This is a genomic window from Bradyrhizobium sp. USDA 4452 (genome assembly GCF_054063575.1).
The window spans coordinates 1,693,672-1,809,014 of sequence record NZ_JBSSGK010000001.1 but is presented as its reverse complement, the minus strand read 5'-3'; the positions used below and the strand labels follow the sequence as shown (position 1 = coordinate 1,809,014).

Genomic DNA, 115,343 nt, shown 5'->3' with positions numbered 1-115,343 from the left:
CCAGTCGGAGGCCAAGGCCGCGTTCGGCAACGATGCCGTCTATGTCGAGCGGCTGATCCGCAAGGCGCGCCACATCGAGGTGCAGATCATCGGCGATCGTCATGGCGCGATCAGCCATCTCTGGGAGCGCGAATGCACCATCCAGCGCCGCAACCAGAAGCTCATCGAGGTGGCGCCGAGCCCGTCGCTGAGCGAGAGCCTGCGCGCCCGCATCATCGAGGCCGCAAAGCAGCTCGCGTCGGCCGCGCGCTACGACAATCTCGGCACCTTCGAATTCCTGGTCGATGACGAAGCCGGGGAGGGCGAGGGCGCCTTCGCCTTCATCGAGGCCAATCCGCGGCTCCAGGTCGAGCACACCGTGACTGAGGAAGTGCTCGGCATCGACCTCGTGCGGGCGCAGCTCGCGGTCGCCGCCGGCGCGACGCTGGCCTCGCTTGGGCTGGCGCAAGCAGCCGTGCCGCTGCCGCGCGGCTATGCGATGCAGCTGCGCGTCAACATGGAGGTGATGGACGAGAAGGGCGTGACGAAGCCGACCGGCGGCACGCTCAGCGTGTTCGACCTGCCGTCCGGCCCCGGCGTCCGCGTCGATACGTTCGGCTATTCCGGCTACCGGACCTCTGCGGCGTTCGACTCGCTGCTGGCAAAGGTGATCGTGCATTCGCCGAGCCCGAAATGGACCGAATTGGTGCACAAGGCGTCGCGCAGCTTGCGCGAATTCCGCATCGGCGGCGTCGCCACCAACATCCCGTTCCTCGGCGCGATCCTGGCGCATCAGAGTTTTGCGCGGAACAAGATCAGCACCAACTTCATCGATACACATGTGGCGGCGCTGGTCGGCGCCGCGCAGGCGCATGCCGCGCCGCTGCTCGAGGTGAGCGAGGCGACTACGGTCAAGGCGGCCGCCAGCGAGGCGGCGCCGGAGGGCTCGCTCCCGGTGCCCGCGCCGTTGCAGGGCACCATCGTGGCGATCGAGGTCGCGGAGGGCGATCTGGTCCGTCCCGGCCAGCAGATCGCGGTGCTGGAATCGATGAAGATGGAGCATCTCGTCACCGCGCCGCATGGCGGCCGGGTGACGAAGGTCGCAGGCGGCGTCGGCGTCACCCTGATGCATGGCGAGCCGATCCTGTTCCTCGAGCCTGCCGAGGTCGATGGTCATCACACGGCGGAGGAAGCCGCGACCGATCTCGATCACATCCGTCCTGATCTGGCCGAGTTGATCGCGCGCAAGGCGATCACGCTGGACGAGAACCGCCCGGCCTCGGTGGAGCGCCGCCGCAAGACTAACCAGCGCACCGCGCGCGAGAACATCGCGCAGCTGGTCGATGAGGGCTCGTTCGTCGAATACGGCTCGCTTGCGATCGCGGCACAGCGCCGCCGCCGCAAGGTCGAGGACCTCATCAAGAACACGCCGGCCGACGGCCTGATCGCGGGCGTAGCCACCGTGAACGCCAAGGATTTCGGCGCCGACGGCGCGCGTTGCATGGTGATCTCGTACGACTACACCGTGCTCGCCGGCACGCAAGGCCACATGAACCACAAGAAGATCGACCGCATGCTCGGCCTCGCCGAGCAGTGGCGCATGCCGCTGGTGTTCTATGCCGAGGGCGGGGGCGGCCGTCCCGGCGATACCGACCGGCTCGGCATGACCGGCCTCGACGGCCCGTCCTTCGTGCAGTTCGCAAAGCTGTCCGGCCTGGTGCCCGTGGTCGGCGTGGTCTCGGGCTATTGCTTCGCCGGCAACGCCGCGATGCTCGGCGTCTGCGACGTCATCATCGCTACGAAAAATGCCTCGATCGGCATGGGCGGCCCGGCGATGATCGAGGGCGGCGGGCTCGGCGTTTATCATCCGGCGGAGGTCGGCCCGGTCTCGTTCCAGTCGCCGAACGGCGTGATCGACATCCTGGTCGAGGACGAGGAAGAGGCGACCACGGTGGCGCAGAAATATCTGTCCTACTTCCAGGGCGCGGTGGCCGACTGGAAGGCGCCGGACCAGCGGCTGCTGCGCCGTGCGATCCCGGAAAATCGCCTCAGGGTGTACGACATCCGCAACGTGATCGACCTGCTGGCCGACGAAGGCTCGGTGCTGGAAATCCGGCGCGATTTCGGCGTCGGCATGATCACGGCCTTGATCCGCATCGAGGGCAAGCCGTTCGGCCTGATCGCCAACAATCCGAAGCATCTCGGCGGCGCGATCGATGCTGCGGCCGGCGACAAGGCCGCGCGCTTCATGCAGCTGTGCGATGCCTTCGACATCCCGATCGTCTCGCTGTGCGACACGCCCGGCTTCATGGTCGGCCCCGAGGCCGAGAAGACCGCGATCGTGCGCCATGTCGCGCGGATGTTCGTCACCGGCGCCAGCATCACCGTGCCGCTGTTCGGCGTCGTGCTGCGCAAGGGCTATGGTCTCGGCGCACAATCGATGATCGGCGGCGGCTTCCACGCCTCGTTCTTCACGGTGGCATGGCCGACCGGCGAGTTCGGCGGCATGGGCCTCGAAGGCTATGTCCGCCTCGGCTTCCGCAAGGAGATGGAGGCGATCGCGGACCCCATCGAGCGCGAGACGTATTTCCAGACCAAGGTCGCCGAGCTCTACGCCAACGGCAAGGCGGTCTCGATCGCCTCGGTGCTGGAGATCGACGAGGTGATCGATCCCGCCGACACCAGGCACTGGATCATGGCCGGCCTCCGCTCGGTGCCAAAGCCGGAGCCGCGCACGCACCGCAAGCGCCCGTGCATCGATGCGTGGTAGGGGCTGACGAAGCGTGCATCAAACTTGGTGTCGTGCCGGCCTTCGCCGGGACGACGGCGGTCGATCGGCGCGCGCCTCGCGTCGGTGCGAGAGTTAGCCCAACTGCAACTCCGCATACCCCTTTGCGGCCACCTCGTCGCACCGCGCCCGGTAAGCCGGCGCGCTGCCGCTGTAGCGGGCGACAATGCGGGTCTGCTTGCCCTCGACATTGCGGTTGATGCCCGTCATCCAGGAATCGACCTCGTTCGAGAGCAGCCCGACGCCGAGCGCCTTGACGTGATCGGTCCAGCCTGCGGTGCCCTCGGGCGTGGCATCGAGGAAGGTCAGGCCTCTCTGTTGAGCGAAGCGGAGCAGGCCGGTGACCCAGTCGACGCTGTACTCGATGCTGCGCGGGATGTTGCCGAGCGCGGTGTGCGGGCCCATCAGCATCATCATGTTGGGGAAGCCGTCGACCATTAGCCCGAGATAGGTTTCCGGCCCGTGCGCCCACTTCTCCTTGAGCCGCGCGCCACCGGCACCACGGAAATCGATCTTGTCGAAACTGCCGGTGATGGCATCGAAGCCGGTGGCGTAGATGATGATGTCGAATGGGTAGTCCTTCTCGGAGGTGCGGATGCCCTCGGGTGTGACCTTTTCGATCGGCGTCGCCTTCAGGTCGACGAGCTCGACATTGTCGCGGTTGTAGACCTCGTAATAGAAAGTCTCGAGCGGCAGACGCCGTGTGCCAAAACCGTGGTTTGTGGGGATCAGCATCTCGGCAACCTTCGGATCCTTGACGCGCTCACGGATCTTGCGCGCGACGAAGTCACTGATCGTGGCGTTTGCCGCCCGGTCGATCAGGATATCCTTGAAATTGCCTTGCCAGATGCCGAAGCCGCGCTCGCCATAGAGTTTTTCGTAGAACGCCTCGCGCTCGGCGTCGCTGACCTCGAACGCACCGCGCGGATCTGGCGTATGGACGAAGCAGGCGAAGGTCTCCTTGCAGCGCGCGAAGATTTCTGGATAGCCGGCCTTGATCTTCGCCTGCGTCTCGGCGTCGATCTTGCCGTTGTGCAGCGGCGCCGCCCAATTGGCGGTGCGCTGGAACACGGTGAGATGTCCGACCTCGCCGGCGATGGTCTGGATGGTCTGGATGCCGGTGGCGCCGGTGCCGATCACGGCGACGCGCTTGCCGGTGAAATCGACCTTCTGTTTCGGCCAGCGCGCGGTGTGAAACGATTGCCCCCTGAAATCGTCGATGCCCTCGATCCGCGGCAAGGTCGGGGTCGACAGCGGGCCGATCGCGGTGATCAGGAAGCGGCAGCTGTGCTGCGCGCCGTTCTCCAGCGTGACCTGCCAGCTTCGCGTGTCGTCCTGGTAGATCGCTGACGTGACGCGGCTCTCGAACTGGATGTCGCGGCGAAGGTCGAACTTGTCGGCGACGTAGTTGCAGTAGCGCAGGGTCTCGGGCTGCCCGGCGAAATGCTCCGACCATTCCCATTCCTCGAGCAGCTCCTTCGAGAACGAGTAGCCGTAGGAATAGCTCTCGGAATCGAAGCGCGCGCCGGGATACCGGTTCCAGTACCAGGTGCCGCCGACGCCGGTGCCGGCCTCGAACACCCGCGTCGTGAGGCCGAGCTCGCGCAGCCGGTAGAGCTGGTACATGCCGGATAGGCCGGCGCCGATGATGATGACGTCGTAGTCCAGCGCAGCCGTCTCGAGGCTGTTGTCCTGGCGCAAGGCTGCCACCTGTCGTCGCTCCCTGATCGGTTGATTGCCCGCAAGGCTAGCCGGTCCTGCTGCCGCCGACAAACATCGCGGCGCGGGGCAGCCATCGCGATTTGCCGGGTGCAGCTTCGCTGCATCCGTTCCGTGCGGCGGGCTGCCCGCTGCGCGGCTTTACTCTGCCGCGGAATTTCCTCTATCGTCGCTGCGATTTGTGCAGGTCATTCCGGATTCGATGCTTCGCATCGCGCCGCAATGACGGGGTCATAAAGCCCAAGGAACAAGAATGAAGAACGATCCCGTTGACGTCCTGATCATCGGCGCCGGGGCCTCCGGTGCCGCGATGGCCTGGAGCCTCGCCGATACCAAGATGCACATCCTCTGCCTTGATCAGGGCGGCTGGATGAATCCTGCCGAATATCCGAGCACCGGGCGCGACTGGGAGGCGAAATTCTACGGCGAATGGTCGTCGAGCCCCAATGTCCGCAAACGGCCGGAGGACTACCCGATCAATGACGACAATTCGCCGATCAAGGTCGTCAACTTCAACGCCGTCGGCGGCTCGACCGTGATGTACACCGCGCACTGGCCGCGGCTCCATCCCTCCGACTTCAAGGTGAAGACGCTCGACGGCGTCGCCGACGACTGGCCGATCGATTACGACGCGCTGACGCCGTTCTTCGAGGAGAACGATCGCATGATGGGCGTCTCGGGCCTGTCGGGCGACCCGCTGTCGCCGCTGAGCCATCCGCCGATGCCGCAGCAGCCGCTCGGGCTGTCCGGCCCGCTGATCGGTAAGGCCATGAACAAGCTCGGCTGGCACTGGTGGCCGTCCGACACCACGGTCGCGACGACGGATTACGAGGGCCGGGCGCGCTGCATCAATCTCGGCCACTGCACGCCGGCCTGCGCGCAAGGCGCCAAGGCCTCGACCGACATTACCTACTGGCCGCACGCGATCCGCGCCGGGGTCGAGCTCAAGACGCATTGCCGGGTGCGCGAGATTCTGACCAACGAGCACGGCATGGCCTCCGGCGTCGTGTACTATGACAAGGACGGCGTCGAGCAATTCCAACCGGCCGAAGTCGTCATCATCGCCTGCAACGGCGTCGGCACGCCGCGGCTGCTGCTCAATTCGGTGTCGGGGAAATTCCCGAACGGCCTCGCCAACTCGTCGGGCCTGGTCGGCAAGAACCTGATGTTCCATCCTTATGCGCAGATCTACGGCTACGTGAAGGAGCCGACCGACAGCAACCGCGCGCCGCCGACCTGCCTGTGGAGCAAGGAGTTCTACGACACCGATCTGTCGCGCGGCTTCGTCCGCGGTTACGGCATCCAGTTCGGCCGCGGCGCCGGGCCGGTGTTCGAGGCGGTCGCGAGCGAGCAGAAGGGGATCCTGCCCTGGGGCAAGGATCACCACCGCGTCTTCCGCAAGCTCAACGGCCATCGCCTCGCGGTGTCGGCGATCTGCGAGGATCTGCCGGAGGAGCACAACCGCGTCACGCTCGATCCGGTTTTGAAGGACAGCCACGGCATCCCGGCGCCGAAGATCGACTACACGATCAGCGCGAACAGCCGGAAGATGATGGACCACGGCCTGGCGCGCGGCCGGGAGATCCTCGAGGCCGCCGGCGCCACCGACATCTGCATCAACGATCCGATCCCCTGGGGCGGCTGGCATCTGCTCGGCACCGCGCGGATGGGCACCGATCCGGCGCGCTCCGTGGTCAACGAATGGGGCCGCGCGCACGACGTGAAGAACCTGTTCATCGTCGACGGCAGCATCTTCGTCACCTCGGGCGGGGTGAACCCGACCTCCACCATCCAGGCCCTCGCGCTCTACATCGCCGACCAGATGAAGCAGCGCCTCGCCAATCTGTTCGACTGAGACCGCCAGAGACCGACATGTCCGATAGCAAACAACTGACCGCAGCCCAGCGCGCCGATCTCCGCACCGTCGCCGCGATGATTGTGCCCGAAAGCGCCGAGTACAAGGTGCCCGGGGCCGATGATCCGGCGATCCAGGCCGACATGCTGGCAACGCTCGGCCGCGACACCGCGCTGGTCGCGCAGGCGCTGGATCATCTGGCTGATCTCGCCGGCAAGCCGCTCGCCGAGCTCGATGAGGCCCGGCGCGACGCGGTGGCGCAGGAGTTTCGCAAGCTTGGCGGCGTCGCCGCGGCGACGCTCGTCCGCGTCGTGCTGCAATGCTACTACCGCGACGACCGCGTGCTGCGCTCGCTCGGGCTCGAGCTGCGCGCGCCGTTCCCAAAGGGCCATGTGCTGCCGGACGGCGACTGGTCGCTGCTCGATCCGGTCAAGGCGCGCGGCGGCACGTTGCGGCGGGCGACCTAGCCGATCGGGCAGGTGCAGGGCAGGCACGGGCGTAACCACTTGCGACGGCGGGAGCCGGTCACCATCTGAGGGGACCAAAGGATTCTCGCCATGCTGGATTTTACCTCAGATGCCGCCGGTGACGCGCTGTCACCGCGAACGGCTGACGCTGCCCAGGTCGCATCTCAAGTCGATGACCGGGCCTTGCTGGATGCCTATTCCAATGCCGTGATCGACGTCACCGACCGCGTCGGTCCCGCCGTGGTCCGGGTCGAGACCGGGCCGAAGGTGCGGAGCGCCCGCGAGCGCGGCGGGCTCGGCTCGGGCATCGTAATCTCGCCCGACGGGCTCGTGCTGACCAACAGCCACGTGGTCGGATCGTCGAAGGAGATCCGCCTGCGCGACACCGAGGGCTTTGTCACCGATGCCCACGTGCTCGGCGTCGATCCCGACACCGATCTCGCGCTGCTGCGCGCCGACGGCGCGCGCGATCTGGCCTATGCCTCGCTCGGCAATTCCAAGACGCTGCGGCGCGGTCAGCTCGTGGTCGCGATCGGCAATCCGCTCGGCTTCGAATCGACGGTCACCGCCGGCGTGGTGTCGGCGCTCGGCCGCTCGATCCGCTCGGTCAGCGGGCGCACCATCGAGGACGTGATCCAGACCGACGCCGCGCTCAACCCCGGCAATTCAGGCGGGCCGCTGGTGTCGTCGAACGGCGAGGTGATCGGCATCAACACCGCGATCATCAACGGCGCGCAGGGCATCTGCTTTGCGGTGGCCTCCAACACCGCGCAGTTCGTGCTGTCGGAGATCATCCGCCACGGCCATGTCCGCCGCGCCTATATCGGCGTCGCCGGCCAGACCGCGCCGGTGCCGCGGCGTCATGCGGTGCTTGCCGGCGTCGAGAACAAGATGGGCGCGCTGCTGATGCAGATCGAGCCGGACAGCCCGGCCGCGCGCGCCAGCCTGTTGCCCGGCGATGTCGTGATCGGGCTCGACGGCATCGAGATCCACGGCGTCGACGACCTGATCCGTGCACTCGATCACAGCCGGATCGACCGCACTTTGTCGATGGACGTGCTCCGCCTTGGCCGCCTGCGCGCGATCGACATCCACCCGATCGGGAGGAAGCCGGCGAAGCAGTGAGCGTTGCGCGATCCGCGCACGAGATGCACCCTCTCCCCCTGTGGGAGAGGGTGGCGAAATCGAGCGGAGCGAGATGAAGCCGGGTGAGGGGTTCCCCTCCACTAGCTCATCTGTGGAGACAACCCCTCAGCCAGCGCCGTAGCCGACGCTGAGCGTCGGCGTTGTTTAGAAACGGCGGCCGTTGGCCGCCTATGCCACCTTCTCCCACAAGGGGAGAAGGGAAGAGGGGTTTGCGGCGGCGCCGCCAGCAGTTCGTCGGAATGCGATCCGCTGCGCGTGATCGCAGCTCACCACCCGTATGGCCACCGCCACCCCTCATAGAGATCCCAAGACGACACCAGGGGTGGCGCATAGGGATCGACCCGGTCGTCTTCAGGGCGATAGCGATAGCGTGGAACAATATAATAATCCCACGGAGTCGGCGTGATCATGGGCGTCGTGATAACGACCCTCGCCCGTTCATGAACGACTTGTGCCTTCCGCGCCCGGGCTTCAGCACTGGACACTCCGAGGTTGCACAGCACCAGGGCTGCTCCGAGAGCGCACGCGAAGCTCGCAATCTTCATCTTCATGCATCGGCCTCCTGACCTGAGAGTGCACGCTCCATGTGCACCAAATGACGCACCACATTAGCATAGACTGAAAGAAAGGCGGCGCCTATCGACCCTTTGCAGACTGCGCCGCCTTCCAGGCGGCGAGCGTTCGAGGCATGGCCGCCTATCCCCGTTCGGCGCATTCGCCTATGGTCGGCCACATGGATATAGCCGGCTTCGACCTCAACTTGATGAAGGCCTTTGATGCGCTGTACGCGGAGCGCCATGTGACGCGCGCCGGATCGCGGATCGGCCTCAGCCAGTCGGCGATGAGCGGGGCGCTCACGCGCTTGCGAGAGCTTCTTGGCGACGAGCTCTTCGTGCGAACGCCTTCAGGCATGCAGCCGACGCCCCGCGCCCATGACCTTGCCGGTCCCGTCTCGGATGCGCTCCGGCTGCTCCGGAGCGCGCTGCAGGCCGATAGCTTCGACCCGGCGACGGCCGACAATACCGTCACGCTCGCGATGAGCGACTATGCGGCGTTCGTTCTGTTGCCGCCGCTCATGGCCCGCCTCAGCATCGATGCCCCGCACGTCAACGTGCGGGTCTGCGGGATCTTCGGGCGTGACGAAGCCGTCACGCTGCTCGACAGCGGCGAGGCGAATCTGGCGATCGGTTTCCCCGTCGAGACGTCGGCGCGCATCATCAGCAGCCCGCTGTTTTTTGAGAGTTTCGCCTGCGTCGTGCGGAAGGGGCACCCGGCATTCGCGGATGGTCCAAGCCTCAAGGCTTTCGCAGCGGCGCCGCATCTTCTGGTCTCTCCGGAAGGCGACCGCTCCGGGATCGTCGATCTGAGGCTTGCCGATCTCGGCCTCGAACGGCGCGTCGTGCTGAGCCTGCCACAATTCCTGGCCGCGCCCTTCGTGATCGCCGGGACCGACCTCGTCGCGACGCTGGCCTCGCGGGTCGCACGGAGGTTCGCCGGGACCGGAGCAGGCATCGCAATTTATGATCCGCCGCTCGAACTGCCGACCTGGCCGCTCCACCTGATGTGGCACCGGCGGGCGGATACCCATGGGGCCATTGCCTGGCTGCGCGGCATCATCACCAAAATCGCCGCCTCGGCCTGACGCCATCGGCGCGATCGATAACGCCACATCAGAACTCGCGATTTCCATCCGCATGGCCGTTCCGCTTTGTTGGGTTCACCGAAATTGAAGGGTGATCGAGATGCGAGTTTTGGTAACAGGCGCGACCGGCTTGATCGGCGGTGCGGTCGCGCACCGATTGAAAGAGGCAGGTCATGACGTCGTGGGGCTGGCCCGGTCGCAAGCCAGTGCGGCCAAGCTGCTCGACCGAGGCTTCGCGGCGGAGATGGGTGAACTTGCCGGCCCGGCGAGCCTGGTCGCGGCGGTGCGGGGCGTGGACGCCGTCGTCCATGCCGCTTCGCCCAACGATCAGAACGCTGCGTCCCTCGATGAAATTGCGACACGTGCGATCCTCGCAGCCCAGCGTGGAACGGGTCAGCGCTTCATCTATACCAGTGGCAGCGCTGGTCTACGGTTCCACGGGTGACACGCCAGCGACCGAGCACACGCCGCTGAACCCGATCGAGATGGTCCGCTGGCGCCAGGCGCTGGAACGCGAGATCCTCGCCGCCGAAGCCGAGGGCGTCCATCCCGTCGTTATCCGGCCCGCCTGGGTCTATGGCAATTGGGGCGGCGCCGCGATGATGATGGTCGCATCGGCGAAGGAACATGGTGCAGCGCTTCATGTCGGTGACGGTCAAAATCGCTGGTCGACCGTGCATGCCGACGATCTGGCCGATCTCTATGCGCTCGCGCTCGAACGGGCGCCGGCGGGATCCGTCTTCAATGGCGCGCACGGGTCGGCGCCGCGGCTCATCGAGATCGCACGCGCAGCGAGCGAGTTGGGCGGTGCCAGGGGCCGCGTAGCGGCATGGCCGCTCGAAGAGGCGCGCAAGGTGCTCCGGGGCTTCGCCGATGCGATCGCCTCCGATCAGACCATCTCGGGCGACAAGGCGAAGCGTGAGCTCGGCTGGAATCCTTCACGCGGATCGATCATCGACGAGTTGCGCGCTTATGCGTTGGCGGTGGCTTAGGTCATGCACGTGATATTCATCAGGCTGCTAGCCGCCGCCTTCGCCAGTGCAGGTCTGTTCAATGCAATCGCGACGTCGACGACGCGGAGCAACTTTGTCCGATGGGGGTATCCGGCGTGGTGGTGCCGGGTCACCGCCGGATTGGAGATATCGGCCGCAATCCTGGTCGCACTACCGGCAACCCGCACAGCGGGCCTGGTCCTCTGCGCTGTCATCCTCGCAGCGGCAGCTTTGACCGTCCTGCGACATCGGGATTTTTCCCATCTCGCGCCGATCGCCTGCTTCGCTGCCTTGCTGGTGATGGCGAGCTGGATGTCCTGAAAGATCGCTGGCTCCTGACACTTGAGGAGGGTGCCGATCGGCTTGGGATGCCCGGGGGACGCCCGCTGGGCAGGGGTCACAGCAAGTTGTTCGAATAATGAAGATCACATCAGGAAATTGCCAGGGGCTAACGAGAATGGCGCGAATTTGTGCGCGAATGCTGTGAATTGCTTCACAGCGCTTTCGCAGATCAAGCCTAAGATGATGACGCGCAACGAAGCGCTGTTCTGAATAGGAAATTGGTCATGGCGATCTCGCACACCATGCCGTCTTCTGTTCGCAGTCATGACGGCTTGATTATTTTTGGCTACATAGCGTTTTCAGTACTGATGCTCGCTACAATCTATTTTGCATCGAGCGGGCCAAGCTTCACTGATGCCGATCTGGCAACCATGACGATGATGCCGTAATGCGCTTGGTCTCGTGGTGCTTCTTCAGCGCGCTTGTCTTGGCCGTAGCCGTTTGGGCTCTGCTAGGTCCGCCGAAGGCGGACGCGACAAGCGTGCTTCCCGCGATTTCAAGAATGCGCTGAGCAGAAATGAAAGGGGGCCCGCCGAGTGAGGCGACTTCGCTTCGTTCCGTTGGCTTGGCTTTTTCCTCCCTGGACTTCGGCCGATCATCGCAAGGTGATCGGCCGTTCCTTTTGTGGATGCCGCGGCAGGGTCGAGCCGAACACGTCGCAGCTGGTCTGCGACCACGTCATCCCGCATCGCGGCGACGAGCGCCTGTTCTTGGATGAAGGCCAACGCGGGCCTGAAGCAGCTGCTTGATGCCCCTGTCAGGTTCGCAGAAAATTCGGAATAATAGAAGATATCGCTGAGTTGCCCGACGTGTCAAGTAGCTTGTCCTGGGGCCGGGGCGGCCCCTGCTACTGTGCATGGGGTTGTTTTCGATATTTTGGTGGCGGTCATCCAGCGCGGACTTGTGTCCGCGACCTTCACCGACATCCGCCTTCGCCAACGCTACGGCGGACACGAGGGGAGAAGGGAAGTGCGTCGCTACCGCAACGCCGCCAGCAGCTCGTCGGGCTGCTCGACCATCATCATGTGGCCGGCGCCCGGCAGCACTACGATGCGCGCATTCGGTGTCGCGGCGGCGAGGGCCTTGCCGGCCTTGGCGGGGGTCATCATGTCGCGCTCGCCGAGCACGAAGGTCGCGGGCACCTTGACCGCAGCGGCGGCGGTCAGCGCGTTCTGATAGGCGTTGCAGGCGTTGAGGTCGTTGTAGAGTACACCCGGTTTCGCCTCCTGCAGCACCCGCTGCGCGCCCTGGTGCATCCACAGGCCGGGCGCGAGGCTGCCGCCGAGCTCGGCCTTGAAGCCGAGGCCCCAGATCGAGACCATGTCGATCGCGGCGACGTCGTTGGCCTCGGCGGCCTTCAACAGATCGGGGCCGACCGTCATGGTCGCGGCGGTGCCGATCAGCGCGAGGCCGGAGACCCTGTCGGGATGCCGCGCCGAGGTCTCGATCGCGATCAGCGAGCCCATCGAATGGCCGATCAGTCGCGCCTTCGCTGCGCCGGCGGCGGCGATCAGCGCCGCGATCCAGTCGGCCATCTCGGCGATGGTCGCGAGCGGCTTGCCGACGGAGCGGCCGTGGCCAGGCAGATCCGGCGCCAGCACGGAATAGCCGTGATGGGCGAACCAGCGGCTGTGCAGCGCCCAGGTCGAGGAATCGAAGCCGGCGCCGTGGATCATCACCACGGCCGGCAGCGATGGATCGAACGGCTTGCCGCCGGTCGCGATGAAGGTGTCTGACCCGTTGACGGAAAGCTGCATGGGCTCAAGTCCTTTGCGAGGCGCGCAGCGCCTGGCCGAGATCGTCGATGATATCCTGCGCGGTCTCGATGCCGACCGAGAGCCGCACCAGCTCCTCGCCGATGCCGGCGGCCTTGAGCTGCTCGGCATCCATCTGCTGGTGCGTGGTACTGGCGGGATGGATCACCAGCGTCTTGGCGTCGCCGACATTGGCGAGATGGCTGATCAGCTTCAGCTGCTCGATGAACTTCTTGCCGGCGGCGCGGCCGCCCTTGATGCCGAAGCTGATGATCGAGCCGGCGCCGCGCGGCAGCAGCTTCTTGGCCAGCGCGTAGTCCGGATGGGTCTCCAGCGACGGATGCAGCACCCAGTCGACTGCCTTGTTCGCGGCCAGCGCGTCGAGCACCGCATGGGTGTTGCTGATGTGGCGGTCCATGCGGACGCTGAGCGTCTCGATGCCTTGCAGCAGCTGGAAGGCATTGGTCGGCGACAGGCAGGCGCCGAAGTCGCGCAGGCCCTCGGTGCGGGCGCGCATGATGAAGGCGGCCTTGCCGAACTGCTCGTCGAAGACGATGCCGTGATAGCCGGCATAGGGCTCGGTGAGCTGCGGGAACTTGCCGGATGCGCGCCAGTCGAACCGGCCGCCGTCGACGACGACGCCGCCGATCGCGATGCCGTGACCGCCCATCCATTTGGTGGCCGAGTTCATCGTAATGTCGGCGCCGAGCTCGATCGGCTGGCTCAGATACGGCGTCGCGAAGGTATTGTCGATCAACAGCGGGATCTTCGCGTCGTGCGCGATTTGTGCCACCGCCGGGATGTCGAGCACCTCGAGGCCGGGATTGCCGATGGTCTCGCCGATCACGAGCCGCGTATTGGGCTTGATCGCGGCGCGAAACTCATCGAGCGCGCGCGGCTTCACGAATGTCGTGGTGATGCCGAAGCGCGGCAGCGTGTGCGCCAAGAGGTTGATGGTGCCGCCATAGAGCGAGGCGGAGGCGACGATGTGGTCGCCGGCATTGAGCAGCGTCGCGATGGCGAGATGCATCGCGGCCATGCCGCTCGCGGTGCAGATCGCGCCGACGCCGCATTCGAGCGCGGCGATCCGTTCCTCCAGAACCGCAGTCGTCGGATTGGAGATGCGCGTGTAGATGTGGCCGGCGCGTTCGAGGTTGAACAGCGCCGCGGCGTGGTCGGCGTCCTGGAACACGTAGGATGTGGTCTGATAGATCGGCACCGCGCGCGCGCCGGTTAAGGGATCGGGGCGCTGGCCGGCGTGCAGGCTCAGGGTTTCGAAGGCAGGCGGCTTGGGTGCGGGCATGCGAAGCTCGTCAGGTCAGTCGATCGGAGTGATCGGTGCGTTGGTTTAGACGTGAACTGCGGTGCGAACACGGCCGACATTGCCGAATACGCGCAGATAGCGCTCGACCTCGGACGGGATGCCGGTCGCCTTCTCCGGGTTGTCGGAGAGCTTGACGGCGGGGCGTCCGTCGACCGACGTAACCTTGCAGACGATCGAGATCGGATCGAGCTCGGCGGTGCCGTCAGGCGCGCAGCCGACGAAATCGTTGGTGAGGTTGGTGCCCCAGCCGAAGCTGACGCGCACGCGGCCCTTGAAGTGATGGAACGTCTCCTCGATCGAGCCGACATCCATCGCGTCGGAGAACACCAGCAGCTTCTCCTTCGGATCGCGGCCCTTCTGCTTCCACCACTTGATGATCTCTTCGCCGGCGGTGATCGGCGGCGCGCTGTCGGGACGAAAGCCGGTCCAGTCGGCGACCCAGTCCGGCGCATCGCGCAGGAACGGCTTGGTGCCGAACGCATCGGGCAGCGCGATCAGCAGGTTGCCGCCATAGGCGTGGCGCCATTGATCGAGGATGCGATAGGGCGCCCAGCGCAGCTCCTGGTCGTCGTTGGCGAGCGCTGCGGCAACCATCGGCAGCTCGTGCGCGTTGGTGCCGATCGCCTCGAGGTCGTTGTCCATCGCGAGCAGCACGTTCGACGTTCCGGTGAAGGACGGACCGAGGCCTTCCTTCACCGCCTCGACGCACCAGCGCTGCCACAGGAAGCCGTGGCGGCGGCGCGTGCCGAAATCGGACAGCCGCAGGCCGTCCAGCTTGCGCAGCCGCTCGACCTTGGCCCACAGCTTGGCCTTGGCGCGGGCGTAGAGCACGTCGAGCGCGAAACGGCCGTAGGTCTTGGTCGCCGCGCGCGAGCGCAGCTCGTTGAGGATCGCGAGCGCCGGGATTTCCCACATCGTGGTGTGGGTCCATGGCCCGTGGAAATGCAGCTCGTACTGGCCGTCGACCTTGTGCAGCTCGTATTCGGGCAGGCGGAAGGTCGAGAGCCAGTTGATGAAATCGGGCGAGAACATCTGGGTCTTGCCGTAGAACGTGTTGCCGGCGAGCCAGATCAGTTCCTTCTTGGAGAAGCGGATGGTGCGGGCGTGGTCGAGCTGGGCGCGCAGCTCGCCCTCGTCGATGACCTCGGCAAGCCGGATATGGGTCGACCGGTTGATCACCGAAAAGGTCGTGCGCGTGTCCGGATAGCTTTCCCGGATCATCTGCTGCATCAACAGCTTGTAGAAATCGGTGTCCAGCAGGCTGCGCACGATCGGGTCGAGCCGCCAGCCGTGGTTGTAGGTCCGGGTCGCGATGTCTGTCACGGTCATGCGGGAACCTTAGCCTGCCCCGCGCCGCCCGCCCAGTGGGTATCGGGCGGAACATGGCAGGTCAGCGCGCTATGGTCCGCCGTATACGGCCGACCGTGGCGGCGACATCGGCCCAGGCCGGCTTGCCCGGGGCAAATTGCTGCCGGAGGAAGGCGGCGAGCTCGGCGACCTGGCCGTCGCTCATGCTGTCCTTGAAGGCCGGCATGTAGCCGAGATCGGTCACCGCGGGCTTGGCGATGCCGTGCAGGATCACCTGGATCAGATTATCGGGGGCGTCGCTGTGCAGATTGCTGTTCAGCGCCAGCGACGGCCGGCTGCCGAACAGCGGCGGGCCGCCGACCTCATGGCAGACCGCGCAGGCGCCTTGATAGATCCGTGCGCCCGCTGACGCCGCGGTGGTGACGGCTGTGCGTGTCTCGAGCTTTGCGGCCAACGCATCGTGGGCCGACCGATCGGCGGCCTCGTTGAACGAGGCGAGATAGACCGCCATCGCGCGGATGTCCTGGTCGGGCAGCGCGGCGAGTTCCTGCACGACCGGTGCCATTGGCCCAGCGGCGACACCGTGCAGGCGGGACTCGCCGGTGCGCAGATAGGTATAAAGCTCGTCCTCGCTCCAGGGGATCGGCGCCTTCGACAGCGATGTCAGCGCCGGCGCCTCCCAGGCCTCCGCGAAGCCGCCGGCGAGATAGGCGCTTTGCCGTTCGGCGCCGAGCGCATTGCGCGGCGAGTGGCAGGCGCCGCAATGGCCGAGCCCCTCGATCAGGTAGGCGCCGCGATTCCAGATATCGGACTTCGATGGATCGGGCTGGAACGTGCGCGGCTGATGGAACAGCGCATTCCACCCGGCGAGCAGCGGCCGCAGGTTGAACGGAAAGGCGAGCGCGTTCGGCGGCGTCTCGGCGCGCACCGGTTTTTGCGCCATCAGGTAGGCATAGAGCGCCTGCAAATCGGCATCACTGGTCCTGGCAAAATGCGTGTACGGAAACGCCGGATAGAGATGCCGCCCGTCGCGATGAATGCCCTCGCGCATCGCGCGCTCGAACGCGGGATAGGACCAGGCGCCGATGCCGGTGTCGATATCGGGCGTGATGTTAGTCGTATAGATTGTGCCGAACGGCGTATCGAGCGGCCGGCCGCCGGCGTTGGTGATGCCGTGCTCCGACGTGTGGCAGATCGCGCAGGCGCCGAGTGCGGCGAGCTCCTTGCCGCGCGCGATCGTTGCAGTTGAATAGACCGAGGCATCAGGCCGGGCGATCGGCGCAATCGCGCGCCACGGCAGCACCGATGCGCCGATCCCGATTGCCGCTGCGCAGAGCGCGGCAATGCCGGCGAGCACCCCTCCGCGTTTTGCAAACGGATTCTGCCATCTGTTGAGGTCGGCCGTCGGCGCAGGCGGCGGAAGAGGGGCGGGCGCTGCGGGTTGCTCGCCGCGCAGTCCCTTCAAGATGCGCTCCGGCGTGAACGGTGGCTCGCGGAAGCGGACGCCGGTCGCGTCATAGATCGCATTGGCGATCGCAGCCGCGCTCGGCACCGAGGCGGACTCGCCGACACCGAGCGGCGGCTGGTCCTGCCGCGGCAGCATCAGCACGTCGATCTTGGGCAGCTCGGGGAATTTGATGATGGGGTAGGCGCCCCATTCCCGCGCCGTCACCGCGCCGCGCTCGAACGAGACCTGCTCCATCAACGCGCGGCTGGTCGACTGGATCACGTTGCCTTCGACCTGGTGCCGCACGCCGTCCGGATTGATCATCAATCCGGAATCCTGGCCGGCAACGACGCGCGTCACGCTGACCTCGCCGGTCGCCTTGTTGACGGCGACGTCGGCGATCCAGGCCGACCACGCCGCGCCGTAGCCCGGAAATTTGCTGTGCACGTAGAGCGCATAGGCAAAGCCGCGGCCGCGCACGATGTCGCCCTCGGCCTCGGGCTCTTTCCATACCGGGCGCGGCGTCCAACCGGCGCGCTCGGCAACCGCGTTGACGAGATCGACCGCACGCTTGTCCTTCAGATAGCGCAGCCGGTATTCGATCGGATCGACCTTGGCCTCGGCGGCAAGCTCGTCGATATAGGATTCATGCGCGAACGTATTGGGCAGCGCCGAGACGCCGCGAAGCCAGGACGCACGCACGATCGGCGCCATGTCGTGGGCGGCGACGCGCATGTTCTCGTAATCATAGGGCGGGATCGCGGTGCGGTCGCCCATCTCGAACACTGCCGCTTCAGGCGCGATCCGCCCGGTGAGCAGCAGCGCCAGGGTCGGCGCACCGTTCGAGGGATAGCGCGTGGAGAAGTCGTAACCGGCGACGCTGCCGTCGGCGTTGAGCCCGCCATTGACGTCCATCAGCTGCGCGGTGCCCTTCGGCTCCCAGGCATGTTCCTGCTCGCGGGTGAGCTGGACGCGCACCGGACGGCCGACCGCGCGCGACAGCAATAGCGCATCGGCGGAGACGTCGTCGGCGCAGTTGCGGCCGTAGCAGCCGGCGGCCTCCATCCGGATCACGTCGATCTCGGACTCCGGCCGTTGGATCAACAGCGCCAGATCGCCGCGCAGGATGTGCGGATTCTGCGTGCCGGACCAAACCCGGATCGCGCCTTCGTTGTAGTCGGCGACCGCGCAGGACGGGCCGATCGAGCCGTGCATCTGGTAGGGCCAGACGTATGTCCGTTGCATCGGCTTGGCTGCCGCCTTGATCGCGGCATCGACGTCGCCCTTGTCGATCAATGTGCGCGGCGTCGAGGGATTGGCGCGCAGCGCTTGCTCGATGTCGGAAAGATCGGTCAAATCAGGTCCCGGTTTCCAGCTCACCTTGAGCTGCGCAGCGGCCTTGATCGCGTTCTCCTCGCGCTCGGCGACGACGCCGACGAAATCGCCGATCCGCACCACCGCGACGAGGCCGGGGATATCACGCACCGAGGCTTCATCGACCGCGATCAGGCTGGTGCCGACGAACGGGCCGGCGTCGACGCCGGCATAGGGCGGACGGACGACGCGGCCGTGCAGCATGCCGGGCACGCGCACGTCGTGCACATAGACCGGCTCGCCGGTGGCCTTCGCCGGCAGGTCGACGCGCGGCACCGATTTGCCGACCACGGAATACGCGCTCGCTTCCTTGACCGCGACGTCGTCGGCGAGCTCGAGCCGGATGGTCTCGCCCGCGATCAGCTCGCCGTAGCTGATGCTGCGGTTGTCGTGACCGCGAATCAGGCCGTCCTCGATCATGAGCTCATCGACCGGCAGCTCCAGCCGCTCGGCCGCGCGCGCGAGTAAAAAATGCCGCGCTTGGGCTGCGGCTTTGCGTAAGGGAATGGCGGTGATCTGGATGGTTTCGCTTGCGATCGTCGCGCCCTGGTTCGGCACCGCGGCGGTATCGCCGAGGATCACGACCACCCGGGCAAAGGAGACGTCGAGCTCATCGGCAACGATCTGCCCGAGCGCGGTGCGGATGCCGGTGCCGAGATCAACGTGGCCGTTATAGGCATTGACCGAACCGTCTGATGTGATGGTGATGAAGGTCTCGAACGCGCCTTCCGCGCCCAGCACGGCGGGGCGGACGACCGACAGCGAGCCGCGCTTGCGTTGCTCTGGAGCCTTTGCGTCCAACATCAATCGCGCGCCTCGAGCGCGTGGCCGGCGGCGCGCATCGCTGCGCGGATGATCTCGATATGTGCGCCACAGCGGCAGAGATTGTAGCGCAGCGCTTCCAGCACCTCGTGCTCGGACGGATTGGGATTGCGGGTCAACAGCGCCTTGGTGGCGATGATCATGCCGTTCAGACAATAGCCGCATTGCGCGGCCTGCTCGCGGATGAAGGCATCCTGCACGGGATCGGGATGCTCGCGGCTGCCGAGCCCTTCGAGCGTGACGATGCTACGCCCTGCGCAGCCCTCGATCGGAATCACGCAGGCGCGCGCGGCGACGCCGTCGATCAGCACCGCGCAAGCGCCGCACTCGCCGAGCCCGCAACCGTATTTCGGTCCGTTCAATGCGAGGTCGTTGCGCAGCACGTAAAGCAATGCGGTGTCGGGAGCGGCGTCGACATCATGATTCCTGCCGTTCACGGTCAGGCGCATTGCCCCGGTTCTCCCCTTGATGTTTGCGCTGCAATGTCAGCGTCAAATCCGCCGATGAGGATAACGTTTGTATACAAACGTGCAAGCGGCGGCATGCCGCGCTGCAGCGAGTGCACGCTTTATGAACAGGGTGCGCAAGCGAACGGCAGCTTTTGATCGCAAAGCCCGCTTGACAGGTTTGAGACCTGCGCGCAGGATCATTCGTATACGAACGATATAGGCAGGGAGGCGGAAGCGCAGTATGATCGACCGCCGCCACAAGTCCAGGCTTGGTCACGATGGCTGACACAATGACCGTCGCCGCCGGCGACAAGATCCGCTGCGATGCCTGTCCGGTGATGTGCTACATCAAGCCGGGCGCGGCCGGTGCGTGCGATCGTTATGCCAATCACGACGGCACCCTGGTGCGCGTCGATCCGCATGTGGTGCTGGAGCGCACGGTCTCGCATGGCGGCAAGCTGGTGCCGTTTCAGGTCAGCGGCGATTGGGACGGCAAGATCGTCCGCCAGCCCGAACTGTTCGTCACCGCGATCGGCGCCGGAACCACCTATCCCGACTACAAGCCGGCGCCCTTCATCGTGTCGTCGGAAGTCGATGGTGTCGACATGGTCACCGTGGTGACCGAGGGCATTTTCTCGTATTGCGGCGTCAAGGTGAAGATCGACACCGACCGCTATCTCGGGCCGGAGACCGCGACCGTGCGGGCGGACGGGGAGGCGGTCGGGCATGTCACGACCAGCGAATATGGCTCGCAGATGCTCTCGCTCGGCGGCGTGCATCATCTGACCGGCGGCTCCAAGAAGGAGGGCCGCGTCACCTGCGACACGCTGATGGATCTCTCGAACTGCAAGGCGGTGGAGTTGACCATCGACGGCGGCGCCACCGTCGTGGTGCAAGCCGGCAAGCCGCCGATCGTCAACGGCGTGGCGGAAGAGCGGATGCGGGTCGGCTGCGGCTCGGCGACCATCGGCATGTTCGCCAAGCAATGGCATGGCAAGGTCGATGAGGTCGTGGTGGTCGACGACCACATCACCGGCGTGCTCAGCGAGCACCAGGCCGGCAAGCTGCTCGATATCGCCGACACCGGCATCAAGATGAAGGGCCGCCGCTCGACGCCCGGCCGCTATTTCCAGGTCGCCGATCCCGGCACCGGATGGGGCGGCACCAACATCTCCGATCCGCTGTCGATCCTCGGTCCCTTTAATGCGAAGGAGGCGCGGCCGGGGCTCACCATGCTGATGGTGTCGACGACCGGCGAGCACGCGTCCTACTACGTGCTGGACGAGGCCTTCAGGCCGATCGAGACCGAGATGCCGCCAGACCTCAAATTCTCGGTCGAGCGCATCCAGGAGAATTGCGAGCCGGCGCTATGCACCGTACTGTTCATGGGCGGTGCGGGCGGATCGCTGCGGGCCGGCGTCACCGACAATCCGGTGCGGCTGACCCGCTCGGTGAAGGACGCGCTGACGCGGGTGACCAGCGGCGGCGCGCCGGTCTATGTCTGGCCGGGCGGCGGCATCACCTTCATGGTCGATGTCACGCAGATGCCGGCCGGCGCCTTCGGCTATGTGCCGACGCCTGCGCTGGTGGCGCCGATCGAGTTCACGATGAAGCTGTCGGATTACGCGGCGCTCGGCGGCCATATGGACTATGTCCGGCCGCTGTCGTCGCTGCGCGACAGCGCCGAGGTCCGGCCGATGCCGTATCTGCCCGGGCGGCGCGCATGACCCGGCTGCCGCAAATCGCGCTTCTTCCTGACGGCAAGCGGCTGCATTTGCAGGACGGTCCGATTGATCTGGTCATCGAGGCAAGCGGCAGGGATGCGGACGTCGGCGCTGCCTATCAGGCCGCCATAGAGCGCTTCACCGGCTTGCTGGACGAACTCTGTGTGGAACTCGCCGGGCTGCGCAGTGCGGCTGATCCGCAGCGCTGCACGCTTAGCGGCGTGGTTGCGCGGCGCATGCATGCGGCAGTCGCGCCGTTTGCCGCCGACGGTTTCATCACGCCCATGGCGGCGGTTGCGGGCTCGGTCGCCGAAGAAATTCTGGGTGCGATGCTGCAGGCCGCGAAGCTCGACCGCGCCTATGTCAACAATGGCGGCGACATCGCCCTGCATCTCGGCGATGGTGAACAATTCAGCGTCGGCCTGATGGATCGGCCCGACCGCCATGGCGTGATGCGCACCATCACCGTGGATAGCGACATGCCGGTCCGCGGTATCGCGACCAGCGGCCGCCATGGCCGCAGCTTCTCGCTTGGGATTGCCGATGCCGTCACCGTGCTGGCGCGGACGGCGTCAGCGGCCGATGCCGCGGCGACCGTGATCGCCAATGCGGTGGATCTGATGGGTCATCCCGCGATCCTGCGCGTTCCCGCGAGCGAGTTGCAGCCGGACAGCGATCTCGGCGTACGGCTGGTGACACGCGATGTCGGGCCGCTGTCGGACCACGAGATCGAGCAGGCGCTCGAGGCAGGAGCTGTGCGGGCGCGCGATCTCCTGACGTCGGGATTGATCGAGGGCGCGGCATTGCGTCTACTGGGCGAAACGCGCCCTGTCGGTGCAGCTGGGAACGGGACGCCGGCGCCGCACGCGTTTAAAAGAAGAGAGTCAGAAATCGTGCTGCAGGCATGACCGGGAGCGAGGCACAATGAGCGCCGTCATTCGCAAGATCGTCACCGTGGTCGAGGAGACCCATCTGGAGATGGGCAAGACCATCGCCCCGCCGACCCGCCGCGCGGCCGCGATCGCCGTGATCGAAAATCCCTTTGCCGGCCGTTATGTCGAGGACCTATCGCCGCTGATCGCGATCGGCGAGGAACTCGGCGAATTGCTTTCCAAGCGGGCCGTCGCCGCGCTCGGCATCGACGGCGCCAAGGCGCACAGCTACGGCAAGGCCGCTGCCGTCGGTGAAAATGGCGAGCTGGAGCATGCGGCAGCGATCTTGCATCCCAAAATGGGGGCGCCGGTGCGCAAGGTGCTCTCCAAGGGCGCGGCGCTGATCCCGTCGTCGAAGAAGCGCTCGGGTCCCGGCACCACGCTGGATATTCCGCTCGGGCACAAGGATGCAGCCTTCGTGCGCAGCCATTTCGATGGCATGGAGGTGCAGATCAACGACGCGCCGCGCGCCAACGAGATCATGGTCGCGGTTGCGGTGACCGACAGCGGCCGGCCGCTGCCGCGCGTCGGCGGGCTGACGGTCGACGAGGTCAAAGGCGAAGACGGATTGCGATAATCTCTTTGAAAGAAAAACTGGAGGACGGGATGCGTGGTTATTTCGTAGGGGCGGGATTGGCGATTGCGGTCGCGGCCATGGCAACGAGCGCCATGACGACGCAGGCCATGGCGCAGAGCGAAATTAAGATCGGCGAGATCAACTCTTACTCCTTGCTGCCGGCGTTTACCGAGCCCTACCGCAAGGGCTGGCAACTTGCAGTGGAGGAGATCAATGCGGCCGGCGGCATCGGCGGCAAGAAGCTCATCGTCGTTTCCAAGGATGACGGCGGCAAGCCGGCCGATGCGCAAACCGCGGCCAACGAGCTGGTGTCGAGCGAGAACGTCGCGATGCTCACCGGCACGTTCCTCTCCAATATCGGCCTTGCTGTCTCTGACTTCGCCAACCAGAAGAAAGTGTTCTTCCTCGCGGCCGAGCCTTTGACCGATGCCATCACCTGGTCGAAGGGTAACCGCTACACCTTCCGCCTGCGTCCGTCCAACTACATGCAGGCGGCGATGCTGGTGGAGGAGGCGGCAAAGCTTCCCGCAAAACGCTGGGCGACGATCGCGCCGAACTATGAATACGGCCAGTCGGCCGTCGCGGTATTCAAGAAGCTGATGTCGGAGAAGCGGCCCGACATCCAGTGGGTCGACGAGCAGTGGCCGCCGCAGGGCAAGATCGACGCCGGCCCGGTGGTGCAGGCGGCTGCCGCGGCGAACCCGGAGGCGATCCTCAACGTCACTTTCGGCGCCGACCTCGTCAAGCTCGTGCGCGAAGGCAACACCCGCGGCCTGTTCAAGGGCCGCACCGTGGTCAGCTTTCTGACCGGCGAGCCGGAATATCTCGACCCGCTGAAGGACGAGACGCCGGAGGGCTGGATCGTCACCGGCTATCCCTGGTACTCGATCAAGACGCCCGAGCATGACGCATTCCTGAAGGCCTATCAGGCCAAGTACAACGACTATCCGCGGCTCGGCTCGATCGTCGGCTACCAGACCATCAAGGCGGCGGCCGCAATCCTCGCCAAGGCCGGTTCGAGCGATCCGGAGAAGCTGATCGCGGCGGCGGAAGGCATCTCGATGTCCTCGCCGTTCGGCGAGATCACCTTCCGCAAGATCGACCACCAGTCGACGCTCGGGGCCTTCACCGGCAAGACCGCGCTGAAGGATGGCAAGGGCATCATGGTCGATACGGCCTACCGCAAGGGTTCGGACTATCTGCCCAGCGATGCCGAAATCGAGAAGCTGCGGCCGAAGGATTGAGGCTGCGAATAGAGCGGAGCCTCGTGGTTCGAGACGCGCGGCGTTGCCGCGCTCCTCACCATGAGGGTCTTGCCCCTCATCCTGAGGAGGCGCGAAGCGCCGTCTCGAAGGATAGGCCCCGATGCAAGTTCACGTCAAAGCGGACCGCCCATGGCCTTCTACGTCGTCCAGTTCCTGACCGGTCTTGCCAGCGCGGCGTCGCTGTTCCTGGTCGCTTCGGGCCTGTCGATCATCTTCGGCGTGACGCGGATCGTGAATTTCGCGCATGGCGCGTTCTACATGCTCGGTGCCTATGTCGCCTTCACGCTGACCGAGCGCTTCTCGGGCGCGTTCGGCTTCTGGGGCGGCATCGTCGTCGCGGCGCTGGCGGTTGCCGCGATCGGCGTGCTGGTGGAGATGGTGCTGCTGCGCCGGATTTATCATTCGCCCGAGCTGTTCCAGCTCCTCGCCACGTTCGGCCTCACGCTGATGGTCGAGGACCTCGTGGTGCTGATCTGGGGGCCGGACGATCTGGTCGGCCGCCGCGCGCCAGGCTTCAAGGGCGCGATCGATTTCTTCGGCCAGAATATCCCAAGCTACGATCTGTTCCTGATCGTGCTCGGGCCGGTCGTACTCGGGGTGCTCTGGCTGTTGTTCCAGCGCACCCGCTGGGGTGTGCTGGTGCGCGCGGCGACGCAGGACCGCGACATGGTTGCCGCACTCGGCGTTAATCAGAAATGGCTGTTCACCAGCGTGTTCGCGCTCGGCGTCTTCCTCGCCGCGCTCGGCGGCGCGCTGCAGATTCCGCGCGATGCGGTCAATCACGCGATGGATTTGCGCGTCATCGTCGAGGTCTTCGTCGTCGTCGTGATCGGCGGCCTCGGCAGCATCATCGGCGCCTTCGTCGCGGCGGTACTGGTGTCGGAGCTCAATGCCTTCGGCATCCTGATCTTCCCGAAGATCTCCATCATCCTGGTCTTCCTGGTGATGGCGGTGGTGCTGATCGTCCGTCCGTGGGGGCTGTTCGGCAAGCCGGAAGCGCCGGTGCGGCGCACGCCTGGCCTGACCGTCAATCCGTGGCGGCCGCTGACAGCGAACGAACGGCTGGCCGCCATCGCCGTACTCGTCGTCGCCGCCGCGCTGCCGTTCGTCGCCGGCAACTATGTGCTCACGGTCGGCTCGGAGATCGCGATCTTCGTGATCTTCGCGGTCAGCCTGCACTTCCTGATGTCGGTCGGCGGGCTCGCCTCGTTCGGCCACGCCGCTTATTTCGGCCTCGGCGCGTATGGCGTGGCGCTGCTCGCCAAGATGGCGGGCTTGCCGATGATCGCCTGCCTGCTGCTCGGCCCGCTGCTCGGGCTGCTGGGCGCTGCCGTGTTCGGCTTCTTCGCGGTGCAGCTCTCGGGTGTCTATTTCGCGATGCTGACCCTGGCGTTTGCCCAGATCGTCTGGTCGATCGCGTTCCAGTGGGTGTCGGTCACCGGCGGCGACAATGGCATTCTCGGGGTCTGGCCGGAGAAATGGGCGGCGAGCCCGTCGCATTTCTACTGGCTGTCGCTCGGCATCGCCGCGCTCGCGGTCGTGATCCTCCGCATCATCGTGTTCTCGCCGTTCGGCTTTGCGCTGCGCGCCACGCGCGACTCGCCGCTGCGCAGTGAAGCCGTCGGCATCAACGGCAAGCGGATCCAGTGGACCGCGTTCGTGATCGCGGGCATCGTTGCCGGTCTCGCCGGCGCGCTGTTCGCCTACCTCAAGGGCAGCGTGTTCCCCGACAATATGGGCATCTCGCTGTCGGTCGATGCGCTGGTCATGGTGCTGCTCGGCGGCGTCGAGACGGTGTCGGGCGCGGTGGTCGGCGCGATCGTCTACAAGGCACTCAACATCTGGCTGGTCAGCCAGACCGATTGGTCGAAACTCGTGCTCGGCGCCTTCGTCGTGCTGATCGTGGTCGCGTTCCCGAAGGGCATCGTCGGCACGCTGGAAGCCTTCATGTATCGCCGGCGCAAGTCCTCATCGTCGGCATCGCCCGTGCTGACCTCCCGCATCGAGACTGCCGAATGAGCATGGCCCCCACATTGCTGTCGGTCGAGGACTTGACCAAATCGTATGGTGGCGTGCATGCCGTGCGCGGCGTCTCGTTCGAGCTGCGCGCCGGCGAGATCCTCGCTTTGATCGGACCGAACGGCGCGGGCAAGAGCACCTGCTTCAACGTGCTCAACGGCCAGATCATTCCGGACTCCGGTCGCGTCAAGCTGCTCGGCGAGGACACCACCGGCAAGAAGCCACGCGTGATCTGGCGGATGGGCGTCGGCCGCACCTTCCAGATCGCGGCGACATTCCCGACCATGACAGTGCGCGAGAACGTGCAGGTCGCGCTGGTGTCGCATGGCGGGCAATTGTTCAACCTGTGGGCCTCGACCGCGCGGCACGCGCGCGAGGAGGCCGGGCGGCTGCTCGACCTGGTCGGCATGGGCGCCTATGCGGAGCGGCCTTGCGGCGAGCTCGCCTATGGCGACGTCAAGCGGCTCGAGCTTGCGATCGCGCTCGCCAACCAGCCGAAGCTGCTCTTGATGGACGAGCCGACCGCGGGCATGGCGCCGCGCGAGCGGGTCGAGCTGATGCGCCTAACGGCGCGGATCGCGCGCGAGCAGTCGATCGGCGTGCTGTTCACCGAACACGACATGGACGTGGTGTTCGAGCATGCCGACCGCATCCTGGTCCTGAACCGCGGCACCTTGATCGCCGAAGGCTCGCCCGAGGAGGTCCGCGGCAACGCCCAGGTGCGCGCGATCTATCTCGGTGAGGGCCTGGTCTATGATGCGCGGCACCGCGAGGGAGCATCCGCATGAAGCTCACGGTGAAGGACCTCAACAGCTTCTACGGCCAGGCGCACATCCTGTTCGACATTGCGCTCGAGGTCGGCGAGGGCGAGGTGGTCGCGCTGCTCGGCCGCAACGGCGCCGGCAAGTCGACCACGTTTCGCTCCATCGTCGGCCTGGTCGAGAACCGCTCGGGCCGCGTCATGTTCGAGGGGAGGGACGTCTCTGATCTGCCGACGCATGCGATCGTGCGTGGCGGGCTCGGCTATGTGCCGGAGGAGCGGCGCATCTTCACGGATTTGACCGTCGAGGAGAATCTCGAAGTCGGCCGCCAGCCTAAGCGGCCTGGCGCGCCACAATGGGATCGCGACAAGCTGTTCAAGCTGTTTCCAAATCTTGGCGAGATGCGCGGCAGGCCCGGCGGGCGCATGAGCGGCGGCGAGCAGCAGATGCTGACGATCGCACGCACGCTGATGGGCAACCCGTCGCTGGTGCTGCTCGACGAGCCGTCCGAAGGGCTGTCGCCGAAGATCGTGGAGCAGATGGTCGATGCGATCCTGGCGATGAAGAAAGAGGGTGTCAGCATCGTCGTCTCGGAGCAGAACCTGCATTTCGCCCGGCTGATCTCGGATCGCGCCTATATCATCGAGCGCGGCCGGATCTGCTTTGGCGGCACCATGGCGGAACTCGATGCGCGTCCGGATGTCCGCGACGCACATCTGTCGCTGTAACGGCGAGGTGGGACGATGGCGAGGAGTGCGGCACAGAAGCGAAGCGTCAAGGCGGCCAAGTCCGGATACGTTCTCGACGAGCAGATCGGCTTCATCCTGCGCCAGGTGTCGCAGCGCCACGCCGTGATCTTCGCCCGCGAGATCGGCATCAACCTGACGCCGACGCAGTGGGCGGCGCTGTCGAAACTGTCGGAGGTCGGGGCATGCTCGCAGAACCAGCTCGGGCGGCTGACCTCGATGGACGTTGCGACCATCAAGGGCGTGATCGACCGCCTGACCGCACGCGGCCTGACCGAGACCTCGCCCGATCCCGACGACGGCCGCCGCCTTCTGGTGAGCCTGACGCGCGCCGGCCAGCAGATGGCCGACAAGGCAGCTCCGAATGCGCTGGTGATCTCCCGGGAGACATTGGCGCCGCTCGACGCCAAGGAGCGCGAGACGCTGATGGCGCTGCTCGGCAAGCTGCGGTGATCGGCAGGCGCAGGAGATGGGTAGAGCGCAGCGAGACCCGTCGGCTTCGTTCCGCGGATCGAGATGCTGGGTTTCGCTGCGCTCTACCCACCCTTCGATTCCAGGCCAAGCACCAGCGCGACGGCGCCGACCAGCACCAGGCTGAGGGCCCACACCGTGTCCAGGTTGAACCAGCTCCGGGCCACGAATTTGAGACCGAGATAGCGGTAGACCAGCCACGCCAGACATCCGCCGGCCGCGATCATCGCGCTGGCATGGACGATGGCGACCAGCACGGCCATGGTGAGACTGGTGTCGATCAGGGCGCCGGCGGCTGCGTGGCCGTGGTCCGGCTCGGCCGCGCGGCATAGTCCGAGATAGATCGGCACCAGCATCAGCGCCGCGCCATGGGCGATCGCCACGGCGAACGACCACAAGGCGAGCTGCGTCGGCGGAATCCGCGCCAAAGCACGCGGATGGCGCCGGTCGATCAGCCGATAGATGCCGAAGGCGATCACGAGCAGGCTGACGCCGATCCGGATCGTGCGCTGCCATTCGACGAGGGTGATCAGCAGCGCGAAGGGGAGGATCACGAGCAGCATCGCCAGCAGGTGACCGATTGCGAGCGGGCCAAGCGCGGCGAGCAGCGCGCGCGAACTCCTCTGCATCAATCCGGCCGAAACCGCGAGCGGCCAGCCCATGCTCGGGTTGATCCCGTGGTAGACGCCGCTCGCAATCACCGCCAGCCACAGCCAGACCGGTGTCCAGTCGGCCGCACTCACGTTCAGGCCGACGGATAGCAGAACGAATCCGTCGAGCAGTCGCCGCCGTCGAGCCGGATCTGGTGTGCGCGGTAGCCGTCGGGGAAGCTGATCCAGTAGTCCTTCGCCAGTTCGAGGCCGCCGCCCGGGCTGGCATGCGCCATCACCTCGGCGCCGGGAATGCCTTGCGGATAGAACTGGTCATCCCAGGTCGAGTACAGCGAATTGGTCCAGTAGACCCGCTTGCCGTCGCGGCTGATCTCGACCATCTGCGGACCGCCGGCAAATGCCTGTCCGTTGGGATGCGGAGTGCGGCTGATGATGCCGCCGATGCGGACCGATCCGGCGAGCTTCGGCTTGCGCGGATCGCTGACGTCGTATTGGCGCATCTCACCGGTGGCCCAGCAGGAGACGTAGAGGAACCTGTCGTCCATCGACAGGTCGATGTCGGTCACCAGCGGCGGCACGGCGCCGAAGCCCTGCAGCAGCGGCGGCAGCTGCTCCTTCGGCGCGGGCTCGGGCGGAATCGTCGCCGTCTTCTCGATATGAAACTTGCCGCCCTCGCGCCACCAGGTCCAGATCGAGCCCTCGAGGTTGGTGGTGTCGACCACGACGCCGACGAAGCCATATTCGCGAACCGGATCGTGGGCAGGACGCACCTCCAGCGCCATCTGGTGGTTGGCGCCGAGATCGATGGTCTGCACGTTGCGGCGCGCGCGCAGATCCCAGAAGTGGATGCGGTGGCCGTATTTGTTCGAGAGCAGGTCCTCCGGCACGATGCCGTTCTCGAATTGCGGCGGCAGCGCCCATTCGCTACTCACCATGTAGTCACGCGGCAGGTTCCACCAGAAGTCATAGTGCTTGGTCTGGAGACCGCGATCGATCTCCCAGCGTCCGAGCACCTCGAAGGTCTCGCAGTCCATGATGAAGACGCCGGGCGGCCCGTCGGTGCCGTCCTTGCCGCCGCCGCCGAGCGTGGAGACATAGATGCCATCCGGTCCGCAGTGGATGGTATGCGGCCGCGAATAGCCAGTCTTCCTGAACACCTCCTCGGGCTCGATGATCTTGTGGATCTTCGCCTGGGTCGGATCCGGCTTGGTGTCGATGACGTAGATCCGCGACGACCGCATGCCGGGCACGATGAGATAGCGGCGTTCGATGAAGGCATGTCCCGCAAGCGGGGACAATGCCGACGAACACGCATTCCAGCCGAAATGGTGAAACTCGTCGCCCTTGTTGGGCATCGTCACGGTGTAGACGATCTTGCTGTAGGTGGGTGAGCCCGGCTTGACGTCGATGACGGCGAGCGCGTCGGGCTTGGAGAAGTCCGGGCTGAGCAGCACAGTGTAGGCGAAGTTCTCGGCCGGAGCTTCCATCGCAAGCTTCGGCGACGCGTGAAACGTGGGATCTGGCCTCATCGTCATCGTGCTGCCTCCTGTTTGCCTGGTGTGGACCAACACGGCACGGCGGCATGCGACGGGAACTAATCGTCGCGCGGCTCCTGCGAGCGCCGCCGGCTGGGTTCGCGTGGCGGCACGATATACCTCAATGATGACGTGCGAAAGCAACGTTCCGGTGCGGTAATACGGATGCCGGCGCGCCCCGGATATCGAACCTGCTTACTTCGCCACGATCTCCGGCACCTTGCCTGCGGGCGGTGTGTTGCGGCTGCGCTGGGTGCGGACGATGCCGTCGATGATGGTCATGCCGATGCCGGGCAGATCGCCGAGCTGGACGCTCTCCAGGATGTTCTTGCCCGGCGAATGCTGCGCCTTGTCCATCAGCACGAAATCGGCGGAGCGGCCCACCTCGATCAGGCCGCAATCCAGCTCGCGCATCCGCGCGGTGTTGCCGGTCGCGAGGCAGAACGCCAGCTCGGCCGGCAGCTCGCCGAGCGACGACAGCAGCGAGACCATGCGCAAAATGCCGAGCGGCTGCACGCCGGAGCCGGCCGGCGCGTCGGTGCCGAGGATCACGCGGTGCAGATCGCCCATCTCGCGCGCGGTGCGCAGCGTGAACAGCGCCGAACGCTCATTGCCGTTGTGCACTAGCTCGAGGCCACGCTGGCAGCCCTCGCAGATGCAGCGGATCTGATCGTCGGGCAGCGCGGTGTGGCCGCCATTGATGTGGCCGACCACGTCGGTGTCGGCCTCCAGCACCACGTCCTTGTCGATCAGGCCGGAGCCCGGGATCGAGGGGCCGCCGGTATGGATCGTGCTCTGGATGCCGTATTTGCGCGCCCAGCCGACCATCTTCCGCGCGGTGGGGCCGTCCTTGACGCCGCCGAGCCCGACCTCGCCCAGCAGCTTGACGCCGGCGGCGGCCATCTCCTTGAAATCGTCTTCCACCATCTCGCATTCGATCACGGGCGCGCCGGCATGCACCTTCACGCCGCCCGGCCGCAGCGTCCAGAACGCGCGCTGCGCGAAGATCGCCATCGCCTTCACGCCGACCACGTCGCGCGGCCGGCCGGGCATGTGCACTTCGCCGGCGGAGATCATGGTGGTGACGCCGCCATGCAGATAGCTGTCGATCCAGTTGATCTGGTTCTGCCGCGGCGTCCAGTCGCCGGCGACCGGATGGACGTGGCTGTCGATCAGGCCCGGCGCGACCGTCGTGCCCATGGCGTCGACGATCGTGGTGGCGCCTTCGGTGTCGACGTCCTTGAGGCGGCCGATCGCGGTGATCTTGCCGTTCTCGGCGACGATGGTGTCGGCATCCAGGATCGGCCGCTCCAGGGCTCCGGACAGCAATAGCCCGATATTGCGGATCACCAGCTTGCTGGGGCCGGTGGCCTGGGGCGCGTCGTGAGCCATGGGTGTTTTCCTTCTGTTTTCTTTCCGGAATTGCCCGGGAATTTGAGCCCGGCTTGACTTTTCGATCAAGCCGGATTATTCGTTTGTATACGAATGATCGTATACAAACGATCCGGCCGGTCAACTGGTTCAAGCCCTTGCCCCGCCGCAGCACAAATCAGGGGTTGGTGCGATGAGCAGTTTCAACCAGGAAAGCGTCCTCAGCGTTCATCACTGGACCGACACGCTGTTCTCCTTCAAGACCACGCGCAATCCGTCGTTCCGCTTCCGCAACGGCGAGTTCACCATGATCGGGCTCAAGGTCGGCGAGAAGCCGTTGCTGCGCGCCTACAGCGTCGCCAGCGCGAACTACGAAGACACGCTCGAGTTCTTCTCGATCAAGGTTCCGGACGGCCCGCTGACCTCGCGCCTCCAGCACCTGAAGGAGGGCGATGAGATCATCGTCAGCCGCAAGGCCACCGGCACGCTGGTGATCGACAATCTCGAGGACGGCCGCAACCTCTATCTGATCGGCACCGGCACGGGGCTGGCGCCGTTCCTCAGCGTGATCAAGGATCCCGAGACCTACGACCGCTTCGAGAAGGTCGTGCTGCTGCACGGCTGCCGCCGCGTCAAGGAGCTCGCCTATGGCGAGATGATCACCGAGCACTTGCCGCAGGACGAACTGATCGGCGATCTGGTGCGCGATCAACTGATCTACTACCCGACCGTGACGCGCGATCCGTTCCGCAACCGCGGCCGCATCACCGACCTCATCACCTCGGGCAAGCTGTTCGCCGATATCGGCCTGCCGGCGCTCGATGCCGCGCATGACCGCGTCATGATCTGCGGTTCGCCGGCGCTGGTCGCCGACACCCGCACGCTGCTGGGCAGCCGCGGCTTCATCGAAGGCAATCACGGCGAGCCGGCGCAGTTCGTGGTGGAGAAGGCGTTCGCCGAACGCTGATCTTCGCTGCGAAGGCTGAAGCAATCCATCTTCCGGTACAGCCGGGAGCAATGGATTGCTTCGCTTCGCTGGATCAAGCCGATGCGCTAGGGCCTGACCGCCGGCGTCTCGATCGGCATGCCGTGCGCCCGCGTCATCAGATAGAGCTCAAGCTCGACCAGTTCCGGCGAGCCGTAGTCATAGGCCTGCGCCCGGATGCCGGTGATGCAGGCGCGCAGCCGCCGCTGCAACGAGCCGAGCGATTGCCATTCCAGCCGGTACAGCGGGTAGCCAGTCGGCTGCCCTTGCGTGATCGCGCTGCCCGCGAGCTTCTTGTCCCAATTGTCGTCGTGGCAATTGGCGCAGGCCAGATTGAGCTGGCCCTGCCGCTGCATGAACAGTTCGCGGCCCTTGTCGACGAACGGCGCCAGCTCGGGATCGGTGCCGGCGGCGATCGGCATGCCGCGCGATTGCTGCGCGACATAGGCTGATAGCGCCAGCAGCTCGCGGCTTTCATAGGCGAACGGCGAAGCCTGCTGATGGTTGGTGCGGCAGAGGTTGATCCGCCCTTCGAGGTCGACCGGCTTGTCCAGCGTCTTCTCGAAGGCGGGGTAGTGCGCCGCGACGCCCTTCATGCTGACGCCCGCGTCACCGTGGCAGTCGGCGCAGGCCTTGTCCGCGCTGCCGGCCTTGCGCGTCCACAAAGCCTCGCCGTCGAGCACGAACAGCATGCCGGGATTGGCGGTGTCCTCGTCCTGCATCGCCTTGGTGTCCGCGCTCATGAAGCTATAGCCGGAGCGGCGTTCGGCCAGCGGGATCTCCGTGGCGAGCGCCGTGCCCGCCATCGCCGTCAGCAGCGCGATGCAGACCGCAAATTTCATTCGACCGTGATCGAAGCCTGTGCGGTCTCCGAGAACCCCTTGTCGCCGATCCATTCGAACTCGAACTTGCCGCTCTCGGTCACCGTGGTGAAGAAGGTGATGAACGGATTGGCCGCGATCGCCGGATAAAGATCGGCGCGGAACACTTCCGTGCCGTTGAAGCGGCAGGTGAAGCTCGTGATGATGTCGCGCGGCACCACGCTGCCCGACGCGGTGTGGCGATAGCCGGTCTCCATGATGTGCGACATCAGCGTCTTGATCTCGACGACGTCGCCGCGCTTGGCCTTCTTCGGTATGTTGATCAGGGCCGACGGCATCAGATCGCCTCCTCTGTGCAGGCGGCGAGCGTCACCACGACCTCTGCGGTCGCCGACCAGAACGTGTCGTCGGACAGCCGCGCGATGGCGGTGACCTTCTGGCTGTCGGCGAGGCGGATGCGGGTCGATATCTGGGCGCGTCCGGCGCGCGGTCCCAGATAGAAATTGCCGATGTTCGGCTGCGGGTTCTTCTCGTTGAAGACGTGGATGCTCTTCACATACTCATCCGCCGTCATCGGGCTGGTGACGCTGACTGTCATCGGCACCGTGTTGCCGTTCTCGACCAGCGGCGGGATGTCGAGCTTGACCTTGCCGGTGCGCACATTGGCCTCGCCGACGACATTGCGGATCGCGGCCTGCAGCATCGCCGGCGTTGCGTCCACGGGACGCACGATCACCAGCGCTGCGGCACCTCCGGCAAGGCCCAGAACCGTGCGGCGTGTCGTGTGGTTTGAATTCGCCATCGATTGGTCTGTCCTAGTTCCGCAGTGTCACAAGATAGGCCACAATATCCTCGATCTGCTCCGCCGACAGGATCGGCTTGCCGCGCCATGACGCGCCGACCCGTGTGAGCCCGTCGACTCGATAGTAGGACGGCATGATCGTCGCACCATTGAGATGCGCCGCATCGACCAGCCGGAGCCGCAACTGTCCCTCCGACCAGCGGCTGCCGCTGCCGGTGAGGTTCGGCGCGAGGTCGCCCTGGAACGCCTGCTCGGGAAATGGGCCGCTGTGACAGAGGATGCAAGCGGAGGAACGCTCGACGACCAGCGCGCGGCCGCGGGTTGCGTCACCCTTGGCTCCGGTTAGCGAAGCGGGGATCGCATCGCCGATCACGGTATAGGGCCGCAGCTCTTCGGCGCCGGCGGGCGCACAGGCTGCGAACAGTGCCGCGGCGAGCAACGTTGCGAGGGCGAGCCTAGCCAAAGATGTCTCCCGTAATCGTCCCGAACCAGGCGAGTGCCTGGTCGGCCTCGCGCTGGCGCACCTCGCGCGGCGCGTCCACCGGGCTGGTGGTCACCTCGGCCTCGGCGTACTGATCCTCCTTCGGCTGATAGATGCCCTTCAGCGAGAATGCATAGCCCGGCGCGACGGTGTTGTAGCAGGCGCCGTCGAGCCGCGGCGTCTCCGGCGGCTTGCCCGCAAGTGCGTTCACGATCGCGGCTGCACAGGCCCGGCCTTGCGCCGCCGCCGCGGAGGCGGATTTCGGAATCCCGCCGGCGATCGCGGCATCGCCGATTACGTGGATATTGGGCACGAGCTTCGAGGCAAAGCTGACCGGATCGATCGGACACCAGCCGGTGTGGTCGGCGGCGCCGGCGATCTCCGCAATGCGGCCGGCGCGTTGCGGCGGGATCACGTTGGCGACCGCGGCGGTGTAGTTGCCGAAGTCGGTGACGATTTCGCTCGTCGCCGGATTGACCGACGTCACGCGTCCGCCTTGCGACAGCGCGATCCGCTCGATCATGTCGGGATAGAGCTCCGCCCAGGCCTTCTCGAACAGCTTCTGCTGCGAATAATTGTCCTTGGCGTCGAGCACCAGGATCTTCGATTTCGGCTTGTTGGCCTTCAGGTAATGCGCGATCAGGCTGGCGCGCTCGTAGGGCGCCGGCGGACAGCGCAGCGGCGCGGCCGGCACCGCGATCACGACCAGGCCGCCATCGTCCATCGCCTCGAGCTGCCTGCGCAGCAGCATGGTCTGCTCGCCGGCCTTCCAGGCGTGCGGCATCTTCTCCGCCGCAGCCTCGTCATAGCCGGGCAAGGCGTCGAATTGCAGGTCGATGCCGGGAGCCAGCACGAGCCGGTCATAGGAGAGCGTTGTGCCGTCAGAGAGCGCGATGCTGCGCGCCTGCGCGTCGACCTTGGTGGCTGCCTGTGCGGCAACCGTGATGCCGTCGGCCGCAACCTTGTCGTAGCTGAACTGCTGCACGGCAAGCTCGCGCAGACCCGCGATCACCTCGTTGCTGAACGGGCAGGCGGTGAAGGTCTTGTTCGGTTCGACCAACGTGACCTGAAGTCTTGCATCGAGCCGCCGCAGCGCCCGCGCGCAGGCCGCGCCGCCGAAGCCACCGCCAATAACCGCGATGCGCGGCGCCGCTTGCGCCAGCGCCGGACGCGCCAGCGCGGCCGCCGCGACGACGGCGGCGCCACGGACCAGATCCCTGCGCGTCGGACGACGCGTGACGGTCATGCACGAGATTCCGAAAAAGGAAGCGGTGGCCGGTCGGGGCCGCCGCTTCCGGTTGATCAGGCGAAGGAGATGTTCTGGTTGCGCAGCGGAAAGCTGCGGATGCGCTTTCCTGTCGCCGCGAAATAGGCGTTGAGCACCGCTGGCGCCGCAACGCCGATCGTCGGTTCACCGACGCCGCCCCAGAACCCGCCGCTCGGCACCATCACCGATTCCACCTTCGGCATTTCGTTGATGCGCATCGAGTTGTAGGTGTCGAAATTGGTCTGCTCGATGCGGCCGTCCTTCACGGTGCAGCCGCCGTAGAACAGCGCGCTGAGGCCGTAGACGAAGGAGCCCGCGATCTGTCGCTCCACCTGCGCCGGATTGACGACATAGCCGGGATCGGTGGAGGCGACGATGCGATGCACCTTGATCTTGCTACCGTCGGTCACCGAGATCTCGGCGGCGCCGGCAACATAGCTGCCATAGCCCATCACTTGCGCGATACCGCGATAGATTCCCTTTGGCGCCGGTGTGCTCCAGCCGATCTTCTCGGCCACGGCGTTGAGGACCGCGAGATGCTTGGGATTCTTACCCATCAGCTTGCGGCGGAATTCGAGCGGGTCCTGGCCGACAGCCTGGGCCAGCTCGTCCATGAAGCATTCCATATAGATCGCATTGTGATTCACATTCACGCCGCGCCAGAAGCCCGGCGGGACGTGCGGATTGCGCATCGCATGCTCGACCAGCAAATTCGGCACCGAATAGCCGATCGCGGCCTCGCCGGATTGTGCGACGCCCTGGAACGCGGCGGGGTCCATGCCGTTCTGCAGGGCTTCGGGGCGCACCGAGAACAGGATGGATTGGCCCGACAGCCGGTAGTGCAGCGCGACCAGGTTGTTGTCGGCGTCGAACGCGCCGGTCAGCTTGCACTGCGTGATCGGGTGATACTTGCCGTGCTGCATGTCCTCTTCGCGCGACCACAACAGCTTGATCGGCGTGCCCGGCATCTGCTTGGCAATCGCGACCGCCTGCCGGACATAGTCGGTCATGCCGCGCCGGCCGAAACCGCCGCCGAGCATCAGCTTGTGCACGTCGACCTTGTCGGCAGGCAGGCCGGAAGCCTCGAGCGCGGCCGCAAACGCTGCCTCGCCATTCTGCGTGCCGCACCACACCTCGCATTTCTCAGGCGTGTAGAGCACGGTGGCGTTCATCGGCTCCATCGTGGCGTGGTTCTGGTAGGGGTAGCTGTAAACAGCTTCCACCTTCTTGGCCGCGCCCGCGATTGCAGCCTTTGCGTCGCCGTTCTGGTTGCCGATGTAGGCCGGCTGCGCATTATCGAGCCCCTCGGCGAGCCATGTTGCAATCGTCTCGCTGGAGACCTTGGCGTTGGGCCCTTCGTCCCAGACGATCGGCAGCGCGTCTAATGCGGTCTTGGCGTGCCACCAGGTGTCGGCGACGACCGCAACGGCGCTGTCGCCGACCGGCACCACCTTCTTGACGCCCTTCATGTTGGCGATCTTGGCTTCGTCAAAGCTCTTCACCTTGCCGCCGAACACCGGGCAATCCTTGATCGCCGCGTTCAGCATGCCCGGCAGCTTGACGTCGATGCCGTAGATCATCTTGCCGGTCGTCTTGTCGACAGTATCGAGACGCTTCAACCCCTTGCCGGCGATGGTCCAGTCCTTCGGGTCCTTCAGCTTGACGTCGGCCGGCGGCTCAAGTTTGGCGGCGGCTTCCGCCACCTTGCCGTAGGTCGTGGTCTTGCCTGACGGCGTGTGGGTGATGACACCGTTAGAGACCTTGCACTCCGCGGCCGGCACCTTCCATTCATTGGCCGCGGCCTGGATCAGCATCACGCGCGCGGTGGCGCCGCCCTTGCGGACATAGTCCTGCGAGGTGCGGATGCCGCGGCTGCCGCCGGTCGAGAAATCGCCCCAGGCGCGCTTGCGGGCGACGCTCTGGCCGGGCGTCGGATATTCTGTCGTGACCTTCGACCAGTCGCATTCCAGTTCTTCGGCGACGAGCTGGGCGAGGCCGGTCAGCGTGCCCTGGCCCATTTCGGAGCGGGCGATGCGGATCACCACGGTATCATCGGGCCGGATCACCACCCAAGCGTTGACTTCAGGGGCGCCATCGGCTGCGCGCACCACGGAGGGGCCGCCGAACGGGAGATCGAGGCCGAGCGCGAGACCGGCGCCGACGGTTGCCGTGCCGATCACGAAGGCGCGGCGATTGAGCGTGACGTGCTGGTTCATGGCTGCCTCCTCATCATGCGTTCGCGGCAGCATGGATCGCCTCGCGCACCTGCTGGAAGGTGCCGCAGCGGCAGATATTGGTGATGGCGTCGTTGACGTCGTCGTCGGTCGGCTTCGGATTGTCCTTCAGCAGCGCTGCGACGGCCATGATCATGCCGCTCTGGCAATAGCCGCATTGCGGCACGTCGCTCGCGATCCAGGCGAGCTGCACCTTGTGCATCACGCCGCCAGCCGCGAGGCCCTCGATGGTGGTGATGTCCTTGCCGGCCACTTCGCTCACCGTCACGCCGCAGGAGCGCATCGCAACGCCGTCGATATGCACCGTGCAGGCACCGCATTGTGCAATGCCGCAGCCGTATTTGGTCCCCGTCAGTCCGACATTCTCGCGAATCGCCCAGAGCAGGGGCGTGTCGTCCTCGACGTCCACATTGATCGTCTTGCCGTTGATTTTGAGGTTTGCCATCGCTTTTCCCTGAATGGTCCAATCCTCCGATTGAACTTCGGGGCGATGTTGGCCTTGAAACTGGAACGGTTCAAATCAAGAATATGCGCTTGCAGCGCGGAAGAAAGTTGATGGCGCGGTGTATGGTCGCACTCCGCGCATGCAACATGCCTGTCATGCCTTTTGCGGTGAGGCGACGGCCAGCCGCAGGAAGCTCATGACGCTACCGAGCACGGCAAATCCGGCGCCCAGCGCCAGCGCCACGGTTGCGCCCTCGCGATCGGCAAGCGCGAAGCAGAGCGCGGCAAGCGCAGCACCGGTGGTCTGTCCGGTCAGCCGCGCGGTCGCGACGATGCTGCTGGCGCTGCCGCTGCGATGCGATGGCGCGCTCGACATGATCGCCTTCATGTTGGGCGTCTGGAAGAAGCCGAAGCCGATGCCGCAGATCATGGTGCGCCAGACGATGTTGGCGATGCCGGGCTCGGCCGGCAGGGTCGCGAGCAGCACCATCCCCGCGCCGAGCAGAAGCATGCCGATGCCGCCGAGGATGCCGGCCGGATAGCGATCCGACAGTCGGCCGCCGATCGGCGCCATGAAGGCGACCACCAGCGGCCAGGGCGTCATGAAGAAGCCGGTCTCGACCTGCGAGCGGTGCAATATGTCCTCGAAGTAGAACGGCAGCGACACGAAGGCGAGCCCCTGCACAGCAAATGAGCAGACGGCCGTCGCGGCCGACAGCGCGAAGATCGGACGGCGGAACAGATCTATCGGCAGCATCGGCGCCGGATGATCGGCATGCCGCCGGGTCAGGATCCAGCCGAACAGCAGGGCTCCGACGAGCTCGGCGATGACGAGCGCAGGCGCCGTCTTGTGGGCGGCGCTGCCGATGCTGATGATGAAGAGCCCGAGGCAAGCGCAGGCCAGTGCCGCACCGGCGAAGTCGAAGGCGTGGGTGGCGCGCGGCGTCTTCGGCAGCGTCTTCACGCCGATCAGCAAGGCGACGATGCCGAACGGAATGTTGACGGCGAACAGCCAGGGCCATGGCCCGAGCGCGAGGATGCCGGAGGCGATCGTCGGTCCGAGCGACATGGCGCTCGCGACCACGAGCGCATTGTGACCGAAGCCGCGGCCGAGCATCCGGCTCGGATAGACGAAGCGGACCAGCGCAGTGTTGACGCTCATCAGGCCGCTGGCGCCGAGCCCCTGCAAGGTGCGCGCGACCAGGAGGCTCGGCAGCGACCAGGCCAGCGCGCAGCCGAGTGACGCCAAGGTGAACAACAGGAGGCCGCCGAGATAGATTCGCTGGTGGCCGACGATTTCGCCGAGCGCACCGAGCGGCAGCAGCGTCGCGACCAGGGCGATCTGGTAGACGTTGACGACCCAGACCACTTCGGCAGGGCTGACATGCAGATCGCTGGCGATCGCGGGCAGCGCGATGTTGGCGATCGCGGTGTCGAGCGAGGCCATCGCCAGCGCGGTGAAGATCGCGGCCACCGCCCAGCGCCGCCGTTCCCAAGGCAAGCCATCTGGCAGTCCATCGGTGATCGGCGCAGCAGCCGCGCCGGTGGTCGGGGTCTTCTCGAGCATGCCTGAAATTGTCTCCGGGACCGCCATGTACTACGCCGGCAGTCCGTTCCCCAGCCGCGCCATTGCATGATGCATATGCGAAGCGGCCCTGCCGGGAGTACAATTGCATACGGGTGGACGCGGGCAGCGCCGTACCCACCGCCGGGACGACATTTCCCGATGCGCGATTGTGCATCTGTGGGTTCGCCGCGCGAGCCCCGGGAATGACGGAGTCTAACCTTCCTCCGCCAGCGCGCGGATGCTGCGCGCGAGTCCAAGGATGCGCGGGCCGCATTCGCGCTCGATCTGCTCGGCGCTGAAGCGGTAGGAGGGAACGCCGCAATTGACCGACAGGCATTCGCCGGTCGGCGTGCGATAGAGCGGGGCGGCGACGCCGAAGATCTCGCGCCGCCATTCGCCGAGCGAGATGGCAAAGCCGCGTTCGCGGCATATTTCCACATCGGGCAATGTGCGTTTCTGCACGTAGTCGAACTCGTCGGGACGCTCGGCCTTGACGCGCGCAACATAGGCGCCGAGCTCCGGCTCGGTGAACAGCGACAGCAGGGCGCGCCCGACCGCGGTCGGCGCCAGCGTGCTGACAAAGCCGACATCGGGCACATGCGGTGCGGTGTCCGTCGTGCGCAGCGTTTCGACATAGATGAAGTCGATCCCGAACGGCATCGCGATCGACACGGTGCCGCCGGCATAGGTCGCGAAGTCGCGCATCAGCGGACGGGCGAGCTGGCGCACCTTCAGGGCTGACAGCACGGGATAGGCGGCGGCGAGCGCGCCGAGCCCGAGCACGAAGCGACCCTTGGCATCGCGCCGGAGATAGCCGAGTTGCTCCAGGGTGTAGGTCAGCCGCGACACCGTCGGCCGCGACAGGCCGGTATGCAGCGCGAGCTCGGCATTCGACAGCGAGCCCGGGTGGCGACGGAACGCCGCCAGCACGTCGAGCCCGTGCGCCAGAGTGGTCGCAAAGGACGGATCCGCCTGAATTTCGGCAGGAGAAGATGCTGTCATACGGAATATTGGTCTCTGACTGGCTGATTTGTCAATATATCGAAATGAATTTGCAAATCGTGTCGATGTCAGGTTATCTGCCGGACATAAAGACAAAGAACCGCTGGAGCGAGGCGCCTTCCGATGACGATGACCGAGCAAGCCCGAGACGCAAAGCCCGCGATCGACAAGGCGCGGCTGCGCCTGAAGTATCAGGAGGAGCGCAACAAGCGGCTGCGTCCCGACGGCAATGACCAGTATCTCCAGATCAAGGGCCAACTCGCGCATTATCTCGACGACCCATACACGCCGGTCGTGGAGCGCGCGCCGAAGACCGACCATGTCACCTTCGCCTTCATCGGTGGCGGCTTTGCCGGGCTCGCCACTGCGGCCCGGCTGACCGAGGCCGGGGTCAAGGACGTCCGCATTGTCGAGAAGGGCGGCGATTTCGGCGGCACCTGGTACTGGAACCGGTATCCCGGCGCGCAATGCGACACGGCGTCGATGGTCTACATGCCACTGCTCGAAGAGACCGGTCACATGCCGTCGGAGAAATACGCGCATGCGCCGGAAATCCTGGCGCACTGCCAGCGGATCGGGCGGCAGTTCAATCTCTACGACAACGCGTTGTTTCATACCGAGGTGACGAGCCTCGACTGGGACGCGGCGCAATCGCGCTGGATCATCCGAACCAGCAGGGGCGACGCCTTCAGCGCGCAATATGTCGGCATTGGCACCGGCCCGCTGCATGTGCCGAAGCTGCCCGGCATTCCCGGCATCGAACGCTTCAAGGGCCACTCGTTCCACACCAGCCGCTGGGATTACGACTACACCGGCGGCGATCCCCGGGGCGCGTTGATGGACAAGCTTGCCGACAAGCGCGTCGGCATCATCGGCACGGGTGCTACGTCGGTGCAGTGCATTCCGCATCTCGCGCGCGCCTGCAAGGAACTCTACGTGTTCCAGCGCACACCGTCGTCGGTCGACGTGCGCGGCAATGGCCCGATCGACCCGGACTGGTTCGCCGATATCGCAACCCCGGGCTGGCAACAGCGCTGGCTGGAGAATTTCACCGCCAACCAGGCCGGTGGATCGGCCGAAGAAGATCTGGTGCAGGACGGCTGGACCGACCTGTCGAAACGGATTCGCGCCAAGGTGATGCTGCTGCCGCGCGAGCAGCGGACCGTGGAGAACATGCGGGCCGTGTTCGAGGATTCCGACTTCGAGAAGATGGAGGAGATCCGCAACCGGGTCGACAGGATCGTCGGTGACCCCGAGACAGCCAGGAATCTGAAAGCCTGGTACGGCCAGCTCTGCAAGCGGCCATGCTTCCACGACGCCTATCTTCAGGCGTTCAACACGCCGGGCACCCATCTGGTCGATACCGATGGCAAGGGTGTCGAGGAGATCACCGAGAACGGCGTCGTCGTCGCGGGCAAGGAATACGAGCTCGACTGCATCATCTACGCATCGGGCTTCGAGGTCGGCACCGAGTACAAGCGGCGGGCGGGGTTCGACGCGACGGGCAGGGACGGCATCAAGCTGTCGGAGTATTGGGCCGAGGGCATGCGCACCAAGCACGGCATCCATGTGCATGGCTTCCCCAACCTGTTCTTCGTGCAGCCGACACAGGGCGCCAACCTGATCTCCAACGTGCCGCATAATCTGACGGAGGCGGCGCGCACCATCGCCCTGATGGTCGGCCATGCACAGGACAACGGCTTCAAGGAAATCGAAGTCAGCAAGGAAGCCGAGGATCGCTGGGTCGAGCTGCTGCTGACCGCGGTCGGTCGCATGATCGGCGGACCCGATTGCACGCCCGGCTATTACAACAACGAGGGACGCGAGCCAGGGCCTGCGGCCAAGCTCAATGTCGGCTATCCGGCGGGCGCGTTGGCCTACTTCAAATATATCGACGAGTGGCGCAACAGCGGCCGGTTCGAAGGCCTGCAGTTTCGCTAAGCGAACGGGACTGATCTTCGCCAAACGAGGGAGTGCTTGAGTAATGACCCAGACGACCGCAGGTGAAACGTCGCACGAAGGTCCGAAGGCGGCATCCGCGCCGGTCATTGCGCAGCACGAGGCGACGCTAAAGGCGCTGCCGTTCGCCGACACCAGGGATTTCGACGACGCCGCGCGCGGCTTTCTCGGCACGATCGAGAACGCGCGCGTCACCTCGGCCCAGGGCAGGGTTGTCTGGAGCCTCGAGCCTTACGGCTTCCTCTCCGAGGAGAAGGCGCCTGCGACCGTCGATCCGAGCCTGTGGCGGCAGTCGCGGCTCAACATGCATCACGGCCTGTTCGAGGTGGTGCCGGGCGTTTACCAGGTGCGCGGGCTCGACATCGCCAACATGACGCTGATCGAGGGCGACAAGGGCGTGATCGTGGTCGACACCCTGACCTCGATCGAGGGTGCCCGTGCCGCGATGGAGCTGTACTTCCGGCACCGCGGCAAGAAGCCGGTCGCCGCCGTGATCTTCACCCACACCCACACCGACCATTGGGGCGGCGCGCGCGGCGTGCTCGATGACGCCATGCTGGCGGCGGGCGTGCCGATCATTGCGCCTAACTTCTTCATGGAGCACGCGGTCTCCGAGAACATCATCGCGGGACCGGCGATGTTGCGCCGCGCGCAATACCAGTTCGGACCGTTCCTCGCCAAGGGCGTGCGCGGCCAGGTCGATTGCGGCCTCGGCAAGACGATGGCGGCCGGTGGCGTCGCGCTGCTGCGGCCGACCGACCTGATCATCGCGACCGGCGACAGGCGCGTCATCGACGGCGTCGAGTTCGAATTCCAGATGGCGCCGAACAGCGAAGCGCCGGCAGAGATGCATTTCTTCATTCCGCGCTACAAGCTGCTCAACCTCGCGGAGAACTGCACGCACAATTTCCACAATCTGCTGCCGTTCCGTGGCGCCGACGTCCGCGATGCGCTGGCGTGGTCGAAATATCTCGGCGAGGCGCTGCAGATGTGGGGCGGCAAGGCCGAGGCGATGTGCGGTCAGCATCATTGGCCGGTCTGGGGAAAAGAGCGGATCGACACCATGATCCGCCAGCAGCGCGACCTCTACAAATACGCGCATGACCAGACCATCCGCCTGATGAACCACGGGCTCAACGCGGCCGAGATTGCCGAGACGATCCGGCTGCCGCAGAGCCTGGAAGGCGCCTGGCACGGCCGCGGCTATTACGGTCACATCAGGCACAATGTGAAGGCGATCTACCAGAAGTATCTCGGCTGGTACGACGCCAATCCGGTCAATCTCGATGCCTTGCCGCCGGTTGCGGCCGGCAAGAAGTATGTCGAATATATGGGCGGCGCCGATGCGATCCTGAAACGTGCCGCCGCGGATTTCGCCAAGGGTGAATTCCGTTTCGTCGCGCAGGCCGTCAGCCATCTGGTGTTCGCCGAGCCCGACAACCAGGAGGCCCGCGCCTTGCTGGCCGACACATTCGAACAGCTCGGCTATGCCGCTGAAAGTTCGACCTGGCGCAACGCCTATCTGTTCGGCGCGCAGGAGCTGCGGCAGGGCATGCCGAAGACGCCGCCGCGCTCGCCGATGCCGCGCGAGACGCTCGCTGCGCTGCGCACCGAGCAGCTCTGGGACGTGCTCGGCATCCGCCTCAACGGCCCCAAGGCCGAAGGCAAGCGCATCGTGCTGAACTGGAGTTTTACCGACACCGGCGAGACGTTCGTGCTCAACCTCGAGAACTCGGCGCTGACCTACGTCAAAGGCGCGCAGGCCGCCGATGCGCACGCCAGCTTCACGCTGGCGCGCAGCGTGCTTGACGAGGTCATTGCCAAGCTGACCACATTCCCCGACGCTGTCGGCGCCGGCAGGATCAAGGCGTCCGGCGAGCCGCTGCGGCTCGGCGAATTGATGGCGCTGATGGACGAATTCCCGCGGATGTTCGAGATCGTCGAGCCGAAGCGGACGGCGGTGACCTAGGCCACGCTCGCGGAATTAGAACCATCACCCTGAGGAGCCGCGTAGCGGCGTCTCGAAGGGTCGACGGCCCGGCTGGTCGGACCGTGCATCCTTCGAGACGCCGCTACGCGGCTCCTCAGGGTGACGGGTCGATAAGTGCCCGCTTAAATCCCGAGATACGCCGCCTGTACCTGCTTATTGCCTGCGAGCTCGGCGCTGGTGCCTTGCATGATCACGTTGCCGCTTTCCAGCACATAAGCGCGCTGCACCAGCGACAGCGCGCGGCTGACATTCTGCTCGACCAGCAGGATCGCGGTGCCCATCTTGTGGATTTCGCCGATCTTCTCGAAGGTCACGTCGGTCATCACGGGGGCGAGACCGAGCGAGGGCTCGTCCAGCATCAAGAGGCGCGGCTTCAGCATCAGACCGCGGCCGACCGCGACCATCTGCTGCTCGCCGCCGCTCATGGTGCCGGCGAGTTGCTTCCTGCGGTCGGCAAGGCGCGGGAAGATGCCGTAGACCAGCTCCATCGTGCGCGCGCGATCCGCCTTGGCTTTCGGGGTGTAGGCGCCGATCTCGAGATTTTCCTGCACCGTCATGTCCGGAAACACCTGGCGGCCTTCCGGGACGTGCGCGATGCCGAGCTGGGGGATTCGGTAGGGCGGCAGCGTCGCGAGGTCGACGCCGTCGAACGTGACCTTGCCGGCGAACAGTTTGACGAGGCCGGAGACCGCGCGCAGCGTCGTGCTCTTGCCGGCGCCGTTGGCCCCGAGCAGGCCGACGGCTTCGCCCTCGCCGACCGAGATGCTGACGTCGGTGATGGCAGGGACCGAGCCGTAGCTGGCGCTGACGCGGGAGAGCTCAAGCATGGGCGTCTCCCTGCGCCGGCGGATGCACGTAGGAGCCGAGATAGGCGCGGATCACTTCCGGGTTCTCCACGATCTCCTTCGGCGCTCCCTCGGCGATCTTCTGGCCGTGGTCGAGCACCACGATGTGGCGGGCGACCGCCATGATCGCGCGCATCACATGCTCGACGATCACGATGGTCAGGCCGCGGGCGGAGAGCTTCTTCACCAGCGCCACCGCCTGGTCGATCTCGGCAGGGTTCAGCCCGGCCATCACCTCGTCGAGCAGCAGGATCCTTGGCTGCGTCGCCAGCGCGCGGGCCATCTCCAGCCGCCGCTGGTCGATGGTGGTGAGGTCCTTCGCCGGCGTCTGCTCCCTGGCGCTAAGACCGACGAATTCGATTGCTTCAAGCGCCTTGTCGCGCGCGGCGGCGACATGGCGGTCGCGCAGGAAGGCGCCGGTCATCACATTGGCGAGCACCGTCATCGCGCCGAACGGCTTTGCCACCTGGAAGGTGCGGGCCATGCCGAGTGCGCAGACGTCGTGCGGCCGGAGGCCCACGACCTCGTGACCGAAGGCGAGCACCGATCCGGAGTCCGGCCGATGAAATCCCGTGATCAAATGAAAGCTCGTGGTCTTGCCGGCGCCGTTCGGCCCGATCAGTGCCACCGTCTCGTTCTCCTGCACCGTGAAGCTGACGTCCTGCACCGCGCGCAGACCGCCGAACCGCTTGCTGAGACCCTTGATGACCAGTGCTTCCGCCATCGTAACCTCAGGCCCGTGCCGGCTTGCGCCGGACATAGCGGTGATAGACGTCGGTCGCAAACCCGATCAGCCCGGTCGGCCGCCACAGGATCACCGCCATCAGGATCAGGCTATAGACCGTGAGCTGGATGCCGCCGACCGAGCTGCCGAGCCAGCTTTGCAGCAGCGCCGAGGTGGTCTCCAGCAGCACGGTGCCCATGACCGGCCCCCACAGCGTGCCGATGCCGCCGACGATCGACACCAGCGCCGCCTCGATCGAGACGTTGAAGCTGAACGCGGTCGCGGGATCGATAAAGTAGATGTACTGGGTGTAGAAGGTGCCGGCGAGCGCGGTCAGGAATGCGCTGATCATGTAGATGTCGCGCTTGACCTTCGGTGCGTTGACGCCGATCGCCTCGGCCGCGTCCTCATCCTCGCCGATCGCAACGAGGTAATAGCCGATCCAGGATTGCTCGATCCGGTGGGTGATCCACAGCCCGACGACGAGCAGGCCGAGCACGACGTAGTAATACGACGACTTCTCCTCGAACTGCATCATCAGCGGCGCGCTGCCGAGATTCGGGATCGTGGTGCCTTCGGCGCCCCAGGCGAAATCGCGGAACTTCAGGAAGATCAGCATCAGTACCTGCGCGGTCGCGATGGTGGCGATGGTGAAATAGGGGCCGCGCAGACGGAAGCAGAGCCAGCCGATCGGCAGGCTCGCCAGCATCGCGACCACGCCGCCTGCGATCATCCCGATCCATGGCGAGATGCCGTAGTTCACCTGCATGATGGTCGAGGTGTAGGCGCCGAGCCCGAAATAGGCGGCGTGTCCGAGCGACAGCTGCTTGGCATAGCCGCCCATCAGGTTCCAGGCGACGCCGATAAAGGAGAACAGCAGGATGCGGATGAAGATGTCGATCGCAAACGACGAGGTGACGAGCAGGGGCAGCGCCAGCATGACGGCGGCCCCGATCGCCAGCCGCAGCCATTTCATGTGGTCTGAGGACTGCATCAACGGCCCCTCCTGGCGCCGAGCCCGCTCGGCCTGAAGGCAAGGGTCAACAGCAGCAGCGCGAACACCACGATCAGGCCTGAATCGGCGCCGACGAACTGGATGCCGAGCGATTCGGCCACGCCCATCATCAGGCTCGCGACCAGCGCGCCCATCACATTGCCGAGCGTGCCCATCACGACCGCGACGAACGCCATCAGCACGAACACCTGGCCGACGAACGGATAGGCCGAATAGAACGGCATCAAGAGCGAGCCGGCGGCACCGGCCAGCGCCAGCGCGGTGCCGAACGCGACTGCGAACACGCGGTTCGGATTGATCCCCATCAGCATCGCGACGTCGCGGTTCTGCGACGCCGCGCGCATGGCGCGGCCGAGGTCGGTGGTGTGCAGGAACACCCAGAGCAGCCCGCTGAGCGCCATCGCGACCGCAAAGGCGATCAGCTTCGCCACCGGAATGTACAGCCCGCCGATGTGCCACGCTTCATCCGAATAGGAGGTGTGGACGGTGCGGTAGTTGGCGCTGAACAGCATCAGCGCGAGATTGAGCAGCAGCAGCGACAGCGCGAAGGTCAGGAAGATCTGCGGCATGTCGTTCGGCCCGAGCACTCTGCGGATCAGGAAATGCTGGATCAGGACGCCGGCGATGAACAGCACCGGCATCGAGATCACCAGCGAGACCAGCGGATCGACGCCGAATTGGGTGGCGAGGAAGAACGAGATGTACATCCCGATCATCACGAACTCGCCCTGGGCGAAATTGACGATCTTGACCACGCCGAAGATCAGCGTGACGCCGATGCTGACCAGCGCGTAGATGCCGCCGATGAGCAGGCCGTTGATGACAGCCTGGGCCAGTGTCTCCCACATGCGATGCGACCGCGGTTCAGGTCTTCATCAGCGGGGCGCGGGCGTCTTCCTTGGGGAAGATGCTGGCGAGGTCGGCATTCTGCCATTGCACGCCGACCGGGCGGCCATAGACGTTCTTGCCGTCGGGGCCGAACTTCACCTTGCCGCCGGGCGCCATCGCCGCATAACCCGAGGAGACGTCGAGCGTCGAGAGCGCCTCGCGGACCTTCTTCGGATCGGCAGAGGCGGCGCGCTCCAGCGCGTCGGCCAGCATGAAGGTCTGCGCGACCAGGCCGCCGGCATATTCGAACGCGAACTCGCCGGTCCGCTTCTTGAACTCGGCGTTGACCTTCTGCGCATCGTCGTTGACGTCGTGGTTCCAGTGCGCCACGCCCTGCAGGCCCTCGGCGGCCTTACCGACATTCTTGTAGAAGTCCGGCATCACGAAGCCGCCGGAACCGCCATTGATTGCGATGTTGAGCCCAACCTGCTTCACGGTGCGCACGATCAGGATGAGGTCGTTGAGATAGGACAGCGAGAACAGCGTGTTGGCGCCGGAGGCCTTGACCTTGTTGATCAGCGGGCTCGCATCGGTGAAGCCGGCCGAGTAGGGCTCGAACATCACGATCTCGACGCCTTCGCCGGGCGCCAGCTCCTTCAGCCCGTTCGAGGTCGAGGTGCCGAACGCGGTGTTCTCGAAGATCACGGCGACCTTGGCCTGCTCGCTGACCAGCTTGGCCATCTGCAACTGCGCCTTGGCGAATTGCGAGGCGCGCGCGAACGGCGTGAAGGTGTAGGTGCGTCCCTTGTTGAGCTGGTCGGAGCTCGATCCGGTGATGATCGGAACGTGAGCGCGCTCGCAGACCTCGCTCGCGATCAGGGTCAGCGCGCTGGCGTAGCAGCCATGGATCGCCGACAGTTTGTTGCCGGATATCAGTCGGTCGGTCTCGGTCCGCGTCACCGTGGTGTCGCTCTGCACGTCGGAGACGATGAGGTTGAGCCTGGCGCCGCCGAGCGACTTGATGCCGCCGGCCTCGTTGACCATGTCGACCGCGAGCTTCGCTGCTGCAACGCAGCCGATGCCGATCTGCGCCATGCTGCCGGTGCTCGGATAGAGCGCGCCGATGTTGATCGGGTCGGCGGCCCAACCGCGCAACGGCACGGCGCCGAATGCGCCGGCCGCAAGCACGCCGCCCGTCTTGGCCAGGAACTTGCGGCGCGTCAGCTTCCGTGAGGCTTTGGTCGGCGCGGCATTATTAATGGCCGACGGCTTGCGGTCCCCTGTCATGGCGTTCCCCCTGTGCGACCACGGCACGGTTGCTCCGTCCGCGCGCTTATTATTCTTTGCTCAAGCGGGGTGCATAAGAGCACGTAATTCGGCAATCGCAAAGGCGATATCGGTCGCGGTCATGGGGAAACGCGTTGCGACGGGTGCGTCGCAGCAATCGCCCGACGCGCGCGCTTCGTTGCGTGGCAGTTGCGCAGAACACGACGGCATTATTGACAATCGAATGACCCGACGGACCGGCGCAGATAGTGCCGACAGTCCGCCGGATCATTCGATTGGCCGCTGCAACTTCTATTCCGCGCTCGCCACCAGCTTGAAGCGCGGCTTGGCCTCCATCAGGCTGCGATAGGCGGCGAGATAGTCGAGCGCCATGCGGCGTGCGGTGAAGCGGGTCTCGAACTGCTTGCGGATCGCATCGCGGTTGAGCGTCGAAAGCCGGCCGACCGAGGAGATCGCGCTGATCTCGTCTTCGACGATGAAGCCGGTCAGCCCATCCTCGATGATTTCCGGCACCGAACCGCGGTTATACGCAATGACGGGCGTGCCGCAGGCCATCGCCTCGATCATCACGAGGCCGAACGGCTCCGGCCAATCGATTGGAACCAGGAGCCCGATCGCGCCGCTGAGAAAGTCCGGCTTCTCGCGGTCGCTGATCTCGCCGATGAACTCGACCAGCGGATTGTTGGTGATCTGCGGCTTGATCAACTCATCGTAATATTCCTGGTCGGCGCGATCGACTTTGGCTGCGATCTTCAGCGGAATGCCGCAGCGGGTTGCGATCTTGATCGCGCGATCGACGCCCTTCTCCGGCGCGATGCGCCCGAGTACGGCGAGATAGGATTGCCTGGCCGGTTGCGGTGTCAGGAGATGCTCCGGCAGGCCGTGATGGATGGTGCGCACCCAGTGTGCCTGTGGCACCGGCCGGCGCTGCGCGTTGGAGATCGAGATCACCGGGACCTTGGAGAAAGTGTTGAAGACGGGCTGGTGCTCCGGCAGGTCGAGCCGTCCGTGCAGCGTGGTCACGAACGGCGTCGGCTGCCGCGCGAACAGCGACCACGGATAATAGTCGAGATGGAAATGCAGGAAGTCGAATTCATCGTCGTCGGCTTTCTGCCGCACGCGCTCCAGCATCACCATGTGCAGCGCATTAGGGTCGCGGACGGAACCGTCGAGCCGCAGTGCCCTCGGCCAGGTCGCATCGAGCTTCGCGGAGGTCTGGGAATCGCCACTGGCGAACAACGTCACGTCATGTCCAAGTGTTGCAAGTTCTTCGGTCAGCCAGTGCACGACCCGTTCGGTGCCGCCGTAGAGCTTGGGGGGAACAGCCTCCGTCAGCGGGGCAACCTGCGCGATGCGCATTTCTCCGTCTCCATGTTTGTAATGTGGATGAACCCTCAGCCCTCTGATGGCACCGACATGCCAAAGACGGGAACGTTCTCGCACGTGCGAGGTTCCTTAGATGTGGGAGATTTGCCGCTTCTTTCTTCCATCACACTGTGGTCTTGCTGATGCCATCACGCTCCAACAGGTTTTTGCCGACGCCAGCGTTGCAAAATTGTTGCGCACTAATGGCTGCATCAAGGAATCCCACCGCCGCCCTTCATGTCATCGTGCACGAGAGTGTCGACTAGAATTTTCTCGTTCACCTTCAACAGCTTTGCAGGACGTCATGGACCATCTGTCAGGATACGCGCATCGCCCATTCCCCTTTGTGCTGCGCTATCTGCGTCGGCGGCTGCCGTCGCATGTCGTGATTTTGTCGGCCGTCGTCGCGGCGGTTGCCTGCTCGGTAGGCACGCAGTACGGCGTGAAGAATCTGGTCGATGCGTTGTCGGCAGGGCCGTCGGCCGCGAGCGGCGTATGGCTGGCATTCGCTTTGCTCATGTCGCTGATCGCAGCCGACAACTTCCTGTGGCGGATCGCGAGCTGGACCGCGAGCTACACCTTCGTCAGCGTCAGCGGCGACCTTCGCCGTGACATGTTCCGGCATCTCACCGGCCACGCGCCAAGTTATTTCACGGATCGGCTGCCAGGCATGCTGACCAGCCGGATCACGGCAACGTCGAACGCGGTCTACACCGTCGAGAACATGTTCGTATGGAACGTGTTGCCGCCTTGCATCGCGACTTTCGCGGCCATCACCCTGGTTGGAACCGTCAGCCTGACAATGTCAGCAGTGCTGATCCTGATCGCGGGAACCATGGTGGTGGCGATGTTCCGCATGGCCGCCGCCGGCCGGCCGCTGCATGACGACTTCGCCAACAGGGCGGCGGCCGTGGATGGCGAAATGGTCGACGTCATCAACAACCTCCCGCTGGTGCGCGCGTTCTGCGGCCTCGGCTATGAGCACGACCGCTTCGACGCGACCGTCAATCGGGAACTCGTCGCGCGCGGCCGCTCCCTGCGCTATCTCGAAAAGCTCCGCCTGGTTCACGCCGGCGTGACCGTCATCCTGACCATCGCGATGCTGGCCTGGGCGCTCTCGCTCTGGCAGCAGGGCCAAGCCACCACCGGCGATGTCGTGCTGGTCTGCACGCTCGGCATCTCGATCCTCAGCGCCACCCGCGATCTCGCCGTTGCGCTGGTCGACGTCACCCAGCACGTCGCCCGCCTCACCGAAGCGCTGGCGACGCTGTTGCAGCCGCACGAGCTGAAGGACCATCCGGAGGCCGAAACGCTGGTCAAGAGCGGCGCGGCGATCGCGTTCAACAATGTGTCGTTCCGCTATCCCGGCGGCTTGCAGGTGTTCGAGCGGTTCAGCCTGCGCATCCAGCCCGGCCAGCGGGTCGGTCTCGTCGGGCAGTCCGGCGGCGGCAAGTCAACACTGTTTACTCTTCTGCAGCGCTTCTACGATGTCGAGCAGGGCAACATCACCATCGACGGCCAGGATATCTCCCGCGTCACCCAGCAGAGCCTGCGCGCGGCGATTTCGGTGGTGCCGCAGGACATCTCGCTGTTCCATCGTTCGATCCTCGAGAACATCCGCTACGGCCGGCCTGACGCCACCGACGACGAGGTGCTGCGGGCGGCGGTCGCGGCACGCTGTGACTTCATCGAAAGCCTGCCGGAAGGCATGAACACCATTGTCGGCGATCGCGGCGTCAAGGTCTCGGGCGGCCAGCGGCAGCGGATTGCGATCGCGCGTGCCTTCCTGAAGGACGCGCCGATCCTGCTGCTCGACGAGGCCACCGCGGCGCTCGATGCTGAATCCGAAGAGGCGATCCGCGAGGCGTTGTCGCGCCTGATGCGCGGGCGTACGGTGGTGGCGATCGCGCACCGGCTCGCGACGCTGCGCAGCTTCGACCGCGTGGTCGTGCTGCAGGGCGGCCGGATCGTCGAGGACGGTCCGCCCGATATCCTCGTGAAGGGCAGGGGTCCCTACCGCGACCTGGTCGCGCGCGAGATGGGGCGCCTCTCCACCAGCGCGGCCTGACCCCGCGTCATCGAAGCCTGTTCTTGCGTTCCAGTGCGTTCGTTCGAATCAGGAAAACGGCCAATAAAAGTCGCCAGAGGTTCAGATGGCAGCTGACGTCGTTACGCAGATCATCACTGCTCGCATCACGGAGCACGTCGCCGAATCGCCGTTCTACATTCCGATGACGGGCCCCGCGGCGCGGCCACGGCGCTCGCTCAAGCATGACGACACTTTCATCGTGCTCGACAGCCACGGCGATATCGGAGCCTCGGCCGGTGGGCCGGACGGACTGTTCAATGCCGATACGCGCTACCTCGCGCGGCTGGAAATGGTGCTGGAGGACGTGCAGCCGTTGCTGCTCGGCTCCAACATGCGTGATGACAATTCGGCGTTGACGGTCGATCTCACCAATTCCGACGTCTATCGCGACGGCCGGCTCACGCTGCAGAAAGACACGCTGCATATCGTCCGCTCGATCTTCCTGTGGCGCGGCACCGCCTATCAGCGTATCGGCCTGCAGAACCACGGCGATCACGCGGCAAGCTTCGATCTTTCGTTGCTGTTCGACAATGATTTCGCCGATCTGTTCGAGGTGCGCGGCGAGCGGCGGCCGCGGCGGGGCATCGGCTCGAGCAAGCTGCTCGGCCCGACCGACGTCGTGCTGGAATATTGCGGCCTCGACGAGCAGACGCGGATCACCGCGCTGCATTTCGATCCGCGGCCGACCCGGCTGTCCGTCAACGCCGCGACCTATCATTTTGATCTCGAGCCCGGGCAGGTGACCTCGCTGTTCGTCGCGGTGTCCTGCAACAAGCCGATCATGCAGAAGCCGGTGCCGTTCTTCCGCGGGCTGCTGGCGCATCGCCGCGAGATGCGGAACTCATCGGCCGGCGCCGCCAGCATCGAGACCTCGAACAACATCTTCAACGAGGTGCTGTGCCAGGCGATGGCCGACCTCAACATGCTGATGACGGAGACGCCGCAGGGCCGTTATCCCTATGCCGGCATTCCCTGGTATTCGACGACGTTTGGCCGCGACGGGCTGATCACCGCGCTGCAGATGCTGTGGCTCGATCCGCGGATCGCCAAGGGCGTGCTGAAGCGGCTTGCGCTGTTCCAGGCCAAGGCGGTCGATCCGCTGTCCGATGCTGCGCCGGGCAAGATCCTGCACGAGATGCGCGGCGGCGAGATGGCCGCGCTGCGCGAGGTGCCGTTCGCGCATTACTACGGCAGCGTCGATTCGACCCCACTGTTCGTGCTGCTCGCCGGGCTTTATTTGGAGCGCACCGGCGACTTGGAGACGTTGCGCGAGCTGTGGCCGGCGGTCGAGGCCGGCTTGCAATGGATCGACGGTCCGGGCGATCCGGATCGCGATGGATTCATTGAGTACCAGCGCGCGACCGATGAAGGGCTCCGCAATCAAGGCTGGAAGGACTCCTTCGACGCCATCTTCCACGCCGACGGCACGCTTGCCGAGGGCAATATCGCGCTGGCGGAAGTGCAGGGTTATGTTTTCGCCGGCAAGCAGCTGGCAGCGCGCGCGGCGCGCCGGCTGGGCTTTACGGACAAGGCCGCCAAGCTCGATGCCGAAGCCGAGCGGCTGCGCGAGCAGTTCGAGCAGGCATTCTGGTGCGAGGAGCTCGGCACCTACGCGCTGGCGCTCGATGGCGCCAAGCAGCCGTGCAGGGTGCGTACGTCGAATGCCGGACAGACATTGTTTTCGGGTATGGTGCGGGAAGATCGTGCGCGACGGGTCGCCGCCGATTTGATGAGCCAGAAATTCTTCTCGGGCTGGGGCATCCGCACCGTCGCCGCGGGGGAAGCGCGCTACAATCCGATGTCCTATCACGACGGCTCGATCTGGCCGCATGACAATGCGCTGATCGCGCTCGGCTTCGCGCGCTACGGCTTGAAACATTCGGTCGCCCATCTGTTCAAGGGCCTGTTCGATGCAGCGAGCTATATGGAGCTGCGGCGGTTGCCCGAGCTGTTCTGCGGCTTCCGCCGCGAGCGCCGGCGCGGCCCGGTGCTTTATCCGGTGGCCTGCGCACCGCAGGCTTGGGCGAGCGCGACGCCGTTCACGCTGCTGGAGGCCGCGCTTGGCCTCGAGTTCGACATCGCGCGCGGGGAGATCCGCCTGCGCGATCCGCGGCTGCCGGAATTCCTCAACGACGTGGTGCTGCGCGACCTCAGGCTCGGCGCGTCCAGCGTCGATCTGCGGCTGCGCCGCCATGGCGACGAGGTGTCACTCGAGGTGCTGCGCACGCGCGGCCAGATCCAGGTGTCGATCGTGCTGACGCATTGAGCGTCGTCGCACGGCAGGCGCGCGCCGGAAAATCGTGGGGAGAGTAGGATGCGTTTGAGGATCATGGTGATGCTGGTCGCAGCGGCGCTGCTGACATGCGCTGGTGTCCGCGCCGCCGATGATGAATCGCCGTCGCCGACGCCATCGCCGCCGGCGGAGCAGGCGCCGCCAGCAACCCAGGCGCCGCCAGCAACGCAGGCGCCGTCGGCCACGCCCGCGCCGCCGGCAGCCTCCGCGGCACCGCAGGAGCCGTCCAAAGAATCGTCCAAGGAGCCATCGCCACCACCCTCGGTGACGGTGATCGGTGCGCGCGATGCGCACGGCATTCTCGGGCGCGACGTGCGCAGTTCCGCCAATGAGGACATGGGGCGGATCGTCGACGTCATCGTCGATCGCGATGGCAAGGTCCGCGCCGCGGTGATCGATTTCGGCGGCTTCCTCGGCGTCGGCAGCCGCAAGATCGTGGTCGATTGGAACGCGCTGCGTTTCGCCGGCGTTTCCAGCAAGAGCGACAGCATCACGCTGGACCTGAACAAGCAGCAGGTGAGCGCTGCGCCGGAATACAAGGAAGATACGCCGCTGATCGTGCTCGGCGCGGCCGGCAATCTCCATCCATGGGACTACGAACATTAGGGGGCCAAAGCTGGTCGCGCGTCCGAACTCTTCCTTCGAGACGGTTGGCGACGATCGTGGCGAGCGATCTGCCGGCGGCGCCAACGTTGTGTCAATTGTTCCCAATCAGTCCAATCCAGAGCAGCCGCGCCGGCCGTCGCGCGAAAGCCAGCGCGGGCTCGACTGGTTCATCTTCTTTCTGGCCGACGTGCAGACCGGCTTCGGCCCCTTCATCGCGGTCTATTTGACGACGCAGAAATGGACCCAGGTCGAGATCGGCTTCGTGCTCTCGATCGGCGGCATCATCGGCCTCTTGGGCCAGGTGCCCGGCGGCGCGATCGTCGACGCAGCACGCTCGGAGCGGGTGGTCGCGGGTTGGGCGGTCGCCGCCATCGGCGCCGCCGCGCTTGCCTACGCGCTCTGGCCGATCTTTCCGGTGGTGACGCTTGCCGCGATACTGCACGCGCTCGCAAGCTGCGTGCTAGGTCCGGCGATCGCCGCGATCAGCCTCGGCCTGGTCGGGCCGCTGGCGATCGGCGAGCGGCTCGGCCGCAATGCGCGCTTTGCCTCGCTCGGCAGCGGCTCGGCCGCGGCGTTGATGGGCGCCTGCGGCTATTTCCTGTCGAGCCGATCGGTGTTCCTCGTGACCTTCATCCTGGCGATCCCGACGTTGCTGTCGCTGGCGCGGATCCGCGAGCGCGAGATCGACAATGCGCAGGCCCATGGCGAGGTGAAGCGCGAGATTCCGGACAAACGAGCGACCAGTATCATCGGTCTGGTGCGACAGCGGTCGCTCCTGATCTTTGCCGGCGCGATGATGCTGTTCCAGCTCGCCAATGCCGCGATGCTGCCGCTGATGGCAGGCGTCGTCACGACACGGTCGAGCCAATGGGCGCCGGTCCTGATCGCGGCTTGCATCATCGTGCCGCAAGCGATTGTCGCGCTATGTTCGCCGTCGGTCGGCCGCAAGGCGCAGGCCTGGGGCCGACGGCCGCTGCTGCTGATCGCGTTCGCCGCGCTGGCGATCCGCGGTCTGTTGTTCGCAACGGTGCGGGATCCTTACCTGCTGGTCATGGTGCAGATCTTCGACGGCATCACCGCAGCGATCTTCAGCGTCATGGTGCCACTGATCGTGGCCGACGTGGCGTTCGGCAGCGGCCATTTCAACCTGGCGCAGGGCATCGTCGGAACCGCGGTCGGGATCGGCGCGTCGCTCAGTACGGTGCTGGCCGGCTATGTCAGCGATAAGCTCGGCAGCAGCACCGCCTTCATGGGGCTGGCCGGCGTCGCCGCGCTGGGGCTGTTCATGATCTGGCTGGTAATGCCGGAGACGCGGCGGACGGCATGACGCAGGCAGGTTTGGCCCTGCGGCGCTCTTCCTCCTGCATGCGCAGTCATATATGAGTGATTTGCTGGCGGAACGAGCCGGTAGTCCCGTGGATTAATCAATCCAAAATCGTGATCTGGTAGGGATCGACGCAGCGCGGGCAGGCATTTCGACCGAGGAATCGCATGGTAAATCGAACGACGACGGCGCAAATCACCGGAGCGATGCGGCGTTGGGGGCCTCCCGCCTTTGTGACCTTCGCGGCGATGGTCACACTTGCGTCATTGACCGGCGGCGTCGCGGCAAAGCAGCAGCGTCCTGCAGCAACGGTCGAGGCGACCGCGCCGCGCGCCGCGGGCGAGCCGATCATGGCGATCGTGTCGATCAAGGCCCAGAAGGTGACCTTCTACGACGCCGACGGCTGGATCTACCGCGCACCGGTGTCGAGCGGCGTCAAGGGACGCGAGACGCCGGCCGGTGTCTTTGCGCTGATCGAGAAGGACAAGGACCACCACTCGACCCTTTATGACGATGCCTGGATGCCGAACATGCAGCGCATCACCTGGAACGGCATCGCGCTGCATGGCGGTCCGTTGCCCGGTTATGCCGCCTCGCACGGCTGCGTGCGGATGCCTTACGACTTTGCCGAGAAGCTGTTCGACAGGACACGGATCGGGATGCGGGTGATCATCGCGCCGAACGATCCGGCCCCGGAGGATTTCACCCATCCCGCGCTGTTCGTGCCGAACGCCCAGGCCATCGCGGCGGCACCGGCACGCGCCGAGACGCTGTCCCGCGAAGCCGCGGATGCCGCCAAGGTGGCCGACGAGGCAAAGAAGGCTTCCGTGGCCGCGACGAAGGAAGCCGCCTTGTTCACACCGGCATCATTGCGCAAGCTGGAAAAGGCCAAGATCCGTGCCGAGGCCGAGCTTGCGTTCGCCGACAAGACCCTCGCCAATGCCAAGACCGACCAAGCCAAGGCACGCGCCGAGGATCTGAAGCAGAAGGCCGCCGCCAAGGCCGCCGAAGCGACGACGCAGTTCGAGGCGGCCCAGGGCGACGCCAAGCCGAAGCTCGACGCCGCAGCGGCCGCAAAGGACGCCGCCAAGGCGGCCGAGATCAAGAAGGCCGATACCCAGAAGGCGGCAACCGAGGCGAAACTCGCGCTTGAGCCCGTGTCAGTCTACATCAGCCGCGCGACGCAGAGGCTTTACGTCCGGCGCAACACCCATAAGCCCTGGGCCGATGGCGGCGAGGTGTTTGATTCAAGCATCGAGGTTCCCGTCACCATTCGCGATCCGGACCAGCCGATCGGCACGCATATCTTCACGGCGATGGCCCGCAATAACGACGGCAGCCTGCGCTGGACCGAGGTGACGATCGACGACGGCGACAATGCCAAGAACGCGCTCGACCGCGTCACCATCCCGCAAGATGTGCTCGATCGCATTGCGCCGACCGCCGTGCCGCGCTCATCGATCATCATCTCGGACGAGCCGCTGAGCGCCGAGACCAACTACCGCACCGAGTTCGTTGCCGTGCTGAGCAACCAGCCCCAGGGCGGTTTCATCACACGCAAGCCGACCCGGCCGATGGAACCCGACGACATGGTTGCGAGCGGGGACGGGGACGGTTTCGGCTTCTTCTCTCAGCGCAGCTGGAATCCCCAGTTCGGCACCCAATACGGCTATCCCCAATACGGCAATCCGCAAGCACCGACCCAGTACGGTTCCCCCTATTACGGCAATCCCCAAGCCGCCAATCCGCGTCGCCGCGGCGGCCAGAATTACTGGCAGTCGCAGCAGGACTGGTAGCAGGGCGCTGCGGCGGGATCAGCGAACACTCTGCGTGTCGGACGGCGGTGTGACACCGGCCGTCCAATCGCGTTGGCGCCGTCACGGGCGAGCTTCCAGGATCAGGTTGAACGGCGTTTCCGCCGCGCGGCGGAAACGTGAGAAGCCACCCTGCCGCGCCACCTCGCGCAACCGGGTCTCCCCGGCCTGCGCGCCGAGTGCAAGCCCGACCTCCTGATCCAGCGACGCCGGCGTGCAGATCATCGTCGACGCCGCGTAATAGACGCGCCCGATCGGATTGAGATTGTCCTCCAGCCGGTCGTTGGCGAACGGCTCGATCAGCATGCAGGTGCCGTCGTCAGCGAGGGTGGAGCGGGTGTGCCTGAGCGCGCCGACCGGATCTCCCATGTCGTGCAGGCAATCGAAGAAGCACACCAGGTCATACCTGTTGGCTGGGAAGTCCTTGGCGGAGTGCGTCTGGAAATGGACGCGGTCCGACAATCCCGCCTCCTTCGTGGCCATCCGCGCCGTCTGGATCGAGCCGTCGTGATAGTCGAAGCCGTAGAAGGTCGATTTCGGAAACGCCTCCGCCATCAACCGGGTCGAGACGCCGTGGCCACAGCCGACATCGGCGACGACCGCGCCCTTCTTCAGCTTGTCGACGACGCCTTCGAGCGCCGGCAGCCATTCCTGCACCAGATAGTGCTTGTAGCTGGTGCGGAAGAACCGGGCGGTGCCGCAGAACAGGCACTCGCTGCGCTTGTTCCAGCCGACGCCCTTGCCGGTCTTGAACGCGTCGGTGATTTTCGGCTCGTCAAGAAAAGTCGCTCCGACAAGGCTTCCGACGGCGCCGAGGAAGACCGGGCTGTCCTCCTGGGCGAGCGCGAGCGCCTGCTCGGGCAGCATCGAGAATTTTCCGGTGGCGCTGTCATACTCGACGTAACCGGAAGCGGCCTGCGCCGAGAGCCATTCCTGAACGTAACGCCCGGCTGTTCCTGTTGCCTTGGCCAAGGCCGCCGCGTTCATCGGTCCTTGCTGGGCGAGAGCCTTGTAGAGTCCGAGCTTGTCGCCCAGCAGCATCAGCGAGGCGTTCATCGCCGCGCCGACATCGCCAATCATCTTTCCCATGAATGAATTAAGACGCTCCTCGTTGACGTCCATGATGTCGCTCCATCGCAATTGGGTTTTTGCAAAAAGTCCATCATTGCCAATTTCATGTGTGCGCTATCGTCCAGGCAGAAGGCCTTGGGCGCCGACATGATCGCACGAATGGGGTCGGCGGCGCAGGCTGAATGTCACAAGGCGGCTGGGATACCAGCTTGGCGACTTCACAAGCCTGCGAGGCGGACGCCTTACGCTGCTGCCCGCGGCATGATGAGCTTCCTGTACAGCGCGCCGTAGCAGGCGGCCGACAGGTCCCAGCTGTAGGACTTGGCCATCGCGCTGGCGCGCATGGCATTGAGGCGATCCTTGGCGCGATAGGCGTCGAAGGCGCGCCTGACGCCGCCGAGGAAGGATTCCGCTGACGGCTGCGAGAACAGAAAGCCGGTCTCGCCGTCGGCGATGGTCTCCGCCAGCCCGCCGGTCTGGTGGCCGATCGGCAGCGAGCCGAAGCGCTGCGCATACATCTGGCTGAGGCCGCAGGGCTCGAAGCGCGACGGCATCAGGGTGAAGTCGCTGCCGGCGAAGATCCGGCGCGCCTGCGCGTCGTTGAAGCCGATGATGACGCCGATCGCGTCGGGCCGGCGCCGGTGCGCGGCCACCAGCGCGTCTTCGATCGCGGGTTCGCCGCTGCCGGTGACGACGATCTGTCCGCCGTCCCGGATGATCTCGTCGGCGGCCGACAGCACGAGGTCGACGCCCTTCTGATGCACGAGCCGCGCAACCAGGCCGAAGATCGGCCCGCGCGAGACCGCAAGGCCGAACTGCCGGCGGACGTAGTCGGCGTTGGCCTGCTTGCCCTTCCAGTCGCCGGCACCGAACGGCTGCGCGAGCTGTGCGCAGTGGCGTGGGTCCCAGCTCTCGTCGATGCCGTTGAGGATGCCGGTCAGCTGGTCGGCGTCGGAGCGCACGCGGAGCAGACCTTCGAGCCCGCAGCCGAGCTCGGCGGTCGTGATCTCCCTCGCATAGGTCGCGCTGACCGTGGTCAGATGCGAGGCGTAGACGAGGCCGCCCTTGAGGAAGGACAGCTTGTCGTAGAACTCCAGCCCGTCGATGTGGAACGAGCTCTCCGGTGCGCCGATCCGTCGCAGCGAGTCGCGCGGAAACAGGCCCTGATAGGCGAGATTGTGGATGGTCAGGATCGACGGAATCCGTAGCTCACGCCATGCGAGGTAGGCGGGTGTGAGCGCGGCCTGCCAGTCGTTGGCGTGAACGAGGTCCGCTGCCCAATTCTTGTCCAGCGTTCCGGCTGCAAGTTCGGCAGCGGCGGAGGCAAAGCGGCCGAAGCGGATGTCGTTGTCGGGCCAATCGCGGCCGGACTCGTCGCCATAGGGATTGCCCGGCCGGTCGTAGAGCTGCGGACACAGCAGCACATAGACCGGCAGCCCGTCCTTGGTCGAAGCGCGCCCGAGCGTGCAGGCCGGCATCTCGGCGAGGGCCTCGCAATGTCCAACGATTTCAATATGAGTGAACTGTTCGACCACGTCCCGGTAGCCGGGAAGCATGATCCTGACGTCGCTCCAGGGGCGGAGCGCCCGGGGAAGTGCGGCGGAAACGGCGCCGAGCCCGCCCACGCGGACGAAATCGTCCATCTCCGTCGTGACGAATAAGACCTTCAACAAGCGCCCTCATTCCAGCCCGTGACAGGGCCCATGCAAGATCGGGTCCAATCTGCCTTTGAGTAAAATGCAAGACAGCCCGCGGTCCCGGTCTGGACGAGACGCTTTCCTGTCAGGGCGGCTCACTTTAGGGTCGCGCGACGCCGAACAATGGAAACGACGAAGCTGGAGGAAGCCTTGGCAACGACAATAGCCGCCGACGATGAGGGGAATTTGACACGGAGCTTTGACGGCCTTCGCGTGCTCGATTTTTCGACCACGATCGCCGGACCTCATTGCACGCGGATGCTTGCCGACATGGGCGCGGAGGTGATCAAGATCGAGCCCGCCGAAGGCGAGACGATGCGGACGCGGCCGCCGCTGCGCAACCATTGCTCGACGGCGTTCGGCCAGCTCAATATCGGCAAGCACAGCCTCGTGCTCGACCTGAAGTCGCCGGCCGGCGTCGAAGCCGTGCGCCGGCTGATCGCGACCGCCGACGTGCTGGTGGAGAATTTCCGCCCCGGCGTGATGCGGCGCCTGAAGCTCGACTATGCCTCGATCCGCGACATCAATCCGAAGCTGGTCTTCTGCTCGATCTCCGGCTACGGCCAGACCGGCCCGTCGGCGGAATTGCCGGCCTATGCCCCGGTGATCCATGCCGCGTCGGGCTACGAGATGGCGCATCTCGCCTATCAACCGGGCCGCACCCGGCCGGATTATTGCGGAATCTACCATGCCGACGTGCTGACCGGGGTCTACGCCTTCGGGGCGATCTCGGCGGCGCTTTATCAGCGCGGAGCGAGCGGCAAGGGCCAGCATATCGACGTCTCGATGCTGGAATCGATGCTGAGCCTGACCCTGAACGAACTGCAGTGGTCGCAATTCGAGGTGAAGCAAACCCAGCGGCCGATGTTCGGCCCGATCGAGACCAGCAACGGTTACGTGATGGTGGCGATCGCCAGCGAGAAGACGTTCCAGAACCTGATGCAGGTGATCCGCCGGCCGGAATGGGTGTCCGATCCGCGATTCGCCAGATATTCCGATCGGCGGGAGAATTGGGCGGGCTTGATGGAGGGCGTGGAGGCGTGGTCGCGATCGGTCGACACGCAGGCCTGTCTTGCTGCCCTCAATGAATATGGCGTGCCGTCGTCGGCCTATCGCACGGTGCGCGAGGCGCTCGCAGATCCGCAGATCGCTCATCGCGGAGCACTGGCCGAGGTCGAGGACGGCGGCGGCAGCTTCAAGGTGCTCAATCTGCCTTTCCGAATGTCCGGCGCTGCGGTCGGCGCGCGCAAGCGGATGTCGACACTCGGCGAGCACACACGGTCCTATCTGAAGGAGATCGGCCTCTCCGAGGATCAGATCGCAGGCTTCGCAGCGCGACCGGCTAACACGGCGAGCAGTTAAGCCTGCGGCTTTTCATCCGTTTTACGGTCTTGTCGTGCGCGGCGATTCCGGACAAGCTGCTTGCCAACGTACGACGATCCGGAACACCGGACGTCGCCCACTTGGGAGGGAGCATCGATGAAGCTGGCCGGGCGCGCGCACGCAGTTGCGCGTATATTTCTTGTGGCGGGATTAGGTGCAGTGGCGTCAGCTGCACCGGCCCATGCGCAGAAGCAGGGCGGCACGCTCACCGTCGGCCAGGAACTGGACATTCCAGGCTTCGACCCTCTCAAGGTCGGCGTCTACGACACGTCAGCCAATACCGCTGCGGCCGCGATCTTCGACACGCTGATGACGCTCGACGAGAAGGGAGAGCCGAAGCCGAAGCTCGCGCTGTCGTGGGAGCACGCCGAAGACTTCAAGACCTGGACCATCAAGCTGCGGCCCGGCGTCAAATTCCACGATGGCACGCCGTTCAATGCGCAGGCGGTGAAGGAGAACTTCGATCGCCAGAAGGATCCGGCCAACAAGTGTCGCTGTGCGTTCTACATCACCAGCATCAAGAGCGTGGACGTCGTCGATGACCTCACGGTGCGCTACAATTTCAGCGACCCGTCGGTGAACTTTCCGGCGACCCAGTCGATCCAGAGCTCCAACAATGTGATGCAGTCGCCGACCGCGTGGAAGACCAAGGGCGATGACTACAACCGCAATCCGGTCGGCACCGGTCCCTATATCCTGAAATCCTGGAATGCCGGCGATCGCATGGTGCTCGAGAAGAACCCGGACTATTGGGACAAGGGCAAGCCCTATCTCGATCGCATCATCCTGAAGCCGCTGCCGGATGCGCAGTCGCGGTTTGCCTCGCTGCAGTCGGGTGAGGCCGACATCGTCTGGGACGACGAGGCCGACGCCGACAACATTATCAAGGCGCGCAAAGACACGAGTCTCACCGTGCATACCTATCACGGCTCGGGGGCTGCAGTCGCTGCCTTCAACACCAAGGTCCCGCCGTTCGACGACGTGCGCGTGCGTCAGGCGCTGGTGATGGCGCTCGATCGCAACAAGATGTCGCAAGCAATTACCAATGGCCTGGCGCGACCGGCCAGCAATCCCTACGGCGACGGTTCCTGGGTGAAGTGCAAGGATGACGGCGCGTTGCCCTACGATGTCGAAAAGGCCAAGGCGCTGCTCAAGGATTACGGCAAGCCGGTCGAATTCAAGATGCTGGTCACGGCGACGCCGCGCGGCCGCACCGGCGGTCAGGTCCTGCAGCAATTCTGGAAGCGCATCGGCGCCAATATGGAGATCGAGCAGGTCGATCAGGCGACCATTCCGCCGCGCGCCTTCATGCGCCAGTTCCAGCTCACGCCGTGGCGCATCGTCGATCTCGCCGATCCCGATCCGCAGATGTATGCCAATTTCCACACAGGCAGCCCGGTTGCGCTGGCGAACTACTCCAATCCGGAACTCGACCGGCTGCTGGAGCATGCGCGAACCACCGCCGATGTCGCCCAACGTACCGAGGACTATTGCGCGATCAGCCGCCTGATCAACAAGGAGGCGATCTGGTTCTGGACCTTCCAGAATACGTACTACGCGATATCGAGCGTGAAGGTGAAGGGCGTGCCTAAAATGTTCAATGGGGTGCTCGACGTCTCCTACGCCTGGAAGGAATAGCGGTTCATGCTGTTCTTTGTCGCGCGCCGGCTCCTATACCTGGTGCCGGTGCTGATTGCGGTCTCGGTGCTGACCTTCGTCATCGCCTCGCTATTGCCTGGCGATCTCGCATACGTGATCCTCGGCGACCAGGCGACGCCCGAGAATGTCGCGGCGCTGCGTCACGACATGGGGCTCGATCAGCCGATCTGGCTGCGCTATCTCGGCTGGCTGTGGCACATCCTGCAGGGTGATTTCGGACGATCCTTCCGCACCGGGCAGACGGTGTGGCAGGCGGTCAGCGACCGCGTCCCGGTCTCGTTCGAGCTGATGATTTTCGCTGAACTGATCGGGCTTGCGATCGGCGTGCCGCTCGCGATCGCCTGCGCCGCCAAGGCGGGCTCCGCGTTCGACCGCTTTATGACCGGCACGGCCTTTGGCATGCTGTCGGTACCGACCTTCCTGTCCGCGATCCTCCTGATCTATTTGTTCGCGGTCGAGCTGCGCCTGTTGCCGGCAACCGGCTACGTGCCGTTCACCGAGGACCCGGTCGCCAACCTGCGCTTCATGGTGCTGCCGGCACTGACGCTCGGGCTCGCGGAATGGCCGGGCATCATGCGGGTGCTGCGCTCCGACATGATCGCAGCGCTTCAGGAGGACTATATCGCGCTCGCCAAGGCGAAGGGCCTGAAGCCGTCGCGCATCCTGTTCGTGCATGCGCTGAAGCCGTCGTCGCTGACGCTCGTCACCATCACCGGCATCAACATCGGTCGGCTGATCGGCGGCGCCGTGATCGTCGAATCGATCTTCGCATTGCCGGGGATCGGGCGCCTACTGGTCGGCGCGATCTATACCCGCGACCTCATCATCCTGCAGGGCGTGGTGCTGCTGGTCGCCGCCGGCTTTGTGATCATGAACTTCATCGTCGACTTGCTTTACGCCGTGCTCGACCCGAGGATCCGCCATGGCCACGCTTGAGCTCAGCCTCGACGAGACCGAAGCGGCGCCAGTGCAGCGGAGGCGCCGGCTGGGCACGCTGTTCTGGTGTGCGATCGGCTGGACGGTGCTGGTGTTCGCGGTCGCGATCTTCGCCGACCTGCTGCCGCTGCCGAGCCCGACCGACATGGACATGCTGGAGCGGCGGGCGCCGATCTCGGCCGAACATTGGTTGGGCACCGACGGCCTCGGCCGGGATGAGTTGGCGCGATTGATCTATGGCGCGCGGATTTCGCTGATCGTCGGCCTCTGCGCGCCGATGATCGGGGTCACGATCGGCGGCGCGCTCGGCATCCTCGCCGGCTATTTCCGCGGCCGCTTCGAATCCTTCGTGGTCGGCAGCATGGATGTGCTGCTGGCATTCCCGCCGTTGATCCTGGCACTTGCGGTCACCGCCTATCTTGGCCAGTCGATCTTCAACCTGACCTGCATCCTCGGCGTGCTCGGCATTCCCGCCTTCATGCGGGTGGCGCGGGCCGCGACCTTGACGCTGGCGCGGCGCGAATTCGTCATCGCGGCGCAGGCGCTCGGCGCCACCCATGCGCGCATCCTGCTGCGCGAGCTGCTGCCCAACGTGCTGCTGCCGCTCATCGCCTTCTTCCTGCTCGGCGTTGCCGTCACCATCGTGGTCGAGGGCTCGCTGTCCTTCCTCGGCCTCGGTGTGCCGCCACCGATCTCGAGCTGGGGCAGCATGATCGGGGAGGGGCGTGAAAGCCTCGATGTGGCGCCGCGGCTGGCCTTCATTCCGGCGATTGCGATGTTCCTGACGGTGCTTTCCTTCAACCTGATCGGCGATACGATGCGCGCGCTGACCGACCCGAGGCAGGGCGCGCTATGAGCGGGGCGCTGCTTTCGGTCGAGGACGCAGTAGTCGACCTGCCGACGCCGCGCGGCAACCTGCGGGCGGTGGATCATGTCGATCTCGCCGTCGGCGCCGGCAAGACGCTCGGTATTGTCGGCGAATCCGGCTGCGGCAAGACCATGCTGTCACGGGCCGTCCTGCAGCTGTTGCCCAAGAAGGCCAGGCTGTCCGGCCGCGTGATGTTCGACGGGCAGGATCTCACGACGCTGTCGGCGGAGAAATTGCGCAAGCTGCGCGGCCGCTCGCTCGCGGTCGTGTTCCAGGATCCCATGACCTCGCTCAATCCGGTGCTTACCATCGGCACCCAGCTGATCGAGACCATTCAGGAGCACCTCGAGCTCGATCTTGCCCAGGCCAGGCAGCGCAGCATCGAGCTGCTGGCCGCGGTCGGCATTCCCGCGCCCGAGCAGCGGCTGGCGCAATATCCGCACCAGCTCTCCGGCGGCATGCGCCAGCGCGTCGCGATCGCGGTGGCGCTGTCCTGCGAGCCGCAGCTTCTGATCGCGGACGAGCCGACCACCGCGCTCGACGTCACGATCCAGGCCCAGATTCTCGATCTCTTGGCGCGCGAGCAGCAGCGCCGCCATATGGCGATGATCATCATCACGCATGACCTCGGCGTGGTCGCCGGCCGCACCGACGAGGTCGCGGTGATGTATGCGGGGCGGGTCGTCGAGCGCGCGCCGACGCCTGCGCTGTTCAAGCAGATGCGGATGCCCTACACCGAGGCGCTGCTCGCCGCGCTGCCGAAGCTCGACGTGCCGCCGCATACGCCGTTGCCGGCGATCTCGGGACGGCCGCCGGATCCGACCCGGCCGTTGAAAGGCTGCTCGTTCTCGCCGCGCTGTCGCTATTCCGCCGGGCGCTGCAGCACCGAGAAGCCGCGGCTCAGTCCGGCCGAGACACTGGAGCATCTCTATGCGTGCTTCCATCCGCTCGCGGCGGGGAGTGGCGCATGATGTTGCAGGTCGCATCCGATCCGCTGATGCAGGTGGAAAATCTCGTCGTTGAATATTCGGTCGGGGGTAAGACCATCCATGCCGTCTCCGATGTCAGCCTCGAGATCGCGCGCGGCGAGACGCTGGGGCTGGTCGGCGAATCCGGCTGTGGCAAGTCCACGCTCGGCCGCGCCTTGCTGCAATTGCGCCAGGCGGTCTCCGGCAAGGTGCTGTTCGACGGCCACGATCTCACCACCTTGAAGGGCGAGGCGCTGCGCCACATGCGCCGGCGTGTGCAGCTGATCTTCCAGGATCCGATTGCATCGCTCAATCCGCGGCGGCGGATCGGCGATATCGTCGCCGAGCCGCTGGTGATCGCGGGCGTGAGGGATCCCGAGGAGCGCAAGCGGCGCGTCAGCGAGGTGCTCTCGGCGGTCGGCCTCGATCCCGCGCTGGTGAGCGGGCGCCTGCCGCACGAATTCTCCGGCGGACAATGCCAGCGCATCTGCATCGCTCGCTCGCTGGTGCTCAACCCGGAATTCGTGATCTGCGACGAGCCGGTGTCCGCGCTCGACGTCTCGATCCGCGCCCAAATCCTCAATCTGCTGGAGGAGATGAAGGCGCGCTACGGCCTGACCTTGCTGTTCATCGCCCACGACCTCGCCGTGGTGAAGGCGGTCTCGGATCGCGTTGCGGTGATGTATCTCGGCCGACTCTGCGAGGTCGGTCCGTCGGAGCAGCTGTTTGCGCGGCCGGCGCATCCGTATACCGCGCTGCTTATCGAGGCGATTCCGGTGCCGGATCCGGATGTCCGGCCGACCACGAGCGTGCCGGTCGGCGAGCCGCCGTCGCCGATCGCGCCACCGTCGGGCTGCCGCTTCCGCACCCGCTGCCCGCGCGCCGATGCGCGCTGCGCCAGCGAAGTGCCGGAACTGCGCGTGGTTGCGCCCGGCCAGTTCGCGGCTTGCCATCATCCACTGATCTGAATACTCACGCCTCTGAATGGTAGCGCGTTGGCCTTCGAACGAGCTGCATGGCGGCTTGCTCGAATATGGGGGTCTTGAACGTTTGTCCCGGGCGGGCAGGCGTGGCAAGGTCCGCCGCAAGAACAAGCTTCGGGAGAACAGCGATGAAGAGTTTCCAGGTCGTCGATTTCAACGCCCCCTTGAAAGAGGTCGATCAGCCGACGCCGCAGCCGTCCGGCACCCAGGTGCTGATCAAGGTGAAGGCCGCCGGCGTCTGCCACAGCGACCTGCATATCTGGGAGGGCGGCTATGATCTCGGCCATGGCCGCAAGCCGCTGTCGCTGAAGGACCGCGGCGTCTCGCTGCCGCGCACGATGGGCCACGAGACGGTCGGCGAGATCGTCGCCTTCGGCCCCGACGTCAAGGACGCCGACAAGGGTGGCCTCAAAATCGGCGACGTCACGCTGGCTTATCCCTGGCTCGGCTGCGGCAAATGCCCGACCTGCGTCGGCGGCGACGAGAACATGTGCGCGATCAAGCCGAACGCGCTCGGCGTCTATTGCGATGGCGGCTATGCCGATCACATGACGGTGCCGCATCCGAAATATCTGCTCAACCTCAAGGGGCTCGATCCGGTCACGGCCGCACCTTACGCCTGCTCTGGGGTCACGACCTACAGCGCGCTGAAGAAGGTCGAGAAGGATCTCGACACCCCGATCGTGATCTTCGGCGCCGGCGGTCTCGGCCTGATGGCGCTCTCGCTGTTGAAGGCGATGGGCGGCAAGGGCGCGATCGTGGTTGATATCGATGCCAGGAAGCGCGAGGCGGCTGAAGCTGCCGGTGCGCTCGCCACCGTCGACGGCAAGGCGCCCGACGCGCTGGAGCAACTCATCAAGAAGGCGGGTCAGCCGATCCGCGCCGCGATCGACCTGGTCGGCAACGCCCAGACCTCGCAACTCGGCTTCGACTGCTTGACCAAGGGCGGCAAGCTCGTGATCGTCGGCCTGTTCGGCGGCGGCGCGACCTGGGCATTGCCGCTGATCCCGATCAAGGCGGTCACCATCCAGGGCAGCTATGTCGGCAATCTGCGCGAGACGCAGGAGCTGCTGGATTTGGTGCGGACCAAGAAGATCTCGGCGATCCCAGTCACGCCGATGCCGCTGGCAAAGGCAAACGAGGCGCTGACCAATCTGCAGAAGGGCCAGCTCGTCGGCCGCGCGGTGCTGACGCCGTAACGCGGCCCGGCCCATCCGTCATTGCGAGGAGCTCGTGACAAAATTGCAGAGCAATTTTGCACTGAAGCGACGAAGCAATCCATCTCTCCGCAAGCGGCGGCATGGATTGCTTCGCTTCGCTCGCAATGACGGGTGCAATATTCCCTGCCGATTCCGGAGATTTCCATGGCCGCCAACGACGCACTCCACATCGCAGTTCTCGGTGGCGATGGCATCGGCCCCGAGGTGATGGCGCCGGCACTCGAGGTGCTGCGCAGGATCGAGCCGTCGTCCGGCCTTAAATTCCGCTTCACCGAGGCGCCGGCCGGCGCCGGGCATTACAAGCAAACCGGCAGGTCGATGCCGGAGAGTACGATCCGGCTGTGCGAGGAGGCCGACGCGATCCTGCTCGGCGCGTGCGGCCTGCCGTCGGTGCGCTATCCCGACAACACCGAGATCGCGCCGCAGATCGAGTTGCGCATCATCTTCGATCTCTATGCCGGCGTGCGGCCCGCGCGATTGATCCCGGGCGTGCCGAGCACGATCGTCGGCGCCGATCAGAAGGGCATCGACCTCGTCGTGATCAGAGAATCGACCGAAGGCCTGTTCGCCTCGATGGGCAAGGGCGTCGTTACCGACAGCGAGGCGCGCGAGACCATGGTAATCACGCGCCGGACCTCGGAGCGGCTGTTCGATTTCTCGTTCCGGCTTGCCGAACGCCGCAAGGCGCGCGGCCGCGTCGGTGGCGGGCTGACATGCGTCGACAAGGCGAACGTGTTCAAGGCATTCGCGTTCTTCCGGAGCATTTTCGACGAGACCGCGAAGCGTCATCCCGACGTCAGGGCCGATCACCTCTACATCGACGCTGCTGCGGCCGCGCTGGTGAAGCGCCCGTGGGACTTCGACGTCATGGTGACCGAGAACATGTTCGGCGACATCCTGTCTGACCTCACCGCCGGCCTGATCGGCGGCATGGGCATGGCGCCGTCGGCCGACATCGGCGACCGCTACGCCGTGTTTCAGCCGTGTCATGGCACGGCGCCCGACATCATGGGGCAGGGCAAGGCCAACCCGACTGCGATGATCCTGTCGGCAGCGATGATGCTGGACTGGCTCGCCGACAAGCACGGCCTCGAGAGCGCTGCCGAAGCTGCCGAAAGCATCGAGCGTGCCGTCGACAAGGTCTATGCCGGTGGTATCAAGCCGTTCGAGTTTGGCGGCAGCAACGGCACCGCCGATGTCGCGAAGGCCGTGCTGGCGGCGCTCTAACAAAAAAGGTGAGGGGGCCGAAGCCCCCTCGTGGACGACTAGCGCCGATGTCCGCCGTGATGGCCGCCACCATGATGCCCGCCGTGATGGCGGTGCCCGTGATGATGATGGCGCGGATAGTAGTGCGGACGATGATGCCATCCGTGATGGCGCGGTCCATAGCCGTAGCCCGGTTGCCAGTAGCAGCGGCCCCAGCGATCGCAGACCTGGCGCACCTTGTCGACATTGGACGTTTCGCCTGCGATGTGGCTAGCCTGCGGAAGCCCGTTCGGCATCGCCGATGCCGCACCGGACATCAACGCTGCGCTTCCGAGCGCGGCCAGTCCAATAATTGCAAGCTTGATATTCATTGAGATCTCCTTGGTTGAAGCCTGAAAACGTCCGTGTGGCCGCTTCGTTGCTGCGACAAAAAGACAGGCACGCACACTCGGTTCTGGCGACGGCGGTTCAACGCAGGAAATGCGGGAGTTGTGAGGTCGCTCCATGCGCGGGCGACAATTGGCCGCGCGACAGATTGGCGAGGCGCAAACAAAACGTGGCGACGTTTGGTCGCGCTTCGCGGAAAAGCGCTCTACTGCGTGGTCAGCGGATGTTCGGCTGCCTTGCTGAAGAAGGCAGCTTCCTCGGCGGTGGCTTCGAGCAGTTGCTGGTCCTGGTCGTAGACGTCGTTGCGGAACTGGATGGTCCGGTCCTTCGTCATCCACGCCGTGAGGTAGACCCAGGCTACCGGCACCTTCTTCAGCATGCGGACGTCCTGACGCTGTCCGGTGGTGATCGCGGCATCGATGGCAGCGCGGGTCCACTGCGGTTGGTCTTTCAGCAACCATGCCGCGAGATCGCGGACATTGTCGACGCGCGAGCAGCCGTGCGAATCGAAGCGATAGTCGTCGTTGAACAGGCTGTGCTGATTGGTGTCGTGCATGTAGACCGAATAAGAGTTCGGCATGTCGATCTTGACCGCGCCGAGCGCATTCCATGCGCCGCTCTGCTGACGCACCGTGATGTTCGGCGCGTGATCGCCCGACCAGTCGAGCGAACGCGGATCGATCAGGTTGTCGTGGGCGTCGAGCACGTCCATGTGCATGCGCGAGAGGTAGGTCGGATCCTTGCGCATATGCGCCGCGATCTCCGTCTTCGTGATCGATGACGGCACCGTCCAGGTCGGATTGAGGATGACGTCGGTGATCTCGGACGTCAGCGTCGGCGAAGGTTTCTCGGTCTTGCCGACGATCACGCGGTAGCGCCGCACGACCTTGTCGTCCTCGACGGCCTCGGCGAAGGTGGCGGGAATGTTGACGACGACATAGCGCTGCCCGAACTGGAAATCCATCTGCTCAAGCCGCTCCAGCGAAGCCTCCAGCTGCTTGATCCGCTTCTGCACGGGCACGTTGAGCGCAGCCAGCGTCCGCGGCGTCACCGTGCCGGTCGCCGCGAGCCCGTGGCGTGTCTGGAAGTGCTTCACGGCGTCGGCCAGGACTTCATCATAGGCGCCGGCGGCCTTGTCGGCGGAAAGGTCGCCGGTGATGATCAGACGCTTGCGCAACAGATCGTCATTGGCGCCCTGGACACCCAACGCAAATTTCGCGTCCGCAGGGATCGCGGGCCAACCGCCGCGGGCGGCGAGATCGGAATAGCTCTTCACCACGTCGCGAATGCGTTGGGCGCTGCCCTGGTCGTAGGTCGGCTCGCGCGACAACGCGAGCGCGGCAGCCGATCGCGTTTCCGCGCCCGTGGCCGACGCGGCCGGTTTGGCTTGGCCCGGCTGGGCGGCCGGTGCCGCAGGCAACAGCGCATGATGAGGCGGCACGGTTGCAGTCGGGCCGGGCGCACCCGCGGTTTGTGCGAATACCGGCAGAGCCGCAAGCATCGTAACCACGGCGACGAGTGTCACTCTCTGCATATCTCGATTCTCCGGACTGCGTCCCTTGCGCGAAAAATGGAAGGCAGCGCGTTCGTTCGGAGGTGATGATCTATCTCGAGACCGTTGCGTCTTGGTTAAGTTTTGGTTGCAGTCAGAACGTTACCGTGACCGTCCTGCCGGCCCGGGGCTAGCGGCGCCGAACGGACGAAGAAAAAGCGCTGCCATCGCCGATGGCAGCGCTTTGACATCTTCCCGGTTCGACCGGCGCGTGGCGATCCCGATGACCGGTCGCGGCCGATCCGCTCGCTCTGGTCGATCGCGTTCGCGGTGTCGCGATCGTACCCGTGCTGCCGTTCAATCTTCGTTTGCGGCGATCGATTCCATCAGCGACACCAGTTGGCGCTGCACGGTCTGATCCTTGATCTTGCTGTAGGCGCGCAGCAACCGGAGGCTGAACGCGCTATCGAGGAACAGCAGGCTCTCGACTTCGCGGGCCTTGTTGTCGCCGTCGTAGAAGAAGGTCACCGGCACATCGAGCGCGCTCGCGATCTGCTGAAGGCGCGCGGCGCCGACGCGGTTCACACCCTTCTCGTACTTCTGAACCTGCTGAAAGCTGACGCCCAGCTTGTCGCCGAGTTCCGCCTGCGAGATCTTCTGCTCGACACGGCGCAGACGAATCCGCTTGCCCAACTCAATGTCCGGCTTGCCGGCGCTGCGCTGCTTCATCTTCTTTGCTGCTGATCTGTTCATTCTTGTGACCCGTCCTTCAAATCGAGAATCCCTGGCCCGGTCGGGTCAGGGACACGTTGATGATGTACCGCGTTAAGCTCGAGTGGATCGTCAGTTCGTCCGAACGACGAAATCCAAGAAGATCGCGGGATGGTATCCAAACGCATTTGCGCGCATTGGAAGCACCCAAGTACCGACTCGGTCGACTACCTGAAGTCGACCGCGCCGAGGTGTCTGTCGACACCCCGCCCTCTACATTTGGCAAAATATTGACCAAACCACAACTAGCGCGAGTTTGATCGACACAGATTTTGCGCGCATGCTTACTGGGCGGCATTGCACTGCGCCCGTAGTTCTACGGGCAGCCAATATTGTACGAGCGTCCTAGTATGGATGCAACCCCAGCTAGTGCAGCCTGAGGTCGCGGCGACGGTCTGCGGTTGCTTGACGGAAGCGCCGCAAACGCGAAAAGTTTGCCGTAAGTCCAAGTCAGGCTTTCGGAATGTTGCTGGACAATTGCCTAAAAGTTCTGAATCATCAGAAACAATTGTGCGCCTACGGAAAGCCGGCGAACTCTGGCAGGAGAGGCCAAATGAAGCGGAAGAGGGGAACACCTCGACTCTACCTCGCGGCTTCGGGAGTGGAAGATATGCCGGTCGCAAATACGGAAGAACGGTTGCTGGCGCTGCTGGCAACCCTGGAAGAATGTCAGGCGTTTCTGACTGACCGAGCGAACACGGAGACGGCGCGGCTGTTGTCCCTTGCCATCCTCGAGCTCCGGATGGAACTGCACAAGGTGACGGATTCCGAGCTGAAGGCACTGTGTGACATGATCGCGTCGGAAGAACCAGTGCAGGAACCGGCGACCAGGCAGTTGCCGCCGTATCTGCGGCTGATCAAGTAAGTCAGCGGCCCGCGCGATGCGCGGGACGCCTCCGGCCCTGTATCGTGCGGGTCAGCCCGCGGTGACGTCGACGGCCTCTGTGCCCTCGAGCACGCGACGGGCCTTATCCCGGTCGAGGTCACCTTCCCAGGCCGCGACCACGACGGTGGCGACGCAGTTGCCGATCAGATTGCCGACTGCGCGCGCCATGCCGATGAACCAGTCGACCGACAGCACCAGCACGAGGCCGATCGCCGGGATGCTCGGCACCGCATTGAGCGTCGCAGCCAGGATGACGATCGCCGAGCCCGGCACGCCGTGCGCGCCCTTCGACGTGATCAGCGACACGCCAAGCACCAGCATCAGGTCGCCGAACGACAGCGGCGTGTTGGTTGCCTGCGCGATGAAGACGACCGCCAGCGTCAGGTAGATCGAGAACGCGTCGAGGTTGAATGAATAGCCGGTCGGAATCACGAGGCCGACCACCGAATCCTTGACGCCGAAATGCTCCAGCTTGCGCATCACCTGCGGCAGCACCGCATCGGAGGATGCCGTTGCGACCACGATCATCAGCTCCTCGCGCAGGTAGCCGAGAAACTTGAGGATATTGATGCCGGCCAGCGCCATCACGGCGCCGAGCACGCCGAGCACGAAGATGGCGACCGAGACGTAGAACAGCGCCACCAGCGACAGCAGTTGCTTCAGCGAGCCGACGCCGTATTTGCCGACCGTGTAGGCGACGGCGCCGAGCACGCCGATCGGCGCGAAGCGCACGATCAGGCCCATGGCGCGGAACAGCACGGTGGAGACCGCGTCGATGAACGAGGAGATTTTCTCACCCTTCTCGCCGCCGACCAGCGCGAGGCTGACGCCGAAGATGATGGCGAAGAACAGGACCTGCAGCACGTCGTTGCGCGACAGCGCGTCGAACGAGGTGGTCGGGATGATGTTGAGCAGGAAGCTGCCGATGCCCTCGCCCTTCAGCTTCTGCGCGTTGCTGGCATAGTTGCCGAGTGCCTTGGCATCCAGCGTCGAAGTATCGATGTTCATGCCGTGACCGGGCCCGAACAAATAGGCCAGGATCAAGCCGACCACGAGCGCGACCGTCGTCATCGCCTCGAAATACACCAGCGCCTTGACGCCGACGCGTCCGACCTTCTTGAGGTCGCCGGCGCCTGCGATGCCGTGCACCACCACGCAGAACACGATCGGCGCCACGATCATCGAGATCAGCTTGAGGAAGGCATCGCTGAAGATTTTCAGCCCGATCGCGAAATCGGGCGCGGCCATGCCGATGATGATGCCGAGCAGCAGCGCGACCAGCACCTGCACGAACAGCGATGTGTAGAGCGGCTTGCGTGCAACTGTAGCGTCCGCGGCGATGGTCGACATGAACTCCCCCTGTTCTTGGCCGGTGTCCTGGTCGGCCGAACCTGTCCCATCTTAGCAACTTGCGTGCCAAGATGTCGCAGGTTTAGGGGCATTTGCCCGCTCAGTCGCCGGATTCGAGGGTGCTGGTCACCGTGTAGACGACGCCGTGGGGCAGGAAATCCACCGTGGCCTCGCCGCCCAGCTGGTCGCGGGCGCTGCGCTCGATCAGCCGGGAGCCGAAACCGCGCTGCACCGGTTCTGCGACCGGAGGGCCGCCAGCCTCCGTCCAGATCATCCGGAGTTTCGGTCCGGGGCCATCGTCCAGGATTTCCCAGTCCAGCGTAACCGTGCCGGTGTCGTTGGACAGCGCGCCATATTTGGCGGCGTTGGTCGCCATCTCGTGGAGGAGCATCGACAGCACCAAGGCAAGCCGGGGCGACAGCGGCACGCGGGGTCCGAACATCCTGACCCGTTCGGAGGCATTCAAGAGATAGGGCCGCAGCACGCGGCTGATCACGTCCTGCAGGTCGGAGCCCTGCCATTTGTCGGTCGAGAGCAGATTGTGCGCCTCGGCCAGCGCACCGAGCCGTCCCTCGAACTTGTCGCGCTCGGCGCGGCTCGCGCTGCGGAAGGTTTGTGTGGCGATCGATTGCAGGATCGCCAGCGTGTTCTTGACGCGGTGGTTGAGCTCCTCGATCAGCAGGTCGTGCAGCATCTCGCCGCGCGCGATCGTGGTCGCCATCCGCACCGCAAAGCCGAGGCCGACCAGAAGCAGGATGCTGCCGATCACGCTGGTGATCGCGAGCGAGCGCCACAGCGGCGCCACCAGCGAGTTCTCGGCGATCCCGGCGGCGACCGTCCAGCCGGTGACGTGCGATCGGGTGAAGCCGGTGATCAGCGCGACGCCTTCGAGCGAGACCGTCGGCAGTGTCGCCTCGCTGCGGCGGAACATCTCGGCAAACAACGTCGGCGAGGCGCGCTGCCCGATGGTCGCGTGCGGGTTTGGCACGCGGGCGAGATTGACACCGTCGCCGTCGAAGATCGAGATGGTCCAGTCCTGGTTCAGGCGCTGCTTCTCGATCATGGCTTGGAAGACCTCGATCGGCGGGCTGAAGGAGATGTCGTAGAGCACTTCGCCGTCGCGGATCACCGGCACTTCGACGGTGATGATCAGTTGCTGCTTCACCTCGCCGAAGAACAGGTTGGAGTATTGCGGCTGCCGCGTCGTAAACACCTTCTCGACGATCTCGAGATTGTTGCGCGGCGGCAGGCTCGCGGTGTCCGGCGTCAGCGAGGAGAACGCCTGGCGTCCCCGGCGGTCGGCGACCAGCACCACGCCGTCCTTGCCATACTGGTCGAGGAAGCCCGTCGCGACGCGGCGGAAATTGCCGAAATCGCTGTCGCGCAGCGAGTCGGTCAACGCCAGCACCTGCAGCCCGCCGGTCATGCGCTGCATTTCGGCATCGAGCAGCAGGCGGATGCTGCGCGCCGTTTCCAGCACGCGCTGGGTCGCAGCCTGACGATCCCGCTGGTAATTGTGGAAGACGATGCCGACCGCGAAAACGATCAGCGGCAACATCGTCCCCGCGACCAGAAGCGCGAGACGCACTGGCAATGTCAGTTTCGGCACGAAGTCCCCGGGGCGGCGCCCATTTCGCTGTGAGCGTAGGGGCGGCGGGAAGGTTCCGCTAAAGCAAATGATGGTTATCTGAAAATTCTGTGGCGCACGGTGTGCGCCGCAGAACAACCCTTGGTCAGAGATTGCTCTCTGTGATCGCGGCATAAACCATGGTGCGCAGCTCGCGCCGCAGCGGATAGGCGCTCGACGGCAGCACCTGTGTCATGAAGATGGTGATTAGCTCCTCGGCCGGATCGATGAAGAACGATGTCGTCGCCGCGCCGCCCCAGTTGAATTCACCCGGGCTGCCCGCGATCAGCGTCTGCGCCGGGTGCATGGTGACGGCGAAGCCGAGGCCGAAGCCGATGCCGTTATAGGCGGCCTCGGCGAACATCGAGCGCGACATCGCCGGCAGGTCGACGCCGCCCGGCAGATGGTTGGAGGCCATCAGCCTCAGCGTCTTCGGGCCGAGCAGCCGGACGCCGCCGAGTTCGCCGCCATTGAGCAGCGCCCGGCAGAAGGTCAGATAGTCGGCCGCGGTCGAGCACAGCCCGCCGCCGCCGGAGACCAGCGAAGGCGGCGACAGGAACGAGCTGGTGGCCGGATCGTCCTGCAAGGTCAGCGTGCCCTTGCGCTCGGCAGCGAGCGGGTTGAAGCCGCCCTGCGGGTCGGCGGAATAGCAGGCGGCAAAGCGGTGCGCCTTGTCCGAAGGCACGAAGAAGTCGGTGTCGTTCATGCCGAGCGGCTCGAAGATCCGCTCCTTCAGGAACTGCTCGAACGGCATGCCGGAAATCTTGCCGACGAGATAGCCGAGCACGTCGGTGGAGACCGAGTAGTTCCAGGCTTCACCCGGCGAGAATTCCAGCGGGATCTTGGCCAGGTCCTCGATCATGCTGTCGAGCGTGCCGGCCTTGATGACTTCGCCGATCTTCTTCTCGCGATAGGCTGCGTCCACGTTGGAGCGCTGCTGGAAACCGTAGGTGAGGCCCGAGGTGTGGCGCAGCAGGTCGACGATCAGCATCGGCCGCGTCGGGGGGCGGGTCAGGAAGGCCGGCGCGGTGCCCGCGACGAACACGCCGAGGTTCTTCCATTCCGGAATATATTTGGCGACCGGTTCGTCGAGCGCGACCTTGCCTTCCTCGACCAGCATCATGAAGGCGACCGAGGTGATCGGCTTGGTCATCGAATAGATGCGGAAAATGGTGTCGTCCTTCATCGGCGCCTTGCGCTCGAGATCGGCAAAGCCCTGAACGGTGGAATGCACGATCTTGCTGCGGCGGTAGATCAGGACCTGGGTGCCCGGAAAGCGGCCGGCATCGATGTAGCGGCTCTTCAGATGCGCTTCGAGGCGGTTGAGGGCGGTGGTCGACATTCCCGCGGATTCGGGTGAGGCAGGCGTGGGAGCTAACATCGGGCATTTTCTCCGGCTGGCGAGGCAGCCCTTGATAGCCGAAAAGTGTCCGCTGCAGCAATCGGCCGCCGCTTACCGGCACCTCGCCGGTAGTGTACGCTCGCCCCTGCAATCGCGCCCTCTAGGGATACGGGAAACGCCGAGATGACCCAGTTCAACGAAACCGAACTCACGACAGCCGTCATCCGCAGCTTCGACCAGACGCCCGATCCGCGGGCCAAGTTCCTGCTGCAGGAACTGGTGAAGTCGCTGCACGATTACGTGCGCAAGACCGATCTGACCTTCGAGGAATGGGACCACGCCATCGGCTTCCTGACCCGCACCGGGCAGAAGTGCACGGACATCCGCCAGGAATTCATCCTGCTGTCCGACGTGCTTGGCGTGTCGATGCTGGTCGATGCCGTCAATCACCGCGATCGCGACGGCGCGACCGAGACCACCGTGCTCGGCCCGTTCTATGTCGGCGAGCACAAGGTGACGCCGCACGGCACCGACATCTCCGCAAGCCTGCCCGGCGAGCGCATGTTCGTGCAAAGCCGCGTCACCGACCTTGACGGCAAGCCGCTGGCCAATGTGCCAGTCGACGTCTGGCACGCGGACGACGACGGGTTCTATGACTCGCAGAAGCCGAGCTATGCCAGCGAAGGCCCCTCGTCACGGGCGCGCTTCATCACCGATGCCGACGGCCGCTTCTTCTTCCGCACCATCGTGCCGTGCAGCTATCCGATCCCGACCGATGGCCCGGTCGGGCAGATGATCACCCAGACCAACCGTCACCCGATGCGGCCGGCGCATGTGCACTTCCTGGTCAACGCCAAGGACCATGAGCCGCTGATCACGCATGTGTTCGTCGAAGGCGACAAATATATCGACTCCGACGTCGTGTTCGGCGTGAAGGACGAGCTGATCGCCAAGGTCGAGCGGCGCACCGATCCCGTGATGCCCGACGGCCAGCGCTCGGATGGTCCGTGGAGCCTGATGACCTACGAATTCCATGTGAAGCCCGGCGGCGGAATGGCGCCCGCGCCGCTCGGCACCAAGGTCGCCGAAGACGCCTGATCGCTGTCGACCAAACCCTCTGCTCAATTCATGTGCGATGCACAAGAATTGAGCGAGTCGCATTTTTTGGCGGCGCACGCGCTGCGACCCCTGCGCGCCGCGACAAGTTGCGCAAAACATTGCATTAAAATCGATTTTTGCACTGCAGTAGCTTGGCACAAGGCTTGAATAGTCAAGCTCCGACGCCATTGAAGTCGTCCCTCGAGGCCACCCCATCGGATTTCTGACGCCGCTCGTCCGGGCCTCCCCGGTGCATGCCCTTTTGCGCCCTGCGCGCGTCGCCACCCGACGGAGGGCGCTCGACGCACAGACGCATCACCGCAACGCAACGACGCAAAGGACGACCGATGACCAAACCCATCAACAAGCGCCCAGGCGATGCGATCAGCCGTCGCCGGCTCCTGAAGGCGAGCAGCGGCGCCGCCGCGCTGCTCGCCGCGGCCAGGTTCAACTTTCCCGCTGGTGCATTCGCTGAAGGCGCAGGCCCGGAAGTGAAGGGCGCCAAGCTCGGCTTCATCGCGCTGACCGATGCCTCGCCGCTGTTCATCGCCAAGGAGAAGGGCATCTTCGCCAAATACGGCATGCCCGATGTCGAGGTGCAGAAGCAGGCCTCGTGGGGCACCACGCGAGACAATCTCGTGCTCGGCTCCGAGGGCAACGGCATCGACGGCGCGCATATCCTGACCCCGATGCCGTATCTGATCTCGGCCGGCAAGGTAACGCAGAACAATCAGCCGACGCCGATGTACATCATGGCGCGGCTCAATCTGAACGGTCAGTGCATCTCGGTCGCCAAGGATTATGCCGATCTCAAGGTCGGCGTCGACACCACGCCGTTCAAGGCGGCGCTGGAGAAGAAGAAGGCTTCCGGCAAGCCGGTGAAGGCCGCGATGACTTTCCCGGGCGGCACGCACGACCTCTGGATCCGCTACTGGCTCGCCGCCGGCGGCATCGATCCCGACAAGGACATCGAGACCATCGTGGTGCCGCCCGCGCAGATGGTGGCCAACATGAAGGTCGGCACCATGGATTGCTTCTGCGTCTGCGAGCCGTGGAATCTGCAGCTGATCCATCAGGAGATCGGCTACACCGCGATCACGACCGGCGAACTCTGGGACAAGCATCCGGAGAAATCGTTCGGCCTGCGCGCCGCCTGGGTCGACAAGAACCCGAAGGCCGCGAAGGCGCTGCTGATGGCTGTGATGGAAGCGCAGCAGTGGTGCGAGAAGATGGAGAACCGCGAGGAGACCGCGGCAATCTGCGCCAAGCGTCAGTGGATCAACTGTCCGGTCGAGGACATCACCGATCGCATGAGGGGCAAGTTCGACTACGGCACCGGCCGCGTGGTCGAGAATTCGCCGCAGCAGATGCGGTTCTGGAAGGACAATGCGTCCTATCCCTATCAGAGCCACGACCTCTGGTTCCTGACCGAGGACATCCGCTGGGGCAAGTATGAGGCGGGTTTCGATACCAAGGCACTGATCGCCAAGGTCAACCGCGAGGATCTCTGGAAGGAGGCCGCCAAGGAGCTGGGGGTGTCCGACATTCCGGCCTCGACCTCGCGCGGCAAGGAGACTTTCTTCGATGGCAAGGTCTTCGATCCGGAGAATCCCGCCGCCTATCTGAAGTCGCTGTCCATCAAGCGCGTCGATGTCTGAACTCTCACAGGGCCGCGCTCGCCTGCGCGGCCCATCGCATGACCACGGAGATTGTCTGTCAATGTCGATGCATGCCATGAAGACCGAAGTGTCGGCGGTGGCGATCCCGCCAGCCGCTGCCGCGGCGCCGGTCGTGACCATGACGCCGAAGCGCCCGCCGCGCGCAGAAGCCTATGCGAGGATGGCGAAGGAGACCGCGGCGCGCGTGGTGCCGCCGCTGATCGTGGGCGCGCTGCTGCTGGTGGTGTGGGAGCTGATCTGCCGGCGCGCCGGCTCCAGCCTGCCGCCGCCTTCCAAAGTGTTCAGGGATACCAAAGAGCTGATCCTCGATCCGTTCTTCGACCATGGCGGCATCGACAAGGGCCTGTTCTGGCATCTCTCCGCCAGCCTGCAGCGCGTCGCCTACGGCTACTCGCTGGCGGCGATCGCAGGCATCGCGCTCGGCACGCTGGTCGGACAATCGGTCTGGGCGATGCGCGGGCTCGATCCGCTGTTCCAGGTGCTGCGCACCATCCCGCCGCTGGCCTGGCTGCCGTTGTCGCTCGCGGCGTTCCGCGACGGCCAGCCCTCGGCGATCTTCGTCATTTTCATCACCTCGGTGTGGCCGATCATCATCAACACCGCGGTCGGCATCCGCAACATCCCGCAGGATTACCGCAACGTCGCCGCGGTCGTGCAGCTCAATCCGCTGGAGTTCTTCACCAAGATCATGATCCCGGCGGCCGCGCCCTACATGTTCACCGGCCTGCGCATCGGCATCGGCCTGTCCTGGCTTGCGATCGTCGCCGCGGAAATGCTGATCGGCGGCGTCGGCATCGGCTTCTTCATCTGGGATGCGTGGAATTCCTCGCACATCAGCGAAATCATCCTGGCGCTGTTCTATGTCGGCATCATCGGCTTCGTGCTCGACAGGCTCATTGCGGGCCTCGGCAAAGTCGTGACCCGCGGCACGGCTGCAAACTGAGGGACGAGTCATGCAGGCCTATCTGAAGCTCGATCACATCGACAAGGTTTTCACCCGCGGCAGCACCACCACGGAGGTTCTGAAGGACATCAGCCTGACGATCGGGAAAGGCGAATACGTCTCGATCATCGGCCATTCCGGATGCGGCAAGTCGACCCTGCTCAATATCGTGGCCGGCCTCACCGGCGCCACCAATGGCGGCGTGCTGCTGGAGGATCGCGAGATCAACTCGCCGGGGCCCGATCGCGCCGTGGTGTTCCAGAACCACAGCCTGTTGCCGTGGCTGACCGTCTACGAGAACGTCAAGCTCGGCGTCGACAAGGTGTTCGCCAAGACCAAGAGCAAGGCCGAGCGCAATGCCTGGGTCATGCACAATCTCAGCCTGGTGCAGATGGCACACGCCAGGGACAAGCGGCCGAGCGAGATTTCGGGCGGCATGAAGCAGCGCGTCGGCATCGCGCGAGCGCTCGCGATGGAGCCGAAGGTGCTGCTGCTCGACGAGCCGTTCGGCGCGCTCGACGCGCTGACCCGGGCGCATCTGCAGGATTCGGTGATGGCTCTGCACCAGAAGCTCGGCAACACCATCTTGATGATCACCCACGACGTCGACGAGGCCGTGCTGCTGTCGGACCGTATCGTCATGATGACCAACGGCCCGAGCGCGCGGATCGGCGAGGTGCTCGAGGTGCCGCTGGCGCGTCCGCGCAAACGGCTCGAGCTCGCGACCCACCCCGGCTATCTGAAATGCCGGCAGCGCGTGCTCGAATTCCTCTATGAGCGCCACAGCTTTCGTCGAGGCGGCATGAGCAGCCCTCGGCTCACGTGAACAGTCTTTCTGCCTCGCCGCAATGGCGCGGCGAGGAAGCAGCGTGCACGGAGGCACACATGACGGAAGACCAGGTCAGGCTCGTCCAGCAGACCTTCGCCAAGGTCGCACCGATGTCGGAGCAGGCGGCAGTCATCTTCTATGACCGCCTGTTCGAGGTCGCGCCCGGCGTGAAGGAGATGTTTCCCTCCGATATGACCGAGCAGCGCAAGAAGCTGATGGCAACGCTTGCCGTCGTCGTCAATGGATTGAGCAATCTGCCGTCGGTGCTTCCGGCCGCGAGTGTGCTCGCCAAGCGCCATGTCGGCTACGGCGCCAGGCCTGAGCATTATCCGGTGGTCGGCGGCGCGTTGCTGTGGACGCTGGAGAAGGGGCTCGGCGACGCCTGGACACCTGACGTCGCCGCGGCATGGACCGCGGCCTACGGCACGCTGTCCGGCTATATGATTTCGGAGGCCTATGGGGCGCAGGCGGCGGAGTAGGGAGTCGCCTTGAGCCACCACTGGCGACCGGCACAACGATCCGTCCACGTCATTGTGAGCGCAGCGAAGCAATCCATCGGTCGTACAGGCGGCGCGAATGGATTGCTTCGTCGCTTCGCTCCTCGCAATGACGCGTGAGGAGGTTTGGCCGCTCAGTCGATTCCGTCTATGGTCGCACCCGTTTGCCAACGAGTGCGAGCCCAAAATGATGTTCCTGGAAACGCCGCCGAAACTGATCCCGACCGAAATCTTCTCTGCTGTGCCCGCCGAATTCCGCCGCAAGGTGGCGAGCGAATGGGCCGACGCCAACCGGCCGGGCGCGGTGACCGACTGTTTCATCGAGGGGCCGTCGTTCGATGCGTCGGGCAATCTCTACATCGTCGACATTCCGTTCGGCCGCATCTTCAGGATCGCGCCGGACAAGTCATGGACGCAGGTCGCCGAGTATGACGGCTGGCCGAACGGGCTGAAGATCGACGCGAAGGGCCGCATCCTGATTGCCGACTACCGGCACGGGCTGATGGAACTCGATGCCAAATCGGGCGAGGTCACGCCGCTGCTGCGTTCGCGCAATTCGGAATCGTTCCGCGGCTGCAACGACCTGCACATCGCCTCGAACGGCGACATCTATTTCACCGACCAGGGTCAGACCGGGCTGCACGATCCGACCGGCCGGGTCTATCGTCTGCGGGCGAGCGGTGCGCTCGACTGCCTGATCGATACCGGCATCAGCCCGAACGGGCTGGTACTGGATCCGCACGAGGCGGTGCTGTTCGTCGCCATGACGCGGGACAATGCGGTCTGGCGCGCGCCGTTCATGAAGGACGGAAGCGTCTCCAAGGTCGGGCGCTTCTGCTCGCTGTTCGGCACGAGTGGACCCGACGGAATGACGATGGATAAAGCGGGACGGCTGTTCGTGGCCCACGCCTCGCTCGGCCACGTCTTCGTGTTCGCACCGAACGGCGAGTGCATCGCGCGCATCAAGTCCTGCGCCGGACCAAGCTGCACCAATGTCGCGATCGGGGGCGCCAGCCGCGACCGCCTCTACATCACGGAATCGGTGACGGGCACGGTGCTGGTCGCCGACATCAGCGGGATCGACGGTTAGCTACGGTCCGCCGTCGTCCCGGCGAGGTCGCGAGGCATAACCCCAAATCTACGTTGCCGGACGACGCTGCGACCGCAATTTGCTTTCGCATCTGCCCCTGTGGTGATGAGTCCCGGCCTACGCCGGGGCGACGATGACGAGACATTGCTGCCCATTTCCTCTATCGTCGTATGGGGCGAGAGGCGACCCACGCACAACGAGGCGATCGTGCAGACAAAAAAATTCGGCAGCAACGGCCCGCAGGTCTCGGTGATCGGGCAGGGCACCTGGTATCTCGATCGCGGTGACCGCAAGGCGGCGATCGCTGCGCTGAAGCGCGGTATCGATGCCGGCATGACGCATATCGACACCGCCGAGATGTATGGCGACGCTGAACTCGTGATTGCAGATGCGATCGCCGGCCGCCGCGACGAGCTGTTCCTGGTCTCGAAGGTGTTGCCGAGCAACGCGTCGCGGCGCGGCACCATCACCGCCTGCGAGCGCTCGCTGAAGCGGCTGAAGACCGATCGCCTCGATTGCTATCTGCTGCACTGGCGTGGAACCACTCCGCTCGCCGAGACGGTCGCGGCGTTCGACGAATTGATCGCGGCCGGCAAGATCCGTTCCTGGGGCGTCAGCAATTTCGACGCAGACGATCTCGATGAACTGCGCGATGTCACGGGCGAGGGCAAGATCGCCTGCAACCAGGTGCTCTACCATCTGCGCGAGCGCGCCATCGAGCACGCCGTGATCCCGTGGTGCGAGCGGCATGGCGTGGCCGTGGTCGCCTACTCACCGTTCGGCCACAATGATTTTCCGTCCCCGTCGAGCAAGTCAGGTGCGGTGCTGCAATCGATCGCGCAGGCGCACCGGGCGACGCCGCGCCAGGTCGCGCTGAGCTTTCTCACGCGGCTGCCGCCGGTGCTCGCGATTCCGAAGGCGTCGACCGCGGACCACGCGGCGGAGAATGCCGTGGCGGGAACGCTCAAGCTCAGCGGCGACGAGATCGCCGCGCTCGATGCGGCGTTCCCGCGCGGGCCAAAGCCGCGCTCGCTGCCGATGCTCTAGTTCGAGGATTCACGAGAAGCTCCGCTCCACACAGTTCTTAACAAACTGTTGCGGTTGCGGCCGCGCACCGGCTGCGGCGGGCGGTCGCGCGCGCTGGTGCATATCGGAGTCCCGTTTTCGGGCATTGTTCTCGCAGCGGAATTGGCGTTCTGTACGAACAGCAGATTCCCCTTATTTTGCTCATCGAGATTGCCGTGACACCGCCCCCCGCCGTAGCCGCCAGGCTGGACAGCGTTCCTCTTGCATTGCCCGCGAAAACGTCCGTTGCACGCAAGGCGCCGGCCCACACCGACCGGCCGTTCAAGGGCATTGCGCTGATCCTGCTGTCGACCGTGTTCCTGGGCACCTCCGACGTCACCGCGAAATATCTGTCGTCGTCGCTGCCTTCGATCGAGATCGCCTGGATCCGCTTCCTGGTGTTCGCGCTGATCATGACGCCGGCGATGCTGCCGGGCTCGCCGCTGTTCGCGCTGCGCAGCAGCCGCCCCGGCCTGCACGTGCTGCGCGGCGCTGCGCTGCTCGGCTCCTCCCTGATCTTCATCACGGGGCTCGGCTTCCTGCCGATCGCCGAGGCCTCGGCCACCAGCTTCGTCTCGCCGCTGTTCGTCACTGCGTTGTCGATCGCTTTCCTCGGCGAGAAGGTCGGCATGCGCCGCTGGGTCGCGACCGCGGTCGGCCTCGCCGGCGTGTTCATCATCCTGCGGCCGGGCACCAGCGCCTTCCATCCAGCGGCTGTCTTCCCGCTCGTCTCGGCGCTGGCCTGGGCCGCCACCCTGATCCTGACGCGCATGATGAGCGGCAGCGAACGTCCGATCACGGTGATGACCTATTCGTCGATCGTGGGCGTCGCCATCGTCAGCGCGCTGGTGCCGTTCGTCTGGGTCACGCCGAGCTGGCACGACATCATGTTCGGCATCCTGATTGGCGTCGCGTCCACCGTCGGACAGTGGATCGTCGTGCTGGCGTTCCGCTACGGCGATGCCTCGGTGCTGGCGCCGTTCTCCTACACGCAGCTGCTGTGGGTCAGCATCCTCGGCTTCCTGATCTTCGGCGAAGTGCCCGATAGCTGGACCATCCTCGGCGCCGGCTTCATCGTCGCCTCCGGCCTCTACACCGCGCATCGCGAGCGCGTCCGACGGTCGCAGTTGCTGGACGTGGCCAACGAGCCTTCGCCGAACGCCTGACCAACGCGTATCCATTTTACAACAGATGCCCTGAATCCGACCTGATGCGCTGACTGTGCACGGCTTGAGAAGACGCGCCTCCCGCGAGTTGCAAGATAGCCCATTCGGGTCAAGCCGCGTCCGCGCGGCGCTATCGATTTGGGGCTGGGGCAATGCGAGAGTGGGGCTGCGCGCGAATCCGTCTGCGAGGCTGGTTGATGGTCGCGATCATCCCTTCAACCGCTCTGCTCGCCGGGCCGGTTGTCGCACAAAACGGCGGCGCCGGCGGCGAGGGTAACTATCAGTCGACAGGACAATATGGCGGTGCCGGCGGCATTCCCGGTGTGAGCGGTGGCGTCGGCGGCGACGGCGGCGCTCCGAATCGCTCATGCCAATGCACCGGTGGTGGTGGCGGCGGCGGCGCTGAGGGCGCCGCCGGAGGTGCCGGCGGCCCCGGCGGGAATAACGCCTCTCCCGGCGGCGGTGCCGGTGGCGCGGCCGGACAGGATGGCGTTGCTGGAACGATCGGTTCATTTACCGCGAGTGGTGGTGGCGGTGGCGGCGGCGGGCTCAGCGGAACGTCCAGCGCGACGCTGAACAACACCGGGATAGTGATGGGCGGCAATGGCGGCAGGGGCGGCGACGGTGGCGTCAACGCCTCGAACCCTTCAGCCCAAATCGCTGGCGGCGGCGGTGGTGGTGGTGCGGGCGGCAGTGCATTCACCATCACCGGCGCAGGAATCCACTCAAACAGCGGCAGCATCACAGGCGGCAATGGCGGTGCGGGCGGCGCCGGCGATGTCGGTGGCGGCGGCGGTGACGGCGGCACCGGCATCGTCGTCAGTGCGCCAGGCGCAACGATCAGGAATTCCGGCTCGATCTCGGGTGGCGCGGGCGGTGGTGGCGGCGCGCAGGTGTCCGATGTCGACGCGAATCAAGGCGAGCCGTCCACCGGCGGCACGCGGGGGAAGCCCGGCGCAGCAGGCACGGGCGGTTCCGGAATCGTCGGTAGCGGCTTGACCATCATCAACAGCGGAACGATCACCGGTGGCGGCGGCCCGGGTGCGCAGGGCAACGCGATCGGCTTCACCGGCGGAGCCAATACGCTGACGTCGGTCGGTGGAACGCTCAGTGGCAATCTTGCGATTGCAAATGGTGTCGGCGCCAGCCTGACGTTCCTGCAAACCAGCGCGGCCGGCGCGTCGGGCGATGTCACCATCTCCGGCATCACGGGCCTCAATGGCTTGGCCACCGACGCCTCGGTTGCCGTCAAGCTGGATGGTGGGCGCTCGCTGATCGTCACCGGTGCCAGCACCTACACCGGCGGCACCTCGGTGAGCGACGGATCGACGCTCGTCATCCGCAACAGCAATGCACTCGGCAGCGGCACGCTGAAGATGGGCGAGACGCTTGCCGGTCTCACCAGGCTGGTGCTGGACGGCAACGGCGTCAACATCGCCAACACCATCGTCATCAACAGCGATCCCATCATCACCGTCGCCGCCGGTACCACAAACGCGATGTCGGGGCCTATCAGCGGTGCCGGCGATATCGTGCTCAACGGGGGCGGCAGGCTGGTGCTGTCCGGAGCGAATACATATACCGGCGGCACCACGATCTGCGGCACTGCGTGCGGCGTTGCCGGCGGCAGCAGCGTGCTGCTAGTCGGCGTCGACACCGTGGGTACGCCGGGCGCGATCGTCTCGTCGGCGATCGGCACCGGCCTGCTGAGCTTCGACGGCGGGACGCTGCAGGCCGGCGGCAACTACACGATCGCGAACAACGCACAGGTCAACGCTACCGGCGGCAGCATCGACGGCAACGGATCCACCTTCACTTACTCGGGCAACATTGGCGGCGCCGGTGGACTGTCAGTGCTGGGCGCTTCGGCCTTCGTCGGCCGCGTGGTGTTGACAGGCACCAACACCTATGCCGGCGGCACCACGATCTGCAATTGCGCAACGCTGCAACTCGGCGACGCCAGCCACACCGCCTCGATCGTCGGCGAAGTCGCTGTCAACGGCAGGTTCGAGATCGTCAACGCCAACACGGCGGGCATCACCAAGATCGTCAACGACGGCTCCAACGGCGCCAGCACGACGTTCCACAATTCCACGACGGCGTCGACGGCTGTGATCGTCAACCGGAATTTCGGCGCCACGGTGTTTCGCGACAGCAGCACCGCGGGCAATTCCACCATTACCAATGGTGACAACACCAATGGTAACAACGTCGGCTCGACGTATTTCCTCGAATTTTCGTCGGCGGCGTCGGCGAAGATGACGACGTCCGCCACCGGCTATATAAGTTTCTTCCAGAGCAGCACCGCGGCGAACGCGACCATCGACAACAGCGGCGTGACCTATTTCGGCCCGTTCGGCGAGGCGACCGAAGCGCCGACCGCAGGCAACGCGACGATCACCAACCGGTCCGGCGGCGCGCTGATCTTTGCCGCATATGCGACGGCCGGAAACGCCATGATCACGACCGAGAGCGGCGCGAGCGTCAAGTTCGTCGACAACGCGACCGGCGGTGCCGCGCAGTTCATCACCCAGGGAACCGGCTATGTCGACTTCGGCGGCAGCCTTGGGCCGAACGGTGATGGTCGCATCACCGCAGGTTCGATCGCGGGCTCGGGCACTTACTACATCGGTGGGGGCAACACGCTCGCGGTCGGTGGCAACAATCTCTCGACAGTCGTCAGCGGCGTGATCGCGGATTCCAATCCCTGCGGTTGCGGCCCGGCCGGGCCTGGCAATCTGGAAAAGACCGGCAGTGGCACGCTGACTCTCTCGGGTGTCAACACCTATACCGGAGCTACCGTTGTCAATGGCGGCGTCCTGCAAGTCGATGGTTCGATCGCGTCGTCGAGTTCAGTCACGGTGAATTCAGGCGGCGCGCTCTCCGGTATCGGCACCGTCGGCAATACGACGATTGCGAGCGGTGGCATTTTGCTGCCAGGCAATGCGACACCGGGCACATTCCTCAACGTAGCGGGCAATGTCGCCTTCCAGTCTGGTGCGCTGTATCTGGTCGGGCTCAATGCGACCGCCGCCACATCAGCCAAGGTGACCGGCACCGCGGCGCTTGCCGGATCGGTGGGTGTCAGCATCGCTGCCGGCAGCACGATCGCCAGGCAATACACCATCCTGTCGGCGGCCGGCGGTCGCAACGGCGTGTTCGCCGGTGTCGCTTCAACAGGGCTGCCGTCGGGTCTGGTTGCAACGCTCGGTTACGACGCAAACAATGCCTATCTCAATTTCGCGCTCGATTACGCCGTGAAATCGAAGCTCAACGTCAACCAGAGCAACGTTGCCGCGACGCTGCAGAACTTCTTTAGTGGCAATGGCGGCATCAACGTGGCTTATGCGGGACTCTCGCCGAACGGCCTGACCCAGGCCTCGGGCGAGGGGGCGACCGGATCGCAGCAGGCGACGTTCAACGCGATGAACCAGTTCCTAGGTCTGCTGACCGATCCGTTCGTCGCCGAGCGCGATGGTGGTTTCGGTAGTGGCGCGAGCGCTACGCCGTTTGCCGAGGAGAGCGCGTCGCTGGCGTACGCGGCGCGCACGACCGAGCCACGCGATGCGCTGGCCGCGATTTACGCCAAGGCACCGCCGCCGCTGCAGCCCGACTTCGAGCAGCGCTGGAGCATCTGGACAGCGGGCTATGGCGGTTCGCAGACCACCAGCGGCAATGCGGTGCTCGGCTCGAACAACACCAGCAGCAGCGTTTACGGCACCGCGGTCGGAGCCGACTACCGCTTCTCGCCGAACACCATTGCGGGCTTTGCGCTCGCCGGCGGTGCTACCAGCTTCAGCACCAACGGTCTCGGTTGGGGCCGCTCCGACCTGTTCCAGGCCGGCGCGTTCGTTCGCCACACCGTCGGCGCGGCGTATCTGAGCGCCGCGCTCGCCTATGGCTGGCAGGACATCACCACCGACCGCATCGTGACCGCCGCGGGCGTCGACCACCTGCGGGCGAACTTCAACGCCAATGCGTGGTCGGGCCGGCTCGAAGGCGGCTATCGTGCCGCCACGCCCTGGATCGGGCTGACACCTTACGCGGCGGCGCAATTCACCAGCTTCGAGCTGCCGGGCTATGCGGAGAGCGTGGTCGCCGGTGGCGGTGCCTTCGCGCTGAACTATGCGGCGAGGAGCGTTACCGACGTCAGGAGCGAACTTGGCATCCGCTCCGACAAATCCTTCGCGGTCGACGGCGGCATCGTGACGCTGCGCGGCCGCGTCGCCTGGGCGCACGACTTCAACCCGAACCGCAGCTCCGCGGCCGTGTTCCAGGCGCTGCCGGGGGCGGCCTTCGTGGTCAACAGTGCGGCGCAGGCCAGCGAGGCCGCGCTGACCACCGCCTCGGCGGAGATCAAGTGGCGCAACGGCTGGTCGGCGGCTGCGACCTTCGAGGGTGAATTCTCCAGCGTCACCCAGTCCTACGCCGGCAAGGGCGTTATGCGCTATACGTGGTGACCCTCCGTGCTATAGCCTCCCGCAGCCAACGCCTGTCGCGGACTTGATCCGCGACCATGTATTTCGCGAGACGAAATACGCATCAAAATGAGTGGGACGAAACCCACGCGGGAGGAAACATGCGCGCAGCGATCTTCAGAAACGGCGAGATTGTCGTCGACGAGATGCCGGAGCCGAAGCCGGGCGCCGGCCAGGTACTGGTCAAATCGCTCGCCTGCGGCATCTGCGGTTCCGATCTGCACGCACGCAAGCACGCCCACCGCATGGTGGAGCTGAGCAAGTTCCTGCCGGGCCGTACGCCGATGGACCTGTCGCGCGACGTCGTGTTCGGCCACGAGTTCTGCTGCGAGATCCTCGATTACGGCCCGGGCACCACGCGCAAGCTGAAGCCCGGCACGCGCGTCTGCTCGCTGCCGGCGCTGCTGACGCCGGAGGGCCCGAAGGGCATCGGCTATTCCAACGATTATGTCGGCGCCTATGCCGAGCAGATGCTGCTCAGCGAGCCGCTGCTGCTCGAAGTGCCGAACGGGCTTGCCGCCGAGCACGCCGCGCTCACCGAGCCGCTCGCGGTCGGCGTCCATGCGGTGGCGATGGCGAACATCAAGGGCGGCGAGGTGCCGCTAGTGATCGGCTGCGGGCCGGTCGGCCTTGCGGTGATCGCGGCGCTGAAGATCAGGGGCCTCGGCCCGATCGTTGCCGCCGACTATTCGCCGGCGCGGCGCGCTCTCGCCGAGAAGATGGGCGCCGATGTCGTGGTCGATCCCGCCAGGACGCAGCCCTATGCGAGCTGGGCCGAGCACGCCCAGATGACCCAGGCGGAGAAGGCGGCGCGGCCGCCGATGCAGGCACTGCTGCCGCCGCTGAAGCCGGCGCTGATCTTCGAATGCGTCGGTGTGCCCGGGGTGTTGCAGCAGGTGTTCGAGGGCGCCCCGCGCAGCGCCCGAGTCGTGGTGGTCGGGGTCTGCATGGAGACCGACAAGTCCGAGCCGATGCTCGGCATCATCAAGGAGCTCAACGTCCAGTACGTGCTCGGCTACACGCCGGAGGAGTTCGCCTATTCGCTTCGGCTGATCGCGGAAGGCCAGGTCGATGCGGCATCGCTGGTCACCGGCCGCGTCGGCATCGACGGCGTCGCGCAGGCCTTTGCCGATCTCGCCAATCCCGAGGCGCACACCAAGATCCTGGTCGAGCCGTGGCGTTGAGTTGACGGCGCCGGTTTGCATTCCGCGACGCCGAACCTATAGTTCGCCGTCTCATATCGCACCGACAGCACGCACCTCATGCGCGTTTCAATCATCACGGGAGGCGGCTCCGGCATCGGCGCCGCCGTTGCACGCCGGCTTGCCGGCCCTGATCAGGGGCTGATGCTGCATGGCCAGGGCGCCGAAGCCAGCGGGCTCGCGCGGCTGAATTCGGTTGCGGAGGAATGCCGCAGCAAGGGCGCGAAGGTTGCGGTCTCTACCGGCGACCTCGCCGGGATCGGTGCGGGTACGTCGCTGGTCGAGGCTGCGCGCGCCGCGTTCGGGCCGATCGATGGCATCGTGCATGCCGCGGGCTTTGCCGACCGCCGCGAATTCGCCAGCCTGCCGCGCGAGGCGCTGGAGCGTGCCTTTGCCGTAATGGCGGCTGCATTTCATGAAATCGCGGCGGCTGCGCTGCCCGATCTCGCGCGCAGCGCGCAAGGCCGCGTCGTCGCGGTATCGAGCTTCGGGCCGCATCGTTTTGTGCCTGGCGCCACCTATCCGGGATCGGCCGCCGCCAAGGCTGCGCTCGAAGTGCTGGTGAAGTCGCTGGCAATCGAGCTTGCCGCATCGGGCGCGACCTCCAATGCGGTGATGCCCGGCTATACGCGCAAGGATCCCGGCCTGTTCGGCGCGCTCGACACCGCGACCTGGGAGCGGGTGGCGAAGGCCAATCCGATGCAGCGGCTGGCCGAACCCGACGAGATCGCCGCGGTCGTCGCCTTCCTGCTGTCGCCGGAAGCGGGCCACATCACCGGCGCCACGCTGCCGGTCGATGGCGGTCTGACCTTGATGTGACGGCATGAGCGAAGCCGCGTCCGCACAACAGGTTGACGTCGTCGTGCTCGGCGCCGGCATGGTCGGCGTCTCTGCCGGCCTTGCCGCACGGCAGCGCGGGCACTCCGTCATCATCGTCGACCGCCGTGAGCCGGGCAGCGAGACCTCCTACGGCAATGCCGGCATCATCTCGTCCGGCTCGATCCTGCCGCTCAACACGCCATCGCTGCTGAAGAACCTGCCGAAATACCTCACCAACACGCATCCGGCGCTGCGCTGGAATCTTCCGTGGGCGGTCGCCAATGCCGGCTGGGTGATCCGATTCCTCGCCGCGGCGACGCCGGCCCAGACCAAGCCGCGCGCCGCCGCGCTGCACGGCCTGATCGGGACGTCGCTGACGCTGCATCGCGACTGGATCGTGCAGGCGGGCGCCGGCCATCGCATCCGTGAGACCGGCTGGCTGAAGGCCTGGCGCGGCGACGGGCTCGCGGCCGCCAAGGCCGAGCAAGCGGCGCTCGCCGAATTCGGTATCAAAAGCGAAGTGCTCGATCGCCAGGCGATCTCCGCACTCGAGCCGAACATCATCCCTGCCTACAGCGTTGGCCTGCTGCACAGCCAGACGGCATCGGTCGATTCACCGGGCGCGGTGGTCAAGGCCTATGCGCAGATGCTCGCCGGCAACGGCGGCACGGTGCGGCAATCCGAGATCCGGCGGATCGCACAACAAGGCGCCGGCTGGCGCGTGCAGCTTGTCGACGGCGAGATCGCCGCGCGACATGTCGTGGTCGCGCTCGGGCCATGGTCGGCCGAACTGTTGCGGCCGCTCGGCTATCGCGTGCCGCTGGCATTCGAGCGCGGCTATCACCAGCATTTCGTGCCGAACCCGGCACGCAAATTGCTGCGGCCGATCCATGATGCGGAGGGCAGCTTCCTGATGACGCCGATGGAGCAGGGCGTTCGCGTCACCAGCGGCGTCGAGCTCACCGCGCGCGACGCGCCGTCGAACTATGCGCAGCTCGAGGCGGTGGTGCCGATGGCGCGCGAGGTGGTGGAATTTGGCGACGCGGTCGGCGAGCGCTGGCGCGGCGCGCGGCCGACGCTGCCCGACAGCCTGCCGATGATCGGCGAAGCGCCACGGCATCGCGGGCTCTGGCTCGCCTTCGGCAACCAGCATATCGGCTTCACCACCGGCCCCGGAACGGGCGCTGCGGTCGCGGCGATGATCGCAGGCGCCACGCCGCCGTTCGACGTGAGGGCGTTTTCGCCTGCCCGGTATATCGCGTGACTTGCGCGAGGCCGCCTGCGATGCTGGGAACGCGAGGCGAGCGCAAGGCGCGCGGCAACCGAGGGGCAGGATGAACTACGTCTGGGATTTCGGAATCCTCGCCAAGTACAGCCATCTGTTCTGGCTCGGGCTCGGCTGGACCATGGCCTACACCATCGGCACCATCATCCTCGGCACCTTGATCGGCCTGATCGTCGGCATGCTGCGGCTGCGGCGCATTCCCGTGATCGACTGGCTGCTGATCGCCTACATCGAGCTGTTCCGCTGCACGCCGCTGCTGGTGCAGATCATCTGGTTCTACTACGCGTTTCCGGTCGTGATCGGCGTCAACATCCCGGCGCATGTCGCAGCCGTCAGCGTGCTGTCGCTCTATGGCGGCGCGTTTTATGCCGAGATCGTCCGCGGCTCGATCGAGAGCGTGCCGGTCGGGCAGTGGGACGCGGCGAAGGCGCTCGGCTTCCGCGGCTGGCGGCTGATGCGGCTCGTGATCCTGCCGCAGGCGCTGAAACCGATGATGGCGCCCTACGTCAACCAGTCGGTGACGCAACTGAAGAACACCTCGCTGGTCTCGATCATCGCGGTGCCCGATCTCGTCTACAACGCCACCCTGATCAACGCCGACACCTACCGGCCGCTCGAGGTCTACACCATCGTGGCGGTGATCTACTTTGCGATCCTGTTTCCCTCGACGCTGGTGGCAAGGCGGCTGGAGCGCGGGCTGACCTACGACAAGGTCTGAGACGGCCCTTCTCGCTCTCCCCGCTCTTCGCGGGGAGAGGTGAGGCGGAGTCAGCCTGACGTCAGATATTCAGCTCCACCGGCACGTCCTCGGCCTTGACGCCGGCGAGGCCGAGGCCCTTGACGAACCATTCGCGCATCTGGCCGATGCCGCGATTGTAGTCGATCCACACCGAGAGGAAATCGCGCCACCGCTTGTCCTGTTCGCGCCGCACCGCCGTGCCGCTCGCGATCGTCACCGACGGCGAGGCCAGGATCTTGTAGGTGCCGAGGTTCGGGTTCTTGGCGATCGCGGTCAGCCCGAGCACCAGCGCATTGACCACGCAATCGACGCGGCCCGACGACATTTCCAGCATCACCTCGTCGCGTGACTTCAGCGACTTGATGGTGGCGTTCGGCGCAAAGCGCCGCGCGACGGCCTCGTTGGCCGAGCCGACGTCGACCGCGATCTTGACGTCGGGCTTGTTGATGTCGGCCCAGGTCTTGGCCTCCAGGCCCTTCTTCAGCATCGCGCCGAACGGATGCGGGAACACCAGATTGGTGAAGTCCACCACCAGCGCCCGCTGCGGCGTCGGGTTGAGCGCAAAGCCGAGATCGATCTTGTTGGCCTGCAGATCGAGAATCGAATTCCCGTAGGTCGACTCGACATATTCCAGCTTGACGTCGAGCAGTTTGGCGAGGTCGTTCGCCATCTCGATCGAGAAGCCGGACCAGGTGCCGGTGGCGAGGTCCTTGTTGAAATACGGCAGCTCGCCCGGCAGCACCGCGATCCGCAGCACCTTGTTGGCGCGGATGCGATCCAGGGTGTTGTCGGCGGTCTGCGCCGAGGCCGGGGTTGCCATCGCGGCCGCGAGTGCCACGCCGCTGCCGATCCCGAGCGCATAGCGCAGCGCGTCGCGGCGATCTTCGGAAATTGCGATGTCGTCGGATTGAGTCAAGCGGGCCTCCCTGCACCAGATCGGGGAAGCCTAGCGTCGGTATCCGGCGCCAGCAAGGGCGCGGGCCTGCGCCCAAAGTAGGCGAGCCGAAGAGGAGATGCCTATCTCTTAGCCTGGCCCAGCTTGCGCCAAGCTATCGCATACAGCCGGCTTCCGCAGGGGCGCACTGCCAAAATATCGAAAACAACCCCATGCACAGTAGCCGGGGCGTACCTGCATTCGACACGTCGACTTGACATGTCGGGCAAATCAGTGGCACTATTCTATTATTCCGAAACTGCGCAGGTGCGGCCTTCCCCTCTCCCCGTGAGAGCGGGGGAGGAGAAATCGAGACTGCCCAGCTCAATACCGTCCCGGCACGTACATCTCCGGCGGGATCGGGCCGCGGTGATAGTCGGGGTTGCGCACCCGCGGCGGCAGCACCACCGGTTGGTGGGCGACCTGCTGATAGGGAATCTGGCTGAGCAAATGCGAGATGCAGTTGAGCCGGGCGCGCTTCTTGTCGACGGCATCGACGATCCACCACGGCGAGTCCGGCAGGTGCGTGCGCTCCAGCATCGTCTCCTTGGCCTTGGTGTAGAGCTCCCAGCGGGTCCGCGCCTCGACGTCCATTGGGCTCAGCTTCCACTGCTTCAGCGGATCCTGGATACGCATCGAGAAGCGGAACGCCTGCTCCTCGTCGGTGATCGAGAACCAGTATTTCAAGAGGATGGTGCCGGAGCGGATCAGCATACGCTCGAATTCCGGCACCGACTTGAAGAACTCCTCATACTGCTCGTCGGTGCAGAACCCCATCACCTTCTCGACGCCGGCGCGGTTGTACCAGCTGCGGTCGAACAGCACGATCTCGCCGCCGGCCGGCAGGTGCGAGACATAGCGCTGGAAGTACCATTGCGTGCGTTCGCGCTCGTTCGGTGCCGGCAGCGCCGCGACGCGGCAGATGCGCGGGTTGAGCCGCTGGGTGATGCGCTTGATCACGCCGCCCTTGCCGGCGGAATCGCGGCCCTCGAACAGCACCACGACCTTCTGCTTCTCGTGCTGCACCCAGTCCTGCAGCTTGACCAGCTCGCCCTGCAGCCGCAGCAATTCGCGGAAGTAGAATTTGCGGTCGATCGACGGCTTGCCGGCGGCGCCGTCGTGGTCGAGCTCGTCGAGCCTCATGTCGTCGAGCTCGAGCTCGAGCTCCTCGTCGAGGCTGTCGGCCATCTCCTGATGGATGCGGGCGCGCAAGGCTTCGTCGCGCAAGGCTTCGTCGCGGGAGGCTTCATCACGGGCGGCTTCGTCGGTGAGGTCGGAGGCGGTCATGAAGGTCCGTCTTTCAGTGTGTTAGATGGAGCGACGGAAGCATTGACGGGCGATGTTACCCCTCTATGACAACGGCATGACCGCTGTTTCACGCCAGCGCGCGGACTGTGCTATCAAGCGCTGACAAGATCAAAAAAGGAGACGCCGATGATTTCGCTCACGCCAAAAGATATCCTGCCGGAGGACGGCACCGCCGGCACGCTGGTCGGACGGGTCTGGCTGCCGCAGGCCGGCGGCCCGGCCGTGGTCGCGGTGCGGGCGGACGGCGTGTTCGATGTCACCGCGCGTTTCCCGACCGTAAGCGCGTTGTGCGAGGAAGCCGATCCCGCGGCGGCGTTGCGCGGCACGCGCGGCGAGCGGATCGGCGATTTCGAGGCCATTCTCGCCAACACGCCGCCCGACGGGCGCGACGTGACAAAACCGCATCTGCTCGCGCCGGTCGATTTGCAGGTGCTGAAAGCCGCCGGCGTCACCTTCGCGATCTCGATGCTGGAGCGGGTGATCGAGGAGCGGGCGCGCGGCAACCCGTCGTCGGCGGAGGCGATCCGCAAGGAGGTGGTGCGCCTCGTCGGCGACGATCTCTCCAAGTTGAAGCCCGGCTCCGAGCAGGCGATGCGGTTGAAGCAGGTGCTGATCGACCAGAACGCCTGGAGCCAGTACCTGGAGGTCGGCATCGGCCCCGACGCCGAAGTCTTCACCAAGGCGCCGACGCTGTCCTCGGTCGGCACCGGCATGGATGCCGGGCTGCATCCGAAGTCGACCTGGAACAATCCGGAGCCGGAGGTGGTGCTGATCGTCTCCGCCGCCGGCAAGATCGTCGGCGCCGCGCTCGGCAACGACGTCAACCTGCGCGATTTCGAGGGCCGCTCCGCGCTGCTGCTGTCGAAGGCCAAGGACAACAACGCCTCCTGCGCGATCGGCCCGCTGCTCCGGCTGTTCGACGGGACCTTCTCGCTCGACGACGTCAGGAAGATGGATGTCGGCCTCACCGTGACGGGCACCGACGGCTTCGTGCTCGAGGGGCATTCTTCGATCAGCAAGATCAGCCGCGACCCGACCGATCTGGTCGCCCAGACCATCGGGCCCGTGCATCAATATCCCGATGGATTTGCGCTGTTCCTGGGCACGATGTTTGCGCCGGTCAAGGACCGCGACGCCAGGGGCGAGGGGTTCACCCACAAGCGCGACGACATCGTCACCATCGACGCGCCGCAGCTCGGCAAGCTCGTCAACCGCATGCGGGGCAGCGACGAATGCGAGCCATGGACCTTCGGCGTTGGCGCGTTGATGAAGAACCTCGCGCAGCGCAAGGTGCTGTGACGTAGAAACGTCGCGCGCAGGGTGTGTTGGACGGGCTCCGGCGCAACCCGTCCTGTCACGTGGCGATGCACGCTGCTCTGTGACGTGCTATACTTCGCTGCTGCCGCCCTCGTTGTCGAACATGTTCAGAAACCTGGGCGGCAGATCAATCGCATGCCGCAACTTGTGCGCGCGCAGATGCGCGAAACTCGGAGCGACCGCTTGTCGCGCCGTTATGTGAACCAGTTCATCCTCGTTCGCGCCGATCCGTTTCAGCATATGGGCTCGACGCGAACAGAAGGAGTCGCGGACATGAGCGAGCAGCCATCAAACGGAATGCCCGATTGGCTCACGACGGACATGCTGGTGATCGCCGTCGCACTGGTGATCATCGTGATGGGCATCTGGATCGCGCCGTAGCTGCCGCGGCCTACGCGGCGATGCCGCGCCTTACAGGCCGATCATCCGGAAGATCATGCCTCCGATATTCGGGCCATGATGGTGGTGGCGCCGATGACGGCCTCGCGGAGGTTCGTCGTTGCCTGCGGCCATCGAGGTCCTGCCGCCGTCTTGCTCTGGGCCGACCGCGTCGAACGCGGCCTTCTGCTCGTCGCTGAGCGAGCCGTAGAAGGTGTCCAGCGCCGGACGCACCGTGCCGATCGCCTGAAGCATCGTGTCGAGCCTGGCTCCGACCGCTGCAAGGCGTGCCGGTGGCGTGCGCGCGTCGGTGGGCGGACAGGACGATTTCAAGATGTCCTCGGCTTTTGTCGCCGCGTCGCGCAGGGCATCAAGGCTCGCCCGCTGCGCGTCTGTTGGCTTGACGTCGCGTTCGATGACGTCACCGGGCCACGAGATGGCAGAAGGCTGCGCCGTGTTGCAGGTGGCGTTGTCCGACGTCGCCTCACGCTGGCCGCGGTGCTGACCGGCCACCAGCGCGGTCACCTTGGCTTTCTGGTCGTCGCTGAGCAGCCCGTAAAACTTCTCCAGCGCCGGCTGCAGAATGCCGACCGCGTCGCGCATCGCCTGAAGCCGCTGCTGCATCGCGGCGAGGCGGCTCGGTGCGGTCAGCGGCACGTCCTTGGGACACGAATTGAGGATGGTCGCGGACGCCTTCTGCGAAGCGTTGGCGAGGTCGTCGAGCGCGGCGCTCTGCTCCGCGTTGGGTTGAATGGCGCTGCGGAATTGCTCGATCGGGAAGCCCGCGATATCGCCTCTGTCGCTGCCGCACATGTCGGCAAGGGTGGTGGCTTGCGCGCGTGCGCTGGACCGGCCTGTTCTCGGCGGACCGGCGCGGCCGGGCAGGTAGTCGGCATAGCCGCTCAGGGCATCGTAGTCATAGGGACCGAACAGACCGGTGTAGAGGTCGCCATAGCCGTAATCCCAGAAGTACGGGTCATAGCCCCAGCCCCACCAGGTGTAGTCATAGAGATCGTAATAGGCATACGGCCAGAACACCGGGCCGACCCAGCCATAGCCGCCATGCGGATGGCGCCACCACCCGCCGTTTTGATGGCCCCAGGCTTGATGGCCCCAGGCAGCGCCGGCGGCGGCGGTCGTGATCGCGGCGCGCGTGATCGGGTTGCGCAGGCCGCCGGGTCTGCCCATCGCGGTTCTGATCTGGCGTGAGCCCAGCGAGCGTCCGACGACGTTCGCATTGTGCCGCATCGCGGCGGGTGAGGCGGCATGCCGGCCGGCGGCTATGCCCGGCGCGCTGCGTGCGGCGCGAGCGGCAGGACGGAATTGAGGGTGGTGCGCGCCGGCGCCGCTGAACCTCGTCCCGGCTCTTGCTGCGGGACGAATGGTGTGAAAGCCGCCGCCGCGCGGAGCGCTGGCGTGAAAGCCGCCGCCATGAAACCCGCCGCCGCCACCGCGAAATCCTCCGCCGCCGTGGAAACCGCCGCCACCATGAAATCCACCGCCGCCCCCATGGGAGCCGCCACCGCCATGACCTCCCCCTCCGCCGCCATGGCCTCCGCCGCCGCGCGCGGCATCGGCACGACCTGCGAACAGCGCTGTCGATGCCGCCACTGCGATGATCGCGGCGAACGCCAACACGGCGTATTTGCTGCGGGCGCCCGTCAGCATGGGTTTCACCCTTCGAACAGTGATGCCTGATGTCAACATCGCACGCCGCCGCCGGGTTCCAGCGGCGATGCGGATATTTGCCGGATCGCCCTGGTGCCTTTTGAACCGCGAACCATTCACCGCCGTCGTCCTGGCGTAAGCCAGGACCGATTACCCCAAATGGCAATCGTTGTGCGACACCGGCGCCACGATCCCGTTCATCACCGAATGCGATGGTTATGGGCCTGGCTTTCGCCAGGACGACACTGTGGTGTAGCTGCAGTTCGATTCACCAACCCTACACCGGCAGCGCCGTCGAATACTTCACCTGGCTCAGCGCAAAGCTCGACTCGATCGAGGCGATGCCGTCGAGCCGGGTCAGCTTGTTCTTCAGGAACGCTTCGTAGGAGGAGAGGTCGGCGGCGACGACGCGCAGCAGATAGTCACGGTTGCCGGTCATCAGATAGCATTCGAGCACCTCGTCCCATTTCGAGATCGCGCGCGCGAAGCGGTTGAGGTCCTCCTCCTTCTGCCGCGCCAGCTTGATCGAGATGAAGACCGAGACATGCAGCCCGATCGACTTCTGGTCGACGGTTGCGATGTAGCGGGAGATCACGCCGCGCTCCTCGAGCAGCTTGACCCGGCGGTGGCAGGGCGACACCGACAATCCGACCTTGTCGGCGAGGTCCTGCATGGTCATGCGGCTGTCGGTTTGAAGCAGACTCAGGATCTTGCGGTCGATGGCATCGAGGGCAGGCATTGGGATGAACTCGTAGGTTAAGGCCGGATCGTGGGAATTTATCCCAATTTTTCCTCTGCTGTCGCGTGGAATTGAGATTTTCGGCGGCTGCCGCGGCAGTAACATCGGAGATATCGCCCGGACGATTGCCAGGAACACTGACATGGGTATTGCGCCTGAACGCCTCGACATGCTGTCCGCTTTGGCCCGCAAGGTGCTGTGGCTGTCGTCGTGGACCATCCACCACGCCAACCATGTGCGGCCCTCGACCGACGGGCTGAAGGTCGGCGGTCACCAGGCCTCGTCGGCCTCGCTCGCCAACATCATGTCGGCGCTGTATTTCTCGGTGCTCCGCCCGCAGGACCGCGTCGCGGTGAAGCCGCATGCGAGCCCGGTGTTCCACGCGATCCAGTATCTGTTCGGCCACCAGACCCGCGACAAGCTGGAGAATTTCCGCGGCTACAAGGGCGCGCAGTCCTATCCGTCGCGCACCAAGGATGTCGACGATGTCGACTTCTCCACCGGCTCGGTCGGGCTCGGCGTGGCGCAGACGCTGTTCGCTTCGCTGGTGCAGGACTACGTCAAGGCGCATGGCTGGATGGGCGACCGGCCCGAGGGTCGCATGATCGCGCTGGTCGGCGACGCCGAGATGGACGAGGGCAACATCTTCGAGGCGCTGCTGGAGGGCTGGAAACATGGCCTGCGCAACACCTGGTGGGTGGTCGACTACAACAGGCAGTCGCTGGACGCCGTGGTGCGCGAGGGGCTGTGGGCCAAGTTCGAGACCATGTTCCGCAATTTCGGCTGGGACGTGGTGATCGTGAAATACGGCAAGCTGATGCTGGAGGCGTTCGCCGAGCCCGGCGGCGAAGCGCTCAAGCGCTGGATCGACAACTGCCCGAACCAGATGTACGCGGCGCTCTGCTTCCAGGGCGGCGCGGCATTCCGCAAGCATCTGCGCGACGATATCGGCGACCAGGGCGACGTGTCGGCGCTGATCGAGCGCCGCAGTGACGACGAGTTGCTGGCGCTGATGTCGAACCTCGGCGGCCACGACATGGCGAGCATGATCGAGGCCTTCGAGGCGATCGACCATGACCGTCCGGTGTGTTTCATCGCCTACACCATCAAGGGCGTCGGCCTGCCGATGCAGGGCCACAAGGACAATCACGCCGGCCTGATGACCGTGGCACAGATGGAGAAGTGGCGCACGGCGCAGAACATCCGCACCGGCCATGAGTGGGACAAGTTCGAGGGCCTGTCGCAGGAGCCCGCGCAGCTCGAGGCGTTCCTCGCCGCGGCACCGTTCAACCGCGAAGGACGCCGCCGGCTCTCGGCGCCTCAAATCGACGTGCCGGAGCGGCTGGCATTCAAAGCCTCCGCGCAGATGTCGACGCAGCAGGGCTTCGGCCTCGTGCTGCACGAGCTGGCGCGCGGCGAGACCGAGCTGGCGTCGCGCATCGTCACCGTTTCGCCCGACGTCACGGTGTCGACCAACCTCGGCGCCTGGGTCAACCGCCGCGGTCTGTTCGCGAAGGCGGAGAACCATGACCTGTTCCGGCAGGAGAAGATCCCGTCCGCCTACACCTGGGAATACTCGCCTGACGGACAGCACCTCGAACTCGGCATCGCCGAGATGAACCTGTTCATCATGCTCTCTGCGCTCGGCCTGTCGCACCAGATCAACGGCGCGCGGCTGCTGCCGGTCGGCACGCTGTATGATCCCTTCATCGAGCGCGGCCTCGATGCGCTGAACTATGCCTGCTACCAGGATGCCCGCTTCATGGTGGCCGCGACTCCGTCAGGCATCTCGCTGGCGCCGGAAGGCGGCGCGCATCAGTCGATCAAGACGCCCTTGATCGGGATCGGACAGGACGGGCTCGCCTCGTTCGATCCGGCCTTCGTCGATGAACTTGCCGTGATCATGGGCTGGGGCTTTGGCCACATGCAGCGCGAGGGCGCCGAAGGTGGTTCGGTTTACTTGCGACTCTCGACGAGAACGCTGGAGCAGCCGCAACGGATCATGACACCGGACCTGCAACGCGACATCACCGATGGCGCCTACTGGATGCGCAGACCGGGCCCGAACTGCGACATCGTCGTTGCGTATACCGGCACCGTCGCGCCGGAGGCGATCGAGGCGGTCGGCCTGATCGGCGAGAGCCACCGCGATGTCGGTCTCCTGGCGGTCACCTCTGCCGATCGGCTCTATGCGAGTTGGTCCGCCGCGCGGAATTTACGCCGCGACCGCCGCGGCACGCAGCATCTGAGTCACATCGAGCGAATGCTGGCGCCGCTCGGCCGCGACTGCGGCATCGTGACCGTGATCGACGGCCATCCGGCCTCGCTCGGCTGGCTCGGCAGCGTGCGCGGCCACCGCCTCGAGGCGCTCGGCGTCGAACATTTCGGCCAGACCGGCACGATCGGCGACCTCTACCGGCACTACGGCATCGACGCCAACGCCATTATCGACGCGGCGGAAAGCGTGTCGGTCGGCGCTCCGGTGCGGCATCGCAAGATGGCGGTGTGAGCCGTCATTCTGCCCTCGTCATTTCGGGGCATGCGAAGCATGAGCCCGGAATCCATCGGGCTGCGGAGTTGGTGGAGGAATGGATTCCGGGCTCGCGACTACGTCGCGCCTCGGAATGACGGTTGGAGCAAGCCTTGCCACGCCAGCGGCAGCGACATTATATGCCGTTCGCGTGCACGAGCCGCGCCCCGCATATGGCGGGTTCAATTCGCCCTGCTTTCGTGCAAGGATGCCTGCCGAACGCTTTCCGTTCCCCTTATCCATACGCCCCCTACAAGAGGTTTCCGATGGTCAATCGCATGCAATTCTACATCGACGGCGCCTGGGTCGATCCCGTCGTCAAAGGCAAGTCCACCCCCGTCGTCAATCCGGCGACCGAAGAAGCGATGTATGAGATTGCGCTCGGCTCCAAGGCCGATGTCGACAAGGCAGTCGCCGCCGCCAAGCGCGCCTTCGAGACCTATTCCCAGACCAGCCGCGAGGAACGCGTCGCGCTGCTCACCAAGATCGTCGAGGTCTACAAGGGCCGCATGAAGGAGATCGGCGCCGCCGTCTCCGACGAGATGGGCGCGCCGCTACCGATGGCCGAGAAGCTGCAGGCCGGCGCCGGCCTCGGTCACCTCATGAACACCCTCGAAGTGCTCAAGAAGTACGAGTTCGAGGAGACCATGGGCACCGCCGTGATCGTGCGCGAGCCGGTCGGCGTCGTCGGCATGATCACCCCCTGGAACTGGCCGCTCAACCAGATCGCCTGCAAGGTCGCGCCCGCGCTCGCCGCCGGCTGCACCATGATCCTGAAGCCGTCGGAGTTCACCCCGACCTCGGCGCTGATCTTCGCGGAAATCCTCCACGAAGCCGGCGTGCCGAAGGGCGTGTTCAACCTGATCAACGGCCTCGGCCCGGAGGTGGGTGCGGCGATGAGCGAGCACCCGGACATCGACATGATCTCGTTCACCGGCTCGACCCGTGCCGGCGTCGACGTCGCCAAGCGTGCGGCGCCGACCGTGAAGCGCGTCAGCCAGGAACTCGGCGGCAAGTCGCCGAACGTGATCCTCGAAGGCGCCGACCTGACCAAGGCGGTGACCGGCGGCGTGATGCACATGTTCAACAACTCGGGCCAGTCCTGCAACGCGCCGTCGCGCATGATCGTGCCGCTCTCCAAGATGAAGGAAGTGGCCGCGATCGCGAAGGGCGTCGCCGACAAGACCAAGGCCGGCGATCCACGCGCCGACGGCACCACGATCGGTCCCGTGGTCAACCGCGGTCAGTGGGACAAGATCCAGGCGCTGATCCAGAAGGGCATCGACGAGGGCGCAACTCTCGTCGCCGGTGGCCCGGGCCTGCCCGAGGGCGTCAACAAGGGCTTCTATGTCCGTCCGACCATCTTCGCCGACGTCACCAACGACATGACGATCGCCCGCGAGGAAATCTTCGGACCGGTGCTCACCATCATCGGCGCCAAGGACGAGGCCGAGGCGGTGAAGATCGCCAACGACACGCCCTATGGTCTCGCCGGTTACGTCTCGGCCGACACCGTGGAAACCGCGCGCCGCGTCGGCCGCCAGATCCGCGCCGGCAATATCAACCTGCAGGGCGTGCCGAACGAGCGCACCGCGCCGTTCGGCGGTTACAAGCAGTCCGGCAACGGCCGCGAGTGGGGCCGTTACGGTCTGGAAGAATATCTCGAGGCCAAGGCCGTCGCCGGCTACAACGCCGCGTAAGCTCGATCCACGAGAGACACGATTTCCGGCGCCGGGGCAGGCAACTGCTCCGGCGTCAGACGTTTTGGAGACGCAAGATCTTGAAAGTGCGAATCTTGCGAAGATGAAGATTGTAGTTTCGCCGTCATTGCGAGCGAAGCGAAGCAATCCATCTCTCCCCACGCGCGGACAGATGGATTGTTTCGTCGCTTCGCTCCTCGCAATGACGGCCGGGCTAACCTCCCGGCGCCCCCTGGGTGTTGACGTAGAGCGCATAGATCGACTGGCTCGCCGCCATGAACAGGCGGTTGCGCTTCAATCCGCCGAAGCAGAGATTGGCGCAGCGCTCCGGCAGCGCGATGCGGCCGATCATGACGCCATCAGGTGCGAACACGACGACGCCGTCGAGTTCGGGATCGCCCATGCCCCAACCGCACCACAGATTGCCGTCGATGTCGCAGCGCATGCCGTCGGGCGTGCCGCGGCCGGCATCGATGAACACGCGCTTGTTGGAGATTGTTTTGCCGTCGGCGGAGACGTCATAGGCGAGGATCTTGCGGTTCGGCTCGCCGCGGGATTCCACGACGTAGAGGATCTCCTCGTCCGGCGAGAAGCACAGCCCGTTCGGGCCGAGCACGCCTTCGGCGACGACGCTGGCCTTGCCGGTTGCGGGATCGAGCCGGTAGACGTTGGGCGCGATTTCCGGATCGGCCTTGTAGCCTTCGTAATTGCCGAGCAAGCCGAAGATCGGATCGGTGAACCAGATCGAACCGTCTGATTTCACCACGACGTCGTTCGGCGAGTTCAGCCGCTTGCCGCCGAAGGAATCGATCAGTACCGTGATCGATCCGTCATATTCGGTGCGCACCACGCGACGGCCGCCATGCTCGCAGGTGATCAGCCGGCCCTGGCGGTCGCGGGTGTTGCCGTTGGCGAAGTTCGACGGCTTGCGGAAGATGCTGACCGCACCGGTCTCTTCCTCCCATTTGAGGATGCGCTGGTTCGGGATGTCGCTGCACAGCAGATAGCGCCCGTCGCCGAACCACACCGGACCTTCGGCCCAGCGCAGGCCGGTGGCGATGCGCTCGACGGCGGAAAGCTTCAGCCAGTATTTCTCGAAGCGCGGATCGAGCGCGTGGATCGCGGGATCGGGATAACAGGTCGCGGGACGCCAGCCGGCAGAATGAACATCGGACATTTGCTGTTCTCGTTGTTGTGTATCGATGGTGTTTCCTTGAGCGCATGGTTTGCTATCATTGTCGGCCTGCGACCGCAATTCGGCTGCAGCAAACCGGAAAGACGAGGGACGGCATGCCACGCATATTGATGACCGGCGCATCGGGCGGAATCGGAACGAGCCTGCGCAAGCTGCTGCCGCCGATCTATGCGGACCTGCTTCTGAGCGACATCAAGCCGCCCTCCGATCTCGGCAGCAACGAACAGTTCAAGGCGGCCGATCTCGCCGATCTCGCAGAGGTCGAGGCGATCTGCGAGGGCGTCGACGGCATCCTGCATTTCGGCGGCTATTCGGTCGAAGGCTCGTGGGACGCGATCCTGCAGGCCAACATCATCGGCACCTACAACCTGTTCGAGGCGGCGCGCAAGCAGGGCGTCAAGCGCGTGATCTTCGCCTCGTCCAATCATGCGGTCGGCTTCTACCCGCGCCATCACCGCATCGGCACCGACGTCACCGCGCGGCCGGACAGCCGTTACGGCGTGAGCAAGGTGTTCGGCGAGGGCGTCGGCGCGCTCTATGCCGACAAGCACGGCATCAAGGTGACCTGCATCCGGATCGGCAATTTCGGCGAGGCGCCGCTCGATCACCGCAGGCTCTCGATCTGGCTCAAGCCGGAAGATCTGGTGCAGCTCTGCCGCATCGGGCTCGAACATCCCGACATCCATTTTGAGGTGCTGTACGGCGCGTCCTACAACGAGCGCTCCTGGTGGGACAATCACCGCGCCTATGATCTCGGCTATCGGCCGACCGGGCGTGGCGAAGACTTCCGCGAGCACGCGATGGCCGAGCAGGCCAAGCTGCCGCCGGACCCGGTCGGCGACTTCTACCAGGGCGGCACGTTCTGCAGCATGGAGTTCGACGGCGACAGGACAAAGGTGATCGACTGGAAGAAGTGATCAGTCGTCGCACTGCGGCAGCTGCTTCACCGCTTCGGTGTGCTCTCGCTGCGGCTCGTTCGAGCTTTGCCCCGAAGCCTTCGGTGCGCTTCCGGGCCCGTCATAGGTCTGGGAGAAGTGCGCGAGCGGGAAGGTGAGGCTGATCTTCTGCCCGGTCAGGTTCTTGGCTTCGACCACGATCGTTTGCGCGTGCTTCAGCCGTTCGATCAGCTCGCCATTGGCCTCCAGCGTGCCGCCGCAGCCGAGCGTGTAGCAGTGCGTCCTCGCGACCTGCATCGGCTCGTCCTGATCGATCTTGAGACTGATGGTGCCTTCCAGCATGGTCCGCGTGCCGACATTGGCGGTGAGCAGCGCGCGCGTGCTGGTCTGCGGCGAGATGCTGATGGTGCCGCCCGACGGCGCGCACTGGCCGCGTGCGGCGGCGGCGACGAAGCAGCTCGCCTCGGTGAGGCACGTCTTGGTCCAGGGCTCATAGGTGAGCTCGCTCGCGCGCGGATCGGCCGCTTCGGCAATTCCGCCGAGCGCGAGCTGTGCGGCAATCGATCCCATCAACAAAGCCACGTAGCGCATCGCCGTCTCCTTCACGAGGAGGCCGCGTATCGCGCTATTGCGGCTTTTTGTCGTTGGAGATGCGCACGAGGTAGTCCGCCTTGCTGTACTGCATGTGATCGACGCAGAGCTGCGCCAGCGCCCAGCTGTCGCGGCCCCTCAAGAGCTCGATCATCAATTCGTGCTGGCGACGCGACAATGCGAGCCCCTCGCTGTCGGCGAGGTTCTTGGCGCGCATCGGCAGCGTCAGGTTCATGTAGTCCTGCAGCGAGCGGACCAGATAGGGATTGCCGCAGGCGGAGAACAGCGCGAGGTGGAATGCATCGTTGCTCTCATGGATACCGCGCATGTCCTGCGCGTCGGCCTTGAGGCAGTAGTGCCGTTGCAGCTCGCTCAACTGGTCGATCAGGCTGTCAGGCGCGGGCAGGGCGATCATCAGTGCGGCCTGGCGTGTCAGCATCTCGCGCACCTCGTAGATCTGCCGCACTTCCTCCGCCGAATAGAACCGCACCGTAGCGCCGACATTCTTCTCGCGCAGCACGATGCCCTGGCGCTCGAGCTGGAACAGCGCCTGGCGGACGAAATGCCGGCTCGCGCCGTAGCGCTGCATCAGGGTATCCTCGACCAGCCGCAGGCCGGGCGCGAAGCGGCCGAAGATGATGTCCTCCTCCAGCCGGCGGATCACTTCCGCCTGTTCCTCCTCGCGCGAGGGGGCCTGGAGTTCGGGCAAGGTGGGCTCGGCTGTCATGCGCGCTCGGCTTCGGGTCGATGCCGGAGGTCAGCATGACGCTATGGCTATTGTCAATAATGGGGGCGATTTTGCCGCAAAGCGGCCAGGCTTCTGCGCCAGATTATCTCGTATTGACAATAATTCCCGCCGCTCCTTAAGTGCGGCCGACCAATGACGGGAAGAGAAGAAAATGGCCGACGGACTTCGCAAGGGACTGACCAGCTATGGTGACGCCGGCTTTTCGCTGTTCCTGCGCAAGGCGTTCATCAAGGCGATGGGCTATTCGGATGATGCGCTCAATCGCCCGATCGTCGGCATCACCAACACCTACAGCGACTACAATCCCTGCCACGGCAACGTGCCGCAGATCATCGAGGCGGTGAAGCGCGGCGTGATGCTGTCGGGCGCGATGCCGTTCGTGTTCCCGACCATCTCGATCGCCGAGAGCTTTGCGCATCCGACCTCGATGTATCTGCGCAATCTGATGGCGATGGATACCGAGGAGATGATCCGCGCCCAGCCGATGGATGCGGTGATCGTGATCGGTGGTTGCGATAAGACCCTGCCGGCGCAGCTCATGGCCGCGATCAGCGCCGATCTGCCGACGGTGGTGATTCCGGTCGGGCCGATGGTGGTCGGCCATCACAAGGGCGAGGTGCTCGGCGCCTGCACCGACTGTCGCCGGCTGTGGGGCAAGTATCGCGCCGGCGAGATCGACGATGCCGAGATCGAGGCGGTGAACGGCCGCCTCGCGCCATCGGTCGGCACCTGCATGGTGATGGGCACCGCCTCCACCATGGCCTGCATCACCGAGGCGCTCGGCCTGTCGCTGCCGATGAGCGCGACCATCCCGGCGCCGCATGCCGAACGCTTCCGCTCCGCCGAGGCCAGTGGCCGCGTCGCCGCCGAAATGGCCAAGACCAAGGGACCGAAGCCGAGCGAAATCCTGACGCCGGCCTCGTTCCGCAACGCCCAGATCGTGATGCAGGCGATCGGCGGCTCCACCAACGGGCTGATCCACTTGACCGCGATCGCCAACCGCTCGCCGCACAAGATCGACCTCGAGGCGTTCGACAGGCTCGGCCGCGAGGTGCCCGTGCTGGTCGACCTCAAGCCGTCGGGCGAACACTATATGGAGCATTTCCATCATGCCGGCGGCGTGCCGAAGCTGATGGCGCAGCTCGGTGACCTCATCGATCTCGATGCCAGGACCATCACCGGCCAGACCCTGCGCGAGGTCGTCGCCAATGCGGAGGACGTGCCGGGGCAGGATGCGATCCGCTCCAAGGCGAACCCGATCAAGTCCGAAGGCGCGATGGCGATCCTGCACGGCAATCTCGCGCCGCGCGGCGCCGTCATCAAGCAGTCGGCGGCGAGTCCAAAACTGCTGCAGCACACCGGGCGTGCGGTGGTGTTCGAGTCGGTCGAGGACATGACGCTGCGGGTCGACGATCCCGCGCTCGACGTGACTGCCGATGACGTGCTGGTGCTGCGCAACGCCGGCCCGAAGGGCGCGCCCGGCATGCCCGAGGCGGGCTATTTGCCGATCCCGAAGAAGCTTGCGCGCGCCGGCGTCAAAGACATGGTCCGCATCTCCGATGCGCGGATGAGCGGCACGGCGTTCGGCACCATCGTGCTGCACATCACACCGGAGTCCGCGGTCGGCGGACCGCTCGGCCTGGTGCGGAACGGCGACATGATCCGGCTCGATGTCGCGAGGCGCAGCATCGATCTTTTGGTCGACGAGGCCGAATTGCAGAAGCGCCGCGCCGCGCTTGCGCCGACCGGCACGCCGGATTGGGCCAAGCGCGGCTACGCGCATCTGTTCAACGAAACCATCTTGCAGGCCGACGAGGGCTGCGATTTCGACTTCATGCGTGCCAAGGGGAAGTAGCGCGCGTCGTTCGGCGAGGCTGCCGAATTGTCGATAATTTAAGCGACGCAGCGCTCGTTGGCGCCTACTGCGAGCTGAATATCTCGGTTTTATTGACAATCCCGCGGGACTGGTGGGATGATCGCGTCAATCAAAAACAGGGGGAACGTCGCGATGGGCTATTCAGCTGGGATCGTCGGGATCGCCATGGCCGCGGCAGCGCTGCTGCTGCCGGCGCGCGCCAGCGCGCAGGAGGTCAAGCACTTCCGCTTCGCCTATGACCAGCCGCGCAACACCGGCTACTCGGTCGCCGGCGATCTGTTCGCCGAGAAGCTCAAGGAGTTGAGCAAGGGCACGATGATCGTCGACCAATATCCCGGCGCGCAGCTCGGCCAGGAACCGCAGCTGCTGCAGCTGGTCAAATCAGGCGATATCGAGTTCGCGATCATCTCCTCGGCCAACACCGCGACGATCTCGCCGCAGGCCGGCGTGATGTCGCTGCACTTCCTGTTCCGCAACGACGCCCATGTGATCAAGGCGCTGGCGGATCCGCAGGTGTTCGACGCCATCAGAACGATGATCGACGAGACCGCGCAGGGCCTGCATGTGATCGGCACCGGCTCGCAAGGCGTGCGGCACATCTACAGCAAGCGGGAGATCCACAACGTCGGCGACCTCAAGGGCATGAAGGTGCGCGTGCAGGCGACCGCGACCGAGGACGCCATGTTCCCGGCCTATGGCGCGCAGACCGTGCACATGCCGTTTGGCAGCGTCTACACGTCGCTGCAGACCGGCGTGGTCGATGCGGCCGAGAACAGCATCAACGTCTATCTCGTCAACAAGCACTATGAGGTCGCGCCGGTGCTGTCGATCACCGAGCACGAAGCCAATAATGCGCTGCTGTTCGTCTCCGACAAGCTCTGGCAGGGCCTCTCCGCCGAGCAGAAGCAATGGGTGCAGGCCGCTGCCAACGAGGTCAGCGCCAAGGAGCCGCAGAAGGCCTTCGAGCTGGAGCGGACTGCGTTGACCAAGCTCAAATCGTTCGGCGTCAAGGTGGTCGAGGACGTCGACAAGAAGAGCTTCACCGCGATCGCCGATCCCTATCTCGACAAGCTCGCCAAGGAGCTCGGCCCGCATGCGGAGAAGATCAAGAACCTGATCCGCGCGGTCAACTAGAGCCCGGGTCGACGGGAGCGCGCGCCATGGCCATCGCCGACAGGCTGGTGCTGCAACGGCAGTGGCATCTGAAGTGGCGGGCGCTGGATCGGCTCGAGCTGATCCTGATGATGCTGTGCGGCCTGTTGTGCTTCGGCTTCTCGCTCTCGGTCACCGCCGACATCGTCACGCGCACCATCGGTCACCCCTGGCTGTGGCTGCAGGAGGTGACCTCGACGCTGTTCATCTACGCGATCTTCATTGGGGCTGCGGTCGCGACCCGGCGCAACGATCATCTTTATCTCACCGCGCTCTCGGAGGCGATGCACGGCCGGTCGCGGCTGGTGGTCGAGATCGTCATCCGCCTGGTGGTATTGGGCGTCGCGTTTTGCCTGGTCTGGTACGGCTATCAAAACTACCTTCGCGGCTTCGGCAGCTTCCGGCTGCCGTCCGGTACGCCGATCGCCTCGCTCTATGCGGTGATCCCGCTGTCCGGCATCCTGATCGGCCTGTTCACGATCGAGCAGCTCGTCAACGGCATCCGCAACGGCTTTGAGCACTCGGAGCCGCCGGACGAGGACCTTGCGATCCCAGCGATCAACACCGGCGCGACCACGGGAGTGCGGCCGTGAGCGCGCCGGTCGTGCTGGTGCTGATGTCGTCCTGCTTCCTGTTCTTCGGCTATCTCGGCGTGCCGGTGCCGTTCTCGCTGATGGCCGGCGTGTTCATCGGCGCGGTGCTGTCGGATGTGTCGCTCGCCGCGATCATCCAGAAGATCTTCGACGGCGTCGATTCCGAGGCGCTGCTGGCGATCCCGTTCTTCCTGCTGGTCGGCGAACTGATGAGCTCGGCGAACGTCGTGGTCCGCATCGCCAATTTGTCGGTGTCGCTGGTCGGGCATATCAGGGGCGGGCTATCGCAGGTCGTCGTCGTCTTCAGCATGTTCTTCTCGGAGATGTCGGGCTCGACCACCGCCGATGTCGCTGTGATGAGCCGGGCGCTCGGCGGGCCGATGCGAAGGGAAGGCTACGAGCCGGCCTTCATCGCCGCGATCATCGCCTCGGCCTCGACCATCGCGGCGCTGGTGCCGCCGAGCATCACGGCCGTGGTCTACGGCGCGGTCGGCAACGTCTCGATCGCCGGCCTGTTCATGGCGGGCGTCGTGCCCGGCCTGATGATCGGCTTCGGGCTGATGATCTATTGCTATTTCTTCGGCCCGTCAGGCCTGCGCAAGCCGCGCGCGCCGCTGCGCCAGATCGCGTTCGCCGCCGGCGACGCTGCGCTGCCGCTGATGATCCCGGTGATCCTGCTGGGTGGCATCCTGACCGGCTGGTTCACGCCGACCGAGGCCGGCGTGGTCGCCGTTGTCTACATCATCGCCGTGGTGATCCCGGCGCTCAATCGTGGTCATCTGAAGAAGATCCCGTACGATTTCTGTCTCGCCGGTCTCATTTTTTCGCTGCCGCTGATCACGATCGGGGCGGCGAACGCGTTCGGCTGGATGCTGGCCTATCTGCGCGGTGCGATCTACATCGCCGACTGGATCACCTCGATCGCCGGCAACGATCCGCATCTCATCATGCTGCTGATGGTATTGCTGTTCACGGTGGTCGGCGATTTCATCGAGCCGGTGCCGACCATCATCATCTTCATGCCGCTGGTCAACGCGCTGACCCAGGCCGGCGACATCAACGGCGTCCACATGGGCGTGGTGCTGATCGCAACGCTCGCCTTCGGCCTGATCACGCCGCCTTACGGGCTGGTGCTGCTGATGGCTTCGAAGTTCGTCGGCATCAGCTTTGCCAGAGCGCTGCGGGCGGCGCTGCCGATCTATGTCGTGTTCCTGGTCACGATCTGCTTCACTATCTATTTTCCGAAAGTCGTGCTGTGGCTGCCCAAGCAGGTAATCCCGGAATCGGTCGGCTGCTTCAAGGCGCCCGGCGGCACCGGATACATCTGCCCGAATTAGGCGTGTGCTCATCAATCCACTACGCATGCGACAAGCGATGACCGCTCCACCGCTGAAAGCGGACATCATGGCGTCGAAGGGCGAGAGCGGCTCTGGGCCAACATCAGAAATAGTCCGCCGCGCGGTTGGATTAACGAGAGATCTTTGTACCAACCGCCGGTTTGGACCAATTCGTCGTCACCTCATTCAATTCCGCATCGGTTCTTGAAAGAAAGGGTCGCTACTGATGGCGTTCACATTGCAGCGGCACCGTTTATTTGCAAACTTCCACGTTTGACGTGAGGCCGGAATTCCCAGTTCGGACCGCTTCAAGGTGACAGCCCGGTTTGACTGGCCGACACCCTCCCGACGAACTACATATCATTTGCCCTGTCGGCTGAGGTTTCGATTTCGCCTCTGCATTCGGCTTTGCACTCTGGGCATAGGCGCTCTCATTTAACCCACCCAATGCCGTTGATAGTAAAACTGCAACCAACGTAGCGC

General features: G+C 65.2%; 96 protein-coding genes (1 of these 96 running past the window's edge). 55 read left to right on the top strand and 41 right to left on the bottom strand.

Features of this window, described 5'->3' with window-relative positions:
- Nucleotides 1–2,749, top strand: partial view of a carboxyl transferase domain-containing protein gene (locus ACVISU_RS08630; protein WP_456706645.1) — the 3' portion only. 554 nt of this gene lie to the left of the window's left edge; the window shows 2,749 of its 3,303 coding nt (coding positions 555–3,303); the start codon falls outside the window, past its left edge; it ends in the stop codon at nucleotides 2,747–2,749.
- A 93-nt stretch (nucleotides 2,750–2,842) separates the two neighbouring features.
- Here the strand turns inward: ACVISU_RS08630 and ACVISU_RS08625 are convergent, their stop codons facing one another.
- The gene (locus ACVISU_RS08625) at nucleotides 2,843–4,477 is read right to left on the bottom strand and encodes a flavin-containing monooxygenase (protein ID WP_456706644.1); all 1,635 of its coding nucleotides are present in this window, start codon (nucleotides 4,475–4,477) and stop codon (nucleotides 2,843–2,845) included.
- A gap of 262 nt (nucleotides 4,478–4,739) precedes the next feature.
- On the opposite strand from ACVISU_RS08625, the gene ACVISU_RS08620 reads away from it, so the two are divergent.
- The 3 genes from ACVISU_RS08620 to ACVISU_RS08610 all read left to right on the top strand — a co-directional run bounded on the left by ACVISU_RS08620 (nucleotide 4,740) and on the right by ACVISU_RS08610 (nucleotide 7,933).
- On the top strand, nucleotides 4,740–6,341 hold the full coding sequence (locus tag ACVISU_RS08620; RefSeq protein ID WP_456706643.1) for a GMC family oxidoreductase: 1,602 nt from the start codon (nucleotides 4,740–4,742) through the stop codon (nucleotides 6,339–6,341).
- A 17-nt stretch (nucleotides 6,342–6,358) separates the two neighbouring features.
- The gene (locus ACVISU_RS08615) at nucleotides 6,359–6,808 is read left to right on the top strand and encodes a hypothetical protein (RefSeq protein ID WP_050405884.1); all 450 of its coding nucleotides are present in this window, start codon (nucleotides 6,359–6,361) and stop codon (nucleotides 6,806–6,808) included.
- Between the two features lie 90 nt (nucleotides 6,809–6,898).
- Nucleotides 6,899–7,933: a S1C family serine protease gene (locus tag ACVISU_RS08610; RefSeq protein WP_050405885.1), complete on the top strand. Its 1,035-nt coding sequence runs from the start codon at nucleotides 6,899–6,901 to the stop codon at nucleotides 7,931–7,933.
- A gap of 287 nt (nucleotides 7,934–8,220) precedes the next feature.
- Here ACVISU_RS08610 and ACVISU_RS08605 read toward each other — a convergent pair whose 3' ends face one another.
- Nucleotides 8,221–8,505, bottom strand: a complete 285-nt coding sequence (locus tag ACVISU_RS08605; protein ID WP_347336843.1) for a hypothetical protein — start codon at nucleotides 8,503–8,505, stop codon at nucleotides 8,221–8,223.
- Nucleotides 8,506–8,642: 137 nt separating this feature from the next.
- Between ACVISU_RS08605 and ACVISU_RS08600 the strand changes: the two genes are divergently transcribed.
- From ACVISU_RS08600 to ACVISU_RS08580, 5 genes are all read left to right on the top strand, one after another.
- Entirely contained in the window at nucleotides 8,643–9,596 is a 954-nt protein-coding gene (locus ACVISU_RS08600; protein WP_456706642.1) for a LysR family transcriptional regulator, read from the top strand.
- Between the two features lie 100 nt (nucleotides 9,597–9,696).
- A complete protein-coding gene (locus ACVISU_RS08595) occupies nucleotides 9,697–10,041 on the top strand; it encodes an NAD-dependent epimerase/dehydratase family protein (RefSeq protein WP_456710781.1) in 345 nt (114 codons plus the stop codon).
- Nucleotides 10,010–10,588 carry an NAD-dependent epimerase/dehydratase family protein gene (locus tag ACVISU_RS08590; protein ID WP_456706641.1) on the top strand — a complete coding sequence of 193 codons (579 nt, stop codon included), beginning with the start codon at nucleotides 10,010–10,012 and terminating at the stop codon, nucleotides 10,586–10,588. The genes ACVISU_RS08595 and ACVISU_RS08590 overlap by 32 nt, the downstream gene beginning before the upstream one ends.
- A gap of 3 nt (nucleotides 10,589–10,591) precedes the next feature.
- Nucleotides 10,592–10,909 carry a DoxX family protein gene (locus ACVISU_RS08585; protein WP_456706640.1) on the top strand — a complete coding sequence of 106 codons (318 nt, stop codon included), beginning with the start codon at nucleotides 10,592–10,594 and terminating at the stop codon, nucleotides 10,907–10,909.
- Between the two features lie 245 nt (nucleotides 10,910–11,154).
- Complete coding sequence (locus ACVISU_RS08580; protein ID WP_157113625.1) at nucleotides 11,155–11,319, top strand: hypothetical protein; 165 nt, start codon at nucleotides 11,155–11,157, stop codon at nucleotides 11,317–11,319.
- Nucleotides 11,320–11,907: 588 nt separating this feature from the next.
- Here the strand turns inward: ACVISU_RS08580 and ACVISU_RS08575 are convergent.
- From ACVISU_RS08575 to ACVISU_RS08555, 5 genes are all read right to left on the bottom strand, one after another.
- Nucleotides 11,908–12,687, bottom strand: a complete 780-nt coding sequence (locus tag ACVISU_RS08575) for an alpha/beta fold hydrolase (RefSeq protein ID WP_456706639.1) — start codon at nucleotides 12,685–12,687, stop codon at nucleotides 11,908–11,910.
- A gap of 4 nt (nucleotides 12,688–12,691) precedes the next feature.
- A complete protein-coding gene (locus ACVISU_RS08570) occupies nucleotides 12,692–13,987 on the bottom strand; it encodes an O-acetylhomoserine aminocarboxypropyltransferase (protein ID WP_456706638.1) in 1,296 nt (431 codons plus the stop codon).
- A gap of 45 nt (nucleotides 13,988–14,032) precedes the next feature.
- Nucleotides 14,033–15,337: a nicotinate phosphoribosyltransferase gene (gene pncB / locus ACVISU_RS08565; protein WP_050405890.1), complete on the bottom strand. Its 1,305-nt coding sequence runs from the start codon at nucleotides 15,335–15,337 to the stop codon at nucleotides 14,033–14,035.
- Nucleotides 15,338–15,398: 61 nt separating this feature from the next.
- Nucleotides 15,399–18,941, bottom strand: coding sequence for a molybdopterin cofactor-binding domain-containing protein (locus ACVISU_RS08560; protein WP_456706637.1), 3,543 nt, complete (start codon nucleotides 18,939–18,941; stop codon nucleotides 15,399–15,401).
- Complete coding sequence (locus ACVISU_RS08555) at nucleotides 18,941–19,408, bottom strand: (2Fe-2S)-binding protein (RefSeq protein ID WP_456706636.1); 468 nt, start codon at nucleotides 19,406–19,408, stop codon at nucleotides 18,941–18,943. Before ACVISU_RS08555 ends, ACVISU_RS08560 begins: the two co-directional genes overlap by 1 nt.
- Before the next feature lie 278 nt (nucleotides 19,409–19,686).
- On the opposite strand from ACVISU_RS08555, the gene ACVISU_RS08550 reads away from it, so the two are divergent.
- The 8 genes from ACVISU_RS08550 to ACVISU_RS08515 all read left to right on the top strand — a co-directional run bounded on the left by ACVISU_RS08550 (nucleotide 19,687) and on the right by ACVISU_RS08515 (nucleotide 27,885).
- Nucleotides 19,687–21,135, top strand: a complete 1,449-nt coding sequence (locus tag ACVISU_RS08550) for a 6-hydroxynicotinate reductase (protein WP_456706635.1) — start codon at nucleotides 19,687–19,689, stop codon at nucleotides 21,133–21,135.
- Nucleotides 21,132–22,040: a UPF0280 family protein gene (locus ACVISU_RS08545; RefSeq protein WP_456706634.1), complete on the top strand. Its 909-nt coding sequence runs from the start codon at nucleotides 21,132–21,134 to the stop codon at nucleotides 22,038–22,040. Before ACVISU_RS08550 ends, ACVISU_RS08545 begins: the two co-directional genes overlap by 4 nt.
- Before the next feature lie 16 nt (nucleotides 22,041–22,056).
- Nucleotides 22,057–22,641 (top strand): amino acid synthesis family protein, encoded by a 585-nt coding sequence (locus tag ACVISU_RS08540; protein WP_029078203.1) that lies wholly within the window; start codon nucleotides 22,057–22,059, stop codon nucleotides 22,639–22,641.
- A gap of 29 nt (nucleotides 22,642–22,670) precedes the next feature.
- Nucleotides 22,671–23,885: an ABC transporter substrate-binding protein gene (locus ACVISU_RS08535; protein ID WP_456706633.1), complete on the top strand. Its 1,215-nt coding sequence runs from the start codon at nucleotides 22,671–22,673 to the stop codon at nucleotides 23,883–23,885.
- A 150-nt stretch (nucleotides 23,886–24,035) separates the two neighbouring features.
- The gene (locus ACVISU_RS08530; protein ID WP_456706632.1) at nucleotides 24,036–25,925 is read left to right on the top strand and encodes an ABC transporter permease; all 1,890 of its coding nucleotides are present in this window, start codon (nucleotides 24,036–24,038) and stop codon (nucleotides 25,923–25,925) included.
- Nucleotides 25,922–26,713, top strand: coding sequence for an ABC transporter ATP-binding protein (locus ACVISU_RS08525; protein ID WP_050405898.1), 792 nt, complete (start codon nucleotides 25,922–25,924; stop codon nucleotides 26,711–26,713). Before ACVISU_RS08530 ends, ACVISU_RS08525 begins: the two co-directional genes overlap by 4 nt.
- Entirely contained in the window at nucleotides 26,710–27,414 is a 705-nt protein-coding gene (locus ACVISU_RS08520) for an ABC transporter ATP-binding protein (protein WP_456706631.1), read from the top strand. The genes ACVISU_RS08525 and ACVISU_RS08520 overlap by 4 nt, the downstream gene beginning before the upstream one ends.
- Nucleotides 27,415–27,429: 15 nt before the next feature.
- A complete protein-coding gene (locus ACVISU_RS08515) occupies nucleotides 27,430–27,885 on the top strand; it encodes a MarR family winged helix-turn-helix transcriptional regulator (protein WP_050405900.1) in 456 nt (151 codons plus the stop codon).
- A gap of 83 nt (nucleotides 27,886–27,968) precedes the next feature.
- Here ACVISU_RS08515 and ACVISU_RS08510 read toward each other — a convergent pair whose 3' ends face one another.
- From ACVISU_RS08510 to ACVISU_RS08500, 3 genes are all read right to left on the bottom strand, one after another.
- A complete protein-coding gene (locus ACVISU_RS08510; protein ID WP_456706630.1) occupies nucleotides 27,969–28,646 on the bottom strand; it encodes a hypothetical protein in 678 nt (225 codons plus the stop codon).
- A gap of 2 nt (nucleotides 28,647–28,648) precedes the next feature.
- Nucleotides 28,649–30,049: a selenium-binding protein SBP56-related protein gene (locus tag ACVISU_RS08505; RefSeq protein ID WP_456706629.1), complete on the bottom strand. Its 1,401-nt coding sequence runs from the start codon at nucleotides 30,047–30,049 to the stop codon at nucleotides 28,649–28,651.
- Between the two features lie 195 nt (nucleotides 30,050–30,244).
- Nucleotides 30,245–31,441, bottom strand: coding sequence for an amidohydrolase family protein (locus tag ACVISU_RS08500; protein ID WP_456706628.1), 1,197 nt, complete (start codon nucleotides 31,439–31,441; stop codon nucleotides 30,245–30,247).
- 172 nt (nucleotides 31,442–31,613) lie between these two features.
- On the opposite strand from ACVISU_RS08500, the gene ACVISU_RS08495 reads away from it, so the two are divergent.
- The gene (locus ACVISU_RS08495; protein ID WP_456706627.1) at nucleotides 31,614–32,387 is read left to right on the top strand and encodes a ferredoxin--NADP reductase; all 774 of its coding nucleotides are present in this window, start codon (nucleotides 31,614–31,616) and stop codon (nucleotides 32,385–32,387) included.
- An 86-nt stretch (nucleotides 32,388–32,473) separates the two neighbouring features.
- Here the strand turns inward: ACVISU_RS08495 and soxA are convergent, their stop codons facing one another.
- The 9 genes from soxA to ACVISU_RS08450 all read right to left on the bottom strand — a co-directional run bounded on the left by soxA (nucleotide 32,474) and on the right by ACVISU_RS08450 (nucleotide 41,023).
- Entirely contained in the window at nucleotides 32,474–33,247 is a 774-nt protein-coding gene (gene soxA, locus ACVISU_RS08490; protein ID WP_456706626.1) for a sulfur oxidation c-type cytochrome SoxA, read from the bottom strand.
- Nucleotides 33,244–33,564: a thiosulfate oxidation carrier complex protein SoxZ gene (gene soxZ, locus ACVISU_RS08485; RefSeq protein WP_456706625.1), complete on the bottom strand. Its 321-nt coding sequence runs from the start codon at nucleotides 33,562–33,564 to the stop codon at nucleotides 33,244–33,246. Before soxZ ends, soxA begins: the two co-directional genes overlap by 4 nt.
- Nucleotides 33,564–34,028 (bottom strand): SoxY-related AACIE arm protein, encoded by a 465-nt coding sequence (locus tag ACVISU_RS08480; protein WP_456706624.1) that lies wholly within the window; start codon nucleotides 34,026–34,028, stop codon nucleotides 33,564–33,566. Before ACVISU_RS08480 ends, soxZ begins: the two co-directional genes overlap by 1 nt.
- A 13-nt stretch (nucleotides 34,029–34,041) precedes the next feature.
- A complete protein-coding gene (soxX, locus tag ACVISU_RS08475) occupies nucleotides 34,042–34,491 on the bottom strand; it encodes a sulfur oxidation c-type cytochrome SoxX (RefSeq protein ID WP_244522150.1) in 450 nt (149 codons plus the stop codon).
- Nucleotides 34,484–35,755, bottom strand: coding sequence for an FCSD flavin-binding domain-containing protein (locus ACVISU_RS08470; protein WP_456706623.1), 1,272 nt, complete (start codon nucleotides 35,753–35,755; stop codon nucleotides 34,484–34,486). Before ACVISU_RS08470 ends, soxX begins: the two co-directional genes overlap by 8 nt.
- A gap of 56 nt (nucleotides 35,756–35,811) precedes the next feature.
- Complete coding sequence (locus ACVISU_RS08465; protein WP_456706622.1) at nucleotides 35,812–37,992, bottom strand: molybdopterin cofactor-binding domain-containing protein; 2,181 nt, start codon at nucleotides 37,990–37,992, stop codon at nucleotides 35,812–35,814.
- Nucleotides 37,993–38,005: 13 nt separating this feature from the next.
- Nucleotides 38,006–38,455 (bottom strand): (2Fe-2S)-binding protein, encoded by a 450-nt coding sequence (locus ACVISU_RS08460; protein ID WP_456706621.1) that lies wholly within the window; start codon nucleotides 38,453–38,455, stop codon nucleotides 38,006–38,008.
- 153 nt (nucleotides 38,456–38,608) lie between these two features.
- Nucleotides 38,609–40,021 carry an MFS transporter gene (locus ACVISU_RS08455; protein ID WP_050405911.1) on the bottom strand — a complete coding sequence of 471 codons (1,413 nt, stop codon included), beginning with the start codon at nucleotides 40,019–40,021 and terminating at the stop codon, nucleotides 38,609–38,611.
- Nucleotides 40,022–40,234: 213 nt separating this feature from the next.
- Nucleotides 40,235–41,023: an IclR family transcriptional regulator gene (locus ACVISU_RS08450; protein WP_050405912.1), complete on the bottom strand. Its 789-nt coding sequence runs from the start codon at nucleotides 41,021–41,023 to the stop codon at nucleotides 40,235–40,237.
- 123 nt (nucleotides 41,024–41,146) lie between these two features.
- Here ACVISU_RS08450 and ACVISU_RS08445 point away from each other — a divergent pair, with 123 nt between their 5' ends.
- On the top strand, nucleotides 41,147–42,964 hold the full coding sequence (locus ACVISU_RS08445; RefSeq protein ID WP_456706620.1) for a flavin-containing monooxygenase: 1,818 nt from the start codon (nucleotides 41,147–41,149) through the stop codon (nucleotides 42,962–42,964).
- A gap of 43 nt (nucleotides 42,965–43,007) precedes the next feature.
- Nucleotides 43,008–44,951 carry an alkyl/aryl-sulfatase gene (locus ACVISU_RS08440; RefSeq protein ID WP_456706619.1) on the top strand — a complete coding sequence of 648 codons (1,944 nt, stop codon included), beginning with the start codon at nucleotides 43,008–43,010 and terminating at the stop codon, nucleotides 44,949–44,951.
- A gap of 143 nt (nucleotides 44,952–45,094) precedes the next feature.
- On the opposite strand, the gene ACVISU_RS08435 is transcribed toward ACVISU_RS08440, so the two are convergent.
- The 6 genes from ACVISU_RS08435 to ACVISU_RS08410 all read right to left on the bottom strand — a co-directional run bounded on the left by ACVISU_RS08435 (nucleotide 45,095) and on the right by ACVISU_RS08410 (nucleotide 51,030).
- A complete protein-coding gene (locus ACVISU_RS08435; RefSeq protein WP_456706618.1) occupies nucleotides 45,095–45,799 on the bottom strand; it encodes an ABC transporter ATP-binding protein in 705 nt (234 codons plus the stop codon).
- Nucleotides 45,792–46,541, bottom strand: coding sequence for an ABC transporter ATP-binding protein (locus tag ACVISU_RS08430; RefSeq protein ID WP_063695593.1), 750 nt, complete (start codon nucleotides 46,539–46,541; stop codon nucleotides 45,792–45,794). The genes ACVISU_RS08435 and ACVISU_RS08430 overlap by 8 nt, the downstream gene beginning before the upstream one ends.
- 7 nt (nucleotides 46,542–46,548) lie before the next feature.
- Nucleotides 46,549–47,535, bottom strand: coding sequence for a branched-chain amino acid ABC transporter permease (locus ACVISU_RS08425; RefSeq protein ID WP_456706617.1), 987 nt, complete (start codon nucleotides 47,533–47,535; stop codon nucleotides 46,549–46,551).
- The gene (locus tag ACVISU_RS08420) at nucleotides 47,535–48,404 is read right to left on the bottom strand and encodes a branched-chain amino acid ABC transporter permease (protein WP_050405916.1); all 870 of its coding nucleotides are present in this window, start codon (nucleotides 48,402–48,404) and stop codon (nucleotides 47,535–47,537) included. The genes ACVISU_RS08425 and ACVISU_RS08420 overlap by 1 nt, the downstream gene beginning before the upstream one ends.
- A gap of 16 nt (nucleotides 48,405–48,420) precedes the next feature.
- Nucleotides 48,421–49,671 (bottom strand): ABC transporter substrate-binding protein, encoded by a 1,251-nt coding sequence (locus tag ACVISU_RS08415; RefSeq protein ID WP_050405917.1) that lies wholly within the window; start codon nucleotides 49,669–49,671, stop codon nucleotides 48,421–48,423.
- A gap of 291 nt (nucleotides 49,672–49,962) precedes the next feature.
- Nucleotides 49,963–51,030, bottom strand: a complete 1,068-nt coding sequence (locus ACVISU_RS08410) for a glycosyltransferase family 4 protein (protein ID WP_456706616.1) — start codon at nucleotides 51,028–51,030, stop codon at nucleotides 49,963–49,965.
- Nucleotides 51,031–51,340: 310 nt separating this feature from the next.
- Between ACVISU_RS08410 and ACVISU_RS08405 the strand changes: the two genes are divergently transcribed.
- The 5 genes from ACVISU_RS08405 (at nucleotide 51,341) to ACVISU_RS08385 (ending at nucleotide 59,144) form a co-directional block, all read left to right on the top strand.
- A complete protein-coding gene (locus ACVISU_RS08405) occupies nucleotides 51,341–53,104 on the top strand; it encodes an ABC transporter ATP-binding protein (protein WP_050405919.1) in 1,764 nt (587 codons plus the stop codon).
- 85 nt (nucleotides 53,105–53,189) lie between these two features.
- Nucleotides 53,190–55,391: an amylo-alpha-1,6-glucosidase gene (locus ACVISU_RS08400; RefSeq protein ID WP_456706615.1), complete on the top strand. Its 2,202-nt coding sequence runs from the start codon at nucleotides 53,190–53,192 to the stop codon at nucleotides 55,389–55,391.
- A gap of 48 nt (nucleotides 55,392–55,439) precedes the next feature.
- Complete coding sequence (locus tag ACVISU_RS08395; RefSeq protein ID WP_456706614.1) at nucleotides 55,440–56,024, top strand: PRC-barrel domain-containing protein; 585 nt, start codon at nucleotides 55,440–55,442, stop codon at nucleotides 56,022–56,024.
- Nucleotides 56,025–56,112: 88 nt separating this feature from the next.
- The gene (locus ACVISU_RS08390) at nucleotides 56,113–57,351 is read left to right on the top strand and encodes an MFS transporter (protein WP_456706613.1); all 1,239 of its coding nucleotides are present in this window, start codon (nucleotides 56,113–56,115) and stop codon (nucleotides 57,349–57,351) included.
- 245 nt (nucleotides 57,352–57,596) lie between these two features.
- Complete coding sequence (locus ACVISU_RS08385; RefSeq protein ID WP_456710780.1) at nucleotides 57,597–59,144, top strand: L,D-transpeptidase family protein; 1,548 nt, start codon at nucleotides 57,597–57,599, stop codon at nucleotides 59,142–59,144.
- Nucleotides 59,145–59,225: 81 nt separating this feature from the next.
- Here the strand turns inward: ACVISU_RS08385 and ACVISU_RS08380 are convergent, their stop codons facing one another.
- Nucleotides 59,226–60,284: a class I SAM-dependent methyltransferase gene (locus tag ACVISU_RS08380; RefSeq protein WP_456706612.1), complete on the bottom strand. Its 1,059-nt coding sequence runs from the start codon at nucleotides 60,282–60,284 to the stop codon at nucleotides 59,226–59,228.
- A gap of 191 nt (nucleotides 60,285–60,475) precedes the next feature.
- Entirely contained in the window at nucleotides 60,476–61,903 is a 1,428-nt protein-coding gene (gene glgA, locus ACVISU_RS08375; RefSeq protein WP_050405924.1) for a glycogen synthase GlgA, read from the bottom strand.
- Between the two features lie 150 nt (nucleotides 61,904–62,053).
- On the opposite strand from glgA, the gene ACVISU_RS08370 reads away from it, so the two are divergent.
- The 8 genes from ACVISU_RS08370 to ACVISU_RS08335 all read left to right on the top strand — a co-directional run bounded on the left by ACVISU_RS08370 (nucleotide 62,054) and on the right by ACVISU_RS08335 (nucleotide 71,174).
- A complete protein-coding gene (locus ACVISU_RS08370; RefSeq protein WP_456706611.1) occupies nucleotides 62,054–63,292 on the top strand; it encodes a CaiB/BaiF CoA transferase family protein in 1,239 nt (412 codons plus the stop codon).
- Between the two features lie 180 nt (nucleotides 63,293–63,472).
- Complete coding sequence (locus ACVISU_RS08365; RefSeq protein ID WP_456706610.1) at nucleotides 63,473–64,951, top strand: ABC transporter substrate-binding protein; 1,479 nt, start codon at nucleotides 63,473–63,475, stop codon at nucleotides 64,949–64,951.
- A gap of 6 nt (nucleotides 64,952–64,957) precedes the next feature.
- Complete coding sequence (locus tag ACVISU_RS08360; protein ID WP_050405927.1) at nucleotides 64,958–65,908, top strand: ABC transporter permease; 951 nt, start codon at nucleotides 64,958–64,960, stop codon at nucleotides 65,906–65,908.
- A complete protein-coding gene (locus ACVISU_RS08355; RefSeq protein WP_456706609.1) occupies nucleotides 65,895–66,764 on the top strand; it encodes an ABC transporter permease in 870 nt (289 codons plus the stop codon). Before ACVISU_RS08360 ends, ACVISU_RS08355 begins: the two co-directional genes overlap by 14 nt.
- Nucleotides 66,761–67,747, top strand: a complete 987-nt coding sequence (locus ACVISU_RS08350) for an ABC transporter ATP-binding protein (RefSeq protein ID WP_456706608.1) — start codon at nucleotides 66,761–66,763, stop codon at nucleotides 67,745–67,747. Before ACVISU_RS08355 ends, ACVISU_RS08350 begins: the two co-directional genes overlap by 4 nt.
- Nucleotides 67,744–68,712 carry an ABC transporter ATP-binding protein gene (locus ACVISU_RS08345; RefSeq protein ID WP_456706607.1) on the top strand — a complete coding sequence of 323 codons (969 nt, stop codon included), beginning with the start codon at nucleotides 67,744–67,746 and terminating at the stop codon, nucleotides 68,710–68,712. Before ACVISU_RS08350 ends, ACVISU_RS08345 begins: the two co-directional genes overlap by 4 nt.
- Nucleotides 68,713–68,855: 143 nt before the next feature.
- On the top strand, nucleotides 68,856–69,926 hold the full coding sequence (locus ACVISU_RS08340) for an alcohol dehydrogenase (RefSeq protein ID WP_456706606.1): 1,071 nt from the start codon (nucleotides 68,856–68,858) through the stop codon (nucleotides 69,924–69,926).
- Nucleotides 69,927–70,091: 165 nt separating this feature from the next.
- Complete coding sequence (locus ACVISU_RS08335) at nucleotides 70,092–71,174, top strand: isocitrate/isopropylmalate dehydrogenase family protein (protein ID WP_456706605.1); 1,083 nt, start codon at nucleotides 70,092–70,094, stop codon at nucleotides 71,172–71,174.
- A 38-nt stretch (nucleotides 71,175–71,212) separates the two neighbouring features.
- On the opposite strand, the gene ACVISU_RS08330 is transcribed toward ACVISU_RS08335, so the two are convergent.
- The 3 genes from ACVISU_RS08330 to ACVISU_RS08320 form a co-directional block, all read right to left on the bottom strand.
- Entirely contained in the window at nucleotides 71,213–71,524 is a 312-nt protein-coding gene (locus ACVISU_RS08330; RefSeq protein WP_456706604.1) for a hypothetical protein, read from the bottom strand.
- A gap of 221 nt (nucleotides 71,525–71,745) precedes the next feature.
- A complete protein-coding gene (locus ACVISU_RS08325; protein ID WP_456706603.1) occupies nucleotides 71,746–73,074 on the bottom strand; it encodes a L,D-transpeptidase family protein in 1,329 nt (442 codons plus the stop codon).
- A gap of 315 nt (nucleotides 73,075–73,389) precedes the next feature.
- The gene (locus tag ACVISU_RS08320; protein ID WP_094194089.1) at nucleotides 73,390–73,785 is read right to left on the bottom strand and encodes a helix-turn-helix domain-containing protein; all 396 of its coding nucleotides are present in this window, start codon (nucleotides 73,783–73,785) and stop codon (nucleotides 73,390–73,392) included.
- Between the two features lie 571 nt (nucleotides 73,786–74,356).
- Between ACVISU_RS08320 and ACVISU_RS08315 the strand changes: the two genes are divergently transcribed.
- Entirely contained in the window at nucleotides 74,357–74,668 is a 312-nt protein-coding gene (locus ACVISU_RS08315) for a hypothetical protein (RefSeq protein WP_456706602.1), read from the top strand.
- Nucleotides 74,669–74,719: 51 nt separating this feature from the next.
- Here the strand turns inward: ACVISU_RS08315 and ACVISU_RS08310 are convergent, their stop codons facing one another.
- The 3 genes from ACVISU_RS08310 to ACVISU_RS08300 all read right to left on the bottom strand — a co-directional run bounded on the left by ACVISU_RS08310 (nucleotide 74,720) and on the right by ACVISU_RS08300 (nucleotide 79,047).
- The gene (locus tag ACVISU_RS08310; RefSeq protein ID WP_050405934.1) at nucleotides 74,720–76,039 is read right to left on the bottom strand and encodes a dicarboxylate/amino acid:cation symporter; all 1,320 of its coding nucleotides are present in this window, start codon (nucleotides 76,037–76,039) and stop codon (nucleotides 74,720–74,722) included.
- 100 nt (nucleotides 76,040–76,139) lie between these two features.
- Nucleotides 76,140–77,648, bottom strand: coding sequence for a sensor histidine kinase (locus ACVISU_RS08305; RefSeq protein WP_456706601.1), 1,509 nt, complete (start codon nucleotides 77,646–77,648; stop codon nucleotides 76,140–76,142).
- Nucleotides 77,649–77,772: 124 nt separating this feature from the next.
- Nucleotides 77,773–79,047 (bottom strand): serine hydrolase domain-containing protein, encoded by a 1,275-nt coding sequence (locus tag ACVISU_RS08300; RefSeq protein WP_050404609.1) that lies wholly within the window; start codon nucleotides 79,045–79,047, stop codon nucleotides 77,773–77,775.
- 144 nt (nucleotides 79,048–79,191) lie between these two features.
- Here ACVISU_RS08300 and ACVISU_RS08295 point away from each other — a divergent pair, with 144 nt between their 5' ends.
- The 13 genes from ACVISU_RS08295 (at nucleotide 79,192) to ACVISU_RS08235 (ending at nucleotide 95,877) form a co-directional block, all read left to right on the top strand.
- The gene (locus tag ACVISU_RS08295; RefSeq protein ID WP_050404608.1) at nucleotides 79,192–80,106 is read left to right on the top strand and encodes a dioxygenase family protein; all 915 of its coding nucleotides are present in this window, start codon (nucleotides 79,192–79,194) and stop codon (nucleotides 80,104–80,106) included.
- A 347-nt stretch (nucleotides 80,107–80,453) separates the two neighbouring features.
- The gene (locus ACVISU_RS08290) at nucleotides 80,454–81,764 is read left to right on the top strand and encodes a CmpA/NrtA family ABC transporter substrate-binding protein (protein ID WP_456706600.1); all 1,311 of its coding nucleotides are present in this window, start codon (nucleotides 80,454–80,456) and stop codon (nucleotides 81,762–81,764) included.
- A gap of 61 nt (nucleotides 81,765–81,825) precedes the next feature.
- Complete coding sequence (ntrB, locus tag ACVISU_RS08285) at nucleotides 81,826–82,728, top strand: nitrate ABC transporter permease (protein ID WP_456706599.1); 903 nt, start codon at nucleotides 81,826–81,828, stop codon at nucleotides 82,726–82,728.
- Nucleotides 82,729–82,738: 10 nt separating this feature from the next.
- Complete coding sequence (locus tag ACVISU_RS08280) at nucleotides 82,739–83,554, top strand: ABC transporter ATP-binding protein (RefSeq protein WP_456706598.1); 816 nt, start codon at nucleotides 82,739–82,741, stop codon at nucleotides 83,552–83,554.
- Nucleotides 83,555–83,613: 59 nt separating this feature from the next.
- Complete coding sequence (locus ACVISU_RS08275; protein ID WP_050404604.1) at nucleotides 83,614–84,036, top strand: globin family protein; 423 nt, start codon at nucleotides 83,614–83,616, stop codon at nucleotides 84,034–84,036.
- 205 nt (nucleotides 84,037–84,241) lie between these two features.
- Nucleotides 84,242–85,144 carry an SMP-30/gluconolactonase/LRE family protein gene (locus ACVISU_RS08270; RefSeq protein WP_172803638.1) on the top strand — a complete coding sequence of 301 codons (903 nt, stop codon included), beginning with the start codon at nucleotides 84,242–84,244 and terminating at the stop codon, nucleotides 85,142–85,144.
- 207 nt (nucleotides 85,145–85,351) lie between these two features.
- Nucleotides 85,352–86,191 (top strand): aldo/keto reductase, encoded by an 840-nt coding sequence (locus tag ACVISU_RS08265; RefSeq protein WP_456706597.1) that lies wholly within the window; start codon nucleotides 85,352–85,354, stop codon nucleotides 86,189–86,191.
- A 194-nt stretch (nucleotides 86,192–86,385) separates the two neighbouring features.
- Nucleotides 86,386–87,375, top strand: coding sequence for a DMT family transporter (locus ACVISU_RS08260; RefSeq protein ID WP_456706596.1), 990 nt, complete (start codon nucleotides 86,386–86,388; stop codon nucleotides 87,373–87,375).
- A 197-nt stretch (nucleotides 87,376–87,572) separates the two neighbouring features.
- Nucleotides 87,573–91,835, top strand: a complete 4,263-nt coding sequence (locus ACVISU_RS08255) for an autotransporter domain-containing protein (RefSeq protein ID WP_456706595.1) — start codon at nucleotides 87,573–87,575, stop codon at nucleotides 91,833–91,835.
- 119 nt (nucleotides 91,836–91,954) lie between these two features.
- The gene (locus tag ACVISU_RS08250; RefSeq protein WP_456706594.1) at nucleotides 91,955–93,037 is read left to right on the top strand and encodes a zinc-binding dehydrogenase; all 1,083 of its coding nucleotides are present in this window, start codon (nucleotides 91,955–91,957) and stop codon (nucleotides 93,035–93,037) included.
- A gap of 78 nt (nucleotides 93,038–93,115) precedes the next feature.
- Nucleotides 93,116–93,874 (top strand): SDR family NAD(P)-dependent oxidoreductase, encoded by a 759-nt coding sequence (locus ACVISU_RS08245; protein WP_456706593.1) that lies wholly within the window; start codon nucleotides 93,116–93,118, stop codon nucleotides 93,872–93,874.
- Nucleotides 93,875–93,878: 4 nt separating this feature from the next.
- A complete protein-coding gene (locus ACVISU_RS08240; protein WP_456706592.1) occupies nucleotides 93,879–95,138 on the top strand; it encodes an NAD(P)/FAD-dependent oxidoreductase in 1,260 nt (419 codons plus the stop codon).
- Nucleotides 95,139–95,208: 70 nt separating this feature from the next.
- Nucleotides 95,209–95,877 carry an amino acid ABC transporter permease gene (locus ACVISU_RS08235; RefSeq protein WP_456706591.1) on the top strand — a complete coding sequence of 223 codons (669 nt, stop codon included), beginning with the start codon at nucleotides 95,209–95,211 and terminating at the stop codon, nucleotides 95,875–95,877.
- Between the two features lie 61 nt (nucleotides 95,878–95,938).
- On the opposite strand, the gene ACVISU_RS08230 is transcribed toward ACVISU_RS08235, so the two are convergent.
- Nucleotides 95,939–96,814 carry a transporter substrate-binding domain-containing protein gene (locus ACVISU_RS08230; RefSeq protein WP_456706590.1) on the bottom strand — a complete coding sequence of 292 codons (876 nt, stop codon included), beginning with the start codon at nucleotides 96,812–96,814 and terminating at the stop codon, nucleotides 95,939–95,941.
- Between the two features lie 342 nt (nucleotides 96,815–97,156).
- Nucleotides 97,157–98,119 (bottom strand): polyphosphate kinase 2, encoded by a 963-nt coding sequence (ppk2, locus tag ACVISU_RS08225; protein WP_456706589.1) that lies wholly within the window; start codon nucleotides 98,117–98,119, stop codon nucleotides 97,157–97,159.
- A gap of 147 nt (nucleotides 98,120–98,266) precedes the next feature.
- Between ppk2 and ACVISU_RS08220 the strand changes: the two genes are divergently transcribed.
- A complete protein-coding gene (locus ACVISU_RS08220; protein ID WP_456706588.1) occupies nucleotides 98,267–99,439 on the top strand; it encodes a fumarylacetoacetate hydrolase family protein in 1,173 nt (390 codons plus the stop codon).
- An 87-nt stretch (nucleotides 99,440–99,526) separates the two neighbouring features.
- On the opposite strand, the gene ACVISU_RS08215 is transcribed toward ACVISU_RS08220, so the two are convergent.
- From ACVISU_RS08215 to ACVISU_RS08205, 3 genes are all read right to left on the bottom strand, one after another.
- Complete coding sequence (locus ACVISU_RS08215; protein ID WP_244522152.1) at nucleotides 99,527–99,697, bottom strand: hypothetical protein; 171 nt, start codon at nucleotides 99,695–99,697, stop codon at nucleotides 99,527–99,529.
- Between the two features lie 171 nt (nucleotides 99,698–99,868).
- Nucleotides 99,869–101,503, bottom strand: a complete 1,635-nt coding sequence (locus tag ACVISU_RS08210; protein ID WP_456706587.1) for a Spy/CpxP family protein refolding chaperone — start codon at nucleotides 101,501–101,503, stop codon at nucleotides 99,869–99,871.
- A 277-nt stretch (nucleotides 101,504–101,780) separates the two neighbouring features.
- Nucleotides 101,781–102,242 (bottom strand): Lrp/AsnC family transcriptional regulator, encoded by a 462-nt coding sequence (locus tag ACVISU_RS08205; protein ID WP_050404592.1) that lies wholly within the window; start codon nucleotides 102,240–102,242, stop codon nucleotides 101,781–101,783.
- Nucleotides 102,243–102,384: 142 nt separating this feature from the next.
- Between ACVISU_RS08205 and ACVISU_RS08200 the strand changes: the two genes are divergently transcribed.
- On the top strand, nucleotides 102,385–104,751 hold the full coding sequence (locus ACVISU_RS08200; RefSeq protein WP_456706586.1) for a transketolase: 2,367 nt from the start codon (nucleotides 102,385–102,387) through the stop codon (nucleotides 104,749–104,751).
- 287 nt (nucleotides 104,752–105,038) lie between these two features.
- Nucleotides 105,039–106,472, top strand: coding sequence for an aldehyde dehydrogenase family protein (locus tag ACVISU_RS08195; protein WP_050404590.1), 1,434 nt, complete (start codon nucleotides 105,039–105,041; stop codon nucleotides 106,470–106,472).
- A gap of 214 nt (nucleotides 106,473–106,686) precedes the next feature.
- On the opposite strand, the gene ACVISU_RS08190 is transcribed toward ACVISU_RS08195, so the two are convergent.
- Nucleotides 106,687–107,649 (bottom strand): SMP-30/gluconolactonase/LRE family protein, encoded by a 963-nt coding sequence (locus tag ACVISU_RS08190; protein WP_456706585.1) that lies wholly within the window; start codon nucleotides 107,647–107,649, stop codon nucleotides 106,687–106,689.
- Between the two features lie 113 nt (nucleotides 107,650–107,762).
- On the opposite strand from ACVISU_RS08190, the gene ACVISU_RS08185 reads away from it, so the two are divergent.
- Nucleotides 107,763–108,584, top strand: coding sequence for an NAD-dependent epimerase/dehydratase family protein (locus ACVISU_RS08185; protein ID WP_456706584.1), 822 nt, complete (start codon nucleotides 107,763–107,765; stop codon nucleotides 108,582–108,584).
- Here ACVISU_RS08185 and ACVISU_RS08180 read toward each other — a convergent pair whose 3' ends face one another.
- A complete protein-coding gene (locus ACVISU_RS08180) occupies nucleotides 108,585–109,154 on the bottom strand; it encodes an invasion associated locus B family protein (protein ID WP_456706583.1) in 570 nt (189 codons plus the stop codon).
- 34 nt (nucleotides 109,155–109,188) lie between these two features.
- Entirely contained in the window at nucleotides 109,189–109,881 is a 693-nt protein-coding gene (locus ACVISU_RS08175; protein ID WP_456706582.1) for a GntR family transcriptional regulator, read from the bottom strand.
- A 172-nt stretch (nucleotides 109,882–110,053) separates the two neighbouring features.
- On the opposite strand from ACVISU_RS08175, the gene ACVISU_RS08170 reads away from it, so the two are divergent.
- The 4 genes from ACVISU_RS08170 (at nucleotide 110,054) to ACVISU_RS08155 (ending at nucleotide 114,860) form a co-directional block, all read left to right on the top strand.
- Nucleotides 110,054–111,757, top strand: coding sequence for an IlvD/Edd family dehydratase (locus ACVISU_RS08170; RefSeq protein WP_456706581.1), 1,704 nt, complete (start codon nucleotides 110,054–110,056; stop codon nucleotides 111,755–111,757).
- A gap of 153 nt (nucleotides 111,758–111,910) precedes the next feature.
- Nucleotides 111,911–112,912 (top strand): TRAP transporter substrate-binding protein, encoded by a 1,002-nt coding sequence (locus ACVISU_RS08165; protein WP_456706580.1) that lies wholly within the window; start codon nucleotides 111,911–111,913, stop codon nucleotides 112,910–112,912.
- Between the two features lie 26 nt (nucleotides 112,913–112,938).
- Nucleotides 112,939–113,523, top strand: a complete 585-nt coding sequence (locus ACVISU_RS08160) for a TRAP transporter small permease (protein WP_456706579.1) — start codon at nucleotides 112,939–112,941, stop codon at nucleotides 113,521–113,523.
- Complete coding sequence (locus ACVISU_RS08155; RefSeq protein WP_050404584.1) at nucleotides 113,520–114,860, top strand: TRAP transporter large permease; 1,341 nt, start codon at nucleotides 113,520–113,522, stop codon at nucleotides 114,858–114,860. The genes ACVISU_RS08160 and ACVISU_RS08155 overlap by 4 nt, the downstream gene beginning before the upstream one ends.
- The last annotated feature ends 483 nt before the right edge of the window (nucleotides 114,861–115,343 follow it).

Excerpts from the sequence above, each read along its gene's own strand:
- ACVISU_RS08335 (WP_456706605.1), top strand. The coding sequence starts at position 70,092 with ATGGCCGCCAACGACGCACTCCACATCGCAGTTCTCGGTGGCGATGGC.
- ACVISU_RS08605 (WP_347336843.1), bottom strand. The coding sequence starts at position 8,505 with ATGAAGATGAAGATTGCGAGCTTCGCGTGCGCTCTCGGAGCAGCCCTG.
- ACVISU_RS08445 (WP_456706620.1), top strand. The coding sequence starts at position 41,147 with ATGACGATGACCGAGCAAGCCCGAGACGCAAAGCCCGCGATCGACAAG.
- ACVISU_RS08430 (WP_063695593.1), bottom strand. The coding sequence starts at position 46,541 with ATGGCGGAAGCACTGGTCATCAAGGGTCTCAGCAAGCGGTTCGGCGGT.
- ACVISU_RS08310 (WP_050405934.1), bottom strand. The coding sequence starts at position 76,039 with ATGTCGACCATCGCCGCGGACGCTACAGTTGCACGCAAGCCGCTCTAC.
- ACVISU_RS08405 (WP_050405919.1), top strand. The coding sequence starts at position 51,341 with ATGGACCATCTGTCAGGATACGCGCATCGCCCATTCCCCTTTGTGCTG.
- ACVISU_RS08525 (WP_050405898.1), top strand. The coding sequence starts at position 25,922 with ATGAGCATGGCCCCCACATTGCTGTCGGTCGAGGACTTGACCAAATCG.
- ACVISU_RS08360 (WP_050405927.1), top strand. The coding sequence starts at position 64,958 with ATGCTGTTCTTTGTCGCGCGCCGGCTCCTATACCTGGTGCCGGTGCTG.
- ACVISU_RS08350 (WP_456706608.1), top strand. The coding sequence starts at position 66,761 with ATGAGCGGGGCGCTGCTTTCGGTCGAGGACGCAGTAGTCGACCTGCCG.
- ACVISU_RS08580 (WP_157113625.1), top strand. The coding sequence starts at position 11,155 with ATGGCGATCTCGCACACCATGCCGTCTTCTGTTCGCAGTCATGACGGC.
- ACVISU_RS08250 (WP_456706594.1), top strand. The coding sequence starts at position 91,955 with ATGCGCGCAGCGATCTTCAGAAACGGCGAGATTGTCGTCGACGAGATG.
- ACVISU_RS08370 (WP_456706611.1), top strand. The coding sequence starts at position 62,054 with ATGGAAACGACGAAGCTGGAGGAAGCCTTGGCAACGACAATAGCCGCC.
- ACVISU_RS08440 (WP_456706619.1), top strand. The coding sequence starts at position 43,008 with ATGACCCAGACGACCGCAGGTGAAACGTCGCACGAAGGTCCGAAGGCG.
- ACVISU_RS08400 (WP_456706615.1), top strand. The coding sequence starts at position 53,190 with ATGGCAGCTGACGTCGTTACGCAGATCATCACTGCTCGCATCACGGAG.
- ACVISU_RS08210 (WP_456706587.1), bottom strand. The coding sequence starts at position 101,503 with ATGCTGACGGGCGCCCGCAGCAAATACGCCGTGTTGGCGTTCGCCGCG.
- ACVISU_RS08455 (WP_050405911.1), bottom strand. The coding sequence starts at position 40,021 with ATGCTCGAGAAGACCCCGACCACCGGCGCGGCTGCTGCGCCGATCACC.
- ACVISU_RS08460 (WP_456706621.1), bottom strand. The coding sequence starts at position 38,455 with ATGGCAAACCTCAAAATCAACGGCAAGACGATCAATGTGGACGTCGAG.
- ACVISU_RS08610 (WP_050405885.1), top strand. The coding sequence starts at position 6,899 with ATGCTGGATTTTACCTCAGATGCCGCCGGTGACGCGCTGTCACCGCGA.
- ACVISU_RS08505 (WP_456706629.1), bottom strand. The coding sequence starts at position 30,049 with ATGACGATGAGGCCAGATCCCACGTTTCACGCGTCGCCGAAGCTTGCG.
- ACVISU_RS08535 (WP_456706633.1), top strand. The coding sequence starts at position 22,671 with ATGCGTGGTTATTTCGTAGGGGCGGGATTGGCGATTGCGGTCGCGGCC.
- ACVISU_RS08340 (WP_456706606.1), top strand. The coding sequence starts at position 68,856 with ATGAAGAGTTTCCAGGTCGTCGATTTCAACGCCCCCTTGAAAGAGGTC.
- ACVISU_RS08480 (WP_456706624.1), bottom strand. The coding sequence starts at position 34,028 with ATGGCGAATTCAAACCACACGACACGCCGCACGGTTCTGGGCCTTGCC.
- ntrB (WP_456706599.1), top strand. The coding sequence starts at position 81,826 with ATGTCGATGCATGCCATGAAGACCGAAGTGTCGGCGGTGGCGATCCCG.
- ACVISU_RS08570 (WP_456706638.1), bottom strand. The coding sequence starts at position 13,987 with ATGCCCGCACCCAAGCCGCCTGCCTTCGAAACCCTGAGCCTGCACGCC.
- ACVISU_RS08515 (WP_050405900.1), top strand. The coding sequence starts at position 27,430 with ATGGCGAGGAGTGCGGCACAGAAGCGAAGCGTCAAGGCGGCCAAGTCC.
- ACVISU_RS08575 (WP_456706639.1), bottom strand. The coding sequence starts at position 12,687 with ATGCAGCTTTCCGTCAACGGGTCAGACACCTTCATCGCGACCGGCGGC.
- ACVISU_RS08220 (WP_456706588.1), top strand. The coding sequence starts at position 98,267 with ATGATTTCGCTCACGCCAAAAGATATCCTGCCGGAGGACGGCACCGCC.
- ACVISU_RS08295 (WP_050404608.1), top strand. The coding sequence starts at position 79,192 with ATGACCCAGTTCAACGAAACCGAACTCACGACAGCCGTCATCCGCAGC.
- ACVISU_RS08280 (WP_456706598.1), top strand. The coding sequence starts at position 82,739 with ATGCAGGCCTATCTGAAGCTCGATCACATCGACAAGGTTTTCACCCGC.
- ACVISU_RS08410 (WP_456706616.1), bottom strand. The coding sequence starts at position 51,030 with ATGCGCATCGCGCAGGTTGCCCCGCTGACGGAGGCTGTTCCCCCCAAG.
- soxZ (WP_456706625.1), bottom strand. The coding sequence starts at position 33,564 with ATGCCGTCGGCCCTGATCAACATACCGAAGAAGGCCAAGCGCGGCGAC.
- ACVISU_RS08315 (WP_456706602.1), top strand. The coding sequence starts at position 74,357 with ATGAAGCGGAAGAGGGGAACACCTCGACTCTACCTCGCGGCTTCGGGA.
- ACVISU_RS08170 (WP_456706581.1), top strand. The coding sequence starts at position 110,054 with ATGGCCGACGGACTTCGCAAGGGACTGACCAGCTATGGTGACGCCGGC.
- ACVISU_RS08435 (WP_456706618.1), bottom strand. The coding sequence starts at position 45,799 with ATGCTTGAGCTCTCCCGCGTCAGCGCCAGCTACGGCTCGGTCCCTGCC.
- ACVISU_RS08205 (WP_050404592.1), bottom strand. The coding sequence starts at position 102,242 with ATGCCTGCCCTCGATGCCATCGACCGCAAGATCCTGAGTCTGCTTCAA.
- ACVISU_RS08255 (WP_456706595.1), top strand. The coding sequence starts at position 87,573 with ATGGTCGCGATCATCCCTTCAACCGCTCTGCTCGCCGGGCCGGTTGTC.
- ACVISU_RS08180 (WP_456706583.1), bottom strand. The coding sequence starts at position 109,154 with ATGCGCTACGTGGCTTTGTTGATGGGATCGATTGCCGCACAGCTCGCG.
- ACVISU_RS08550 (WP_456706635.1), top strand. The coding sequence starts at position 19,687 with ATGGCTGACACAATGACCGTCGCCGCCGGCGACAAGATCCGCTGCGAT.
- ACVISU_RS08215 (WP_244522152.1), bottom strand. The coding sequence starts at position 99,697 with ATGCTGAAACGGATCGGCGCGAACGAGGATGAACTGGTTCACATAACG.
- ACVISU_RS08245 (WP_456706593.1), top strand. The coding sequence starts at position 93,116 with ATGCGCGTTTCAATCATCACGGGAGGCGGCTCCGGCATCGGCGCCGCC.
- ACVISU_RS08540 (WP_029078203.1), top strand. The coding sequence starts at position 22,057 with ATGAGCGCCGTCATTCGCAAGATCGTCACCGTGGTCGAGGAGACCCAT.
- ACVISU_RS08470 (WP_456706623.1), bottom strand. The coding sequence starts at position 35,755 with ATGACCGTCACGCGTCGTCCGACGCGCAGGGATCTGGTCCGTGGCGCC.
- ACVISU_RS08275 (WP_050404604.1), top strand. The coding sequence starts at position 83,614 with ATGACGGAAGACCAGGTCAGGCTCGTCCAGCAGACCTTCGCCAAGGTC.
- ACVISU_RS08450 (WP_050405912.1), bottom strand. The coding sequence starts at position 41,023 with ATGACAGCATCTTCTCCTGCCGAAATTCAGGCGGATCCGTCCTTTGCG.
- ACVISU_RS08160 (WP_456706579.1), top strand. The coding sequence starts at position 112,939 with ATGGCCATCGCCGACAGGCTGGTGCTGCAACGGCAGTGGCATCTGAAG.
- ACVISU_RS08355 (WP_456706609.1), top strand. The coding sequence starts at position 65,895 with ATGGCCACGCTTGAGCTCAGCCTCGACGAGACCGAAGCGGCGCCAGTG.
- ACVISU_RS08175 (WP_456706582.1), bottom strand. The coding sequence starts at position 109,881 with ATGACAGCCGAGCCCACCTTGCCCGAACTCCAGGCCCCCTCGCGCGAG.
- ACVISU_RS08620 (WP_456706643.1), top strand. The coding sequence starts at position 4,740 with ATGAAGAACGATCCCGTTGACGTCCTGATCATCGGCGCCGGGGCCTCC.
- ACVISU_RS08495 (WP_456706627.1), top strand. The coding sequence starts at position 31,614 with ATGAGCAGTTTCAACCAGGAAAGCGTCCTCAGCGTTCATCACTGGACC.
- ppk2 (WP_456706589.1), bottom strand. The coding sequence starts at position 98,119 with ATGACCGCCTCCGACCTCACCGACGAAGCCGCCCGTGATGAAGCCTCC.
- ACVISU_RS08465 (WP_456706622.1), bottom strand. The coding sequence starts at position 37,992 with ATGAACCAGCACGTCACGCTCAATCGCCGCGCCTTCGTGATCGGCACG.
- ACVISU_RS08520 (WP_456706631.1), top strand. The coding sequence starts at position 26,710 with ATGAAGCTCACGGTGAAGGACCTCAACAGCTTCTACGGCCAGGCGCAC.
- ACVISU_RS08345 (WP_456706607.1), top strand. The coding sequence starts at position 67,744 with ATGATGTTGCAGGTCGCATCCGATCCGCTGATGCAGGTGGAAAATCTC.
- soxA (WP_456706626.1), bottom strand. The coding sequence starts at position 33,247 with ATGAAATTTGCGGTCTGCATCGCGCTGCTGACGGCGATGGCGGGCACG.
- pncB (WP_050405890.1), bottom strand. The coding sequence starts at position 15,337 with ATGACCGTGACAGACATCGCGACCCGGACCTACAACCACGGCTGGCGG.
- ACVISU_RS08325 (WP_456706603.1), bottom strand. The coding sequence starts at position 73,074 with ATGCAGAGAGTGACACTCGTCGCCGTGGTTACGATGCTTGCGGCTCTG.
- ACVISU_RS08560 (WP_456706637.1), bottom strand. The coding sequence starts at position 18,941 with ATGTTGGACGCAAAGGCTCCAGAGCAACGCAAGCGCGGCTCGCTGTCG.
- ACVISU_RS08600 (WP_456706642.1), top strand. The coding sequence starts at position 8,643 with ATGGCCGCCTATCCCCGTTCGGCGCATTCGCCTATGGTCGGCCACATG.
- ACVISU_RS08420 (WP_050405916.1), bottom strand. The coding sequence starts at position 48,404 with ATGTGGGAGACACTGGCCCAGGCTGTCATCAACGGCCTGCTCATCGGC.
- ACVISU_RS08615 (WP_050405884.1), top strand. The coding sequence starts at position 6,359 with ATGTCCGATAGCAAACAACTGACCGCAGCCCAGCGCGCCGATCTCCGC.
- ACVISU_RS08200 (WP_456706586.1), top strand. The coding sequence starts at position 102,385 with ATGGGTATTGCGCCTGAACGCCTCGACATGCTGTCCGCTTTGGCCCGC.
- ACVISU_RS08395 (WP_456706614.1), top strand. The coding sequence starts at position 55,440 with ATGCGTTTGAGGATCATGGTGATGCTGGTCGCAGCGGCGCTGCTGACA.
- ACVISU_RS08330 (WP_456706604.1), bottom strand. The coding sequence starts at position 71,524 with ATGAATATCAAGCTTGCAATTATTGGACTGGCCGCGCTCGGAAGCGCA.
- ACVISU_RS08290 (WP_456706600.1), top strand. The coding sequence starts at position 80,454 with ATGACCAAACCCATCAACAAGCGCCCAGGCGATGCGATCAGCCGTCGC.
- ACVISU_RS08425 (WP_456706617.1), bottom strand. The coding sequence starts at position 47,535 with ATGCAGTCCTCAGACCACATGAAATGGCTGCGGCTGGCGATCGGGGCC.
- ACVISU_RS08185 (WP_456706584.1), top strand. The coding sequence starts at position 107,763 with ATGCCACGCATATTGATGACCGGCGCATCGGGCGGAATCGGAACGAGC.
- ACVISU_RS08270 (WP_172803638.1), top strand. The coding sequence starts at position 84,242 with ATGATGTTCCTGGAAACGCCGCCGAAACTGATCCCGACCGAAATCTTC.
- ACVISU_RS08385 (WP_456710780.1), top strand. The coding sequence starts at position 57,597 with ATGGTCACACTTGCGTCATTGACCGGCGGCGTCGCGGCAAAGCAGCAG.
- ACVISU_RS08190 (WP_456706585.1), bottom strand. The coding sequence starts at position 107,649 with ATGTCCGATGTTCATTCTGCCGGCTGGCGTCCCGCGACCTGTTATCCC.
- ACVISU_RS08530 (WP_456706632.1), top strand. The coding sequence starts at position 24,036 with ATGGCCTTCTACGTCGTCCAGTTCCTGACCGGTCTTGCCAGCGCGGCG.
- ACVISU_RS08415 (WP_050405917.1), bottom strand. The coding sequence starts at position 49,671 with ATGACAGGGGACCGCAAGCCGTCGGCCATTAATAATGCCGCGCCGACC.
- ACVISU_RS08300 (WP_050404609.1), bottom strand. The coding sequence starts at position 79,047 with ATGTTAGCTCCCACGCCTGCCTCACCCGAATCCGCGGGAATGTCGACC.
- ACVISU_RS08235 (WP_456706591.1), top strand. The coding sequence starts at position 95,209 with ATGAACTACGTCTGGGATTTCGGAATCCTCGCCAAGTACAGCCATCTG.
- ACVISU_RS08545 (WP_456706634.1), top strand. The coding sequence starts at position 21,132 with ATGACCCGGCTGCCGCAAATCGCGCTTCTTCCTGACGGCAAGCGGCTG.
- ACVISU_RS08320 (WP_094194089.1), bottom strand. The coding sequence starts at position 73,785 with ATGAACAGATCAGCAGCAAAGAAGATGAAGCAGCGCAGCGCCGGCAAG.
- ACVISU_RS08240 (WP_456706592.1), top strand. The coding sequence starts at position 93,879 with ATGAGCGAAGCCGCGTCCGCACAACAGGTTGACGTCGTCGTGCTCGGC.
- ACVISU_RS08165 (WP_456706580.1), top strand. The coding sequence starts at position 111,911 with ATGGGCTATTCAGCTGGGATCGTCGGGATCGCCATGGCCGCGGCAGCG.
- ACVISU_RS08555 (WP_456706636.1), bottom strand. The coding sequence starts at position 19,408 with ATGCGCCTGACCGTGAACGGCAGGAATCATGATGTCGACGCCGCTCCC.
- ACVISU_RS08195 (WP_050404590.1), top strand. The coding sequence starts at position 105,039 with ATGGTCAATCGCATGCAATTCTACATCGACGGCGCCTGGGTCGATCCC.
- ACVISU_RS08595 (WP_456710781.1), top strand. The coding sequence starts at position 9,697 with ATGCGAGTTTTGGTAACAGGCGCGACCGGCTTGATCGGCGGTGCGGTC.
- ACVISU_RS08380 (WP_456706612.1), bottom strand. The coding sequence starts at position 60,284 with ATGGACGTCAACGAGGAGCGTCTTAATTCATTCATGGGAAAGATGATT.
- ACVISU_RS08585 (WP_456706640.1), top strand. The coding sequence starts at position 10,592 with ATGCACGTGATATTCATCAGGCTGCTAGCCGCCGCCTTCGCCAGTGCA.
- ACVISU_RS08500 (WP_456706628.1), bottom strand. The coding sequence starts at position 31,441 with ATGGCTCACGACGCGCCCCAGGCCACCGGCCCCAGCAAGCTGGTGATC.